Origin of the sequence: Streptomyces violascens (assembly GCF_014649955.1) — a bacterium.
Lineage (GTDB): Bacteria > Actinomycetota > Actinomycetes > Streptomycetales > Streptomycetaceae > Streptomyces > Streptomyces violascens.
This window is the reverse complement of the sequence record NZ_BMUA01000010.1, coordinates 1-115343: the sequence shown is the minus strand read 5'-3', so window position 1 is coordinate 115343 and position 115343 is coordinate 1. Positions and strand designations below refer to the sequence as shown.

Here is a 115343-nt window from a genome sequence, read left to right as displayed (position 1 = left end):
GGCCCTCGGCCGAATGCGCTGAGCCGAGGGCCCCGCCCCATGCGTCGGCTGAGGCGGGGTGTCCCGTTCGCTATGCCGCCCTTCGCCAGCTCACCGGCGGGTCGTACGGCTGGCGGCGCCAGGCTGCCAGGGGGATTACCGGGGCCAGGGTCGCGGGAGGCTCCGCTGTCAGGGAGAGGAGGACCACCGTCAGGGCGGCCAGTTCGGCTTCCGTCGGAGTGCCTCTCAGTACCCGGAACAGGGGGTCGGCCGACTCGGCCGGTGCATTCGAATCGTTCGGCACGCTCACTCCTTACTGCGGGGGATTTCCGTGCTTGCGGGACGGCAGGTCGGCGTGCTTCGTGCGGAGCATCGCCAGGGCCGCGGCCAGTACCGCCCTCGTCTCGGCAGGGTCGATCACGTCGTCCACCAGGCCCCGCTCGGCCGCGTAGTACGGGTGCATCAGCTCGGACTTGTACGCTGCGATCTTCGACGCCCGCACCGCCTCCGGATCGTCCGAACCCGCTATCTCCCGGCGGAAGATGACGTTCGCCGCGCCCTCCGCGCCCATCACCGCGATCTCGTTCGTCGGCCAGGCGTAGGTCAGGTCGGCGCCGATGGACTGGGAGTCCATGACGATGTACGCGCCACCGTACGCCTTGCGCAGGATCAGGGAGATGCGGGGCACCGTCGCGTTGCAGTACGCGTACAGGAGCTTCGCGCCGTGGCGGATGATGCCGCCGTGCTCCTGCGAGACGCCCGGCAGGAAGCCCGGCACGTCGACCATGGTCAGCAGCGGGATGTTGAACGCGTCGCAGAGCTGGACGAAGCGGGCCGCCTTTTCGCTCGCCTCGATGTCCAGCACACCCGCCAGGAACTGCGGCTGGTTCGCCAGGATGCCCACCACCCGGCCGTCGATCCTGGCAAGGGCGCAGATGATGTTGCGGGCCCAGTGCTCGTGGACCTCAAGGAGGTCGCCGTGGTCGACGATCTCCTCCAGGACCTTGCGCATGTCGTACGGGCGGTTGCCGTCCGAGGGCACCAGGTCGAGCAGCACGTCGTTGCGGCGGTCCGCCGGGTCGTCCCCCGCGGGCAGGGGCGGGGGCATCTCCCTGTTGTTGGAGGGGAGGAGAGAGATCAGATAGCGGACCTCCGCCAGGCACGTCTCCTCGTCGTCGTGGACGAAGTGGGCCACACCCGAGACCCCGGCGTGGACGTCCGCGCCGCCGAGCCCGTTCTGGGTGATCTCCTCGCCCGTCACCGCCTGCACCACGTCCGGGCCGGTGATGAACATCTGCGACGTTTCCCGGACCATGAAGACGAAGTCCGTCAGGGCGGGGGAGTAGGCGGCGCCGCCCGCGCACGGGCCCAGCATCACCGAGATCTGCGGGATCACCCCCGACGCGCGAGTGTTGCGCTGGAAAATGCCGCCGTACCCGGCCAGCGCGGAGACGCCCTCCTGGATACGGGCTCCCGCGCCGTCGTTCAGCGACACCAGCGGCGCCCCCGCCGCGATCGCCATGTCCATGATCTTGTGGATCTTCGTCGCATGCGCCTCGCCCAGGGCGCCGCCGAAGATGCGGAAGTCATGGGCGTACACGAAGACCGTCCGGCCTTCCACCGTTCCCCAGCCGGTGACCACGCCGTCCGTGTACGGCTTCTTCGCCTCCAGGCCGAAGCCCGTGGCACGGTGCCGGCGCAGCTGCTCGACCTCCTGGAAGGTGCCCGGGTCCAGGAGCAGGTCGATGCGCTCGCGCGCGGTCAGCTTGCCCTTGGCGCGCTGGGCCTCGGTCGCCTTCTCGCTGGGGCCGAGCTTGGCCTGCTCGCGCAGTACGTGCAGTTCGGCGACGCGCACCGCCGCGGTCTGCGGCGGCGGCTGCTCAGTCACGGTCACGGTCGGTCCCTTCCTGTCGCGGAGTCGAAGAAGTTGGAGAGCTGAAAGAAGTCGAGGGAGCGGACGAGATCGCCCTCGCCCGCACCGCGTCCAGCAGGGTCGCCTGCTCCAGGCACTCCCCGGCGTCCGGTGACTCGATGGCGCCCGAGCGCACCGCGCGGACGAACGCCCGGACCGTGGCGGCCACTTGGTCGTGCGGGGCAAGCGTCAGCTCGCGCGGGCCGTGAGCGTCGGTGATCCACACCTCCGGCTTGTGGTCGGCGGGCGGCGTGAACGCCGGCTCGACGCGGATCCGGCCCTCGCTGCCCCACAGTTCGTACGCCGAGCGGTACGCGTGCTCCATGCCGAAGGCCAGCTGGCCGAGGACGCCTGCGGGGGAGCGGAGAAGCACCGCGCCCGAAGTTTCCACCGCCGAGCCGCCCGCGTTCTCCAGGGCGGCGCCGACGATCTCCAGACCCGTACCGAGGAAGTACAGCGCGGCCCGCACCGGGTAGTAGCCGACGTCCAGGAGGGCGCCGCCGCCGAGTTCCGGGCGGTGCCTGATGTTCCCGGCGGGCAGCGCCGGGATCGCGAACGCCGCGCTGAACGCGCGGAGTTGACCGATCGCACCGCTCGCCACCAGCTCCCGTACGACCGAGTGCTGGGGATGGTGGACGAACATGACGTTCTCCATCAGCACCAGGCCCGAGGCACGCGCGAGGGCGAGCAGCGCCTCGGTGGTCGGCCGGTCGGCGGTGAGCGGCTTCTCGGCCAGGACGTGCTTGCCCGCGCGCAGCGCCCGGCCCGCCCACTCGGCGTGCAGGGAGATGGGCAGCGGCACGTACACCGCGTCCACATCGTCGCGGGCGAGGACCGCGTCGTACGACTCGACCGCCGCGCAGCCGAACTGGTCCGCGACCTCCTTGGCGCGCCCGCCGTCCCGGCTGGCCACCGCGGTGAGCTCGACGTCCGGGTCGGCCGCCATGGCGGGCAGCACCCGGCGGCGGGCGATGTCGGCGGTGCCGAGGACGGCGATGCGCAGGGGTCGATCAGTCATCCGTCAGATGTCCCATGGCGTTGAGGCAGGCGAGGAGTGTCCTGGCCTGCACATTGACGTAGTGTCCGTGCTTGATCAGCGCCGTCAGCTGACTGATCGTTACCCACTGATAGCCGGTCGGTGGCTCAATAGGGGCGTCCTGTTCGTCGGCCTCGATGACCAGGTAGCGGTTCTCGGCGTACAGGAACCGGCCGCCCTCCTCCGAGTGGATGGCGTCGTAGCGGATGCGGTCGGGGGCCGCCTGAAGGACGAGATCCAGGAACGGAGGGCGGACCTGGAGGCCCTCGAAGTTGTCCGGCGAGCACTGCACGGTGGGGGCCAGTTCGACCGTGTCGAGGAAGCCGCCCTCGACCTTGGCGTTGGCCAGGACGTGCAGGACGCCGTCGAACGAACGGGTCAGGAAGGCCGCGATACCGCGGCTGCACGGCTCGATCAGGGGCTGCGTCCAGCTCGTCACCTCGCGGTTGCCGGCCTGCACCTCCACCGCGACCACGTTGAACCAGCGGCCGTCGTCCTTGCCGATGCGCGCCTCGTCCCGGGTCCAGCCCGGCACGTCGTCCAGCGGTATCCGGTCGGCCTGCACGTCGTAGCGCGAACGCTCCGAGGTGAACCAGGACAGCAGGTCGACATCGGTGAGCAGTGCGCCCGCCTCGGGGTCGCGCGAGCGCACCAGGGACTGGCTGAAATCGTCCCCCCGCACGGCGCCCGCGCGGTAGGCGGGCAGACAGGCCAGGACCGTGCGCGAGTCCATGTTCACCAGGTTGTCCCGGTGCAGGAGTTCGGATATCTGACCCAGCGTCAGCCAGCAGAAGTCCTCGTCGAGCGGGACGTCGCCGTCCACCTCGACGATCATGTTGCGGTTGCTCTTGTGGTAGAACCACGAGCCGTGCTCGGACTGAAGCACGTCGGCGAGGACGCGGCCCCGCCCGCTGCCCGTGAAGTACTCGATGTACTTGACGTCCGTGCCCTGGTGGACCTTGGTGTAGTTGCTGCGGGTGGCCTGGACGGTCGGGGAGAGCTGGAGCAGATTGCGGTTGCCCGGCTCCATCTTGGCCTGCATCAGGAAGTGCAGGACGCCGTCGAACTCCTTCACCAGGATGCCGAGGATTCCGACCTCGGGCTGCTTGATGATGGGCTGGTACCACTCCTTGTGGGGGCCGTCGTCGGTCGTGACGTGCAGCCCTTCCACGCTGAAGAAACGGCCGCTGGAGTGCACCAGGTTCCCGGTGTCCGGCTCGAAGGACCAGCCGCGCAGCTTGGAGAACGGGATGCGCTCGATGTGGAAGCGGCCCGCCTTCCTGCGCTCGGCGAACCAGTGGTGGAACTCCCCGGTGGTCAGGAGCCCGCCGGCGGAGGCCGCGGACGCCGCGATCCGGTCGGCGACCGACACCGGCTCACGGGGCTGGACCACCGGCTGAAGCTCAGTCAGCTCCGCAAGTGTCGACGACATGTACGCTCTCTCCTCGTCAAGGGTGCTGTGGTGGAGGGGTGTCGGAGGCCGTCACCAGCCGGCGACGAAGTCCCGGATCGAGGACGTCATGAAGTCGGTGTGCTCGTCGGTGAGCCCCGGATAGACGCCGATCCAGAAGGTCTGCTCGGTGATGATGTCGGAGTTGGTCAGGTCGCCCACGATCCGGTGCGGGGCGTCGACGTAGGCGGGCTGGCGGGTCAGATTGCCGGCGAACAGGTTGCGGGTGCCGATCTTCCGCTCTTCGAGGAAGTTCACCAACTCCTTGCGCTTGAACGGCGCGTCGGGGTCGACGGTGATGACGAAACCGAACCAGCTGGGCTCGCTGCCGAGCGTCGCCTCGGGCAGGATCAGGTGCGGTACACCCTCCAGGCCCTCGCGCAGCCGCTGCCAGTTGCGGCGGCGGGCGGCGGTGAAGTCGTCGACCTTGTCGAGCTGGGTCAGGCCGAGGGCGGCCTGGAGGTCGGTGGCCTTCAGGTTGTAGCCGATGTGCGAGTAGATGTACTTGTGGTCGTACCCGGCCGGCAGGGTGCCCAGCTGGTACTGGAAGCGCTTGAAGCAACGGTCGCTCTCGCCCGGCTCGCACCAGCAGTCCCGGCCCCAGTCGCGCAGCGACTCCACGATCCGGGCGAGCGCCAGGTTCGAGGTCAGCACGCAGCCGCCCTCGCCCATCGTCAGGTGGTGCGCCGGGTAGAAGCTGACCGTCGTCAAGTCGCCGAAGGTGCCGGTGAGTTGACCGTTGTAGAGGGAGCCCACCGCGTCGCAGTTGTCCTCGATGAGGAAGAGGTCGTTCTCCTCGGCGATCTGCGCCACCTCGGCGACCTCGAACGGGTTGCCGAGCGCGTGCGCGACCATGATGGCCCGGGTCTTGGGGCCGACGGCGGCCTTGATGCGCTCGGCGGTCGTGTTGTACGTCTTCAGCTCGACGTCCACGAAGACCGGGATGAGGCCGTTCTGCAGGATCGGGTTGACGGTGGTGGGGAAGCCCGCGGCCACCGTGATGACCTCGTCGCCGGGCTGGAGGCGGCGGTCCTCCAGGTGCGGCGAGGTGAGCGCCGACATGGCCAGCAGGTTGGCCGAGGAACCGGAGTTCACCAGGTGGGCCTTGCGCCGCTTCATGTAACGGGCGAAGCGGGACTCGAACTTGCGGGAGCTGGTGCCGGCGGCTATCCGCATGTCGAGGGCCGCCTCCACGAGCGCCACTCTGTCGGCCGGTTCCAGGACCGCGCCGGACGGCCAGATCTCGCTGACTCCCGGCACGAACTCGCGGGACGGTTCCTTCTCCAGGTGGTACTCCCGCACAGAATCGAGAATCCGTGCCTTGGTGTCACTCATTTTGGCTGCCTCCATGGTCGTCAGTTCGGCACGAAGCCCTCAGCGGTGATCCGACAGGGCCATCGTCGTGGGGGCGACTTGAAGGGCACTGGACAACGACTCGCGATGGGCCCCGGCGCGGGCGTGGGCCAGCAGATCGCGCAGCGAATCGTCCAGACTCCGCCGCGGTGACCAGCCGAGAAGCCGCCGCGCGCGCCCGATGTCCATGCGCTGCCACTCGGCCTCGGGGGGCCGTCCGCCCGCGCTCGGCGCCTCGACGATCTCGGCGGCCGCGCCCGCCAGTTCGGTCAGCCGCAATACCAGGCTGCGCACCGAAGTCGCCTGCCCGCCGCCGATGTTGAGGACCTGCCCGCTCGTCCCGGAGCGCGCCGCGGCGAGCGCCGCGTCCGCGACGTCCCGTACGTCCACGAAATCGCGGTGGGCGAGCAGCGGGGCGAGCCGCAGCGGTTCGGGGGCGGACGTGGCGAGGTGGTGGGCGACCATGCCGAGCAGGCTCGCCCGGTGGGTGCCGGGGCCCGACACGTTCGAGACGCGAAGGACCAGCCCCTCCGCCTCGCCCGACGCCGTCGCGTCGAGCAGCGCACGGGCCCCCGCCAGCTTCGATCGGCCGTACGGGGTGACCGGCGCGGTCGGGGTGTCCTCGGTGATGCCGGTACGCGGCACCGGGCCGTACTCGTGCACCGAGCCCAGCTGGATCAGCCGGGGCCGCGCGTCGAGCCGGGCAGTCGCGGCCACCAGGTGCTCCACCAGGGCGGCGTTGGCGCGGGTCATGTCGTCCTCGGTGGCCTGCCACACCGCGCCCGCCGCGTTCACCACCGCCCCCGCGCCGCGCTCGGCGAGCAGCCCGGCGATGTGCCCCGGCTCCGCGCTCACGACGTCAAGGGAGATTATTTCGTGGGTAGTTGACGGGTCCTGGGCGCCGCGCGCGATGCCCGTCACCGTCCAGCCCGCCGCGCCGAACACCTCGCAGATGTGCCGGCCCACGAACCCCGTGGCGCCGAGCACCACCACCGACCCGGCTTCGCCGCCGCCTCTGCCGCCTGCTCTTCGGTCGTTCACCGACACCGTTGCTACCTCCTGTATGCGCGGTTTGAGCGGCACTGTGGCGTGTCTCGCTCGGGGACCGCTGGACAGGTGGTCATGCGGCGCTACCGGGACTTGAGTCGGGGCGCCTACCGTCCGGGAACATGAGGATCGAAGAGACCGCCGTACCGGACGCGTACCGCATCATGCCGAAGCTGCTGACGGACCCCCGCGGCAGTTTCCACGAGTCGTACCGCTACGACCTGCTGGCCGCCGAGACCGGGCACGAGTTCGTGCCGCGCCAGGTCAACTACTCCGCCTCCTCGCGCAATACGGTGCGCGGACTGCACGGCGTGGCCATTCCGCCGGGCCAGGCGAAGCTGGTGAGCTGCGTGCGCGGGGCGCTGCTCGACGTGGTCGTCGACGTACGGCTGGGATCCCCCACGTTCGGCGAGCACGTGACCACGGTTCTGGACGCGCGGGACGGGCGGGCGATGTTCGTGGCGGAGGGGCTCGCGCACGGGTTCGTGGCGCTGACCGACGACACGTGCATCAGCTATCTCTGCTCCACGGAGTACGTGCCGGGTACGCAGCTCGATCTGCGGGCGTTCGACCCGGAGCTGGGATTGCCGTGGGCTCGCTGGCTCACGGGGGAGGCGCTGCTGTCCGAGAAGGATGCGGCGGCGCCTACGGTCGCCGAGGCTGCTGAGCTCGGGTTGCTGCCCACCTATGCGCAGTGCCTCTCCCTTTACGGGAGGGGTGAGGAGGGGCAGCGGGCTGCTGCCTAGCACCCGGGGGGCTCCGCCCCCGGGCCCCGCTCCTCAAACGCCGGAGGGGCTGCATGTTGCCCAGCACACGACTTGGGCCCGCCACCGGATTCATCCGGGGCGGGCCCAAGTCGTGTTCTCAGTAGGTCGGTTGACGTGCTTCTGTCGGGTGGATTCCCAGGGAGGTCAGTGCGTTCGACGGGGACTCCTTTGCTGTGCCCCTCGCGGCCAGGTAGCCGTCGGGGCGGATCAGGAGCCAGGTGCCCTCGGGGGCGCCCAGGGCCGTGGACAGATGGCCGGCCGGGTCGGACAGGGTGTCCGGGCCGGGGGCGTTCACCGTGCGGATGCGTACCGAGGGGCCGTAGTGGTCCTCGGGGGCCGCGCCGAAGGTGAGCAACAGCCATTCCGGGCGCTGGAGTTCACCTATCAGGTCCTGCCAGCCCGGGCTTTCGGCCAGGTCCGGTGCTGTTACGCGGGCCACTCGCTCGCCGGGGCGCACACCACCGGACTCGACCGACGGGTGGGCCAGCGGGCCCGCCGCGTAGCCGAGGCCGAGGGCCGACATGCCGCCCATGATCTTGCGCTGGATGCGGCCCTTGACCGGGGGCAGGGAGCGCAGGACCGTGAACGCGGCGCGCAGGGCGGCCGCCGCCCTGCGGCTGCGGAGCTGGACCAGCATCGTCGCCATCTTGGTGGTGCGCAGCAGCTCCGCGCCCACCGGGACGCGTTCGTCGCTGTAGCTGTCCAGGAGCGCGTCCGGGGCCTCGCCGCGCAGGACCGTGGCGAGCTTCCAGGACAGGTTGACCGCGTCCTGGACGCCCGTGTTCATGCCCTGTCCGGAGGCCGGGCTGTGGACGTGCGCCGCGTCACCGGCGAGCAGCACCCGGCCGTTGCGCATCTGGCCGATCATGCGCTGCTGGATGGTGAACACCGAGACCCAGGAAGGCGATTCGACCACGGCGGGTTTGCCCGTACCGGTGGTGATCTTCGCCGAGAAGCGCCGGGCCACCATCGCGTCGTCGCCGCCGTAGGACGTCTCCGCGGTGTCGAGCAGGCGCCACTTGCCGGGCTCGGGGAACGGCACCATCATCACGGTGCCGGTGGGCGTGCGCATCCAGTGGATGCTGTCCTTCGGCAGGTCGCAGTGGACGGTGGCGTCCGCGATGAGCCAGGTCTCGCTCGACTCGCCTTCGAGCTTGAGGCCGAGCTGCTTGCGGATGGTGCTGTGGCCGCCGTCCGTGCCGACCAGCCAGTCGGCCGTCACGGTTTCCGTGGTTCCGTCGGCGTGGGTGAGGTGGGCGCGTACGCCCTCGGAGCCCAGGTCCTCGAACTCGGTGAGGCGTACGCCCCACTCGACCTCGACGCCGCGGCGGGCCGTCGCGGTGCGCAGCACCTCCTCGGTGATGACCTGGTCGACCATCAGCGTGAACGGGAAGCGGGTGGGAAGCCGGCTGTAGTCCGTGTCGAAGCGGATCAGGCGGCGGCCGTTCTGGTGCAGCGTGAAGTGCTCCACCCGCTGGCCGCGTGGAAGCAGCTCGTCCAGGATGCCCATCTGGTCGTACGTCTCAAGCGTGCGGGCGTGCGTGGCGAGCGCCCGGCTGGTGGTGGCCGGGCCGGCCGCCGCGTCCACGAGCCGCACCCGCACACCGTGCCGGGCCAGCTCGTGGGCGGCGCTCAGCCCGACCGGACCGGCGCCCACGACCAGCACCTGAGGTGCGGGCGCCGTTTCGCTGAGCAGTGTCACTTCTGGCCCTCCTGCGGCGCGTGCTTGACCGCCTTCCACCAGCCCGGGTTGTCGCGGTACCAGGCGGCGGTTGCGGCGAGGCCGTCCTCGAAGGAGATGCGCGGCGCGTAGCCGAGCTCCTCGGCGATCTTGGCCTCGCTGAGCGAGTAGCGCAGGTCGTGGCCCTTGCGGTCGGCGACCCGGACCACCTTCGACCAGTCGTTGCCGGTCAGCTCCAGCAGGCGCTCGGTGATCTGGCGGTTGGTCTGCTCGTTGCCGCCGCCCACGTTGTAGATCTCGCCGGCGCGGCCCTTGGTGAGGACGAGCTGGATGGCGCGGCAGTGGTCGTCGACGTGCAGCCACTCGCGGATGTTGGCGCCCTCGCCGTACAGCGGGACCGTCTCGCCCTCCAGGAGGTTGGTGACGAAGCGCGGGATGAGCTTCTCGGGGTGCTGGTAGGGCCCGTAGTTGTTGGAGCAGCGGGTGATCGACACGTTCAGGCCGTGGGTGCGCCAGTAGGCGCGGGTGATGAGGTCCGAGCCCGCCTTGGAGGCGGCGTACGGGGAGTTGGGCAGGAGCGGCCACTCCTCGGTCCAGGAGCCCTCGTCGATGGAGCCGTACACCTCGTCGGTGGAGACGTGCACGACGCGCCGGACGCCGGCGCGCAGCGCGGCCTCCATGACGTTCTGGGTGCCGCCGACGTTGGTGGCGATGAACTCGGCGGCCGACTCCAGGGAGCGGTCCACGTGGGACTCGGCCGCGAAGTGGACGACCGCGTCGTGGCCGGGGAACAGCTCCAGGAGCAGCGGCAGGTCGCAGATGTCGCCCTCGACGAAGGTCAGGCGGGGGTGCGAGGCGGGCAGGTTGTCGCGGTTGCCCGCGTAGGTGAGCTTGTCGAGGACGGTGACCTCGGCGTTCTCGTACCCCTCGTAGCCGCCCTGAAGGAGCGTGCGTACGTAGTGCGAGCCGATGAAGCCCGCGCCGCCGGTGACCAGGATCTTGTTCATGCCGCTCTTCTCCGCGCTCTCCGTGTCGGTGTTCGTCATGCCGCGACCTCCACGCGGGTGTGGTCGCCGACCACCAGGCGGTGGTGGCGGCTTGCCAGGTCGATGCCCGTGACCGCGGCGGACCTGCCGAGCAGGGAGCCGTGCAGGCCCCGCACCGCGGAGATCGTCGCGCCGTCCAGGGCGATCGAGTAGTCGAGATGGGTGCCGGACAGGACGCAGTCCCGGCCGATGGACGTGTGCGGTCCGACGTGGCTGTCCTCCAGGACCGTGCCCGCGCCGATCACGACGGGGCCCTCCACGAAGGAGCGGGTGATCTTCGCGCCGGGCTCGACGACGACCGCGCCGATCAGCACGCTCTGGTCGTCGACCTCGCCCTCCACACGGCGCTCGACGGCGTCGAGGAGCATCTGGTTGCACTCCAGGACGTCCTCGACGCGGCCGGTGTCCTTCCAGTATCCGCGGTACTCCTGGGCCCGGACGGTCTGGCCGTCGGTCACCAGCCACTGGATGGCGTCGGTGATCTCCAGCTCGCCGCGCGCGCTCGGCACGATCGAGTCGACGGCCTGGTGGATGGCCGGGGTGAAGAAGTAGACGCCGATGAGCGCCAGGTTGGAGCGCGGCACCGGGGGCTTCTCGACGAGCCGCTCCACGACGCCGGTCGCGTCGACCTCGGCCACACCGAAGGCGCGCGGGTCCTCGACCTGGGCGACGAGCACCTGGGCGGCCGGGCGCAGCGCGTGGAACTCGGCGGCCGCCTCGGCGATGCCCTCGGGGAGCATGTTGTCGCCGAGGTACATCACGAAGTCGTCGTCGCCGAGGAAGTCCTGGGCGAGCTGCACGCACTGGGCGAGCCCCTGGGGGCTCTCCTGCGGGATGTACGTGATCTCGACGCCGAGCCGGGACCCGTCACCGAGCGCCTCGGCTATCTCTTCGACGTGGTTGCCGACGATGATCCCGATCTCGGTGACACCGAGGTCGCGGATGTTGTCGAGCACCCGTTCCAGGACGGGCTTGTTGGCGATCGGGATGAGCTGCTTGGGCATGGAGTAGCTGAACGGGCGCAGTCGGCTTCCCGTACCGCCGCTCAGAACCAGAGCCTTCATGGGGTCCTCTTCTGTCGTGGTTACGTCGTGATCGACACATCAACAGGCAGATGAATAGGTGGAGTTGTGGGGTCAGGGATGGCTCCGCGATGCCGGTCAGGCGGCGGGCACGAGCCGGACGGTCGGGGTGGCGGCCTCGGTGAGGCTCTCCACCAGGTCGGCGAACGTGTCGGTGGCCTCGTGCAGCAGGGCGTCGGTGTCGGGTTCGAGGCCCGCGAAGCCGCCGGGTCCCTTGCGGATGCCGCCGGCGTGCACGAAGAAGCTCATCGAGACGGCTCGCGGCTTCATCGACATCAGCACCGGGCGCAGCCCGTAGTCGAGCGCGAGCACATGGGCGAGCGAGCCGCCCGTGGCAAGGGGCAGTACCACCTTGCCTTCGAGGGCGAACTGCGGCAGTACGTCGAGGAAGGACTTGAGCAGTCCCGAATAGCCCGCCTTGTAGACGGGGGTGGCCAGGACGATGGCGTCCGCCCTCGCGAACTGCTCTGCCGCGTCGGCGAGTTGGGGATGGGTCAGGTCGGCCCGCAGGAGTTCGGCCGCGGGCAGGGTGCGCACGGCGAGCGTCTCCACCCGGTGCCCGCGGCGGGCCAGGCGGTCCGTCGCGAGGGTGAGTACCTGGTGGGTGCTGGAGACCGGCGACGGACTGCCGGAGACGGCGAGGATCGTCGGCATGGACAACCTCCTGATCAAGTGGGTGAAGAGGCTTTTGCGTGGAGTCGGGGGCCGGTGGATCAGGCGGCGAGCACCGGCTCGGCGGGGGTGGCCGCCTCGCGGCGGACCGCGGCGACGCGCTCCAGGGAGGCGAGCACCAGCTCGGGGTCGGCGACGAAGTCCACCAGGCAGGCGATCTCGTCGACGCCGGCCGCGCGCACCCGGCGCGCTGTCTCGGTGCACTCCTCGACCGAGCCGATCAGCGAGTTCCCGGACAGGTAGCGGTTGACGCCGAGCTCGGCGAGCTTGCGCTGGGCCTTCACCGCGGAGAGCACCTCGCGCCCCTGCTTGTTGCCGCTCATCCGGCCGCCGGCCTCGACCGCGAGGGCCTCCAGGTCGATGGCGGAGAGCAGATAGTCGCGCAGGGCGCCGCCGCCCACCTCACGGGCTTCGGCCGCGTCGTCGGCGACATAGGTGTGCATCATGACGGTGACCTTGCCGGGGCCCTCCCAGCCGGCCTCGGCGCGGGCCGCGCGGTACAGGGCGATCTTGTCGGAGAGCGACTCGACGTCCTGGTTCTCCAGGTGGGTCAGGATGTTGCAGCCGAGCCGCCCCGCCTCGCGGAACGTGCCCTCGCTGCGCGACGCGGTCACCCACACCGACAGGTCCTCCTGCACCGGGCGCGGGAAGACGGGCAGGGTGGTCTCCGCGCCGAGCGGGTTGGGGCCGGTCCAGTGGCCGGTGCGCCAGGCGGTCCGGATGTCACCGACATCCTTGATCATCTGCTCGCGCCGGGTCTCGTACTTCTCCGGCGCGATCACGAAGTCGTTGACGTTCCAGCCGGAACCCACCGAGATCGCGACCCGGCCGCCCGAGATGCCGTCCACCATCGCGAAGTCCTCGACGATGCGGGCCGCCGGGTGCAGCGGCGTCACGACGCTGCCGGCCCGGATCTGGATGCGGCTCGTCACCGCGGCGATGGCCGCCGAGGTCACGGCCGGGTTGGGGAAGGCACCGCCGAACCGGTGGAAGTGCCGCTCGGGCGTCGATACGAAACCGAAGCCGAGCTCGTCGGCGCGGCGGGCCGCGTCCAGCATCAGCCGGTAGGTCTCCTCAGCCCGGTCGCCGACCGCGGCGAAGAAGAAGACACCGAAGTCCAGCGGCCGCTTACCTGCCGAGCCGTCCGCACCCTGGCTGCCGGTCTGCCGGGAATCCGCGTTCATTTAGCGCTGCCTCCTTCCCCGTCGGACGTCGTCGCGGCGGGGTCGTCACCATGGGGGCTTGCTGCCCGGCGACACCATGGGACGCCCTCCTCGCACCGGACTTGAGTCCCGGGCAGGCCGCAGCGGCTCCAGTGCGGCTCAAGTCCCTTGCGAGTCCGGCACGTTGTGATGGATTCGAGCAAGATCCGAGGGAGGCTCGGAGGAACCCCCAGGGGCGCGGGACTGTGACATCGTGCGGCTCCGCCGCGTGGGCGCGACCAGCCACGACGGCCCGCAGCCGAAGAACTGCACAACCCGCGGAACGCTGGGTGCGGGCCCGAGGGCCGGCGTCCACCGGCGCTCCAGGGTGGCCCGAGAGCACCCCCTCACGCTCGGGTGACCAACATCCGTTCCGATGACCACGAGGTTGCTGGATGACGACTCAGACGCTGGTTGCCGCGGACACCGGCACCGATACCGTCCCCGGACTGCTCGCGGCGGCCGTGGCCGCCCGGCCCGACGCCCCCGCGGTGCGCGACGCCTCGGGCGTGTGGACCTATGCGGAACTGGACGCCTGGTCACGGGCGTACGCCGACTGGCTCACCGCCCAGGGTGTGGGACACGCGGACCGGATCCTGGTCCGCGTGGGCAACACCCGCGAATTCACCGCCCTGATGTTCGGCGCGCTGCGCCGCGGCATCGCCTTCGTTCCGGTCAACCCGGCGATGAAGCGCTTCCACCTGAACACCGTCGTGCCGGACTGCGACCCGGTCCTCGTGATCGGCCAGGACGCCCAGGACACCGCGATCCTGCGGGAGTTGACGGGGCGTCCGGTCTTCGAGCTCGACGAGGTGCGGCGCGGCGCGGAGGCGCTGTACGACGCCGCGCCCGCCGCGCTCGACGAGGCGCCGGTCGCCCCGGACGACCTGGGGCTGCTCATCTACACCTCGGGCTCCACCTCGGCGCCCAAGGCCGTGGTTAGCACGCACGCCCCGATCGTCTTCGCCGCCCGCGCCATCCAGGCCCGCCTCGACTACCGCGAGGACGACGTCGTCCTGGTCGCGGTGCCCGTCTCCTTCGACTACGGGCTCTACCAGATCCTGCTGTCCGTCATCGCGGGCGCCCAGGTGGTGCTCACCTCGCCGGACCGGCACGTACGGCTGCTCGGCACGCTGCACGAGCACGGGGTGACCGTCGTTCCGCTGGTGCCCTCGCTCGGCGAGATGCTGCTCACGCTGTCGAAGCGGGACCGCCGCGAGGCGCCCCCGGTACGGCTGTTCACCAACACCGGGGCCGCGCTGACCGGGCCCGTCATCGCCCAGCTGCGGGCCGCGTTCCCCAAGGCCCAGGTGTCGCCGATGTTCGGCACCACCGAGTGCAAGCGGATCACCGTGCTCGAACCGGACGGCGACATCGCCCGGCCCGGCTCGGTCGGCCGCGCCCTGGACGGCACCGAGGTGCTGATCCTGGACGACGGCGGCCGGCTCCTGCCGCCCGGCACGGTCGGCGAGATCTGTGTACGCGGACCGCACATCATGACCGGCTACTGGCAGGCCCCGGAGCAGACCGCCCTGCGGTTCCGCCCCGACCCGGTCACCGGCGAGGTCACCCTGCACACCGGCGACTACGGCCACCTCGACGAGGACGGCCACCTCTACTTCGAGGGCCGCCGCGACGACCTGTTCAAGCGCAAGGGCGTCCGCATGGGCACCCTGGAGATCGAGACGGCCGCCCTGGACATCAAGGGCGTGACGGCCGCCGCCGCCCTGGCCCCGGCCGAGGGCCACGACCTCACGCTGTACGCCGTCACCGAGCTGACGGCCGACGAGGTGCTCGCCCAGCTGACGGAGCGCCTGGAGGCCGCCAAGGTCCCGGCCGCCTGCCACCTGCTCGACGAGCTCCCGCTCACCCCGAACGGCAAGACCGACAAGCAGCGGCTGCGCCGCGAACAGAAGTGACCGAAGTGAACGACTCCCCGAGTCAGTAACCCAGTAAGGAGATTCCGCCATGACCACCACTGACGTCTCGTGGGACGCCGGCTTCGAGCAGCTGCTGGCCTCGGTCCTGCCGCGTGTCACGAGCCCCCTCGACCCCGCGCTCGACCTCAAGGCCGTCGGCCTCGACTCGATGGCCACCATCGAGCTCCTGGTCCGTCTGGAGGACCAGTACGACGTGGAGATCCCCGAGGACAAGCTCACGGGCGCGACCTTCGCGACCCCGGGCGCGCTGTGGGCGGTCCTCGCCGCACAGCGCACCGCCGCCCACGCCTGACGGGCACCACAAGTTTCCGCCGCACCATCCAACCCCCCACCCACAACCGTCCTTTGGAGGACACCATGAGCCACCTCATCATCGGTCTCGCCGTCACCGTCGTCGTCTGCCTCGTCGTCAAGTTCGGCGGCGACGCCCTCAAGAAGCGCCGCGGCTGAGCCACCCCGGCAGGGCCGAGGGGGCCCACCGACCACTCCGGTCGGTGGGCCCCCTTCCTTGTGTGCCCACGCACACCACCGCCCCGTGCGGGGCCATGGAGAAGGGCCCCTGCAAGGCGCTGCAAGGGCCCTCGTCCGTAAGGGAGTCGAGGCTCAGGAGGCGACCAGCCCCTCCAGGTCCTCCACCACCCGCGCCGGGCTCGGCATCTCGCTCATGTCGGCGCGCAGCTCCTGGGCGCACTTGAGGTAGCGGGGGTCGTCCAGGACGTCCCGGACCGCCTCGCGGACCTGGCCGGGGTCGTTCTGCGGGGCCGCCTCGCCGAGCACCCGGGCGGCGCCGGCCGCGGCGAGCAGCTCGGCCGAGGCGAACTGGTCGACGATCTGGGGGAGCACCACCTGCGGGAGGCCGAACGCGCACGAGGTGAGCGTGGTGTTCGCACCCCCGTGGTGGATCACGGCGGCGCAGTCGCGCAGGAACAGGTTCAACGGGACTGGCTCAACCACCTTGACGTTGCAGGGCAGTTGGCCGAAGCCCTCGTGGAAGGCGGCGTCCGCCGTCACCACCGCCTCGACGTTCTCCAGGCCCTCGAACGCCGCGATGATCGAGCGGTACAGGCCGGTGCCGTTGAGCACCAGGGTCTGGCGGCCCAGGCACACCACGACGCGGCGCACCCCGTCGGCGGCCGGCCGGTGCAGCCAGTCGGGCACGGTGCCGGTGCCGTTGAACGGCACGTAGCCGATCGGCGCGCCCGGCGCCGCGCTCGGGTGGTGCAGCGCGGGCGGGCACGGGTCGAGCAGCAGCGTCGGGTCGGGCAGGCCGTCCAGGCCGAGGCGCTCGGCGGTTCCGTACAGGAAGTTGCGGGCCGAGGCGCGCGAGGGGCCGCTCAGCGGGTCGACGCCCCAGCGGTGCTGCACGCTCGGGATGCCGAGCGCGCCCGCGACGAGCTGGCCGGCCAGCTCCATCTGCTCCGAGACGATCAGGTCGGGCCCCCACTCCCGGGCGAACTCCAGATAGGAGCTCACCAGATAGCGGGCGTGGGTCTCCCACAGCTTGGTCGTGCCCGCCATCTTCTCCGGCGGGGTCGGGCCCATCAGCTCCAACGGGCGTACGCCGTCGGGGAGGTGGCGCTGGAGGACGTCGAGGCCGTGGAAGCGGTCGCCGATGTCGACGGCCGAGATCCCGGCGGCGCGGGCCGCGTCGGTGACGTCAGGCTGCGCGGCGACCATCACCTCGTGGCCCGCTCCCATCAGCGCCCAGGCCAGCGGCACCATGGGGGTGAAGTGGGTGGGGAAGGGGGTGCTCAGCATCAGTACGCGCATGGTCGTCGTCCTCCTCGGACTGTCGGGCGGCCTCTTCGGCGGGTTCTTGGGTGGCGGTGTCGGCGGACCGGCCCACGGCCGGGTCCTCGGACTTCTCGGCCAGGATGTTCACGTCGACCTCCTTCATGAGCAGGGCGGTCGCCAGCGCGAGCAGCAGGAGTCCGGCGGCCACCAGGAGCAGCGTGGACGTGGCGTGAGCGAAGGCGTCCCTCACCAGGTGGCGGCGGGCCGCGTCGAGCCCGGCGAGCTGCGCGGCCGCGGTGTCCGGGTCCTTGATTCCGGAGGCGCCCGCGGCGGAGGCGAAGCTCTCGCTCAGGACCGCGCCGAGCACGGTGCCGCCGATCGTGGTGCCCAGCATCGTGGCGAACCGCGAGGTGGTGGTGACCACGCCCAACTGGTCGGCAGTGGCGGCCGATTGGGTCATGAACAGCGCGATCGAGGTGACACCGCCCAGGCCCACGCCGAGCAGCAGGAGCAGCACGTCGAGTTCCCAGACGGGCGCGTCGGTCACGGTGAATCCGAGCCCGGCGACCGCGGCGGCCGCCGTCGCCGTCGTGGTCACCAGGACCGCCTTGCACTTCCCGGTACGGGTGATGATCTTGCCCCAGCCGAGGAACACCAGGACCACACCGACGGCGAGCGGGATCAGATGGAGGCCGACGGCGTCGAGGGACACTCCCCGCACGATGTTCAGGTAGTTGATGAAGAACACCGGCAGCGAGAGCAGCGCGAAGCCGCCCACGAACTGGAGGATCGCCGCGGGCCGGAACACCTTGTCCTTGAACAGGGTGAGCGGCATCAGCGGATCGGCCGCCTTCAACTGCCGGGTCACGAAGGCGCCCGCCATCAACACGCCGCCGTAGAAGTAGGGCAGCACCGGTCCGGAGAACGACTTGTGCTCCCCGTACGCCTTGACGCCGAGCAGCAGGGCGCAGGTGGCGGCCGCGATCAGGACCGAGCCGAGGATGTCGACCTTCTGCCGGGTGCCCTTCACCGGGAGCCGCAGTGCCCAGGCCACGCCCACGAGCGCGAGCCCGGCGACCGGCACGTTGAACAGGAAGATCCAGCGCCAGGACAGGTTCTCGCTGAGCGGTCCGCCGATCATGGGCCCGGCGATGATGCCGGCCGCGATGAGCGCGCCGCCCGCGTTCGAGCGCCCGGCCCGGGACTTGGGCGGGTACAGGGTGGCGATCACGATGAGCGTCATGCTCATGAGGCCGCCGCCGCCGAGCCCCTGGACCGCGCGGAAGACGATCAGCTGGGTGAGCGAGTGCGCGGTCGCGCACAGCGCGGAGCCCGCGAGGAACGTGCCGAGCGCCGCGAGGTAGATCCGGCGCGGCCCATAGCTGTCGCTGAGCCTGCCGTACAGCGGCTGTGCGGCCGTCGCGGCGAGGAGGTACGCGGTGATCAGCCAGGGGAAGCGGTCGATGCCGTGCGCCGGGTCGAGGTCGCGCACGATGGGCAGGACGGCCGAGGAGATGATCGAACCGTCCAGCAGGGCCAGCGTCATGATGGCCATCGCGCAGACCATGAACACCAGGACCTTGATGTCGCTCATGCCGTACGGATTGGGCTTCTTCTCCTTGGCAGCCTTGGTGGCGGCCTTGGTTTCCGTCTCGGCGGGGGTGGTTTCGGCGGTCACGTCCGTGCTCACGCCAGTACCTCCTGACGTGTCGTCAATTCTTCGAGCAGGGTCACGGTCTCGGCCGGGGCCGGCATGGCATGGATCTCGGCGCGCAGACGCTGGGCGCCGGACTTGTACGTGGGCTCGGTGAGCAACTTCCGGATGCTGTCGGCCAGTTCGGCACCGCTGTTCTGCCGCTCGGCCGTGTCCAGGGTGATTCCCGTGCCCGCGGCGGCCACCTTGTCGCCCGCCAGGAACGTCTCGTCGAGCTGGGGGAGCACGAGCTGCGGGATGCCCAGCGCGGCCGCGGCCAGGGTGGAGCCGGGCCCGCCGTGGTGGATCACGAGGTCGGCGCCGGGGAAGAGCAGGCCGGGGGCGGTCTCGGCGGAGTACGCCAGGCCCGCCGGCAGGGCGCCGATCGCGGCCCGGTGCTCGGGGGCCGCGGAGACAACCGCCTCCACACCGCCCGCCGCGGCCAGCGCGTCGACGATCCGGCGCACCAGTGGGGCGCCGTCGAGGTCGAGGGTGTAGCCGCCGAGCGCCACCGCGACCCGGCGCCCGGGCGGGGCCGCGTACGTCCAGGGCGTTCCGTCGCCGGTGTGCGGCACGGGGCGGATCGGCCGGGCGGCCGGAGCCTCGGTGCTCGCGAGCGTGGGCGGCGCCGGGTCGAGGATCAGGTCCGGCCCGGGTACGGAGCCGAGGCCGAGCCGCTCGCACAGCGGGCCGAGCCACATCCGGGTCTGGCCGAGCATGAACGTGGTCGTGGGGGCCACACCCCAGCGGTGCCACACGCTCGGGATGCCGAGCACCTTGGCCACGACCGGGCCGGCGAACTCCATGTGGTCACAGATCACCAGGTCGGCCCGCCACTCCCGGGCGAGCTCCAGGTAGTCGTACAGGAAGTACGGGGCGTGGTTGCGCCACATCTGGGCGGCGCCGTCGATCTGCTGGGCCGGCGGGCGGCCCACCACCTCGATGGGGCGCAGGCCCTCGGGCCGTCGGCCCCGGCGCAGATCCATGTAGTGGAAGGCCTCGCCGAACGTGGCGGTGGCGAGGCCCGCCGCCTCGGCGGGGCCGGTGACGTCGGGCTGCCCCGCGACGAGCACCTCGTGACCCGCGCCGGTGAGCGCCCGGGCCAGCGGCAGCATGGGCAGGAAGTGCGTGTCGACGGGGGTGCTGATGATCAGTGCGCGCATCGGAGGTTCTCCAGGTCACGGACGACGGCGGCGGGGCTGGGCATGGCGGCCATGGTCTCGGCGAGGACGGTCGAGCCCTTGGCGATCCGCTCCGAGGCGAGCAGGGTGCGCACGGCCTCGGCTACCTGGGCCGGGTCGTTCTGCGCCTCGGCCGTGCGCAGGGTCAGACCGGCGTCGGCGGCGGCGAGCAGGTCGCCGCCCTCGAACTGGTCGACCAGCTGCGGCATGATCAGCTGCGGGACGCCGAAACTGGCCACGGCGAGCAGGGTGTTGGCGCCGCCGTGGGTGACCACCGCGTCCGTGGTGTCGAGGAAGCCGTTGAGCGGCGTCGGCGGGATGATGGTGACGTTGGACGGGATGGTGCCGAGCTCGTCGACGAACTCCTCCTGCACGGTCATCACCGCGTCGGTCTCCGGCAGGTCGCCGAAGGCCTGGACGATGCCGCGGAACATGGGGAGCCCGCCGAGCGAGATGGTCTGGCGGCCCATGGTCACGCAGACCCGGGGCTTGTCGCCGCGCCGGCGCAGCCAGCTCGGCACAGGGCCGGTGCCGTTGAACGGAATGTGCCGGATCGGCGCGCCCGCCGGTGCGCCCGCCACGAGCAACTGCGGCGGCGCCGGGTCGAGCAGCAGGTCGATCTTGGGCAGGCCGCCCTCGATGCCGAGGCGCTCACAGGTCCCCTGGAGGAGGTCCTCGGCGGTGGCCCGCATCAGGTGGCTCATCGGGTCGACGCCCCAGCGGTGCGAGACCACCGGGATCTTGTGGACGCCGCCGATCAGGCAGGCGACCCAGTCGAAGATCTCCGAGATCACCAGGTCCGGCTTGAACGCGTCGGCGACCTCCAGGTACTTGGGCGCCATGTAGCGGGTGTGGAGGACCCACACCCGGGAGCCGATCATGGTCATCTTCGGGGTGAGCGGCCCGACGATCTCGATGGGCCGCTTGTTCGGCGGCAGCGGCGGGCTGAGCAGGTCCTTGCCGAAGAACTGCCGTCCCACGGTGACCGTGTTGAGGCCCGCCGAACGGGCCATCGGAATGATGTCGGGCTGCCCGGCGACCAGGACCTCGTGCCCGGCGCCGCGCAGCGCCCAGGCCAGCGGCACCATGCAGGTGAAGTGGGTGGACTCGGGGCTGCTCAGGATCAGTACACGCATGAGGTGTCCTTGGATGTGATGGGAGCGGCGGGGGCCTCGGCCCAGGGCTCGGGGCCGCGGCGCAGGCCCTCGGTGTACGCGGTCACCACCCGGTCCGCGATCTCGGCCGGGATGCGGTCGGTGCGTACCGAGGCGGTGATCAGGGCGCCGTCCGCGGTGGTGCGGACGTCCAGCTCCAGCTCGGTGAACATGGTGGGCGCGCCGATGCGGGACAACTGTGCGGTGCAGTCGGTGAGTTCGAGCCTCGGATCCGGGTCGTCCTGCATCAGGAAGCTCGGCATCGGGCGAAGGGACTCGCCGCCGCCGGTCAGGACCACGGTGCGGGCCAGCTGGGCACCGCCGGTCTCCTGGGCGGCGAGCGCCTCGTCGACATGGGTCACCGCCTGCTCCAGGAGTCCGGAGCCGTCGTCCTTGTGCGGCGGCCAGAAGCGCAGGAACAGCAGGTCGACGCGGCAGCTGACGGCGGAGGCGAGCACCTCACTGCCGCGGCGGGCCACCGGCACCTTGACCGCGATGTCCGGCTGTCCGGTCAAGTCCCGCAGTACGAGACCGAATTGGGCCGCGAGCATCGCGAAGCGGGTGGTGCCGAGCGCGCGGGCCCGCTCGTCCCAGCGGGCGAGTTCGGCGTTGGTCACGGCGAGAGAGGGGGAGTAGCCGGGCCCGGCGTTGAGGTCGTTGTCGGCCCGGCCCGGCAGCTCCAGGGGCTCCTGGAGCTCCAGGTGGTCCTCCCAGTACTCGGCCTGCGCCGCCAGGTCCACCCGGGAGATCACCCGGCGGTGGTCGGCGGACACCTCGGCCAGGGTCGCGGCCGGTGCGGGGAACCTTGGGGCGCGGCCCGCGAGCCGGGCGGCGTAGGCGAGGGAGAGGTCCCTGGCGAGCACCGTCTCGGAGGCTCCGTCGAACGCCACGTGGTGGGCGACCAGGCCGAACAGGGTCCGCGTGGTGTCCTCGGCGCGCACGACGGCGCACCGCCACACCTCGGCGTCGCGAACGGCGAGCGGGGTGAGCGCGGCGGCCAGCCACGCGGTGGCGGCGGCCGCCTCGTCGGCGGCGTCGGGCAGCCGGATCATCGTGGCCGCGGCCGGGACCTCGGGCACCACCGCGTACCCGATCTCGTTGTTGCGGATCAAGTAACGGGCGTGCAGGGCCTGGTGGCGCAGATGCACGTCGCCGACGGCGGCCGTGAGGGCGTCGGTGTCGACCGGTCCCTCGATCCACCAGGTCATCCGGCACAGACCGCCGAGCCCGTCCTTGTCGTGGGCGGCGGCGAACAGGAAGCCGGACTGCTCGGGCGGCAGCGGGATCTCGCCGGGCTCCAGGCCCGGCACCGGGGCGTCGGCGGCCTCGGCCGAACGCGCGGTGGCGTCGAGCCAGTCGGCGAGCCGGCGCACGGTGGGGGTGCGGAAGATCTGCGAGGGCTGCACGGCCGCGCCGAGCACCGCGTCCAGGTGCTGGCACAGCCGGGCCGCTTCCAGGGAGCTGCCGCCGAGCTCGAAGAACGAGACGTCGCCCGGCACCCGCTCGGTGCCGAGCACGGTACGGAACCCGTCGGCGACCAGGGCCTCCGTGCCCTCGAAGGACTCGGCGGGCGCCTCGGCGCGCTCCTGCTCCGGGCGGACCCGCGCGGCCAGCTCACGCCGGTCGATCTTGCCGTTCGCCAACTGCGGGAAGTCGTCGAGGAGGTGGACCCGGCGCGGCACCAGATACTCGGGCAGCAGCTCGGCAAGGCGCTCGCGCAGCTCCTCCGGGCCGGTCCCGCCCTCGCCACGCGTATAGAACAGAGCGAGCCCGTGGTAGGAGCCGTCGGGCTTGGGCATCGGCACCACCGCCGCGCCGGTGACCGTGGCCACCCGTTCCACGGTGCGCTCCACCTCGGCGGGCTCGATCCGGTGACCCCGGATCTTGATCTGGCGGTCGCCGCGGCCGGTGTAGTGGAACACGCCCTCGGCCGACCGGTTCCCCAAGTCGCCCGTACGGTAGAGGCGTTGGAGCCTGCCGTCGATCTCCGCCTCGACGAAGACCTCCTCGGTCAGCGCGGGGTTGCCGAGGTAGCCGCGGGCCAGGCCCGGGCCGCCCAGGCACAGCTCGCCGGTCTCGCCCGGCGCGCACACCCGGGTGTCGTCCAGGACGTACACATCGGTGTGCGCGAGCGCGTGGCCCAGCGGGATGCCGGCCGGGTCGTCGCAGTCCTCGGGCCGCACCTCGTGCCCGGTGACGACGGCCCCGCACTCGACGGGCCCGTACACATTGAGCAGCCGGATGCCGGGGTGCTCGGCGAGGAAGGCGCGCACCCGCGGTGGGGCCGCCCGTTCGCCGCCGATGGACAGCCACTTCATCCCGGCGAAGGCGCCCACATCGGTGGTGACCAGCATGTTGAACAGCTGCGTCGTCATGAACGCGGCGTTCACGCCCTCTTCGGCGATCAGCGCGCGCAGGGTGCGCGGCACCAGGACCGTCTCGTCGAGCAGTACGGTCCGCCCGCCGGTGAGCAGCATGCTCCAGCAGTCCAGGGTGAAGCCGTCCCAGGTCGGGGGAGCGGTCTGCGGCATCACGGTGCCGGGGCCGAGCTCGGCGTAGAAGTCGCCGTCGAACAGGCGCACCGCGTTCTCGTGGCTCGACACCACGCCCTTGGGGGTGCCGGTGGAGCCGGAGGTGAAGAACACCGAGCAGGCGTCGGCGCCGGTCACCGCGACCGGCGCCGGGGTCAGGCCGCGCGCCGCGGTGAGGGTCAGGTCCTCGGCCGGCGGTGTCCAGGTGGGAACGGACCACTCGCCGTCCGTGGTGGTCACCAGGAGCGGCGCGCCCAGCTGGCCGATCACTCCTTCGAGCCGGTCGACGGGCCAGCGGGCGTCCAGGAACGAATAGGCGGCCCCGCACTTGAACAGCGCGAGCAGGACGGCGATCAGCGGGGTGCCGCGCTCCATGAGGACCGGCACCAGATGCCCGCGGCGCACGCCGTGGGCCTGCAGCAGCGCCGCGTATCCGTCGGAGGCGGCGTCCAGGTCGCGGTAGGAGACACCGACTCCCCGGTGGGACACGGCGGTTGCGCCGGGAAAGCGGCGGGCCGCGTCCTGGAAGAGGCCGTGCATCGTCTCGCCCCGCACGAAGCGGTGCGTGCCCGTCGTGGGCTCAAGGAGTACGGTCATCGTCTTCCTGTCTCCTCAGGTGTGGGAACGTTCGTGTGACCGGCTCTCACGCACTTGGCCAGGAAGCCCACGAGCTGGTCGGGGGTGGGCATCCGGTCGGTCTCGGCCCGCAGCGCCTTCGACCGCTCCCGGTACGAGGGCCGCGTCAGCAGGTCCTGGACGGCCGCGCCGACCGCGCCCTCCTCGGCGTCGGCGGGCAGCGCGGTGCCCGCGCCGGACGCGCGCACCAGATGGGACCAGTGCTCCTGGAAGGCGTTGCGCGGAAGGAGCAGCTGGGGCAGTCCGTGGGTGACGGCGATGAGCCCGCTGCCGACGCCGCCGTGGTGGACAAGGGCGTCGCAGTGCGCGAGCAGCACGTCGAGCGGGAACGACTCCACCATCCGTACGCCGTCGGGGAGTTGGCCGGTATTGGCCGCCTGCTCCGGGGTGACCGCGAGGACCACGTCGGTGTCCAGGTCGAGCAGGGAGCGGACCACGTGGTCGCGCACCTCGTCCAGGGCGGAGGTGGTGACCCCGCCCGTCACGCAGACCAGCGGCCGGCCCGAGGGCCGCTCGGAGCGCAGCCACTCGGGCAGCGCGGCCGGACCCGCGAACGGGACGTAGCGCATGTTGGCGCGGCGCACCCCGTGCGGCGGGCGAAGGCCCGGCGGGCACGGGTCGATCCACACCGAGGGGCCGACCACCGGATCGGCGCCGAAGCGCTCGAAGAGCTCGGCGTAGGAGGGGCGCAGCTCCGCCTCGCTCTCGCAGTGCACACCGAGCGAGACGCCCCAGGTGTGGCCGACCGCCGGAACCTTGATCGCGGCGGCGGCCACCAGGCCCGCGGCCGCCGCGGTGTCGTGCACCACGATGTCCGGGCGCCAGAAGCGGGCGAAGTCGACGAGGTCGTCGGTCAGGGTGTCGGCGACGGCGATCATCTTCTCGATGAGCGCCTCGCTCAGGTCGGCGTCGAGCACGGCAACCGAGTCGGCTGCCGCCTTCAACCGCCCGGGACCCAGGCCGAGTTGACGGGCCGCCACCTCCGCGGTGGCGGCCTCGTCACCGACGGGCACGGCCACCAGGCCGGCCCGGGTGACCGGGGCCACGCACTGGGGCCGCACCGCCACCCGCACCTCGTGGCCCGCAAGACGGCAGGCCCAGGCGAGCGGGATGATCCAGGGGACATGGGCCGGGCCGTGCCCCACGAACAACACGCGCATTCAGTTGCCTCACTCCATCGCGTACGGTCAGTGGCAGGGCAAGGGTGGGGGCATCCGCTCGAATGCGACTCGCGTCCGGTACGAACACGAAAGTGCCCGCAGGGGGAGTCCCTGCGGGCACTGGGTGAGCCGTACGGATCAGGCGCGACGGCCGCCCCTGCGGTAGGCGAAGGCGGCGAAGGCCGCGAGCAGCGCCGTCCACAGGGCGAGCACACCGAGGCCGGTGCCGCTCGGCGCGGAGTTGGCCGCCGCGTCCCAGGAGAGCTGGGCGTAGCGGTAGACCGGGGTCTCCTTCGACAGCGGCTGCAGCCACTGGGGAAGGCTGTCGGTCGGCATCATCAGGCCGCCGAGCAGCGTCAGGGTCAGATACGAGACGGTGCCGGCGATCTGCGCGAGCTGTGCCTTGAAGAGGTAGCCGATGCCGATGCCGAGCATCGCGAGCGGGGCGATGCCGACCCAGAGCAGCAGGAAGATCTCCAGCCAGGTGCCGGGCGAGAGGTCGACGCCCCGGTAGAACTTGCCGATCAGGCCGATGACCACGATCGGCAGGATGCCGAGGCAGGTGGCGACGGCGCCGCGGGCGATGACGACCTGGACCGGCGAGAGCGGGGTGAGCCGCAGCTGGCGCAGCCAGCCGAGCGCCCGGTCCTCGGCGATGCCGGTGCCGTTGGTGATGACCACACCGAGCGCGCCGAACGCCGCCGCGCCGACCATGGCCCGCACCAGGGACTCCTGGTCGGGGCCGCCGCCCGCGAGGGTGACGTACAGGCCGACCGGCATGATGAGGCTCATCATGAGGTAGCCGCCGTTGCGGACGAGCCGCAGGATTTCGAGGCGGATGTAACCGAGCATCAGTTGGTCCGTCCTTCCGGAGCGGCGGCCGCGTGCCGGGACTGGTGGGTGAGCGCGATGAAGGCCTCCTCCAGGCCCACGCCCGAGACCTCCAGGTCGGTGAAGGCGTCGGCGCGCGACAGGGCGTGCACCGTCGAGTCGGAGTCGCTGGTGCGCAGGTGGACGCGGCCGCCGCGGAACTCCACGGAGCTGACGCCCGGCAGCAGGTCGAAGCCGTTCTGGGCGCCGCGCGGCACGAAGCTGACCGTGCGGCCCTCGATCATGGACTTGATCTGCGAGGTGGTGCCGTCGGCGACCACCCGGCCCGAGGCGATGACCACGACGCGGTCGGCGCTGTCGTCGGCCTCTTCGAGGTAGTGCGTGGAGAACAGGACGGTGTTGCCGCGCTCGGCGTACCGCTGCATCGCGGCCCACAGCTCGCGCCGCGACTCGACGTCGAGGGCGGCGGTCGGCTCGTCCAGGACCACCAGGTCCGGGTCGCCGGCCAGGGCGAGCGCGAACCGCACGCGCTGGGCCTGGCCGCCGGAGAGCCGGTCCACGTTACGGGTGGCGATCTTGGTGAGCTCGGCGAGCTCCAGGACCTCCTGGAGCGGCAGCGGCTTGCGGTAGGTCTGGCGCACGAAGTCGACCAGCTCGCGCACCGACACCCGGGGAATCATCTTCCCCTCCTGGAGCATGGCACCCAAGTGCCCCGCACGCATGGCGAGTTCGGGCTTCTTGCCGAAGACCTCGATGGTGCCCTGGTCCGGCGGGAAGAGCCCGAGGAGCATGTTGATCGTGGTGGACTTGCCGGCGCCGTTGGGGCCGAGGAGGGCGACCGTCTCACCGCGGCCGATCGTCAGATCGATCCCGTCGACGGCACGGACGCTGCCGTACTCCTTGACGACGCCCTTGAAGACGACCGCGGGCGGGCCGTGCTGTTCTGCCATGGGGGGTGGCACCTGTTCCCTTTCCTGTGTGAGTGAGCGCATGTCAGATCAGCCCTTCCAAGGTGTGGACCAGTTCCGTGGGGCCTGGCAGGCATTCGATCTCCGCGCGTACGTCGAGCGCGGCCTTGCGGTGACGCTCGTCCTGGAGCAGGCCCGCGAGGGCCTCCCGGACGAGATGCGGGTCGTGCTGCTCGGCCTCGGTGGCGAGGCTGAGCCCGGATCCGGACGCCTGGACGAGCCGGCCGGTGGTCTGGAGGAACGGCTTGTCGCCGGGCAGCACCAGCTGCGGGACGGCCGAGGCGAACGAGGTCATGCTGGTCCCGCTGCCGCCGTGGTGGACGGCGAGGGCCGTGTGGCGCATCACCGGTCCGATCGGGAAGCGGTCGACGACCTTGACGGAGGACGGGATCCCGGCGAGCGCCGCGTGGTACTGGGCGTCGATCGGGAACAGCACGTCCAGGCCCTGCTCGGTGCAGGCGTCCAGGACGTGGCGGAAGCCCAGCGGAAGTTCGCCGGTCTCGGCGAGCACCCGGCCGTGCCACATGCCCAGGCACAGCAGGGCCCTGGGCCGCTCGGGCTTTCGCACCGCCCAGTCGGGCAGTTCGGCGGTGCCGCAGTACGGGACGTACCGCGAGAGCAGGCCCGGGGTGTTGTCGCCCTCGGGGAGCAGCGAGGCCGGGCTCGGGTCGATGACGAGGGCCGGGTCGGGGAAGCCGTCGGCCCCGAACTCGGCGCACAGGCCGTGGAGCTGGACCTTGGCCTGGCGCAGGAGCGGGCTGGTGAAGTCGTCGGGGCCCCAGCGGTGGATGACGCCGGGCACCCCGAGGGCGGCCGCGACGACGAGCCCGCCGAACTCCACCGGGTCGGTCATCACCAGGTCGGGCTCCCAGGCCCGGCCGAGGGTGACCAGGTCGTCGATGTAGCCGCCGAGCCGGGTGCGCCAGCGCTCGCCGACCGCGTCCCACTCGGAGTCCGCGCGGCGGTCCATGCCCGCACGGTCGGGCATCGCCACGGCGCCGGGCCGGGTCAGGCGCTGACGGGTCTCGCCGCCGCCGACCAGGCGGGTGTCGAGGCCCGCCGCGGACGCGAACTTCACGAGTTCGGCGTCGCCGGCCACGAGCACCTGGTGTCCGGCCGCCCGCAGCGCCCACGTCAGGGGCACCATCGGCACGATGTGGCTGGGGACCAGGGCGGTCACTAGGACGCGCATGTCTTCTCCTGAGCGGTCGCGGCCACAAGGGCTTCGAGGTCGGTGACCAGCTGTTCCACCGGCGGGCAGGCGAGGACCGAGCGCCGCACGGCGGACGCCCTGCGCTGGAAGGAGGGCTCGGTGAGCAGCCGGCCGAGGGCTTCGGCCACGGTCTCGCCGGTGGCCCAGTAGGCGGGCAGGCTGATGCCGCTGCCGACCTCGGCGACGTGCTCGGCCGAGTTGGGCTGGTCGTCGTACATCGGCGTGACGAGCATCGGCGTACCGCTGCGCAGGCCCTCGCGGATGCTGCTGTGGCCGCCGTGCGTGATGAACACGTCGGCCGCCTCCAGGAGCACGTCCTGCGGGACCCACTCGGTGAGCAGCCGCACGTGCGCGGGGACGTCGCCGAACTCCTCGGGGTCGCGGCCCACGCCGATCGAGACGAGCGCCGTGCAGTCGAGGCCCGAGACCGCCTCGATCACCGCGTGCAGCACTTCGTCGGACTTCCACGGCATCGACGGCGCCATGGTGCCGATGGAGGCGTACACCACCGGCTTGTCGTCGGGCAGCTCGGCGAGCCAGGGCAGGGCCTTGTCGTCGCTGCGGTACGGGGCGGTCTGGCGGTAGTGGCGCAGGGTGCGCGGATCCAGGTCGTCGCCGGTGCACTCGGCCGGGAGCCAGCTGACCAGCAGGTGCCGGTAGGCACAGTTGTCCTCGGCGGCCTCCGGCAGGCCGAGCTCGGCGCGGAGCCTGTTCAGCGGCTCGTGCGTCACGGACGGAAGCAGCAGGTGGGTCGAGCCGCCGGCCACCGCGATGTGCGGGATGCCGAGCGACTCGGCGGCGAGCAGGCCGCCCATCTCCTCGCCCTCGCGGACGATCAGGTCGGGCTTCCAGTCGGCGGCGATCTCCAGGATGTCGCGGGCCGCGGCCAGGGCGGGCGGCCCGAGCACACACTCCACGAGCCCCTCCTCGTACGCCTCCTGGTCGGCCCGGAACAGCGGAAGTGCGATCGCCTGGATGCAGAAGGGGTCCTTGGCCCAGTCGAACCCGGCCGGGAAGAACTCGAGCCCGTAGCTCACGCTCTCCTCGCGCATGGACTCGTCGTCGGCCACGGCGACGGTGTGCCCGGCCCGGACGGCGGCCTGGGCCAGCGGGATCAGCAGGCGCAGATGCGACTTGCCCGCATGGGCGGTGAACAGAATGCGCACGGCGGGTCTCCGATTGGGGGTGGGGACGGCCCTTCAGGGCTGTCCGTCGGTCATGCCCAAGAGCGTGACCCGCCCCACTCGAACGGCACTTGAGCCGCCCTTGGCCGGGCTTTCCCCGGCCGCACTCAAGTCCTATTCGAGAGGCGATGGCGACCTTGGGCGCATGCCGTATGCCCGAAGGATTCGACCGAACCGCCGAACAGGGGAGTAGCTGGATGCGTTGGAACGAGATCTATGTCGCCTCGCTCGGCAGCTGGCTGCCCGAGCCCGTCCCGGTGGCCGAGGCCGTCGCGGCCGGGGAGTGCGGCCAGGAGTGGATCGACGACTTCGGGTACGAGTCCGTGCGGATCGCCCGCGAGAGCGAGGAGGAGGGCTGGACGGCGCCGCCGGACATGGCCGTCGCCGCGGGACGCACCGCGCACGAGCGCTCCGGCCTGAACAAGTCCACGTACTCCCTGCTCCTGCACGGCAGCACCTGGTTCCAGGGCCTCGACATCTGGCCGGCCGCTTCCTACATCGCCAAGCGGACCGTCGGCGCCACCGTGCCCGGCCTCGATGTGCAGCAGCGCTGCAACATCGGCATCAGCGGGCTCGACCTGGCCGCCGCCCACCTCACGGCCGGCTACGGCAAGGGAAGCGCGGTCATGCTCACCACCGCCGACCGCTTCGGCGGCCCCGGCGCCAACCGCTGGCAGCTGCGGCACGGCAACGCCTACGCCGACGGCGCGACCGCCACCATCCTGTCCACCACGGAAGGCTTCGCCCGCCTCAAAGCCACCGCGACCGTCGCCGACAACTCCCTGGAGCCGATGGCCCGGGGCGACGAGGAGTTCGGCCCGGTCTCGCGCGCCGCCGAGCGGCAGATCGACCTCACCGCACGCGGCGACGCCCAGAAGGCCGTCAGCGACGAGACGATGACCAACATCCGCTTCGGCAAGGTGATGCAGGAGGCCAAGCAGGCCGTCCTCGACGACGCCGGCCTGGAGATGGACGACATCGCGTACGTCATCATCCCCTCCACCGGCCGGATCAAGGGCCCCTTCCAGATCCACCACCTCCTCGGCGTCGACGAGTCCGAGACCACCTGGGAGTTCGCCCGCCGCAGCGGCCACATCGGCGCCGGCGACTGGGCGGCCGGCCTCGAAAACCTGCTGCTCACCGGCCAGTTGAAGCCCGGCGACCACGTGATGCTCTACGGCGGCGGAGCGGGCTACACCATCACCACCGCCGTACTGGAAATCCTGGAGATCCCGGCCTGGGCCGAGCCCGCCGCGGCCTGAACCGGCCGCCCACCACAAGGAGTTGGCACACCCCATGGAGATAGTCGGCAGGGGCTTCCTGGCCGGACACCTGGCAGGCATCGCCGGACACCACCGGGACGTGGTGGCGCTGGCCGCCGGGGTCTCGGCCGCCGGGGACATCCCGCCCGAGCAGTACACCCGGGAGTCCAAGCGCCTGTACGAGGTGCTGCGGCACTGCGAGAAGACCGGCAGACGCCTGGTGTTCTTCTCCACCGCGTCCGCCGGGATGTACTCGGTGCCCGACGCCTCGCCCGGCCGCGAGGACGGCCCCGTCTACCCGGCGACCCCGTACGGCCGCCACAAGCTCTCCCTCGAAGCGGTCGTCAAGTCCTCGGACGTCGAGTACCTGATCCTGCGCCTGTCGCACGTCGTCGGCTTCAACCAGCCCGCCCACCAGCTACTGCCCGCTCTTGTACGGCAGTTGGTGAGCGGCGAGATCCAGGTCTACCGCGGCGCGCAGCGCGACCTGATCGACGTCGAGGACGTCATCAAGATCGTGCACACGCTGCTCGTCGACGGCCGCACCCGTGACGTCGTCAACGTCGCCTCGGGCCACGCCCCGCACATCGAGGACGTCGTCACGCACATGGAGCACCTGCTCGGCACCCGTGCCGAGAAGTCCTACGTGGAGGCCTCCGGCGCCCAGCCCGTCTCCATCGACAAGCTCTGCCGTCTCGTGCCGCCGGTGTACGGGCTCGGCTTCGGGCCCGACTACTACCGCAAGGTCCTCGACAAGTACGTGCACGCCTATGCGCACCAGCCCGTCACCGCGTAACCACCCACCCAGATTCGGAGTCACACCCATGAGCGAGAACAGCCCCGTCGTCGCGGTCGCCCACTTCGTCCTCAAGGAGAAGCACAAGGCGAAGGGCGCCGAGTTCGAGAAGGCCTACCTCAAGTACAAGGAGGCCGTCGCCGCCAAGGACGGTCTGCTGCGCACCGCGCTGCTCCGCGGCATCAAGGAGCCCGACAACTTCGTCATCCTCACCTGGTGGCGGGACGCGGACGCGCACCGCACCGTCGTCGGCGACTGGCAGTTCTTCACCGCGGTGAGCAGCCGCTTCGTCTACCTCGCGGCCATCACCAGCGTGCACGGCCCGGTCCTGGCCGGCGAGAACGCGGCCGACGGCCTCGGCGAGCTCGCGGTGCCGTCCGCGGACGCGGCCGTCGCGCTCACCACGTTCACCCTGCGCGAGGGCGCCGACCAGCAGGCCTTCGAAGGCTCCTTCCTCGGCCACCTGTCCTTCGTCAAGGGCCACGACGGCTTCCTCGGCCACCAGCTGGTGCACTCCAACCGCGAGACCGGCGCCTACGTCAACATCGGCTGGTGGAGCGGCCCCCAGGCCTACCTGCCGGTCCTGCAGAGCCCGGAGATGGCCGCCGACGCCAAGACCATGGCCGTGCACGCCGAGGTCAAGGGCGGCCTGTACAAGGCGGTCGTCGACTCGGCCCGCACCGAGGTCGCAACCGTCTGAGCGCCGCTGAAGCACCGCACACGAAAGGCGGGCCGGGTCTTCGAGACCCGGCCCGCCTTTCGCGTTGCGTACGTGTCAGCGAGCGGTGAACAGCCCCTCGGCCACCTCGATCGACGGGTTGCCGAACGCGATGGTGCGCAGCACCTTGCGGTAGACCGGGGTGTGCTTCACGACGGCCGCCAGCTTCGGGCGCACCCGCGTCGCGAACGTGCCGGTCGACAGCATCGCCTTGGACTGCATGCCCTGGAGCCGCATCATCGTCGCGATGTCGGGCGCCCGGCGCTCCTCGAAGCGGGACAGGAACGCGGCGCTCGCATCCCCCCGGCCCACCGACTCGACGAGCAGCGGATGCAGCACGACCGCGTCCTGCACCGACAGGTTGATGCCCTGCGCGCCGATCGGGCTGTGCGTGTGCGCCGCGTCGCCCATCAGGACCAGGCCGTCGGTGGCCCAGCGCTCGGCCCGCCCGGAGAACACATCGAGCAGGCTGAGGTCGCGCAGCGAGGTGATCTGGGCCTCGATCAGGTCCGCGTACGCCGGAACCGCCTTCGCCAGCTGCTCCTTGACGTGGCCGAGGCCCTGGGCGACGACGGTCTTGTAGCCGCCGTGCGGCAGCGTCCAGCCGACCTGGATCCGGTTGGGCCAGGACCCGTACGCGAGCACCGGACTGGTGCCGGCGCTCCGGAACACCCGGACGTCATGGCTGACTTCGGGCTCGTCCTTGGTCAGCTTGAACCACAGCACGTCCTGGTCGAAGGCCTCGCTGCGGCCCGCCTCGATGCCGGCGAGCCGGCGCACCTTGGAGAACCGTCCGTCGGCGCCGACCACGACCTTGCTGTGGAAGACGTGCCCGTCGGCGGCGGCCCCGGTGATCCGGCCCCGCTCGTCGCGCAGGAGCGCGTTGACGCGGCAGCCGTCCACGTACTCGAAGTCGGCGAACTCGGCGCAGTGCAGCAGGAGTTCGGTCAGCAGATGGGACTGAGGGATGGACAGGAGGTGGTCGTACGGGGCCGGAAGCGCGCGGTAGTCGATGTCCAGCAGGATGCGGTCCTGCTCCACCAGGCGGAAGCGGTCGTGCTCGTGGCAGCCGCGCGCGCGGGCCCCGGCGAGCACGCCGAGCCGGTCCAGGACCGTCATCGCGCCCGGCTGGAGGATCTCGCCGCGGAACTCCCGCTGGTGCGAGCGCGAACGCTCCACCACGGTCACCCGCACCCCGGACTTGAGCAGCAGCAGAGCGAGGGTCAGACCGGCGGGGCCCGCCCCGACGATGCACACGTCACCGCGGTGCTCCTCGTCGGTGCGGGCCCCCGCGCGGACCTCCTCGGCGGCCGCGGTCATCGCTGCCCGGCCAGTGCGAGCGCGGAGCGCACGTCGTTGGTGGCCATCGCCAGCACCCGGTCGCGGCCGGCCGAGGCGACGGCGAGCACGTCCGCCGTCACCAGGACCCCGCCGGGCGCCTCGACCAGACGCCAGCGGCGCCGGTAGAGCTCTGCCGGCGCGGGCGGCGCGAGCAGCTTCTGCACGAGGGTGTGGCCGCCGTGCTCGATCTGCACGGTCGGTACGTCGTCCTGGGTGCCGAACCAGGCGCTCTCCTCGCCGTCGCGCCACGGCAGCGCGTCCAGGAGCCGGGCGTGCACCGAGGCGACCGAGCCGGACAGGACCGCACGGTCCTCGACCCGGATCACGTCGGAGGTGAGCGAACCGGGCTGCTCCGTCTTGGACTTGAGGGTGCGCATCTGGAGCCCGCCGTGCCGGTCGAGCTCGCCCGCCGTCTCCGCGGGGTCCGCGTCCGTGGTGAACCAGTGCCCGGATACCACGCGGCAGCCGCCGTCGGGGCGGGGCAGGAAGTCCCAGGTGCCGCCGAGCTCCTTGATCGGGCCCACCGAGCCCTGCTGCGCGAAGTCCATGCGCAGCGCCACCGGATCCAGGGTGCGTCGGGAGGTCCAGATGCGCAGCCCGCCCTCGGGGCCCGGGCGCACCGCCCAGAACTTCACCTCGTCGTCCTGGCCCTCCTGGCTCAGGGTCTCGGTGTGCGCGATCCAGGGGTAGAGCAGCGGCCAGTCGGCCACATCGGTCAGCGCCCGGTAGACGGTGTCAGCCGAGGCGTCGATCTCGATGCCGGCACGCGTCCGGTGGATCTCCCTGTCGGTCGTGGAAGTGCTCACAGCAGTACCTCTCAGAGGGTGGCGGGGGAGGGGGAGGCGGCGGCCTTGGCGCGGAGCATGCGGCTCAGGGTCAGCCCGGGGTCGGTGACCACGACGGGCCCGAGGGCCGCGTCGACGCGGGCGAGCAGCTCCGGGTCGAGCACGGCCTCGGCGGCCGCGAGGTTGCGGCCGATCTGCTCGGGCGCGGAGGCCCCGATGACCGCCGTGGCGACCTGGGCGTTCTGCAGCACCCAGGCCAGGGCGAGTTGAGCCATCGTCAGATTCGTCTCGTCGGCCAGCTCGGCGACCCGGCCGACGGCACTGAGGACCTCGTCCGACAGGAAGCGGTAGCGCTGGATCGAGACGTCTCCGCCCTTGGCGGCCACCGCCCGGGAGCCCGCGGGCGCCTGCCGGCCCGGCTTGTACTTTCCGGTCAGTACGCCGCCGGCAAGGGGCGACCAGACCATCTGCCCGATGCCGAGCGGCGCGCACGCCGGGACGACCTCGGACTCGATGACCCGCCACAGCATCGAGTACTGCGGCTGGTTGGAGACGAGCTCGATGCCCAGGTCGCGGGCGAGTTCCGCGGCCCGTCCGATCTCGTCGGCGGCCCACTCCGAGACGCCGACGTAGCGCACCTTGCCCGCGGCCACGGCGTCCGCGAAGGCGGCCATGGTCTCTTCGAGCGGCGTCGAATCGTCGTACAGGTGCGCCTGGTACAGGTCGATGTGCCCGGTGCCGAGGCGGCGCAGCGAGGCGTCCAGGCTCTCGGCGATCCGGGTGCGCGACAGTGCGCCCGGGCCGGGCCCGCCGCCCCTGCCGACCTTGGTGCAGATCACGACGGCGTCCCGGTCGACGCCCGCGAGGGCCCGGCCGAGGTGCTCCTCGGCCCGGCCCTCGGCGTACGCGTCGGCGGTGTCGAACGTGGTGATGCCCGCGTCGAGGGCGGCCCGTACGCAGGCGGAGGCGGCCCGGTCGTCCAGCTGGTTGCCCGCGGTCAGCGAGTTCCCGAACGCGACCCGGCTGACCACCGGTCCCGAGGCACCGAGACGGCGGTACTCCATGGTGAATCCCTTCTGTTCTGGGCTCTGTGCGGGCGGGTCCCGCCTCCCGAGCCGTCAGGCCCCGGCCGGGGCGGGCTCGGCGCGGTTGCCCGCGATGTGGGCGGCGGGCACGGTGCGCACCTCGGCGAGCGCGGCGAGCGCCGCGTACTCGGGCAGCGCGGTGGCCGCGAGCGCGGCTTCCGCGTCGCGCCAGCGGGTGAGCGCGGTGAACCCGCCGGGCCGGGCGAACAGCGACTTGGCGAGGTCGGCGGCGACGAAGCCGTCGATTCCCGCGGCGGCCCCGGCGTGGGCGCGGAAGGCGCCGATGAACGCCTCCGGGTTGCCCTCGACGGTGAAGAAGTCCACGAAGAGCACGTCACCGGGCTCGCCCGCGGCGCCGTCGAAGCGCGCGATCCCCATCGAGGGATCGGCCTCCACGGAGACGATTTTGTGGAACTCCTCGGCGTGCTCCTGGAACGTGGCGCTCGCGAGGACCTGCTGGAAGTCCTCGGGCCGCTCCCACCAGCCGAGGTTGACGTACACCTCGGGCCGGTCGGCGGAGCGGACCGCCTGGTGGGCGAGGAAGCCCGGCTGTGCGCGCATCCACTCCACATGGGTCAGGAAGCGGGCCTCGAACTCCTCGGCACCGGCCGGGTCGAGCAGCGTGAACGTATTGATGACGGTGAAGGACATGCGGTGCCTCTCCGGCTCAGCTTGCGACGGGCTGACTGGCGGTCAACTGCTCGGCCAGCACGCGCCGTTGGATCTTCCCGTTGCCCGAACGCGGGATCACGTCGAGCGTCATGGCGTCGCGGACGTGCTGGTAGTACGGCAGGGCGTCGTTGGCCTGCGCGACGACATCGGCGAGATCTTCCGGGTGAGCGCCGGCGAGCACCACGAGGGCGCCCGCGACCGCGCCGTGCTCGACGTCCGCGAGCTCGACCACGACGACATCGGCGACCCGCGGGTCGCGGCGCAGCACGCGCTCCACGTCCGAGGGCGCGACGAGGAAGTTGTCGCACTTGAAGACGTCTTTCAGGCGGTCCACCAGGAACAGCCGGCCGTCCTCGTCGATGCGGCCGACGTCGCCGGTGCTCAGCCAGCCGTCCGGCTCAAGCCCTGTGCCGTCGGGCCCGCCCGCGTACCCCTGCATCACCTGCGGGCCGCGCAGCTGCACCTCGCCGACGCCGCCCGGTGCGAGCACCGCGCGCGAGTCGATGTCGACGACCCGGCACTCGGTCCCGGCGACCGGGGTGCCGACCGAGCCGTGCACCGGGTGGTCCGGGTCGTCGCTGTGGGTCAGCGGGGAGGTCTCGGCGAGCCCGTACCCCTGGAAGACCGGCACGCCGAACCGCTTGGACAGGCGGCGTGCGGCAGGCACCGGAAGGCCCGAGCCGCCCGACGCGATGCGCCGCACCGACGTCATCGAGACGGAGTCCAGGTCCGGGTCGGCCGCGAGCCGGGCGAGCCGCACCGGCAGGCTGTACAGGATCGTCGCCCGGTGCCTGTTCGCCGTCATCAGCGCGGCGTACGGCTCCGGCGAGGCGCACAGGACCTGCGTGGCGCCCGCGGCGATCGCCGAGTTGAGGTGCATCGGGTGGTAGGTCGGCAGATGGTTCAGGCTGACCGTCTCGCCGTCGAGCCGGTGCGCCTGGGCGATCTGCGCCGCGTTGACGGTCACGTTGCGGTGGCTGAGCCGGACGGCCTTGGGGCGCCCGGTGGTTCCGCTGGTGAACTGGAGCGCGGCGGTGTCCGCGGGCCCCTTGGCAGGGGCGGCGAGGGGGCGGTCGCAGGCAAGGGCATCCAGTCCGTCCGTACCGGCGCCGATCAGGACGACCTCGCGCAGCTCGGGGAGCCGGTCGCGGACGTTCTCCAGGCGCGCGTTCAGACCGGTGTCGAGCAGGGCCACGCGGGCCCCGCCGAGGCCGAGCACGTGCAGCAGGTCGTCCTCGCGGAGCAGCGGGTTGATCACGGCCACGGTGTGCCCGGCCCGCACGGCCGCGTAGTACGCGACGGCGACGTCCGGGTGCAGGACGGTGCCCACCGCCACGACCGTGGGCTCGGGCGCGAGCGCCTGGAGCCCGGCGGCCACGGCGGTGACCCGGGCGTCGAAGGTGGCGTAGTCCATCGCGAAGTCGTCGGTGACGACGGCGCGCCGCGCGGGGTGCGCGGCGGCGGCCCGGGACAGCAGCTGGTCGAGCCGTTCGGGCACCTCGGGCAGGGTGTCAGCCACGGAGCGCCTCCGCGTAAGTGCGGGCCAGCTTCAGGGTGTTGGTGGAGTTGGTGGACAGGGCACGGTGCACATAGGCGCGCGCGTCGGCGACGGTCTTGCCCTCACCGAGGTACTTCTCGATGGTGTCGGTCCGCAGCGTGACGGTGTGCCGGGACGTGACGTCGACGCCGTCGGCGGTCTCGACGATGGTCCAGCGACCGGTGTGGGCGGTCATGAGGCCGGGCACGGTGGTCTGCTTGTAGACGATGCGGTCCGGGGCGAAGACGACGCGGATCGACTCGGTGGTGTGCACCGAACCGTCGGCGGTGCTGGTGTCCATCGCCATGACCTGCACGCCCGGCTCGTCCTCGGTCAGGTCGAGGCGCGCGACGTGCGGCAGGCGCTCGGGCCACAGGTCGGCCCGGTTCAGGAAGTCGAATACATCAGCGGCGTCGGCGTCCATGTGGACGGTGTCGTCGAAGGTGAAGACCAGCTCGTCCAACTGGGCGTGCTGCTCGGCGAGTTCCTTGATGTTGTTGAGCTCGGCCGCGCTGTTGCGGTCCACGGCCGCGTTGATCCACTCGATGGCGTCCGGGGCGTCGTCGACGGCCTCGAAGTCGTGGTGGAGTTCGAGCAGCGAGGTCTCGGCGTCCACGGGGGAGACCACCCAGGCGCCGCCCATGCCCGCCACCGGCGGGGCCGAGACCTCCTGGCGGAAGTCGACCCGCAGGCGCTGCGGGTCGAAGGTGCGGCGCGAGATCCAGTTCTTGACGGCGCCGTTGGCGGTCGCCCAGATGTGGATGCGCTCGGCGCGGTCGTCCCGCTCCAGGTGCTCGACGTGCACGTTGGGGCCGAAGTACTGCGGCCACTTGGTGACGTCGGCGACGATCCCGTACACGACCTCGGCGGGGGCGGCGACGGCGACGCTGTGGAGGGTGTGGTGCTTGGTTCCGGTCACGGACACGGGGGAACTTCCTTCTGTGGTCGGGTGGTTGAGGGAGCCGTCGGGCTCGTCGTCGTGCGGGGCTGAGCGACGGTGTCGGCGCGTCGTCAGAAGTTGCCGAGGCCGCCGCAGACGTTGAGGGCCTGCGCGGTGATGGAGGCGGCGGTGTCGGTGGCCAGGTAGCCGACCAGGCCGGCGACCTCCTCAGGGGTGGAGTAGCGGCCGAGCGGGATCTTCGAGGTGAACTTGGCGAGGATCGCGTCCTCGGAGGTGTCGTACGCCTCGGCGTAGCCCTGCCGCACGCGCTGCGCCATCGGCGTCTCGACGTAGCCGGGGCAGACCGCGTTCACGGTGATGCCGGTCGGGGCGAGCTCGTTGCCGAGCGCCTTGGTGAAGCCGACCACGCCGTGCTTGGACGCGGAGTACGGGGCGCCGAGCACCACACCCTGCTTGCCCGCGGTGGAGGCGATGTTGATGATCCGGCCCCAGCCGCGCTCGCGCATGCCGCCGGCGTTGAGCACCTCGCGGGTCACCCGGAAGACGCTGTTCAGATTGGTGTCGATGACGTCGTCCCACACCTCGTCCGACACGTCGGCGGTCACGCCGCCGCCGCTGCGGCCGGCGTTGTTGACGACGACGTCGACGCGGCCGTACGTCTCGACGGCGGCGGCCACGAGCTCCTTGACGGACTCGGGGCTGCGGACGTCGGCGGTCGCGCCGGACACCTCCAGGCCCTCCTCGCGGAGCTCCTTCACGGTGAGCTCGACGGACTCGGCGCTGCGCGCGCAGATGAACACGGCGAGACCGGCGGAGCCGAGGGCACGGGCCGACGCCAGACCGATCCCGCTGGTCGCCCCGGTGATGAGCGCGACGCGGCGGTCGGTGGTGGCCTTGGGCTGAGTCATACGGATCTCCTCCGGAGGGGTTGGGGTATGGGGGCCAAAATGCGCCGGGGCACTTGAAGGGGTATCGAGCGGGGCTGGACTCCCCGACGGCCCCCACCCCCTGGGGCTCCGCCCCGGACCCCGGGGGTTTGCCCAGCAACGGCCTGCTGGGGGCGCGGGGAACTGCGCGAGCAACCACGCACGGTCCGAGGTTGCAGCACTCATCCCCGGGAGGGTCTGCGGGGTCTGGGGCGGAGCCCCAGTGGGGCACCAGTACGGGTCTAGCGGGGGGCGGCACGCTCCTGGGGCAGGAAGATCCAGGAGGAGAGGACCCCCATGAGCGTCACCGAGCTGCCGCACACCACCACCGCCGGGCTGTACACGGAGATCCAGCAGTTCTACGCGCAGCAGATGCACCTGCTCGACGACGGCAAGGTCGAGGAGTGGGCCCACACCTTCACCACCGACGGTGTGTTCGCCGCCAACGCGCAGCCGGTCCCGGCGGTGGGTCGCGAGGCCATCACCGCGGCCGCGGCCGCCGCCACCGAGGCGTACGCCAAGGCCGGCGTCCAGCGCCGGCACTGGCTGGGCATGGTCTCGGTCGAGGGCGTCGACGGCGACGCCGTGAACGCCCGTTGCTACGCGCTGGTCATCGAGACGCCGCGGGGCGGGCGGCCGGAGATCAAGGCGAGCACGCTGTGTGAGGACCGGATCGTGCGGGTGGGCGGGGCCTGGCAGATCCAGGACCGCCAGATCACCCGGGACGACCTGATCTGACCCCCCAGAGCAAGTGCCCGCACGCAATCCCCCGGCGTGCGGGCACTTCTGCGTGCGCGCTGGGCGGGGTTCGGGTGCGGCCCGGTGCGCTGGGGCTCCGCCCCAGACCCCGCAGGCCCCACCCCGCCCCTTCCCCAAGCCCTCCGGGGGTGAGTGATTCGGCCTCGGGTCGTACGTGGGCTGGTCGCGCAGTTCCCCGCGCCCCCAGCAGGGTTGGCGCCGGCCCGCATCGGAGCATTTCAGCCTGTCCGGCGTTTGAGGACGAGCGCCCTTGAGGCGCTAACGGGGTCTGGGGCGGAGTCCCAGGGCGTAACCCCGGTTGCGTGGGGGACCCCGCACAACGCAAACGGCCGCCGCACCCCGCAAGGGATGGGCGGCCGGTCGCACCCGGAACCCCCGGAGGGGCTAGGCAGCCTGCGTCGCAGACGACAGGCACTCGTTGATGAACTCCAGCAGCAGCCGAGGCGTGGACGCCTCCGCCACCGTGTCGTCGGACAGCTGTATCCGGTAGTCCCGCTCGATGACCCCCGTCACCTGAAGGATCGCCAGCGAGTCGTACCCGAGGTCGTCGAACGGCACGTCCAGGACGTCCCCGTCCAGGTCGATCCCCTCGCCGACACCCGCGCACTCGCGCAGCAGCGTGGTCAGTTCCTTGAGATTCATGAAGCTCGCCTCTCTCAATGACAAACAGTTGGAGTTCAGTTCGCCGCGGTCACGACGGCCGCGGCGTTGAAGCCGCCGGTCCCGCGGGCCAGGACGAGTGCGGTACGGACCGGGCCGCGCCGGGCCTCGGTGACCAGGTCGAGCGCGTCGGCCGCGACCGGGTTCGTGACGTTCACGGTCGGCGGGATCACCGCGTCCCGGATGGAGAGCAGCGCCGCCGCCAGGTCGAGCGAGGCGCCGCCGGCCGACAGGCGGCCCGTCATGGTCTTGGGGGCCGTCACCGGCACCCCGCGGGGGCCGAACAGAGCGGTCAGCGCCGCCTCCTCCTGGCGGTCCAGCTCCGGCACCCCCGACGCGTCCGCGAAGACGACGTCCACGTCGGCAGCCGTCAACCCGGCTTCCGCCAGGGCCAGTTCGGCCGCCCGGCGCAGGCCCGGCTCGCCGCCTCGGCCCGGTGCCGGGTCGAAGGTGGCGGCGTAGCCCGAGAGCTGTCCGTAGATGCGGGCGCCGCGCTCGCGGGCCGCCTCGGCGTCCTCCAGGACGAGGATCGCGCCGCCCTCTCCGGCCACGTAACCGCTGGCCTCGCTGTCGAACGGCAGGAACGCGCGCTCGGGGTCCGCGACCGGGCTCATCCGGCCGCCGGCGAGCTGCGCCGTCCAGCCCCAGGGGCAGACCGCGCCGTCCACGCCGCCGGTGACGATCAGCTTGCTGCCCTTGCGCAGCTGGCGCCGGGCCTGGGCGACCGCGTCGAGGCCGCCCGCCTGCTCGGTGACCAGGACGCCGCTGGGCCCGCGAAGCCCGTGCCGGATGGAGATCTGGCCGGTGTTGACGGCGTAGAACCAGGCGTACGACTGGTACGCGGAGACGTACTGGCCGCCCTTGCTCCACAGCGCCTGGAGCTCGCGCTGGCCGAACTCGAAGCCGCCCGCCGAGGCCGCGGTGACCGCGCCCGCCGAGTACTGCGGCATCTCGGCCGGGTCGGCGCCGGAGTCCTCCAGGGCCTCCTTGGCGGCGGTCAGGGCGAGCCGCGTCATGTGGTCGGTCTGGGGGAGCAGCCGGCTCGGGATGTGCTCCTCGGCGTCGAAGCCGGGCACCTCGCCCGCGAGCGTGGCCGGGTAGCCGGAGGCGTCGAAGCGGGAGACCGGGCGGATGCCGCTCTCGCCCGCCACCGTCGCCTCCCACCAGGCCTGCGTGCCCAGGCCGTTGGGGGCGGTCACGCCGATTCCGGTGAACACCGCGGTGGCGGAGCGCACCGCCGTACGTTCGAGCAGCTCGCTCGTCATGCCGTCTTCCTCCGCTCGGGCTTGGTGAGCACGATCGCGCTCTGGAATCCGCCGAAGCCGCTGCCCACGCTCAGCACCGTGTTGATGTCGCGCTCGCGGGCGTGGATCGGCGTGTAGTCGAGGTCGCACTTGGGGTCGGCCTCGTGCAGATTCGCGGTGGGCGGCACCATGCCGTGCTCGATGGCCAGCGCGGACGCGGCGATCTCCAGGGAGCCGATGGCGCCGAGCGAGTGCCCGATCATCGACTTGATGGAGGAGACGGGCGTCGCGTACGCGTGGTCGCCGAGGCTCTTCTTGAACGCGGCCGTCTCGTGACGGTCGTTCTGCAGGGTGCCCGAGCCGTGCGCGTTGATGTAGTCGATGTCGGTGCCCGGGATGCCGGCCTCGTCGAGCGCGGCACCGATGGCCTCGGCCATCTCCGCGCCGTCGGCCCGAAGCCCCGTCATGTTGTAGGCGTTGGAGCGCGAGGCGAACCCGGCGATCTCGGCGTAGATGTGCGCGCCGCGCGCCACGGCCTGCTCGTACTCCTCCAGGACGAACACCGCGCTGCCCTCGCCGAGCACGAAACCGTTGCGGGACTTGTCGAAGGGCCGCGAGGCCGTCTCCGGCTCGTCGTTGCGGTTCGAGGTGGCCTTGATGGCGTCGAAGCAGGCGACCGAGATCGGCGAGATCGGTGCCTCGGTGGCTCCGGCGATCATGACGTCGGCGCTGCCCTCGCGGATCAGCTCGACGGCGTGGCCGACCGAGTCCAGGCCCGAGGTGCAGCCGGTGGAGACCACGGCGGTGGGACCCTGCGCGCCGAACTCCCAGGCCACCTCGGCCGCGAACGAGCTCGGCACGAAGTAGTCGTACAGGTGCGGCACGGCCCGCTCGTGGTCCACGAGCCACTCGGCGCCGTTGTTGCTGACCGCCGCGTACTCGTAGTCGAGCCCGGTGGTCGCGCCGACCGCGCTGCCGATGGTGACGCCGGTGCGGAACGGGTCGAGGCCCGCCATGTCCAGGCCACTGTCGGAGACCGCCTCACGGGCGCCGACCAGCGCGAACTGGGCGGCCCGGTCGAGGCGCCCGGCCTGCTCCTCGGTGAGACCCTGGGCGACCGGGTCGAAGTCCACCTCGGCGGCGATCTTCGACCGGAAGGCCGAGGCGTCGAAGAGCGAGACGGCCCTGGTCGCGGTGCGGCCCGCGGTCAGCAGGGACCAGTACTCCTTGGTGCCGACGCCCCCGGGGGCGACCACACCGATTCCGGTGATGACTACGCGTCGGCTCACCTGTCCCCCTCGTTGGGCTGGGCCTGGGGGTGCGCCCCGGGAATGTGCAGCACGGCTGCGTCACCTCTCTGATAGGTCCGCTGTGAGATCCGCTGTTGGAAGGAGTCTCGTCCCGCCCTCTTGACGCCCGCTCGACTCGCCGTCGTACTTCCCCTTGAGCGACTCCCGCAGCTCAAGGGCCACTTCGCGCAGCAGCTCGGGCACCCCGCGCTCGCGCACGAAGAAGTGATCGCCGGGCAGGGTCTGGAGGCGGAACCGGCTCACCGAGTAGTCGGCCCACTCGGCCACCTCCCACAGCGGCGCGATCGGGTCGTCGCGCCCGGCAAGCGCCATCAGCGGCGTACCGACCGCCTTGTCCGCGTTGACCTGGCACAGGGCCTCGCCCAGGCGCAGATCGTCGCGGAGCGCCGGGATGACCTGGCGCTGCCACAGCGAACGGTCCCGCCCGGCGGCCTCCGGCGGCGCCGCCTCCAGGTCGACGAGGAGATCGATGAGTTCGTGGTCGGGAAGGCGCGCCCCGCGCAGCAGCGTGTTGCGCAGATGCGGCGGCGGTACGGCGCCGATCACCAGCCGGGCCGGCGGCAGCAGACCGTCGTCCTCCAGGGTGCGGGTCAGCGCGTGCGCGACCAGGCCGCCGAGGCTGTGTCCGTACAGGAGGTAGGGCCGGTCGAGCAGCGGAGTGATCAACTCCCGCAGTTCGTTCATGAGGTCGGTGGCGTCGGTGATCCGCGCCTCCTTGGCCCGCGGCCCGCGGCCCGGAAGGAGGACCGGCACCACCTCGGCCGTGTCGCCCAGGATCTTCTGCCACTTGGCGAACGAGGAGATCCCGGCGCCCGCGTGGTGGAAGCAGAACAGCCAGGGCGTCACCGTGTCTTCCCGCACGGCGCTCGCGGTTCTCATTCGTCGATCAGGGCGACGGCCCGGGTCCAGCCCGCCCCCGCTCCGGCGATCTTCACGGGGAAGCAGGACACCCGGAAGCCGTGCGTGGGCAGCGTGTCGAGCTGGGCGAGCCGCTCGACCTGGCAGTACTCACGGCGCCGGCCCGCGAAGTGGGCCGGCCACAGGACCGACTTGTCGCCGGTCTCCTGGAAGGTGCGGATCATGTGCCCGAACGGCGCGTCCAGGCTCCAGGCGTCGGTGCCGATGACGCGGACGCCGAGGTCGAGCAGATGGTCGGTGGCCGCGCCGTCGAGCCCGGCGAAATCGGTGAAGTACCGCGGCGTACCGGAGTGTCGGGAGGCTCCCGTGTGCAGCATGACGATGTCGAGCGGCTGCGGGGTGTAGCCGATCTCGGCGATCTGCTTCTCGATGCGCTCGACGCCGATGGTGCCGATGCCGACATCGCTCACGTCGAGCACGACGGCCGGGCGCAGGAACCAGTCGAGCGGCATCTCGTCGATGTGGCGGGGCCGCCCGTAGTCGCCGACCGATCCGTAGTGCGAGGGCGCGTCCACGTGCGTACCGGTGTGGCTGGTCAGGGTGAGGGTGTCCAGGGACAGGAGTTCGCCCCCGGGCAGGTCGGAGGGATCGAAGTCGAGCCCGAAGTGCTCCTTCATCTCCGCCGCCATGTGCGCGGCGCCCTCGGCGGGCGTCATGATCTCGTGGACGATCGGGTCCGGCTCCCAGCCGGCCGCGTCCACGGGTGACGACAGATCGATGACTCGCAAGGTAACCCCCAGTGTCGTTGGCGACGTTCGGGGGCACTGTGCGTCGACCGCCTAGAGGCCGGATCGAGCCACGCACGCGTCGGACCCCGCCCTGTGGGGGGAGAGGGCGGGGTCCGGACGCGTTGCTGCCGGGCGGTCGGGCCGCCCGCGCGCCGCTCAGGCGGCGAAGAGGTCGAGCACCGGGCGACGCCCGGCCAGGTGCGAGTCGAGCGCCGGGTCACCGGCGAGCACCGCGCGGTGCAGCTGCTGGAGCCGCGCCGAGGGGTCGAGCCCCAGCTCGTCGGCGAGCCCGCGCCGCAGGTTCTGGAACACGTCCAGGGCCTGCCACTGCCGGCCGGAGCGGTACAGCGCCACCATGCACTGGGCGTGCAGGCCCTCGTGCAGCGGGTGACGGGCCGTCAGGGACGTGAGTTCGGCGAGCAGTTGCATGTGCCGCCCGAGCCGCAGATCGGAGTCGATCCGCTGCTCGAGCACGCCGAGCCGGCTCTCTTCGAGACGTACGAGCTCGATCTCCAGGAGCGGGCCGAGGCGGACGTCCACCAGGGCCGGACCGCGCCACATGCCGAGCGCCTCGCGGTAGAGCGCGGCGGCGCTCTCGTCGTCACCGCGCTCGGCGGCGCCGCGCCCGGTCGCCACCAGACGGTCGTACTCGTGCACGTCCACCGCACCCGGCGTCACTTCGAGGAGGTAGCCACCGTGCCGGGTGGCGAGCACCTCACGTGCGGTGTAGGGGCTGTCCGGGCCGAGCGCCCCCGCGATCAGCCGGCGCAGCTGAAGGATGTACGTCTGCAGGGTGGTCAGCGCGCTGCGGGGCATGTCGGCGCCCCAGATCTCCTCCATCAGCGTCGGCACCGGCATGACCTGGTTGGCGTACACCGAGAGCAGCGCCAGTATCTGCCGGGGCTTGCCGGCGCTCGGGACGACCGACGTGCCGCCCGACTCGGCCATGAGCGGACCGAGAACCTTGATCTCCATGGGATTCCTCCGGGGTCGGATCTGCCGGATGACCCGATGGTTTCGGACCCGGCTCCAAGCACCCTCAAAAGCTGTCACCCAGCCCGGACTTACGGCAGTGCCGGGCTCCTGAACCCGACATGTGAGTGTCCTGGGGACGAGTATGAAAGTTTCATGTGCATCCCGTGACCGCGGCACTGGGGCGGATTCGGCCGACCCGGCAGAGTTCTGGACGTCGGCCCGACCGGAAGTCGAGGGCCGACGGCTAGGGGTTCAGGTCCCCCTGGTCCTCGTCAGCTGTCTGCCAGGGGGAAAACCATGAATGCGAACGTCGCTCTCGCTGTTTCTGTCGGTGACGACCTTGTGATCGAAGAGTTCGGCGGCTACCTGACGATGGCTCAGGCGCCGAAGTCGTGCATAGGAAGCTGGGTCACTCCGGGTCCGGCCGCCCTCGTAGACGCCGCCTGATGGGGGCCGTCCAGACCGCCGCCCCGCTCCTGGGCTTCAAGCCGCACCTGCGGGTCGAGCAGGTGCCCGGTGAAGCGGTGTACCTCATCTCCGACCAGCGCGTCACCGCACTGCACGGCGAGCAGATCGCCCGGCTCGCTCCCTTCCTCGACGGCACCCGCCCCCTGGAGCGCATCGCCCAGGACACCGCGGACGCGCTCCCCTCCGGGCAGGCCGCCCGGCTGGTGTCGCGGCTGACCGGCGCCGGGCTGCTGTGCGGCCGCGAGCGCCAGGTGAGTGCGCAGGAGGCCGCCGAGCAGGCCTACTGGGAAGCGGCAGGACTGGACGGAACAAGGGCGGCCGCCGCCCTGGCCCACGGCACCGTACGCGTCACCTCCGTCGGCAGCACGGACGCGGACGAACTGTCCGCGAGCCTGGCCGCCGCAGGACTCGCCACCACCATCGATGGCGCCGCCGAACTCACGCTCGTCCTCTGCGACGACTACCTCGACCCCGAACTGGCCGTCATCGACGCCGAGTTCCGTGCCACGGGCCGCCGCTGGCTGCCGGTGAAGACCGAGGGCACCGAGATGTGGATCGGCCCCTTCTTCGGTGACCTGGACGGGCCCTGCTGGTCCTGCGTGGCCGAACGCCTGTGGCGGACCCGCCCGGTGGAGGCGCACGTCCAGCGCATGCTGGGCCGCTCGGGCCCGGTGCCCCGGCCCTCCTGCACGCTGCCCGCCGCCCGGCTCGCCGCTCTTCAGCTGGCCGGTCTCGAAGCCGCCAAGTGGCTCGCCGGATACCGCGATGCGAGCCAGCAGGCGCTGCGCACGCTCGACGGGCTCACCCTCGCCGGTGAGCTCCACCCGGTCGTACGCCGCCCGCAGTGCGCCACGTGCGGCGAGCCCGGCATGACCACCGCCCAGGTGCAGGCTCCGGTCGTGCTGCGCTCGCGCATCAAGCGGGACACCAACGGAAACGGCCACCGCAGCCTTACGCCTCAGCAACTCCTCGACCGGTACGGCCACTTGGTCGACCCGGTCACCGGCCTGGTACGAGGCATCAATCGCAACGAGTGCGGCCCCGCCTTCTTCAACTCCTTCTCCGCGGGCCTCAATCCGGCCGCGGGAACCCAGGGCCTCGGCGCGATACGGGGTGGCTTGCGTGCCTCGTGCGGAGGCAAGGGCGCCACCGAGGTCCAGGCCAGGGTCAGCGCCCTCGCCGAGGCATTGGAGCGCCACTCCGGACACTTCGAGGGCGGCGAGACAACGGTCCGCGCCAGCTATCGCGAACTGATCGGGGACGCGGTCCACCCCAACGACGTTCAGCTCTACGACGCGCGGCAGTTCACCGGCCGCGATGTGTGGAACGAGGCCCACGGCCCCTTCCAGCACGTGGCCGACCCCTTCGAAGAGGACACGGCCACCGACTGGACACCGCTGTGGTCGGTGACCGAGCAGCGGCACAAGCTGCTCCCCACCGCGCTGCTCTACTACGGAGTGCCGCAGCCGCCCGGTGCGTTCTCCTGCCTGGCCACCTCCAACGGCACCGCGGCCGGGGGGACGCTGGAGGACGCCGTGCTCCAGGGCTTCCTCGAACTCGTCGAGCGTGACGCGCTGGCCCTGTGGTGGTACAACCGCACGCGCCATCCCGCCGTGGACGTCGACGCCTACGACGATCCGTGGATCAGTGAACTCAAGCGCGTACACGCCTCGTTGGGCCGTGACGTGTGGGTGCTCGATCTGACCGCCGACCTCGGCATCCCCGTCATGGCCGCGCTGTCGAGGATTGGCGGCGCCGAACCTGGGCAGCGGCAGGACATCATGTTCGGCTTCGGTGCCCACTTCGACCCCGCGATCGCGCTGCGCCGCGCCCTGACCGAGCTGAACCAGATGATGCCGCACGTGGTGGCACCCGACGGCAGCGTCTCCCGCGCGGCCGCCGAGGACCCCGACGTACGCGAATGGCTGCGTACGGCGACCGTGGAAGCTCATCCCTATCTCCTCCCCGCGGACTGCGCCCCGACGGGCCCGGACACGCACCCCTACACTCCGAACGACGACCTGTACGAGGACATCGAGGCGGTCGTAGGGCTGCTGCGCGGCAAGGGGATGGAACTCCTCGTACTCGACCAGACGCGGCCCGACGTGGGCCTGCCGGTGGTCAAGGTGGTGGTGCCCGGACTCAGACCCCATTGGGCCCGCTACGCCCCCGGACGCCTCTTCGACGTCCCGGTGCAGCTCGGCAGACTGGCCGCGCCGACCCCGTACGAGGACCTCAACCCGGTCCCGCTCTTCCTCTGAACCCGTACATCGCACGCGAACACCACACCCTGCCGGTGGAAGGACCCTCTCTCATGCGTATCGACCGCCTCGCGGCCCGCGAACTCGGTGAGTTCTGGTCGCTGCGCGAGGACGTCACGGTGCTGTTCGGTCAGAGCACCGTGCTGCGCACACCGTGGGGGGAGCTGCACCTGGAACGCCCGGGGCCGCTGCTGTGCGAGGCGCTGCGCCGGATGCAGCTGGGCCCGGTGTCGCTCGCCAACGTGGTGCCCGGCTTTCCCGGCTACGACGTGCCCGAGGGCGAGTGGAACGAGGCCTCGCGGGAGTTGCTCGACGCCCTGGCCCCGCTCCAGCACGTGATCGTGCGCCATCTCGCGATCGGCGCCTCGCCGCTGCTGAGCGTGGTCCCGCTCTCACCGCGTGCGTCCTTCCGCCCGCCGCCGGTCGCCCCCGGAGGCGAACTCCGCGTGCCGAAGGGAGCGGTGTTGCGCAGGCCGGGGAGCGATCCGGTGCTCTCGTACGAGGGCTGCGACCACCGCATCGAGCTGCACGGCCCCGACGCTCCCCGGCTGCTGCTCCACCTGCAGGGAGGGAAGGTCGATTTTCGGTCACCGCTGGACGTTCCACTGCCGCAGACCGTCGTCCGGGCCGCCCGCGCCTACGCGGTCGCCGCCGGGATGCTTTCCGCGGTGGATCTCAAAGGTGCCGCCCGGCTGTGAGAACCGGTCGAGCACTACAGATTCGGCCTCCGGATTACCTATGATCCGGACCGGGGACGTGCTTCTGACCGAGCACCGTGAGCCATGGGGGACAGTTGAAAGCAGAAATAGGCGATCGGGCGGAGATGAGCTCCGCCGACGTCGGCAGTCGGGTGTTGCCGCAACGCAAAGCCATAGCCATCACGGCCGTGGTGCTGCTGGGTTTCTTCGTGATCGACGGCTCCTTCATGTGGGTCGAGCACCCGCCGGTATGGGAACGCGTCAGTGCCGTATTCGGCTTCGGCGCGATCCTGGTTCTGCAACTCAGCCACTCCTTCCCGGAGTTCCTTCCGGGTCTGCGCCGCTACCGGTATGCGACCTGGGCGCTCCAGGCGCTGCTCACCTACGTTCCGATGCTGTTGGTCGGGGACGCGTGGGGCGGTATGCAGGCCTTCCTCGCGGCGTCCGCCGTGCTGGTGTTCCCGGCGGCGCTCGGCTGGCCCCTCTTCGGCGCCGTGACCGTTGCCACCTTCCTGGGCATCGTGAACACCGGGGGCGACGAGGCCACCATTCTCTACAGCACCTTCGACGCCATTCTGATCGCCTTGATTGTGGTCGGTCTTTCGCGGATGTCGGACCTGATCGTTAAGCTGCACCGTTCACGTACGGAGCTCTCGCGGCTCGCGGTGGCCGGAGAGCGGCTGCGGTTCGCCCGCGACCTGCACGACGTTCTCGGCTTCAGCCTGTCCGCGATCACGCTGAAGTGCGAGCTGGCGTACCGGCTGTTCGCGGATTCTCCGGCGAAGGCGCAGGAGGAGCTGGCGCAAATTCTGCGGACCTCGCGCAAGGCGCTTGCCGATGTGCGTTCGGTCAGCCGGGGCTACCGGGAGATGTCGCTGCGGGGCGAGGCGGACGCTGCGGTGTCGATGTTGGAGGCCGCCGGAATCCGGACAACACTGCGCTTCGACGCGGGGGTGCTCCCCGGACCGGTGGACACCGTCCTTGCGACCGTGCTGCGCGAGGGGCTCACCAACATGCTGCGGCACAGCAAGGCCGAGCAGTGCGAGATCACCGCCGAGCGGCGTGACGGCGCCGTGCTGCTGACGCTCGCCAACGATGGCGTGGGGCGTTCGGGGAGGCAGGCGAAGAACGGCACGCACGGTGGGCTCGCGGCGCTCGACGAACGGATCCAGGGGCTCGGCGGCACCCTGGCGCACGGCCCCGGCGAGAACGGTTGCTTTCGGCTGACCGCCTCCGTACCCGTGAATGAGTGCCCCGAGCCGGGCACCACGCCCGCGCCGGCCGCGAGCCGGGCTGCCCAGGACCCTTCGTCGGACACGGCTCCGCAGCCGCGCGGGTTCGGTCACGCAGACGTGGCCCCCCGGGTGGCCGGCAGGATCGCCGTGGCCGTTCTGATCGGCTACTTGCTCGCCAACTCCGTGATCGTGCAGTCCTTCCGGCTGTCGACCGGCAAGGCGATCGGTGCGGAACTCTGCATGCTGGCCCTGCTCGGGCTGCAACTCGTGGTGTCCTTCCACCGGCGGTTCGACGAGGTGACCCGGAGTACCCGCGTACTCCGGTACGGGACGCTGGGCGTGATGGCACTGATCCAGTTCGTGCCGTACGTGTTCCTTGGCGATGCCTGGCTCGGTCTGCCCGGCTTCGTGGCAGGCTCGGCCCTGCTGCTTCTCCCCGCTCCGGCAGCCTGGCCCGCCGTCGCCGTGATGACCGCGGCTACCACCGAGGCCTGGTACGCGGCGGGCAATGTGCCCCTGGAAGTGATCTACGAGGCGGCATACACCCCGATCTGCGCCCTGGTCGTCTTCGGCCTCTCCCGCATGGCCCAACTCGCCTCCGAACTGCACCGCTCCCGTACGGAGATCGCCCGCCTCGCGGTGACGACGGAGCGCCTCCGTTTCGCGCGTGACCTGCATGATCTGCTCGGCTTCAGCCTGTCGGCGATCACGCTGAAGTGTGAGCTGGTGCGGCGCCTCGCGCAGACCAAGCCGGTGCAGGCGCAGGCGGAGCTGACCGAGGTGCTGCAGATCGCCCGTCAGGCGCTCGCCGATGTTCGTACGGTGGCCGAGGGGCGGCAGCGCATGAGTCTGAGCGCGGAGGCGGAGAGCGCTACCGCGATGTTGGCCGGGGTGGGGATCCGGGCGACCGTGGACACCGACTGCGGTGAGCTGCCCGGCGAAGTGGAGACCGTGCTCGCGACCATGCTGCGGGAGGGGCTCACCAACATGCTGCGGCACAGCAAGGCCGCCCACTGCGAGATCACGGCGGAGCGCACCGCCGTCGGCGTGCGGCTCACGCTGGTCAACGACGGCGTCGACGGGTGTGCCGCCCCCGGGCTCGACTCGAGGGTCAACGGCGGCAGCGGGATCGGCAATCTGACCACCCGGGTCAACGCGGTGAACGGCCGCCTGGAGGCGGGGGCCCGGCCGGACGGCCGGTTCGAGCTGAAGGCCGAGGTCGAACTCCTCGCCGCGGTCGCCTGACGCATCGAAGCGCCAGGCCTGCCGGAAGGCGTTTCGCCCGCCACACCACCACGCGGTCTACGCGCGATGCACCACCCACAACCGAAGAAACGCAAGCTCATGGGGGAGACTTGAGGACCGATGCAGTCGGCCGACCGGGCGGCCGACCGGGTGGGAGACCGGTGGGCGCACAGCCGGCGGACCGGGGCCGGACGGGCCGCGCACCTGCCGACCGGGACCCGGCCTGCCGCGGGGCCGGGCGGGCGCTGCCGCGGCGTACCGCCATCGCCATCACCGCCGGCGTGTTGCTCGGCTTCTTCGTGATCGACGGCAGTCACGTCTGGGCCGAACACCCCACGGTGTGGCGCGCCGTGGCCGCCGTGTTCGGGTTCGCCGCGATCATGGGGCTCCAGCTGGTCCATTCCTTCCCGGGGTTCATCCTTCGGCTCGGCCGCTACCGGTATGCGACCTGGGTGCTCCAAGGCCTGCTCGCCTATCTGCCGATCATCGCGTTCGGGGCCGCGTGGGGCGGGACGACGGAGTTCTTCGCGGCTTCGGCGGTGCTCGTCTTCCCGGCGGCCCTCGGCTGGCCGCTGTTCGCCTGCGCGGTCGCCGGGGAGCTCGCGCTGTTCGAGCACTTCGGGTTCGACGCCGGGGGCTTCGTGTACGGGGGCATCGAGGCGGTGCTGATTCCGCTGGTCGTCATCGGGCTCTCGCGGATGTCCGACATGATCGACCGGCTGCACGCCTCGCGCGAGGAACTGTCGCGGCTCGCGGTGGCGGGGGAGCGGTTACGGTTCGCCCGCGATCTGCACGAGGTGCTCGGGCTCAGCCTCTCCGCGATCTCCCTCAAGTGCGAACTCGCCTACCGGCTGCTCGCGGACGCGTCGCAGGAGGCCGCCAGGGCGTACGAGGAGGTCGGTGAGGTGCTGCGCACCTCGCGCAAGGCGCTCGCCGATGTGCGTTCGGTCAGCCGCGGCTACCGCCAGATGTCCCTGTCGGACGAGGCGAACGCGGCGGTCCCGATGCTCTCGGCGGCCGGCATCGACACCACCGTGCGCCACCGCTGCGGCGACCTGCCCGCCTCCGTGGACACCGTGCTCGCCGCCGTGCTCGGCGAGGGCCTGACGAACATGCTGCGGCACAGCAAGGCCGAGCGCTGTGTGATCAGCACCGAGTGCGGCGGCGGCGTCGCCGTCCTGGTGCTCGGCAACGACGGTGTCGGACGTGGCCGCACTACCAAGCCGGAGCCGGGCAGCGGCCTCGCCGCGCTCGACTCCCGCCTGCGCGAACTCGGCGGCACCCTCACCCACGGCGCCGACGGCCGGGGCTGGTTCCGGCTGCGCGCGGTCGTACCGCTGAGGCAGGGCGCCGAGGCGCCCACGTCCCGGCGGCGCAACCCGGCCACCGGCGACCGGAGCAGGGCGGCCCGGCCGGGCCGCACCGACATGATGCCCCGGGCCGCAGGCGCGATCACCCTCGCCGTGCTGGTCGGCTACTTCCTGTCGTACTCGGCCGAAGGCTGGTCGTACGTGCCGTACGCGCGCGGGCTGCCCACCGTCGAACTCTGTCTGCTCGGCTGCCTCGCGCTCCAGCTCGCCGAGTCCTTCCACGGGCGTTTCGCCTGGGGGCCGCGCTGGAGCGGGCGGGTGCGCTACGGGGCGCTGGGCGCACAGGCGCTGCTCCAGTTCGTGCCGTTCCTGGTGTTCGGCGAGGCCTGGGCCGGCATCCCCGGCTTCCTGGCCGGATCGGCGCTGCTCGCCCTGCCCATGCTCGCCGCCTGGCCGGTTCTGGTCCTGGTCACCGTGGCGAGCGATGCCGCGCAGTACGCGGTGGGCGTCTCGACGCAGGACGTGATCTACGAGACCGCGTACACGCCGATCTGTGCCGTGGTCGTGTTCGGGCTGACCAGGATGGCCCAGCTCGCCACCGAACTGCACCGCTCCCGTGCCGAGATCGCCCGCCTCGCGGTGACGACGGAGCGACTGCGGTTCGCCCGTGACCTGCACGATCTGCTCGGGTTCAGCCTGTCCGCGATCACGTTGAAGTGCGAGCTGGTGCGCCGGCTCGCACAGGCCGAGCCGGTGCAGGCGCGGCAGGAGCTGACCGAGGTGCTCGGCATCGTCCGCGAGGCGCTCGCCGATGTCCGCACCGTGGCGGGCGGAAGCTGGCGGATGTGCCTGAACACCGAGGCCGAGCACGCCATGGCCATGCTCGCCGGGGCCGGCATCCACGCCACCGTCCGGCTCGACTGCGGTGAACTCCCCGGTGATGTGGAGACCGTGCTCGCCACCCTCGTACGCGAGGGCCTGACCAACATGCTGCGGCACAGCAAACCGGAGTGCTGTGAGATCACCGCCGAGCGGACGGCCGGCGCGGTGTGGCTGACCCTCGTCAACGACGGGGCGGACCTGAAGGGAGATCCCTCGCTCGCCTCACGGATGGGCGGCGGCAGCGGGATCGGGAATCTGACGACGCGCGTCGAGGCGGTCAACGGCCGGCTCACGGCGGGGCCGCGGCCCGACGGCCGGTTCGAGCTCAGGGCCGAGGTCGAACTCCTCGCGGCCTGAGACCGGGGACGGCAGGAAGGTTTCGGCCGGGGCTGATGCGGCAGCTCCGGCCCGGCCCTCAGACCGAGTGCAGCCAGCCCGCCTCGCGGGCGATTCGGATGGCATCGACCCGGTTACGCGCGTTGAGCTTGCTGACGGCCGAGGTCAGATAGTTGCGCACGGTGCCGGACGACAGATGGAGCCGGGATGCGATCTGGCCGGCCTCCATGCCCTCCGAGGCGAACTGGAGCACTTCCCGCTCGCGGTCGGTGAGCGGGGAGGGGCCGGAGTCGAGCGTGGCGAGTGCCAGCTGCGGATCGATGACGCGCTCGCCCGCCGCCACCTGGCGGATCGCGGCGCAGAGGCTGTCGGGGTCGGAGTCCTTGGGAAGGAAACCGGAGACATGGGCGGCCAGCGCCCGTCTGAGGTTCCCCGGTCTGCCCAGGCTGGTCAGGATGAGCGTGCGGCACTCCGGTACCGAGGTGTGCAGCCCGGCGGCGGCGGTGATTCCGTCGGTGCCGGGCAGGTCGATGTCGAGAACGGCGACATCCGGCCGCATGGCCATCGCGGTCGGCACGATGTCCGTACCGGACGACAACTCGGCGACCACTTCCAGGTCGGACTCCAGTTCAATGAGTGACACCAATGCCTTGCGCAGCATATGCATGTCTTCGGCAATCAGAACTCGCACCATGGTGCCCCCCGTTGTGCTGGATCATGGGTCGGTTGTTAGCGATTATGCAATAGGCCGCGGCCAAGTCCCGGGGCTGAGACTAATCCGGCACATGCCGTTTCCGGACTGGTACGAGCGGCTGCGCACCCGCAGCTTTCAGCCAGAACCCGACCACGGCTCAAGTGACCGCTCCCATCCTCCCTCCACCCAGGCGCCGTCCGGCGGCCAGGGGGAAGGGAGAGGTGACGTGAACATGAACGGACACCCCAGCTCGGAAGGTGTTCTCTGACATGGCCCGCCGGAAGAACCCGGATGTTCCGGACGGACAGGGCGGCGTGACCCGCCGACGTCCCAAGGGCACCTGGCGCCGCCTCGTCGGCCGCTTCCTGCGCCCCGTGGGCGAGGCCCTCATGGTGCACGGAGGTGTCGACATGTATCTGACCGCCGCCGACGGGAACAGGGCCCGGCTGCGCTCGCTCGACAGCGGGTTCCGCCTGATGCTGCGCACCGACGACGACGGCCCGCCGCCGGGCCACCCCGAGCGGCTGCGCCCCGACGTCCCGCTCACCCGCCAGGAACTCCTGCTCCTGCAGGACCTGCTGAACGAGGTGCCCGGACGCAGAGGATGAGCGGCCCGGCCGCCTCAGCACAGTTGATCTTCAAGTACCCGTCTAGGGGCGAGGAACAGAGTAGGAGGACGAAGCATCCGTCCGAGCACCAGGGAGCAGAGGATGACCCCAGCGAAGAGCTTCACGCGGGCACTGGCGGCGCGGTTCGCCGACCGGGCCGCACGGACCGCTCTGCTCTGCCTGGACGGTGACGGCAACGCCGACCACCGCACCTACCGGGAGTTGGACGTACGGGCCAGGTCCGTCGCGGCCGCGCTGCTGCGCCGCCGCGCGGCCGGCGCGCCCGTCCTGGTCTCGATGGACGGCGGCCCGCACACCGTCGCCGCCCTCGTCGGCTGCCTGTACGCGGGCGCCGTCGCCGTGCCCGTGCCGCCGCCGGACAGCTCACGGGCCGCCGCCGAACGTACCGCCGCGATCGCCGCCGAGACCGACGCCGCCGTCATGCTCACCGCGTCCGCGCACGCCCCCGAACTCTCCCGGCGCCTCGCGGAGGCCGGGCGCTCCGCCGTGGTGTGCCTGGCCGTCGACTGCCTGCCCGACGACGGCGCCGACTGGCAGCTGCCCGCCGTGACCGGCACCGACACCGCACTCCTGCAATACACCTCCGGGTCCACCGCCGCCCCGCGCGGCGTCCGGGTCACCCACGCCAACCTGCTCGCCACCATGGAGAGCCTGCGCACCGCGCTCGGCACCGACGAGGACGCCCGCATCGGCGGCTGGCTCCCGCTCCACCACGACCTCGGCCTGATCGGCCAGCTCCTCCACCCGCTCTGGCTCGGCGCCACCGCCGTCCTGATGCCGCAACGCCTTTTCTCCGCCGACCCGTTGAGCTGGCTGCGCGAGGTGGCCCGGCACCGCGTCACCGTCACCGCCGCCCCCGACTCCGCGTACGCCCGCTGCCTCGCAGAAGCAGGCGACGACGACCTCGCGGGCCTGGACCTGAGCGCCCTTGCCACCGCCGTCAACGCCTCCGAGCCGGTCTCCGCCGTCACCCTCAGCGCCTTCGCCCACCGCTTCGCGGCCGCGGGCCTGCGCCCCGGCGCGCTCGCCGCCGGATACGGGCTCGCCGAAGCCACCCTCCTTGTCAGCCTCGCCGACGGGCTGCCGCCCGCCCCGGCCACCGTGTCCGCCGAAGCCCTGGAGCAGGGCGAGCTGAGACCGCCGGTGCCGGGCCACCCGGTGCGCACCCTGGCCGGCTGCGGACCCGCGCGCGGCGTCACCGTACGCATCGTCGACCCGGACAGTTCGGCCGTCCTTCCCGAGGGAGCCGTCGGCGAGATCTGGGTCCGCGGCGAGGCCGTCGCCGACGGCTACTGGCGCCGCCCCCTGGAGACCGCCGCCGCCTTCGGCCACACCACCTCCTGCGGCGAGTACGGCTTCCTGCGCACCGGCGACCTCGGCGCGCTGCGCGGCGGCGAGCTCTACCTCACCGGCCGCATCAAGGACGCCCTCCTCATCGACGGCCGCACCCTGCACCCGCAGGAGGCCGAGCGCCAACTCGCGCACTCCGGCGCCCCGTTCGGCTCCGCCGTGGTGCTCTCCGCGCCCGCCGAACGCGAGGAAATCGTCGCCATCCAGGAGATCCGCGGCGCCGGCTGGAGCCGCGGCCAGCTCGCCGACCTCGCCGAACGCGTCCGCGGCTGCCTGCACGAGGAGTTCGGCGCATCGCTCGGCGGCGTCGTCCTGGTCCGCCCCGGCACCGTCCGCCGCACCACCAGCGGCAAGGTCCGCCGCTCGCTGATGCGCGAGCTCTATCTGCGCGGCGAACTGCGCCCGCTGTACGCGTCGGCGCCGCCGTACGCCGCTGAAGGAGGCTGAGTCCATGCCCATCGCCGCCGTCAGGGCCGCCGCGGACCCGGACGTACGCCACCGCGCCGAGCGGCTCGAATTCCGCTTCGGCGACCCCTGCGACCCGGCCAATGAGCTGGGCTTCCGAGCCCTGCTCGCCGCCGACGGGGACAGCCAACTCCTGGGCGCGGCCGAAGCGTTGCTCGACGAGGAAGGCTTCGGTGCCGAGCTGGTCCCGGTCGCCCTCGGCGGCCGGCTGCGCGACGCCGACCAGCTGATGCGGATGCTGCGCCCGGTCTTCCGCCGCGATGTCGCGCTCGCCTTCGGCTACGGCATCACCTCGCTGTTCGCGGCCGCCCCGGTGTTCGCCGCCGGGTCGGACCGCCAGCGCGAGAGCGTGGCCCGGCTGCTGGTGTCGGGCGGCCGCGCGGCCATCGTGCATCGTTCGCTCGCCCACGGCACCGCCATGCTGCGCGGCGAACTCACCGCCATGGAGTATTCCGGCGGCTTCGTCCTGGACGGCCGCAAGGACGTCGTCATCAACGCCGAACGCGCGGGTGCCGTCGTCGCCTACGTCCGCACCGACCCCGCGCCGGGCCCCGCATCGCACTCGGTGTTCCTGCTCGACCCGGCCCAACTCCCGCCCGACGGTGTCCAGTTGCTGAAGCGACAGCCGACCACGGGCATGCGCGGCTGCCGCTTCGCCGGGTACGAGTTCGACGCGTGCGAGGTGCCGGGCGACGCCCTGGTCGGCGAACTCGGCGCGGGCGTACGCCTTTCCCTGCGGACGTTCCAGCTCAACCGCACCCTGATCACCGGCGCCGTCATCGCCTCCGTCGACACGGTGCTGCGCGCCGCGGTGCGGGCCGCGCTCGCCGGGGAGAGCCTCGGCAGGCGCCAACGCGGCGTCCTGGCCGGTGTGTTCGCCGATCTGCTCGCGGGCGACGCCATGGCCACCGCCGTGCTGCGCGCCCTGTCCCTGCTGCCGGGGGCCGCCCATCTGGCCGCCGCCGAACTCAAGTACCTCGTACCGGACCTGCTCAGGGACGATCTGGAGGAGCTCGCCACCGTGCTCGGGGCCGGCGGCTACAGCCGCGACACCGACCAGGGCACGCTCACCAAGCTCCTGCGCGACCTGCCCGCGGCCGGGCTCGGCCACGCCGGGACCGCCTCCTGCCAGGCCGTGGTGATCCCTCAACTGCCCGTCCTGGCGCGGCACTTCTGGGGCCAGGAGGGCGAACCGCCGGCCGCGCTGTTCCGCGCCGCCGAGCCCGTACCGCACCTCGACATCGGCGGCCTCGAAGTCGCGGGCGGCGGCGACTTCCTGGCCGCATCGCTCATGGCGTCCGCCGCCCGCCTCACCGGATCGGCGGCCACAGAACCGTACGGCGAGGCGCTCCGGACGATGGCCGCCGCCTTCCACGCCGATCTGCTCGCCGTGCGCGAGGCCTGCCTCCTCATCGAGCCCGGCGACCGGGCCGCGCTCGCGAGCCCCGCGACCGCGGCCCTCGCCGACCGGCACTCCGTCCTTGTCGCGGCCGGTGCGGCGCTCGCCGTGTGGGAGCGCCACCGGGACACCACCGGATTCCTCGCCGATCCCGCCTGGCTGGTGCTCGCCCTGCACCGCTACGGCCGCAGGCTCGGCCTCACTCTTCCTCCGCTGCCGCCGGACTGCGTCGACCGGGTCGCGGAGGAGCTGCTGGCGCGCTTTCGGGCCGGCCGCAGTTTCGATCTTCACGACGCGCCTCTGGCGGAAGCAGGTACCCCATGAGCCCTCTCACAAGGACGGGCATCGCCGAACCCCTTCTGATGCCGGGACCCGACAGCCCATGGAGCCGGGTGCGGCAGTCCATGGCCTGGCACGGGCATGTCGTCGTCCACGCGAACTGGCGCGACTGGCTGCCCGCGGCCATCGCCGACCCCCAGCTGCGCCCGCTGCTCGGCGCCCGTGACTGGCAGCGCCTCAACAACCTCCAGGACCCCGAGGCCCGCGACCGCTTCGCCGCCTCCCGCCTCCTGGTGAAGTACACCGCGGGCGCCGCCCTGCAGACCCCGCCCGAGACCGTCGAGCTCGCCTCCAAGGCGGGCGGGCGCCCCTATCTGCGCGGCTGCGACCAGATCGAGGTCAGCCTCAGCCACACCCGGGACCTCCTGGTGGTGGGCCTGAACCGGCGGGGCCGGGTCGGCGTCGACACCGAGCTCGCCGACCGCCGCATCCAGTACTCCGCCGTCCAGCGTCACCTGTGCACCCCCGCCGAGCGCCGCTGGCTCGGCGCCCTCGACGAGGCCGAGCAGCAGCGCCGCCTGGTGCGCACCTGGACGCTGAAGGAGGCGTACACCAAGGCGCTCGGCCAGGGCATGCGGATGGGCTTCACCCAGTTCGGCTTCGACGCGGAGGCCACCACCCTGCTCACCCCGCAGGGCGAGCCCGCCTCGCACGGCGAGTGGGCCTTCGCCACCTTCGAGCTGGAGGGCGGCTATCTGGTCGGCGTCGCCTGCCACGACGCGGGGCTGCGCGACGAGGGCGACACCGCTGTCTCCACCATGCTCGACGAGGGCTTCCTCGGCGAGGTCGTCGACCTGGTCGGCCGCGTCCACCACTGATCCCGGGCAGCACGAAGGCCCCGTCTCCTCCTGGGGAAGGAGGAGACGGGGCCTTCGGGTACTTCTGGCACTAGCACCGCGCCCGCGTGGCGAACGCGTCCGCGCGCGGCACTGGGGTGCCCTCGGGGAGCGGTAGAGGGGCCGCTTGGTCCCGTCGGGCGGGTCGATCAGATGAAGCGGGGTTTTCAGCCCTGGAGGCCGGCCACCTTGTGCGCCAGCGCCGACTTCTTGTTGGCGGCGGCGTTCTTGTGGATGACGCCCTTCGAGACAGCCTTGTCCAGCTGACGCGAGGCGGCGCGGGTCGCAGCCGTGGCCTTCTCGACGTCGCCGGCGGCAACGGCCTCGTTGGCCTTGCGGATGAAGGTGCGCAGGGAGGACTTGACGGACTTGTTGCGCAGGCGCGCCTTCTCGTTCGTCTTGTTCCGCTTGATCTGGGACTTGATGTTCGCCACGAAAGAGCCTTTGCAGGTTCGATGATTCGATCTTCGGTCGTGCCCGCCGCCACAAGGGTGACGAGACACAGCTGTCCACGGTACCAGCCGCCTCCCGACCAGCCCAAACCGAGCACAGGCCCGCAGGCGTGGGACGATAGAGGCTGTTCCTTACGTATCGAACCGTCGTCGACCCGAGACGAGGCGCCGCGATTTGACCGCGGGCCTCAAGAATCAGGACCCTGCGTGCCCGCGACTCCTCCCAACGTGCCCGAGCCGAGCCGTACCGACCCGGCGCTGATCCGCAACTTCTGCATCATCGCGCACATCGACCACGGCAAGTCGACCCTTGCCGACCGGATGCTCCAGCTGACCGGCGTGGTCGAGCAGCGGCAGATGCGTGCTCAGTACCTCGACCGCATGGACATCGAGCGCGAGCGCGGCATCACGATCAAGAGCCAGGCGGTCCGGCTGCCGTGGGCCCCCACCGAAGGCCCCGGCCAGGGCCGCGCCCACATCCTGAACATGATCGACACCCCGGGCCACGTGGACTTCACGTACGAGGTGTCGCGCTCGCTCGCCGCGTGCGAGGGCACCGTCCTCCTGGTCGACGCCGCCCAGGGCATCGAGGCGCAGACGCTGGCCAACCTGTACCTGGCCATGGAGAACGACCTCACCATCGTTCCCGTCCTCAACAAGATCGACCTGCCGGCCGCCCAGCCCGAGAAGTTCTCCGAGGAGCTCGCCAACCTCATCGGCTGCCAGCCGGAGGACGTGCTGAAGGTCTCGGCGAAGACCGGCGTCGGCGTGGACGCGCTCCTGGACCGCGTGGTCCGCGACGTGCCCGCCCCGGTCGGCGTCGCCGACGCGCCCGCCCGCGCGATGATCTTCGACTCGGTGTACGACTCCTACCGCGGCGTCGTCACCTACGTCCGTGTGGTGGACGGCCAGCTCAACAAGCGCGAGCGCATCCGCATGATGTCGACCGGCGCCACCCACGAGCTCCTGGAGATCGGCGTCTCGTCGCCCGAGATGACCCCGTCCGACGGCATCGGCGTCGGCGAGGTGGGCTACATCATCACCGGCGTGAAGGACGTCCGTCAGTCCAAGGTCGGTGACACCATCACCAGCCTGCACAACGGCGCCACGGAAGCCCTCGGCGGTTACAAGGACCCGAAGCCGATGGTCTTCTCCGGTCTGTATCCGCTGGACGGCTCGGACTACCCGGACCTGCGCGAGGCCCTCGACAAGCTCCAGCTCAACGACGCCGCCCTGGTGTACGAGCCGGAGACCTCCGCGGCGCTCGGCTTCGGCTTCCGCGTCGGCTTCCTCGGCCTGCTGCACCTGGACGTGATCCGCGAGCGCCTGGAGCGCGAGTTCGGCCTCGACCTGATCGCGACGGCGCCGAACGTGGTCTACCGGGTCGTCCTGGAGGACGGCAAGGAAGTCACCGTCACCAACCCGAGCGAGTTCCCCGAGGGCAAGATCTCGGACGTGTACGAGCCGGTCGTGCGGGCCACCATCCTCGCGCCGTCCGAGTTCATCGGTTCGATCATGGAGCTGTGCCAGACCCGGCGCGGCACCCTGCTCGGCATGGACTACCTCTCCGAGGACCGCGTCGAGATCCGCTACACGCTGCCGCTCGCGGAGATCGTCTTCGACTTCTTCGACCAGCTGAAGTCCAAGACGCGCGGCTACGCCTCGCTCGACTACGAGCCCACCGGCGAGCAGGCCGCCAGCCTGGTCAAGGTCGACATCCTGCTGCACGGCGACAAGGTCGACGCGTTCTCGGCCGTCTGCCACAAGGACGCGGCCTACGCCTACGGTGTGCGCCTGGTCGCCAAGCTGCGCGAGCTCATCCCGCGCCAGGCCTTCGAGGTGCCCGTCCAGGCCGCCATCGGCTCCCGGGTCATCGCCCGCGAGACGATCCGCGCCATCCGCAAGGACGTCCTCGCCAAGTGCTACGGCGGCGACATCTCCCGTAAGCGCAAGCTTCTGGAGAAGCAGAAGGAGGGCAAGAAGCGGATGAAGATGGTGGGCTCCGTGGAGGTCCCGCAGGAGGCCTTCATCGCGGTGCTCTCCAGCGACGACTCGGGCGGCAAGAAGAAGTAGTACGCCCTCGACCGGTCCTCGATCACCGGCTCTCCGCACCACCGCCACAACGGACCCCCGCGCCTTCGCACGGGGGTCCGTTCGTTATGAAACCACTCTCCGTTGCCTCTTACGCGCCGGGCGACGGCGCTCTACTCTGATCACGGCCCGATGGTTACTCGCCAGTTAAACAAGCGTCGGACAGCCAGAGCACCCGGAGAACCAACCAGTCGCGCAGCCTTGCCGCAGGCCAGCCCGGAGGACGTCGTGAGCGACACACAGACCTTGATCGAGAATCGGCCGCCGTCCGTGGCGGCCCTCTTCGTCCAGCGCGTGGACGCCACGCCCGACGCGGAGGCCTACCGCTACCCCGTGCCGGGTGCGGGGCAGGCCCCCGACGAGTGGAAGTCGCTCAGCTGGGCCCAGGCCGCCGAGCGGGTCTACGCCATCGCCGCGGGTCTGGCCGACCTCGGGGTGCGCGGCGAGGAGCGGGTCGCGCTCGCCTCCTCCACCCGGGTCGAGTGGATCCTGGCCGACCTCGGGGTGATGTGTGCGGGCGCCGCCACGACCACGATCTACCCCTCCACCAACGCCGAGGAGTCGGCGTTCATCCTGGCCGACTCCGAGAGCCGGGTCCTGATCGCCGAGGACGCGGCCCAGCTGGCGAAGGCCCGCGAGCGCCGCGCCGAGCTGCCGAACCTGAGGCACGTCGTGGTCGTCGACCCGGCCGGCGCCGAGCCCGTGGAGGGCGACCCGGAGGGCTGGGTGCTCAGCCTCGCCGACCTGGAGGCACGCGGCGCCGCCCACCTGGAGAAGAACCCCGAGGCGGTCAAGGAGCGGATCGCGGCCATCACCGCCGACCAGCTCGCCACCCTCATCTACACCTCCGGCACCACCGGCAAGCCCAAGGGCGTACGGCTGCCGCACGACAACTGGTCGTACATGGCCAAGGCGATCGCCGCGACGGGCCTCGTGACCGGCGAAGACGTGCAGTACCTGTGGCTGCCGCTCGCGCACGTCTTCGGTAAGGTGCTCACCTCGGGCCAGATCGAGGTCGGGCACGTGACGGCCGTCGACGGCCGCATCGACAAGATCATCGAGAATCTGCCGGTGGTCCAGCCGACCTACATGGCCGCGGTGCCCCGCATCTTCGAGAAGGTCTACAACGGCGTCGCGGGCAAGGCCCGCGAGGGCGGCGGGGCCAAGTACAAGATCTTCCAGTGGGCGGCCGGGGTGGCCCGCGAGTACGCGAAGGCCAGCCAGGACAACTTCCGCCGCACCGGCCGGCCCGGCGCCCCCTTCGCGCTCTCGGCCAAGCACAAGGTCGCCGACGCGCTCGTCTACAGCAAGATCCGCGAGGCGTTCGGCGGGCGGCTGCGGGCCTGTGTCTCCGGCTCGGCGGCGCTCGCCCCCGAGATCGGCTTCTTCTTCGCCGGCGCCGGCATCCACATCCTGGAGGGCTACGGCCTCACCGAGTCCTCGGCCGCCTCCTTCGTCAACCCGGGCGAGGCCTACCGCACCGGCACCGTCGGCAAGCCGCTGCCCGGCACCGAGGTGCGGATCGCGGACGACGGCGAGATCCTGCTGCGCGGCCCCGGCATCATGCAGGGCTACCACGGGCTGCCCGAGAAGACCGCCGAGGTCCTGGAGTCCGACGGCTGGTTCCACACCGGCGACATCGGCGAGCTGTCCGCGGACGGCTACCTGCGGATCACCGACCGCAAGAAGGACCTGATCAAGACGTCGGGCGGCAAGTACATCGCGCCCGCAGAGGTCGAGGGCCAGTTCAAGGCGGTGTGCCCGTTCGTCTCCAACATCCTGGTGCACGGCGCCGACCGGAACTTCTGCACCGCGCTGATCTCCCTCGACGAGCCCACCATCCTCGGCTGGGCCAAGGAGCAGGGCATCCAGGGCGCGTACGCCGAGGTCGTGGCCTCCCCGAAGACCGTGGAGATGGTCGACGGCTACATCAAGCGCCTCAACGAGGGCCTCCAGCGCTGGCAGACGATCAAGAAGTTCCGGCTGCTCCCGCGCGACCTCGACGTGGAGCACGGCGAGCTGACGCCCAGCCTCAAGCTGAAGCGGCCGGTCGTCGAGCGCCAGTACCGCGCCCTCATCGACGAGATGTACGCGGGTTCCCGCGAGGCCTGATCCCGCTCAAGGAAGGCTGCGGGCCCGTCTGAGGGCCCGCAGGGCCTCCTCCAGGCGGGCCATCTGGTGGCGCAGCTCCGGCACTTCGGCGAGCTCGCCCCGGGACAGCTCGTCCTCGATCGCGCCGAGCCGCACGGAAATCTGGTCGAGCTGCTTCTGCTCGTCGGCCAGCATCCGCTCCAACTGCCTCCTCTTGCGGTGCAGTTCGAGGAAGACGTTCACCTTGGCGCGCAGCACCCAGGGGTCGAAGGGCTTGGTCAGGAAGTCGGCCGCGCCCGTGGCGTATCCGCGGAACGCGTAGCCGTCGTCGCCGTCCGTGCCGGTCAGAAAGATGATCGGCACGTCCTTCGTCTGGTCGAGCCGCTTGATGTTGGACGCCGTCTCGAAGCCGTCCATGCCCGGCATGCGCACATCGAGCAGCACCACCGCGAATTTCCGGCGCAGCAGCGCCTTCATCGCCTCCTCGCCCGAACGCGCCCTGACCAGCGGCTCGTTGAGGGAGCCGAGGACCGCCTCCAGGGCGACCAGGTTGTCCTCCATGTCGTCGACGAGGAGGATGCTCGCCCGCTCGCCGGGGGGTGCCTCAGTGCTCATGCCAGCTCGCCTCATGTGCTCGGTGGTGCAGCCGCGGACTCCCCGGTGCCGCTCGACTGCTCCGGGACGGTCGGGGTGGTGCCGTCGGCCTCGTCCGGCCGGCCCTCGGGATCCAGCAGGGCACAGGCGACACCGAGGAGCAGGTCCACATCCACGGGCTTGGGTACGTATTCGTTGGCGCCCTGGGCGATCGACTTCTCCCGGTCGCCGGGCATCGCCTTCGCGGTGAGCGCGACGATCGGCAGGTCCGTCCACAGCGGGCTGCGCCGGATCGCCTCGATCGTCTCGTAGCCGTCCATCTCCGGCATCATGATGTCCATCAGGACGAGCTCGATGTCGGGGTTGCGTTCCAGGGTCTCGATGCCCTCCCGCCCGTTCTCCGCGTACAGGACGGGCATGCCGACCCGCCCGAGCACATGGGTGAGCGCGAACACGTTGCGGATGTCGTCGTCGACGATCAACACCCTTCGCCCGGGCAGGACTTGACCTGCCCGGCCCCGCTTCCACTCCTCCAGCTTGTTGGCCGTCGGCCAGCCGTCGTCCTGGTCGGGCAGCAGCAGGTGCTCGTCGGAGAGCCGGTCGGAGGTGTCGAGGGTGAGCTCACAGCCCTGCTGGTCGGCCTCGCTGGGCACGTGCCCCGGGTAGAGGACGGGGACGTACAGGGTGAAGGTGGAGCCGCGGCCCGGCTCGCTCTCGGCGATGATGCGGCCGCCGAGCAGCCCGGCGATCTCGCGGCTGATGGACAGGCCGAGGCCGGTGCCCCCGTACTTGCGGTTGGTGGTGCCGTCGGCCTGCTGGAACGCCTCGAAGATCACCGGGAGTTTCTCGGGCGCGATGCCGATGCCGGTGTCCCGTACGGCGAAGGCGATCAGGTCGTCGGAGCCGTGCAGCACCCCGTTCTCCGGGTCCTTGATGCGGCTGACGCGCAGCTCGACGCGGCCCGACGAGGTGAACTTGATCGCGTTGGACAGCAGGTTGCGCAGGATCTGCTGGAGGCGCTGCTCGTCGGAGTACATCTCGCGCGGCACGTCCTCGCCCACCGCCACGTCGAAGGCGAGGCCGCGGTCGAGGGTGATGGGGCGGAAGGTGGCGTGGACGTAGTCCAGGACCTTGATGAGGGGGAGTTTCTTGGGCCGTACGTCCATGCGGCCCGCCTCGATCTTCGACAGGTCCAGGATGTCGTTGATCAGCTGGAGGAGGTCGGAGCCCGAGCGGTGGATGGTGGTGGCGAACTGCACTTCCTGGTCGGACAGATGGGCGTCCGGGTTGTCGGAGAGCAGCCGGGCGAGGATCAGCAGCGAGTTGAGCGGGGTGCGCAGCTCGTGCGACATGTTCGCCAGGAACTCGGACTTGTACTGAGAGCTGGTCGCCAACAGAGCGGCCTTCTCCTCCAATTCGGCATTGGAGCGCTGCAACTCGGCCTGCTGGCGCTGGAGTTCGTCCGAGCGCTCCTGGAGCTGGACGGCAAGCCGCTGGGACTCGCTCAGGAGCGATTCCGTACGGGAGTTGGCGATGATGGTGTTGATCGCGACGCCGATGGTGTTCACGAACTGGTCGAAGAAGGCCAGGTGGACATCGGAGAAGCGGGAGAAGGAGGCCAGCTCGATCACGCCGAGCAGCTTGTCCTCGAAGAGGATCGGGATGATGACGACGCTGGCGGGCGAGGCCTCGCCGAGCCCGGAGTTGATCTTGATGTAGTCCGGCGGAGCCTCTTCGAGCAGGATCCGCTTCTTCTCCAGGGCCGCCTGCCGCACCAGGCCGTGGCCCGGCATGCCGGTCGTGTCGACGGTCGCGCCCTGCGCGGAGCCGTACCCGGCGATGAAGGCGAGGCCCTTGCTGGAGCTGGTGGTGCGGGACGGGGTGCCGTCGCCGTCCGGGTCGGCCAGGAAGAACGCGCCGTACTGGGCGTTCACCAGCGGCGTCAGCTCCCGCAGGATCAGGTCGGCGACCTCCATCAGGTCCCGGTGGCCCTGCATGAGCCCGGCCAGACGGGCCAGGTTGGACTCCAGCCAGTCCTTGGCGCGGGTCGTCTCGCGCAGGTTGGACACCATCAGGTTGATGTTGTCCTTCAGCTCGGAGACCTCGCCCCGGGTCTCCACGGTGATCGAGCGCGACATGTCGCCCTGGGCGACGGCCGAGGCGACCTCGGCGATCGCGCGGACCTGGGTGGTGAGGTTGAGGGCGAGCTCGTTGACGTTGGTCGTCAGGCGCTTCCACGTCCCGTACACGCCCTCGACCCGCGCCTGGCCGCCGAGCTGCCCCTCGGAGCCCACCTCGCGGGCCACCCGGGTGACCTCGGAGGAGAACGAGGACAGCGTGTCGACCATGGTGTTGATGGTGGTCTTCAGCTCCAGGATCTCGCCGCGCGCGTCCACGTCGATCTTCTTCGACAGGTCGCCCTGGGCCACCGCCGTGGCGACCTGCGCGATGTTGCGCACCTGAGAGGTCAGGTTGTCCGCCATGTAGTTGACGTTGTCGGTGAGGTCCTTCCACACGCCCGACACGCCGAGCACCTGGGCGCGCCCGCCGAGCCGGCCGTCCGTACCGACCTCGCGGGCCACGCGGGTGACCTCGTCGGCGAAGGCACGGAGCTGCTCCACCATCGTGTTGACGGTGTCCTTCAGCTCCAGGATCTCGCCCCGGGCATCCACGGTGATCTTCTTCGACAGGTCGCCGTTGGCGACGGCGGTGGTGACCTGGGCGATGTTGCGGACCTGGGACGTCAGGTTGGAGGCCATGAAGTTGACGTTGTCCGTCAGGTCCTTCCAGACCCCGGACACGCCCCGCACCTGTGCCTGACCGCCGAGGTTGCCTTCCGTGCCGACCTCGCGGGCGACGCGGGTGACCTCGTCGGCGAAGGCGGAGAGCTGGTCGACCATGGTGTTGATCGTCGACTTGAGCTCCAGGATCTCGCCCTTCGCCTCCACCGTGATCTTCTTGCCGAGGTCGCCCTGGGCGACGGCGGTCGACACGAGGGCGATGTTGCGGACCTGAGAGGTCAGGTTGTCCGCCATGAAGTTGACGTTCTCGGTCAGGTCCTTCCAGACCCCGGACACGCCCCGCACCTGGGCGCGCCCGCCGAGGTTGCCTTCGGTGCCGACCTCGCGGGCGACGCGGGTGACTTCGTCGGCGAAGGCGGAGAGCTGGTCGACCATGGTGTTGATCGTCGACTTGAGCTCCAGGATCTCGCCCTGCGCATCGACGGTGATCTTCTGGGACAGGTCGCCGTTGGCGACGGCGGTGGTGACCTGGGCGATGTTGCGGACCTGGGACGTCAGGTTGGAGGCCATGAAGTTGACGTTGTCCGTCAGGTCCTTCCAGACCCCGGACACGCCCCGCACCTGCGCCCGGCCGCCCAGCCGGCCTTCGGTGCCGACCTCGCGGGCGACGCGGGTGACCTCGTCGGCGAAGGCGGACAGCTGGTCCACCATCGTGTTCACGGTCAGCTTCAGTTCGAGCAGCTCGCCGGTCGCCTCGACCGTGACCGTACGCGTCAGATCGCCGCGGGCCACCGCCGTGGTCACCGCCGCGATGTCGCGGACCTGCGCGGTGAGGCGGGAGGCCATGGTGTTCACGGCCTCGGTGACATCGCGCCAGCTCCCGCTCAGGCCCTGCACCTTGGCGCGCCCGCCGAGCCGCCCCTCGGTGCCCACCTCCCGCGCGACCCGCGTCACCTCACCGGTGAACAGCGACAGCTGGTCGACCATCTTGTTGACCGCCCGGCCGAGCCGGCGCAGATCGCCGCGCAGCTGCCGGTTGCCGTCGTGCAGATCGACCCGCTGGGTCAGATCGCCGCCCGCCACCGCGTCCAGGACGCGCGTCGCGTTCGCCGCCGGCACCACCAGGGCGTCGAGCAGCGTGTTCGCATGGCCGATGCCGGCCGTCCAGGCGCCCTGCCCGGGGCTGGCCGCGAGCCGTTCGTCGAGGCGCCCGTGCCGGACCACCTCGCGGCGCACCCGCATCAGCTCGTCGGTGAAATGCTGGTTGCGTACCGCCACTTGGTTGAAAAGCGCGACCAGCTCGGCCGGCACTCCCTCGTGGGTCTCCTGGAGGCGCACCCGGAAGTCGCCGTCGCGCAGGGCCGTCATCGCCGCGATCAAGGGACGGAGCTCCGAGGCGCGGACCCAGCCGCCGTCGTCCGGTGGCATACCACTGTCTTTGTTCATGCAGGCCCACTTCGGTGACTCGGTGCCTATGGGCCCGCTCAGTCTGTCACTCTGTCGCTGTCGTGAGCGGCGCATTCGCGAGAACCGGTCAGGAGCCGCACCGTGGGACCCTTACCAGCGCAGCGAGGGAGCATGAACCGGTCGTATTCTCCGACCTCCTACGACCCGGCCGAGGGGGCGCAGGTGCCGTCCGCCGCGGTGAAGCCCGGCGCCTGCCCGACCGTCTGCACCAGCCTGCCCGGCAACCCGCTGGCCCCCGGGGCCGCCCGGCGGTTCATACGGGCCGCGCTCGCCGACTGGGCCGGGCTCGGCCCGCCGGTATCGGGTCAACTAACCGAATTCTCCGAGCAGTTCACCTACGACGCGGCCATCCTCGTCAACGAGCTGGTCACCAACGCGGTCGTGCACGCGGGCACCACCGTAGACGTGCTGTGCCGCCTGGAGAGCGGCGACGGCCAGGAACCGGCAGCCCTCGTCATCGAGGTCTCCGACCACCATCCCTCCCGTGCGGTACGCAGCGAACCGCAGCGGGCCCGGGACGAGCACGCGGCATGCGAGTACGGACGCGGCCTCCATGTCGTCGCCGCCCTCGCCGAATGCTGGGGCATCACCTACCGCAGCGGGCTCAAGACCGTCTGGGCCCGCCTCACCGCGGACGCCGACGGGTCGCCCCAGCCGCCCGACGGCCACCGCGACGAACTCCTCCAACGCGGCCTGCGTGCCGCCGAGATCCTCGCTCCGGCCCCGCACCGCACCCCGCGCCGGCACGACCGCGACTGGGTCAACCGCGGCGCCCTCTCCTTCCTCGCCGAGGCCTCCGACCTCCTGGCCGGACAGTTCGACGAGGACATGATCGCGGCCCTGGCCGGCCAGCTCCTGGTGCCCCGGCTCGCCGACTGGTGCGCGATCTGGCTCGACGAGGACGCGGGCGGCCCGCTCACCGCGCCCCGCCTGGCCCGGGTCTGGCACGCGAAGGAAGCCGCCATGGAGCCGCTGCGGGCCGCCGTCGAGAAGGAGCCGCCCCGGCTGCCCGCCTCCGCCCGCGGCGGCCCGGTGCCGATGCCCTGGCCGCGGACGCCCGAGCTCGGCGCGGACGGCGCGGCGCTCGCGTACCGCCTGGTCGCGGGCGGCAGCGAGATGGGCGTCCTGCAGCTCGGCCGGGCCGGCCTGTCGCGCATCCCCGACGAGGTCACCGGCCTCATCGAGGACTTCCTGCGCCGGGTGGCCCTCGCGATCGGCGCGGCCCGCCAGTACACCCGGCAGGCCACCATCAGCAGGGTGCTCCAGCGCGGCCTGCTGCCCACCCGGGTCGCCGAGATCCCGGGCATCGACAGCGCCTTCGTCTACGAGCCGAGCAACGAGGCGCTGGCCGGCGGCGACTTCTACGACGTCTTCCCCGGCGCCGGCGGACGCTGGTGTTTCGCACTCGGCGACGTCCAGGGCAGCGGCCCCGAAGCCGCCGTGGTCACCGGCCTCGCGCGGCCCTGGCTGCGGCTGCTCGCCCGCGAGGGGTACGCGGTGCACGAGGTCCTGGACCGGCTCAACCAGCTGCTCGTCGACGACGCCACCGAGGCGGCCGAGTCGGCGGTCCGCCTCGCGACGGCCGAGCCCGTGGGGGAGGACGAAGGGCCGCAGGCCCGCTTCCTCTCCCTCCTGTACGGGGAGCTGGTGCCGGACGCCCAGGGAGTGCGCTGCACCCTGGCCAGCGCTGGACACCCGCTGCCCCTGATCCTTCGGCCCGACGGCTCGGTCCGGGCGGCCGCCGTCCCGCAGATCCTGCTCGGCGTGGTCGAGGGCGCCCGCTACGAGAGCGAGAGCCTGCGCCTGACCTCGGGCGACACCCTGCTGTGCGTGACGGACGGGGTGACCGAGCGCCGCTCGGGCCCGCGCATGTTCGACGACGCCGACGGGCTCGCCACGGAACTGTCCGGCTGCGTCGGCCTGACCGCCTCCGGGGTGGCCGGCCGGATCAAGCAGGCGGTGTACGACTTCGGCGAGGCCCCGCCCGCGGACGATCTCGCGCTGCTCGTCCTGCGAGCGGACTGACCCGGCCCGGTGGGCGCGGCCGGGCCCCGTCCCCGCAGGTCAGGCGCTGGCGGCGGCGGTGCAGGACGCGTTGCCGCCGCAGTAGGTGATGTCCCAGTGGCTGCCCTCGTTGGCGTACACGTTCCCGGCCGAGGACCGCCAGCGGGTCGCACCGTCACTGCGGGTGGCGATGTGCGTGAAGCTGTTCATGACATAGGAGTCGATGCAGCTGTTGCGCGAGATGTCGGCCTTGTAGCCGTTGTAGTGGCTGTACGTGCCGGACGCGTGCCCCACCTCGGTACCGCCGGTGACGTTGATCGCGCAGTTGCTCGCGGACTTGAGCGTCCTGAGCCCGTCGACGGTGGCCTGGTTGATCTGCTCGTACGAGGTGCAGGTGGAGTTGGAACGGGTGGTGCAGCCGCCACTGGAGGAGTGGGTCACCCCCGCCGCCGACAGCTGGGAGGCGGCGGCGGACTGGCTGAGCTTGACGACGGCGGCGTCCGCCGTCCCGGCGAAGGCGAGGAGGGCGCCGGCGGCGAGGGCGCCGGAGGCGACGAGGGTGCGCTGACGGATCATCATGTGCGGTTGCCCTTCGGGGAGTCGGGGCGGGTTGCCCTTCGGGTGGGACTGGGGCGGCCTGCCCTTCGGGTGGCTGGGGGCGTGTCTGTTCCGCGGGACACGATGGCGTATGGGCGGGGTCGGGAGGGAGAGGGGGGACGTGAACAGTGCGGCGTTCTTCGGGGGTCGGTGGGGTGCGGCTCTGCTGGGGCGGGGCCGTCATTCGGGTGCGGACCGTGGGTGGCCGGTCGCGCCCGCGCGGCGGAGCCGCACAATGTGACAGCCCCGCGCCCCTTGGCAGGGCCGCTCTCGGCGGGGCGCCCGTGCGGGCACCTCCAGGCGGTCCGCGATGGAGAACGGTCTCAGGGGTCGGGGTGGGTCAGGGCAATGGCGGGGGTGGCGGACAATGGGGGCATGCCTTCCGTACTGCCCGATGGTGAGCCCATGCCCGAGGACGGGTCGCTGCCCCGCCACGCCCTGGAAGGCGCCGGGGAGCGGCCGCTCGGCTTCTACCTGCACGTTCCGTACTGCGCGACACGCTGCGGCTACTGCGATTTCAACACGTACACGGCGAGCGAGCTGGTGGGCAAGGGCGGCGTCCTGGCCTCCCGCGACAACTACGCCGACATGGTCGTCGAGGAGATCCGCCTGGCCCGGAAGGTGCTGGGCGAGGACCCCCGCCCGGTGCGGACGGTGTTCGTGGGCGGCGGCACGCCCACGCTGCTCGCGGCGGCCGACCTGGTACGCATGCTGGCGGCGGTACGGGACGAGTTCGGCCTGGCCGAGGACGCGGAGGTCACGACCGAGGCGAACCCGGAGTCGGTGAACCCGGCGTATCTCGCGGAGCTGCGGGCGGGCGGCTTCAACCGGATCTCCTTCGGCATGCAGAGCGCCCGGCAGCACGTCCTGAAGGTCCTCGACCGTACGCACACGCCGGGCCGGCCCGAGGCGTGCGTCGCGGAGGCCCGCGCGGCGGGCTTCGACCACGTCAACCTGGACCTGATCTACGGCACCCCGGGCGAGAGCGACGAGGACTGGCGGGCCTCGCTGGACGCGGCCGTCGGCGCGGGCCCGGACCACATCAGCGCGTACGCCCTGATCGTCGAGGAGGGCACCCAGCTCGCCCGCCGCATCCGGCGCGGCGAGGTGCCGATGACGGACGACGACGAGCACGCGGACCGGTACCTGATCGCGGACGAGGTCCTCGGGGCGGCGGGCTACTCCTGGTACGAGGTCTCGAACTGGGCCACCACGCCCGCCGGGCGCTGCCTGCACAACGAGCTGTACTGGCGCGGGGCGGACTGGTGGGGGGCGGGGCCCGGCGCGCACAGCCATGTGGGCGGGGTGCGGTGGTGGAACGTGAAGCACCCGGGCGCGTACGCGGCGGCCCTGGCGTCCGGCCGCTCCCCCGGCGCGGGACGGGAAGTACTGCCTCCGGAGGACCGCAGGGTGGAACGCATCCTCCTGGAACTCCGCCTGCGCGAGGGCTGCCCCTTGACCCTGCTGCACCCGGCCGGCCTCGCCGCGGCGCGCCGAGCGGCGGAGGAGGGCCTGCTGGACGCGGAGTCCTTCGCGGCGGGGCGGGCTGTTCTGACCTTGCGCGGTCGGCTGCTGGCCGATGCGGTGGTTCGGGACCTGGTGGACTGAGCGGGGCGGGGGGTACCGGTTCGCGCAGTTCCCCGCGCCCCTTGAGGGGTGGGTTTTCGGCTGCGGGCCGTGGGCGGCTGGTCGCGCAGTTCCCCGCGCCCCCAGCAGGGTCGATGCCGGCCCGCATCGGAGGCCCGGCGCACCGGGCCGAGCCGCACCACACCCTCCAGCCCCCGGAGGGCTACGGCGCGGTTACGAAGTCGATCAGGTGCTCCACCGACCCCAGCAGCGACGGATCCAGATCCTTGTACGACCGCACCCCCGAAAGGATCCGCTGCCAAGCGGCCCCCGTGTTCTCGGGCCACCCCAGCGCCCGGCAAACCCCCGTCTTCCAGTCCTGCCCCCGCGGCACAACCGGCCACCCCGCAATCCCCACGGACGCCGGCTTCACCGCCTCCCACACGTCGATGTACGGGTGGCCGACAACCAGCACGTCCGGATGCGTCACGGACGCCGCGATGCGGGACTCCTTGGAGCCCGGGACGAGGTGGTCCACCAGAACCCCCAGCCGCGCATCCGGCCCGGGTGCGAACTCGGCCACGATCGCCGGAAGGTCGTCGATGCCCTCCAGGTACTCGACGACCACACCCTCGATCCGGAGGTCGTCCCCCCACACCCGCTCCACGAGCTCCGCGTCATGGCGCCCCTCGACATAGATCCGCCCCGCCCGGGCGACCCGGGCCCGCGCCCCCGGCACGGCCAGCGATCCGGAGGCCGTACGGGCGGGCCCCGCGGGGGCGGAGGAGGGGCGTACGAGCGTGACGACCTTGCCCTCCAGGAGGAAACCGCGGGGCGCGAGCGGGAAGACGCGGTGCTTGCCGAAGCGGTCCTCCAGGGTGACCGTCGGCCCCTCGGCGGTCTTCTCGCAGCGGATCACGGCTCCGCAGAATCCCGTGGAGACCTCCTCGACCACGAGGTCGACCTCGGCAGGAACCTCGGGAACGGGCGCCTGCTTCTTCTTCCAGGGCGGGGTCAGATCAGGGCTGTAGCTACGCATGGGGCCCATTATTCGGGGGTGCGGCCGGGGGTCCGGGGGTTGGCCCCCGGGAGATGCAGCCAGGGCGGGGTCAGATCAGGGCTGTAGCTACGCATGGAGCCCATTATTTCGGGGTGGCCGGTGGATACCGCGGTGGCCCCCAAGAAATCCGGGAGACGCGGCATGTCCGAGCCTGACCCGCGTCGGGGCTACAACACGCCGAACCGCACCGCGAGTTGATCCCGCTGGGTCCGTACGAACGCCGCGTCCACCGCCGCCCCGTGCCCCGGCACGTACACCGCGTCCTCGCCGCCCAGCGAAAGCAGCCGGTCCAGGGCGGCGGGCCAGCGGGAGGTCACCGCGTCGGAGCCCGCCTGCGGCTCGCCCGACTCCTCGACCAGGTCGCCGCAGAAGACGATCTCCGGCGAGTCGCCGCTCGCGGGGACCAGGACCGCGAGGTCGTGGCCGCTGTGACCGGGGCCGACATTGGCGAGCAGCACCTGACGGCCGCCCAGGTCCAGCGTCCACTCGCCGCACACCGCGTGGTGCGGATGCACCAGCAGGTCGGCCGCCTCGGCCGCGTCCTCGGCGGACACGCCCTGGCGCGCCGCGTCGTCGCGCAGCGCCTCACGTACCAGCGCCCGCTCGATGCCGACCGCGCCGTACACCTCGGCCCCGGAGAACGCCGCCGTGCCCAGGACGTGGTCGAAGTGGGGGTGGCTGAGCGCGATATGGGTCACACGGCGGCCGAAGAGGGCCTCGGCCTGTGCCCGGAGTTCGGCGCCCTCGCGGAGCGTCGCACCGGTGTCGTACAAGAGGAGTGAGCTCTCCCCGGCGATCAGCCCGGCCGTGGCGTCCCAGACGGGCAGGCGCCTGCGCCCGACCCCGTCGCCGAGGCGCTCCCAGCCGAACTCTTCCCAACTGACGTCCATGACGCGACGCTATCCGCAATCGACCGGCGACGCCGCACGGTAGCGTGGTCGGCCGCCCTTGCTAGGGGCGTACCGGTCGGCCGTACACTGGCCGGGGGATCGCTGGCACTCGAACACAGTGAGTGCCAAACGGACGGCAACTGGAGGTGTGCGCGATGCTCAGTGAACGCAGGCTCGAGGTGCTGCGCGCCATCGTCCAGGACTATGTCGGCACCGAGGAACCGGTGGGGTCCAAGGCCCTCACCGAGCGGCACGCCCTCGGCGTGTCCCCGGCGACCGTGCGCAACGACATGGCCGTACTGGAGGAGGAGGGCTTCATCGCCCAGCCCCACACCAGTGCCGGCCGGATCCCGACCGACAAGGGCTACCGGCTCTTCGTGGACCGGCTGGCGGGCGTCAAGCCGCTGTCGTCGCCGGAGCGCCGGGCGATCCAGAACTTCCTGGACAGCGCGGTGGACCTGGACGACGTCGTGGCCCGTACGGTGCGGCTGCTCGCGCAGCTGACCCGGCAGGTGGCGGTCGTCCAGTACCCGTCGCTGACCCGGTCCACGGTGCGGCATGTGGAGCTTCTCTCACTCGCCGCGGCCCGGCTGATGCTGGTGCTGATCACCGACACCGGCCGCGTCGAGCAGCGCATGGTCGACTGCCCGGCGCCGTTCGGCGAGGCCTCGCTCGCGGACCTGCGGGCCCGGCTCAACGCACGGGTGGTGGGACGCCGCTTCGCGGACGTTCCGCAGCTGGTGCAGGACCTGCCGGAGTCCTTTGAACCGGAGGACCGAGGAACCGTTTCGACGGTCCTCGCCACCCTCCTCGAAACCCTGGTCGAAGAGACCGAGGAGCGGCTGATGATCGGCGGCACCGCCAATCTCACCCGCTTCGGACACGACTTCCCGCTGACCATCAGGCCGGTGCTGGAGGCGCTTGAGGAGCAGGTCGTGCTCCTCAAGCTGCTCGGCGAGGCCAAGGAATCGGGCATGACCGTACGCATCGGGCACGAGAACAACGCCCACGAAGGACTGAACTCCACGTCCGTCGTATCGGTCGGCTACGGTTCCGGCGGCGAGGCGGTCGCCAAACTCGGCGTGGTCGGACCGACCCGCATGGATTACCCCGGAACGATGGGAGCGGTACGCGCAGTGGCACGTTACGTCGGACAGATCCTGGCGGAGTCGTAAGTGGCCACGGACTACTACGCCGTACTCGGCGTGCGCCGCGACGCATCACAGGACGAGATCAAGAAGGCGTTCCGGCGCCTCGCACGCGAACTCCACCCGGATGTGAATCCGGACCCGAAGACGCAGGAGCGCTTCAAGGAGATCAACGCCGCGTACGAGGTGTTGTCGGACCCGCAGAAGAAGCAGGTCTACGACCTCGGCGGGGACCCGCTGTCGTCGTCGGGCGGCGGCGGTGCCGGCGGCTTCGGCGCGGGCGGCTTCGGCAACTTCTCGGACATCATGGACGCCTTCTTCGGCACGGCATCGCAGCGCGGCCCGCGCTCGCGGACCCGCCGCGGCCAGGACGCCATGATCCGCCTGGAGATCGACCTCAACGAGGCGGCCTTCGGCACCACCAAGGAGATCCAGGTCGACACCGCCGTGGTGTGTACGACCTGTTCGGGCGAGGGCGCCGCGCCCGGCACCTCCGCGCAGACCTGTGACATGTGCCGCGGCCGCGGCGAGGTGTCCCAGGTCACCCGGTCCTTCCTGGGCCAGGTCATGACCTCGCGGCCCTGCCCCCAGTGCCAGGGCTTCGGCACCGTGGTCCCCACCCCCTGCCCCGAGTGCGCGGGCGACGGGCGCATCCGCTCCCGCCGTACCCTCACCGTGAAGATCCCGGCCGGTGTCGACAACGGCACCCGGATCCAGCTCGCGGGCGAGGGCGAGGTCGGCCCCGGCGGCGGCCCCGCCGGCGACCTGTACGTGGAGATCCACGAGCTTGCGCACGACGTGTTCCAGCGCCGCGGCGACGACCTGCACTGCACGGTCACCATCCCCATGACGGCGGCGTCGCTCGGCACGAAGGTGCCGTTGCAGACGCTGGACGGCATGGAGGAGGTGGACATCCGTCCGGGCGCCCAGTCCGGCCAGTCCATCCCGCTGCACGGGCGCGGCATCACTCATCTGCGCGGCGGCGGGCGCGGTGACCTCATCGTGCACGTCGAGGTCATGACCCCGAGCAAGCTCGACCCCGCGCAGGAGGACCTGCTCCGTCAGCTGGCCAAACTCCGTGGCGAGGAACGCCCGACGGGGCAGTTCCAGCCGGGGCAGCAGGGGTTGTTCTCCCGCCTGAAGGACGCGTTCAACGGGCGTTGAGCGGATGGGGGGGCTACGGGGGTGACCCCGTAGCCCCCTTTCTTTTTGGGGCTGCGCCCCAAACCGGGGCGAATCCAGCCCCTCCGGCGTTTGAGGAGCGGGGGTTCGGGGGCGGAGCCCCTTCGCAGGGGGCCGGGGGGACCCACCCTGGGAGGAAGTGGCGATTCGGCGCGAGAGCAACAGCGTGGCACGATGCGGGCATGGCTTTGACCGATCTCTGCCGGTATCCGATCGTGCAGGCGCCCATGGCGGGCGGCGCCTCCGGTCCGGCGCTGGCCGCGGCCGTCTCCGAGGCCGGGGGGCTCGGGTTCCTGGCCGCCGGGTACAAGACCGCCGACGGCATGTACCAGGAGATCAAGCAGATGCGCGGGCTGACGAACCAGCCCTTCGGAGTCAACCTGTTCATGCCGCAGGACCCGCACACCGACCCCGCCGCCCTTGAGGTGTACCGCCACCAGCTGGCCGGCGAGGCCTCCTGGTACGAGACCCCGCTGGGCGACGCCGACACCGGGGGCGACGACAACTACGAGGCCAAGCTGGCGATCCTGCGTGAGGACCCGGTGCCGGTGGTCTCGTTCACCTTCGGCTGCCCCGAGCGCCCGGTGTTCGACGCGTTCGCGAAGGCCGGTACGTACACGATCGTCACCGTGACCACCCCGCAGGAGGCGCAGGCCGCGCAGTGGGCGGGGGCGGACGCGGTGTGTGTGCAGGGCGTCGAGGCGGGCGGTCACCAGGGCACGTACCGGGACGATCCGCAGGTCGGAGGGGCCGGCATCGGGCTGCTCACGCTGATCGGGCTCGTCCGGGAGACGGTGCAGCTGCCGATCGTGGCGGCGGGCGGCCTGATGCGGGGCGCGCAGATCGCGGCCGTGCTCGCGGCCGGGGCGGACGCGGCGCAATTGGGCACGGCGTTCCTGGCGTGCCCGGAGTCGGGCGCGAACGTGCTGCACAAGCAGGCGCTGACCAACCCCCTCTTCGTCCGTACGGAGTTGACGCGGGCGTTCTCGGGGCGGCCCGCGCGGGGCCTGGTGAACCGTTTCATGCGGGAGCACGGGCCGTACGCCCCCGCCGCGTATCCGCAGGTGCACCAGCTCACCGCCGGTCTGCGCAAGGCGGCGGCCGAGGCGGGCGACCCCCAGGGCATGGCGCTCTGGGCGGGCCAGGGCCACCGCCTCGCCCGGGAGCTCCCGGCGGGCCGGCTCGTCGAAGTCCTGGCCGCCGAACTCGACGACGCGGCAGCGGAGTTGACCCAGAAACTGCAGAACCTGAGGAGTGCGTCATGACCGCCCCGGTCTTCGTTGTCGACAAGGTGCCGGGCGGCGGCGAGTACGTCCTGGACGGGGCGGAGGGCCGGCATGCCGTCTCCGTCAAGCGGCTGCACGCGGATGAGGAAGTGACCCTGACCGACGGCGCCGGGAACTGGGCGGACGCGGTGGTCGTCGCGGCCGAGGGCAAGGACCGGCTGGTCGTACGGATCACGGCGAGCGCGACGGAGGACGAGCCGGCGGTACGGATCACCGTGGTGCAGGCGCTGCCCAAGGGCGACCGGGGCGAGGTCGCGGTGGAGACGATGACCGAGACCGGGGTCGACGCGATCGTGCCCTGGCAGGCCGGGCGCTGCATCACGCAGTGGAAGGGCGAGCGCGGCCTCAAGTCCCTTGCGAAATGGCGCAGTACGGCCCGGGAGGCGGGCAAGCAGTCCCGCCGGGTGCGCTTTGTGGACGTACGGGAGGCGATGACGACGAAGCAGGTCGCGGCGCTGCTTGCGGGGGCGGACCTGGCGATGGTCCTGCACGAGGACCGCGCTGTGGGCTCGGCGGCCCTGTCCACGGCGGACCTCCCCGCGCGGGGCGAGATCGTGCTGGTCGTAGGTCCGGAGGGCGGCGTCTCCCCGGAGGAACTGGCCACGTTCGCCGCGGCGGGCGCGAAGCCGTACCGGCTGGGGCGCAGTGTGCTGCGTACGTCGACGGCGGGGACGGTGGGGGCGGCGGTGCTGATGGCGAGGACCGGGCGCTGGTCCTGACCCTGCTTCCTCCTTGGGGGCGTGGGGAACTGCGCGAGCAGCCGCGTACCGCCCGCGGCCGAACAGCCATGCCTGGCCCGCCCATCGCACTTCTCACCCCCGGAGGGTCAGGGGAAGGGGCGGGGAGGGGCCGCCGGGGGCCCAGGCGGAGCCCCGTGCCCACCGGGCGGCAGCCGGACCGGGACCGGACCGCGACCACAACTCGGCCGGCCCGCGGCCGGGGCACGCCCGAATCCCGACGGGATGGCCGCAAGGGGGCTACCGCGCCCGGTGCCGCGGTGGCACCCTGGCGCTCATGGGGGCCAAGAGGTCGCACCGCCGAGCACCACACACCGCCCGCCGCAGGGCGTACCGAACCCTGCCCGCCGTAGCCATGGCCGCGCTGGCCATCGGCGGCGCGGCAGCCTGCGACCCCGTCGGCGGGCTCAACTCCGCCGCGGTCGCGGTCACCACCGACCAGACGGCGACCGCCGCACTCCAGCACCAGCACGTCAGCATCAAGTGGCTCACCTGCACCGCCAACCTCAAGGGCGGCCCCAGCGCGACCCCTTCGGCCGGCAGCACCACCCAGCAGGTCGCCGACGTGAACTGCCAGGGCGAGACCAAGGACGGCAAGCCGATCACGGTCAAGGGAACGGTCACGCAGGAGGTCGAAGGCCGCTGCGTGAAGGGCGACCTGACCGCCAAGGTCGCCGACAGGACCGTGTTCCGCGCCAGCGTGCTCGGCGACTGCAACGCCCCCGCCCCGACGACGGGCCCCGCCACGCCCGCCCCCGGCGGCCGCCCCACGGTCACGGTGACCGTCACGGTCACGGAGTCCTTCCGAGGCAAGTAGCACGCAGCGCACCAGCCGGGCCACCCCCTCCACGAGCCGGAACGCCAGAACGCGTTGAGTAGCATGCGGTTACCTGATCAACGCGACCAAGGAGGACCCGACCGTGGCCGGAGAGCCGCAGGCCGACTGCCTGTTCTGCAAAATCGTCTCGGGCGATGTCCCGGCGACCGTCGTGCGGGAGACCGAGACGACCGTGGCCTTCCGCGACATCAACCCCCAGGCGCCCACTCACATCCTGGTCATCCCGAAGGTCCACCACCCCGACGCCGCCGCGCTCGCCGCCGCCGAACCGGCGATCCTCGCGGACGTGGTGCGCGAGGCCGGGGAGGTCGCCCGCGAGGAGAAGGTCGACGGCACCGGCTACCGGATCGTCTTCAACACCGGCAGTGGCGCCGGCCAGACCGTCTTCCACGCGCACGCGCACGTCCTGGGCGGCCGCGGCCTCCAGTGGCCGCCCGGATAACCACCCCGCACAGCCCGCACAGCAAGGCGACTCACCGTGTCCGTACGTGAATTGGTGGTGCTCGGCACCGCCAGCCAGGTCCCCACCCGGCACCGCAACCACAACGGCTATCTGCTGCGCTGGGACGGCGAGGGCATCCTCTTCGACCCCGGCGAGGGCACTCAGCGGCAGATGCTGCGGGCCGGGGTCGCCGCCCACGACATCAACCGGATCTGCGTCACGCACTTCCATGGCGACCACTCGCTGGGCCTGGCCGGGGTGATTCAGCGGATCAACCTCGACCGGGTCCCGCACCCGGTCACCGCGCACTACCCGCTCAGCGGCGAGCACTTCTTCGAGCGGCTGCGGTACGCCACGGCCTACCGCGAATCCGTGCAGCTGGCCCAGGAGCCGGTCGCGGGGGAGGGCGCGGTGCTGGCGGCGACAGCCTCGTACACCCTTCAGGCGCGTCGGCTGTCGCACCCCGTCGAGTCGTACGGCTACCGCATCGTGGAGCCGGACGGGCGGCGGATACTGCCGGAGCTCCTCGCCGAGCGCGGCATCAAGGGCCCCGACGTGGGGCGCCTCCAGCGCGAGGGCGAGCTGAACGGCGTGTCCCTCGACGACGTCAGCGAGATCCGGCGAGGGCAGCGGTTCGCGTTCGTCATGGACACCCGCCTGTGCGAGGGCGTGAGAGCTCTCGCGGACGGCTGCGACATGCTGGTCATCGAGTCGACATTCCTGGACGGCGACCTCCAACTGGCCGTGGATCACGGTCACTTGACGGCCGGCCAGGCGGCGGCGGTGGCCCGCGACGCGGGCGTACGCCACCTGGTACTGACGCACTTCTCGCAGCGGTACTCCGACCCCGAGGAATTCGAGCGGCAGGCACGGGCCGCCGGGTACGAGGGCGAACTGACGGTAGCCGCGGACCTGGTCCGGGTCCCCGTCCCCAAACGCACCACCCCCTGACGCACCACCCCAGAGAGTCCCCCCATGCCCCTCCCCATCCCCAAGGCCGAACTCCACCTCCACATCGAAGGCACCCTCGAACCCGAGCTGGCCTTCGAACTCGCCGCGCGCAACGGCATCGAGCTGCCGTACGCCGACACCGAGGAACTCCGCAAGGCGTACCTCTTCGACGACCTGCAGTCCTTCCTGAACCTGTACTACTCGCTGATGACGGTGCTGCGGACCGAGGAGGACTTCGCCTCGCTGGCCGACGCGTACCTGACCCGGGCCGCCGCCCAGGGCGTGCGCCACGCCGAGATCTTCTTCGACCCGCAGGCGCACATCGCGCGGGGCGTGCCCATCGGCACGGTGGTGGAGGGCCTGTGGCGCGCCCTGTCGGTGAGCGAGGAGCGGCACGGCATCTCCACCCGCCTGATCCTCTGCTTCCTGCGGGACGAGCCGGCCGAGTCGGCGCTGCTCACGCTGGAGGCGGCGCGGCCGTACCTGGACCGGATCACGGGCGTCGGACTCGACTCGGCGGAGGTCGGCCACCCGCCGGCCAAGTTCCGCGAGGTGTACGAGCTGGCCGCCTCGCTCGGGCTGCGCCGGGTCGCGCACGCGGGGGAGGAGGGGCCGCCGGAGTACATCACCGAGGCGCTCGACGTCCTGGGCGTGGAGCGCATCGACCACGGCCTGCGCGCCCTGGAATCCCCGGAATTGGTGGCCCGCCTGGTCCGGGACCGCATCCCGCTCACCCTCTGCCCCCTCTCGAACGTACGCCTGCGCGCGGTCGACACCCTGGAGGAGCACCCGCTGCCCGCGATGATGGACGCGGGGCTGCTGTGCACGGTCAACTCCGATGATCCGGCGTACTTCGGGGGGTACGTGGACGACACGTTCCACGCGGTGCGGGAGGCGCTCGGGGTGTCCCGCGAGCGCCTGAGGGAGCTGGCGCGGAACTCGTTCGAGGCGGCGTTCCTGGAGGGGGAGGAGGGGCGGAGGGAGCGGTATCTGGCTGAGGTGGAGGCGTACGACTTCGACGCGGAGTAATTGGCGGGGGAGCCACCCTGTACCCCCCAGCCCCGAGAAGCCGCCCTCCCGGGGCCTCCGCCCCGGCTCCCTGGCGGGTTTGCCCACACGCCCGCCCGTGCGGGGAGTCGAGAGGCCGAGCCCTGGGGCCCCGTCAGTCCCCGCTCCTCAATCGCCTGAGGGGCTGGAAGGTGTGGACTGATTTCGGCTGCGGGTCGTGTGTGGTTGCTCGCGCAGTTCGCCGCGCCCCTGGCAGGGCTGGTGCCGGCAGGGTGCCCCGGCAGGCATCTCCGGCCGGGCGACGATCACGGACGTCAGCCCACTCTCGGCCCGTCATGGGGGTCCCCCTGGCCCTTGAGGCCTTGGCGGAGTTCGAGGACGAGCGGCCTTCAGGCGCGAACGGGGTCCGGGGCACAGCCCCGGGGAACGAACCCGGCTTCCCTCCCCAACCCCCGGCGGGTTTCGGGAAGGGGTGGGGTGGGGCACCTCCGGGGCTTGGGCCGACGCCCCAGGAAACCCCTCTTCCCTCCCTGCAGCCCCCGGAGGGTCTCGGGGTGGGGAAGGCTCAGGACGCCAGGACCTTGCGGCGGCGTTTCGCTCGCGAGGTGATCGGGATCTCAGCGACCTCCTGCTCCGGCACCCCGATCTGCGGAAGCAGCGCGGACGAGGCCCCCGCCCGGCCCGCCGCGACGGCCGCCGCCGCACCACCGCGGCGCCGGATGGAGCCGGGCACCAGCGGCCGCCCGGCGGTATGCAGCGCGACCGCCGTCATCGGCGCGGCGATGAGCAGGAGCAGGGCACACAGCACAAGACCCATCCCCCGGTACCCCGCGTACTCGGACAGCAGGCTGCCCGTGAGCGGGCCGCAGGCCACCCCGAGGGAGGAGGCCGAACCCGCGAGTACCGCCCAGCGGCCGCGCGGGTCGAGCGAGGCGGACAGGCCGATCAGGTAGGAGAGGACCACCGGGTAGAAGACGTTCCAGAGGATCTCGCCGGACGCGAAGGACACCAGGCCCCGGGCCGACGAACTCGCCACGATGCAGCACGCGATGACCGCCGTGCCCGCCCCGATCGGCACCGCCCGCCCGAGCCGCGCGCCGAGCGCACCCGCGCCCAGCACGCCGAGCAGCCCCGCGCCGAGCCCCGCCGCGAACACCATGCCGACGGTGACCTCGGTCAGCCCGGCCTGGGTGAGGCCGATCCGCCCGCTCACCCCCCACAGCGCGTTCTGCGCGAGGGACCAGCAGAGCATGGTCGCGGCCAGGACCGTACCGGAGCGGCGGTGCGGGAGCCGTACCCCCGTGGCCCCGGTGGGCTCCACCGGTCGGCCCGGACCGTACGCGTCCGGCAGCCGTCGCGTCGCGGGCCACACCAGCGCCGCCACCACCGCGATCGCGGCGAGCGGGGTCGCGTGCCCGCCGCCGAGGTGAGGGATCGTCAGATACAGCGTGCCCGCCGTCGCGGAGACGGAGAGCAGGCCCAGCGTGGAGGTGCGGTGGGGGTCGCGCTGGGCGGCGATGCCTGCCGCGGCCACCGCCGTGGCCGTACCGGAGCCGAGGCCGCCGACCACCGCGCCGGCCACGACGAGCGGGACCAGAGTGGTCAGGGCGGCGCCGCCGTACCCCGTGATCATGAGGAGCAGGCCGAGCCCGGCGAGGCGGCGCGGGCCGTACCGCTCCACTCCGGAGGCAAGGGTGAAACCGGCCGTCGCCGAGCTCAGCAGCAGGGTGGAGCCGACCAGGCCGGCTTGTGTGGGCGAGAGCCCGAGTCCTGCCGAGAGGCGGCCGACGACGGTGGGAAGGAGGTACGCGGCGAGGTAACCGGCGGTGAAGACGGCGACCAGGGGCCAGGCGGCACGGGAGCGTGCGGACATGGGCGTTCCAAGGAACAGTGCCCGTGGGGCAGGGAGGTCAAAGAGGGGGGATGCGCCCGGTGTTGTACGGGATCGCGGGCCCAATTTGTATCAAGCGTCCCGAGTGCGCGAAAAGCCGAGAGTCAGTGATCTGGGTCACATGTTGTTTGGCCTGGGGTCGGTCGGGTAAACGAGCGAATTTCGTTAGGAGGGAGGGGGGTTGGGGGCGGTCGTCGACAGTCGGGTCCCTTGACGTCCCTCTGTTCACATATCTAGTCTCCATTTTTATTGGTGGACCAGTTGCTTCTTGGTGGACGAGATCGCATAGGAGAGACGGCGCCGTGCGCGGACAGCAGATTGCCGAGGTGCGGCTCACCCCGGTCCTCATCTCCGACCCCCCGCTCCTCAATGTCCAGGGCGTGCATCAGCCCTACACGCCCCGCCTGGTTGTCGAGATCGTCACAGCCGAGGGGACCACCGGGGTCGGTGAGACGTACGGCGACACCAAGTACCTCGAACTCGCCCGCCCCTACGCCCGGGCCGTGGTCGGGCACGACATCGCCGACCTCAATGGACTGTTCACGTTGGTGAACAAGATCGGGGTGGCTGACTCCCGGGTCGACCACTCGGTCGACGTCGGAGGGCTGCGCGGCGTCCAGAGCGCCGACAAGCTGCGCCTGTCCGTCGTCTCCGCGTTCGAGGTGGCCTGCCTGGACGCGCTCGGCAAGAGCCGGGGCGTGCCCGTGCACACCCTGCTCGGCGGCAAGGTCCGCGACGCCGTGGAGTACAGCGCGTATCTCTTCTACCGCTGGGCCGAACACCCGGGCGGCGCGGGCGAGAAGGACACCTGGGGCGCGGCCCTCGACCCCGCCGGGATCGTCGAGCAGGCCCGCCGTTTCGTACGCGAGCACGGCTTCACGTCCTTCAAGCTCAAGGGCGGCGTCTTCCCGCCCGAGCAGGAGGTCGCCGCGATCCGCGCCCTGGCCGACGCCTTCCCCGGCCACCCGCTCCGGCTCGACCCCAACGGCGGCTGGACGCCCGAGACCTCGCTCGGGGTCGCCGCCGAACTCGCGGACGTACTCGAATACCTGGAGGACCCGGCGCCGGGCACCGCCGCGATGGCCGAGGTGTCGCGCGGTACGGGCGTGCCGCTCGCCACCAACATGTGCGTGACGACGTTCCCCGAGATCAGGCAGGCGTTCCTGACCGACGCCGTCCAGGTGGTCCTGTCCGACCACCACTACTGGGGCGGGCTTCGCAACACGCGTGAACTCGCCGCGATCTGCCGGGTGTTCGGAGTCGGCCTGTCCATGCACTCCAACACCCACATGGGGATCAGCCTCGCCGCCATGACCCACGTCGCGGCGACCGTCCCCAACCTCGACTACGCCTGCGACAGCCACTACCCGTGGGGGACCGAGGACGTGATCACCGCCCGGCACGTGTTCCGCGACGGGCGCCTGGACGTCTGTGACGCCCCCGGACTCGGCGTCGAACTCGACCCCGCCGCACTCGCCCGCCTCCACCGGCGCTGGCTCGACGACGACGGCACCCTGCGCGACCGCGACGACGCGGCCGCGATGCGCCGGGCGCCGGAGCACGCGACCTGGACAAGTCCGGTGCTGCCCCGCTGGTAGCGGCCCCCGGCCGGCGTACATCGGGCAGACTTGCCAGATCTGTACGCGAACGGAGAGCCCGCCGTGACGACACGATCCAGCAGAGAGCAGCCGCCCCACGAGCCCCAGCGGCCCCGCCCGGAATACTCGCCCGAGCGTGACCGCACGCCCGCCGAATGGCACCGTCCAGGCGGCGCCGACTCCCTGGCCGAGCGCCGTCACACCGCGGGCGCCGAGCCCCGCCGGTCCTCCCGGCTCGACCCGCTCGACGGGCTGCGCGACCCGCACGACCCGCCCTGCGACGTGTTCCTCACCGGCACGGTCTTCCTCGACATCATCTTCACCGGGCTCGACTCCGCCCCCGTCCGCGGCACCGAGTCCTGGGCACGCGGCATGGGTTCGAGCCCCGGCGGCGTCGCCAACATGGCCACCGCGCTCGCCCGCCTCGGCCTGCGCACCTCCCTGGCCGCGGCCTTCGGCGACGACCACTACGGCGAGTACTGCTGGGACGCGCTCGAACAGGGCGAGGGCATCGACCTCTCGCTGTCGCGCACCGTGCCCGGCTGGCACTCCCCGGTGACCGTCTCCATGGCGTACGAGGGCGAACGCACGATGGTCACCCACGGCCACGAGGCGCCCCACGAACTGTCCGCGCCCAACTGCCCGCCGCGCGCCCGGGCCGCGGTCGCCTCCCTCGTGCCGGGGCGCAGCGAGGGCTGGATCGCGGACGCGGCGCGCTCCGGCGCCCGGGTCTTCGCGGACGTCGGCTGGGACGACACGGGCCGCTGGGACCTGGCGGGGCTCCCCGACCTCGAACACTGCGAGGCGTTCCTGCCCAACGCGGCCGAGGCGATGGCCTACACCCGCACCGACTGCCCGCGCGCGGCGGCCCGGGCCCTGGCCGAGAAGGTGCCGCTGGCGGTGGTGACGCTGGGGCCGGAGGGCGCGTACGCGGTGGACGGCGGGACGGGCGAGACGGCGGACGTCCCGGCCATCGAGGTCGAGGCCCTCGACCCCACCGGGGCGGGCGACGTCTTCGTGGCGGGCTTCGTCACCGGCACCCTGGCCGGCTGGCCGCTCGCGGACCGGCTCGCCTTCGCGGGGCTCACGGCGGCGCTCTCGGTCCAGGAGTTCGGGGGGTCGCTGTCGGCGCCGGGGTGGGCGGAGATCGCGGGCTGGTGGGAGAAGGTCCGCACGCTGGCTCACCAGGACCCCTCGGCCCTGCGCCGCTACACCTTCCTGACCGACCTCCTCCCGGGCGCCGCCCGCACCTGGCCCCTCCGCAGAGCAGTCCCCACCCTGGGCTTCCGCCACCCGGTCTGACCTCCGCGCCCCGGGCCGCCAAATCCAGCCCGGGCCGGCAAAATCCAGCCCCTCCGGCGTTTGAGGAGCGGGGGCCCGGGGGCAGAGCCCCCGGACACGGTCCGCGGACGAAAGACAGGGGGCTGGGGGCTCGGCCCCCAGGGGGTTCGCGGGGGCACCCCGTGCAAGGGCAGGGTGGAAAACCCTTCGGACGCCCGCGCAGCAAGTCGTACGCTTGGTATCCCAGAGGTTCCCGAGCAGCGAGAACCCTGCAACGGGAGGTATGTGCAGGCCACAGAGCCGGCCCATGACTCAGACACCCACACACCCGCAGGCGCACGCCCAGATCACCATCCCGGCCAAGCACCCCATGGTGACGATCCTGGGTTCGAGCGACTCCCTGCTGCGCGTGATCGAGAAGGCCTTCCCGTCGGCCGACATACACGTACGGGGCAATGTGATCAGCGCCGTGGGGGACGCGACGGAAGTCGCCCTCATTCAGCGACTGTTCGACGAGATGATGCTGGTGCTCCGCACCGGACAGTCGATGACGGAGGACGCAGTGGAACGCTCGATCGCCATGCTCCGGGCCAATGGCAGCGCCAACGGCAGCGGAGCCAACGGGGACGGACACCGCGAGACACCCGCCGAGGTGCTCACGCAGAACATCCTCTCCAGCCGCGGTCGCACCATCCGCCCCAAGACCCTCAACCAGAAGCGGTACGTCGACGCGATCGACAAGCACACGATCGTCTTCGGCATCGGCCCCGCCGGTACCGGAAAGACCTACCTCGCCATGGCCAAGGCGGTCCAGGCCCTGCAGTCCAAGCAGGTCACCCGGATCATCCTGACCAGACCGGCCGTCGAGGCCGGCGAGCGCCTGGGCTTCCTGCCCGGCACGCTCTACGAGAAGATCGACCCGTACCTGCGCCCGCTGTACGACGCCCTGCACGACATGCTGGACCCGGACTCGATCCCGCGCCTGATGGCGGCGGGAACCATCGAGGTCGCCCCGCTGGCGTACATGCGGGGCCGCACCCTGAACGACGCCTTCATCATCCTCGACGAGGCGCAGAACACCAGCGCCGAGCAGATGAAGATGTTCCTGACCAGGCTCGGCTTCGACTCGAAGATCGTGATCACGGGTGACATCACCCAGGTCGACCTTCCGGGCGGCACGAAGAGCGGTCTGCGCCAGGTCCAGGACATCCTGGACGGCGTCGAGGACGTGCACTTCTCCCGGCTCACCTCGCAGGATGTCGTACGGCACAAGCTCGTCGGCCGTATCGTCGACGCGTACGAGCAGTACGACAGCCGCCAGGACCAGAACGGCCGGGGCGGCCGGAACGGGAAGTAGAGCAGAGCGCACCATGTCGATCGACGTCAACAACGAATCCGGAACCGAGGTCGACGAGCAGGCGATCCTCGACATCGCCCGCTACGCCCTCACGCGGATGCGGATCCACCCGCTCTCCGAGCTCTCGGTGATCGTCGTGGACGCCGAAGCCATGGAGCAGCTGCACATCCAGTGGATGGACCTGCCGGGGCCGACCGATGTCATGTCCTTCCCGATGGACGAGCTGCGTCCGCCGGCAAAGGACGACGACGCGGCGGAGCCCCCGCAGGGCCTCCTCGGTGACATCGTCCTGTGCCCGGAGGTCGCCAAGAAGCAGGGCGAGGACGCCGAGACGCAGCACTCCATGGACGAGGAGCTCCAGCTCCTCACCGTCCACGGGGTGCTGCACCTGCTCGGCTACGACCACGAGGAGCCGGACGAGAAGGCCGAGATGTTCGGTCTCCAGGCGGCCATCGTGGACGGCTGGCGCGCGGAGAAGGGCCTGACCGGTCCCTCCCCGGCGCCGACCGTCTCATGACCGGCCAACTGATCGCGGGCGCCGTCGCTCTGGTCGTCGTCGCCTGGCTCGCGGCCTGCGCCGAGGCCGGCATCGCCCGTACGTCCTCCTTCCGCGCGGAGGAGGCCGTACGCACCGGCCGGCGCGGCAGCGCCAAGCTCGCCCAGATCGCCTCGGACCCGACGCGCTACCTCAACGTGGCGCTGCTGGTGCGGGTCGCCTGCGAGATGGCGGCGGGGGTCCTCGTCACCTACGTCTGCCTCGACGAGTTCGGCGAGACCTGGGCCGCGCTGCTCGTCGCCATCGGCGTGATGGTGCTCGTCTCCTACGTCGCCGTCGGCGTCTCGCCCCGCACCATCGGCCGCCAGCACCCCCTGAACACCGCGACGGCGGCCGCGTACGTGCTGCTGCCGCTGGCCAGGATCATGGGGCCGATCCCACAGCTCCTGATCCTGCTCGGCAACGCGCTCACCCCCGGAAAGGGCTTCCGCAAGGGGCCGTTCGCGTCCGAGGCCGAGCTGCGGGCGATGGTCGACCTCGCCGAGCAGGAGTCGCTGATCGAGGACGACGAGCGCCGGATGGTGCACTCGGTGTTCGAGCTGGGCGACACCCTGGTGCGCGAGGTCATGGTGCCGCGCACCGACCTCGTCTGCATCGAGCGGTACAAGACGATCCGCCAGGCCCTCACCCTCGCCCTGCGGTCGGGCTTCTCGCGCATCCCGGTGACCGGCGAGAACGAGGACGACATCGTCGGGATCGTGTATGTGAAGGACCTGGTCCGCAAGACGCACATCAACCGGGACTCCGAGGCCGACCTCGTCTCCACCGCCATGCGGCCCGCCGCCTTCGTGCCCGACACCAAGAACGCCGGTGACCTGCTGCGCGAGATGCAGCAGCAGCGCAGCCACGTCGCGGTCGTCATCGACGAGTACGGCGGCACCGCCGGCATCGTCACCATCGAGGACATCCTGGAGGAGATCGTCGGTGAGATCACCGACGAGTACGACCGCGAACTGCCGCCGGTGACCGAGCTCGCGGACGGCTGCTTCCGGGTGACCGCCCGGCTCGACATCGGCGACCTGGGCGAGCTGTTCGGCTTCGACGAGTTCGACGACGAGGACGTGGAAACCGTCGGCGGGCTGCTCGCCAAGTCGCTCGGCCGGGTGCCGATCGCGGGCGCCTCGGCCGTGGTGGAACTGCCCGACACACGCAGGCTGCGGCTCACCGCCGAGTCCCCGGCGGGTCGCCGCAACAAGATCGTCACCGTACTGGTGGAGCCGGTCGAGGACGACGAGGAGAAAGGGAGCGCGGAGTGACACCGAAGCAACTGAGGTCGTTCTGCCTGGAGTTCAACGCCGCGACGGAGGAGTTCCCGTTCGGCCCGGAGACCTCCGTCTTCAAGGTGCTCGGTAAGATGTTCGCGCTCACCGCGCTCGACGGGAAGCCGCTCACCGTCAACCTCAAGTGCGACCCGGACGACGCGGTCCGGCTGCGCGAGGAGCACGCCGCGATCGTGCCGGGCTGGCACATGAACAAGCGGCACTGGAACACCGTGGACGTGGCCGGGCTCCCGGACCGGCTGGTCCGGGAGCTCATCGAGGACTCGTACGACCTGGTGGTCGCCGGTCTGCCGAAGGCCGAGCGGCTCCGGCTCGACCGGGCCTGACACAGGGCCCGGCCGCTCAAGCCCGCTTGCGCAGGCCGAGGCCGATCAGGGCGGCCGTCGCGACCACGATCACCGCGTCGATCGCGAGCACCGTGCGCACCCCGTCGAACAGCGAGGCCTGCGTCGTGGCGAGCACGCCGAGCAGCGGGATGCCGACGGTCAGGCCGACCTGCTGGGTGGTGGTGACGAGCCCCGTCGCCAGGCCCTGCTCCTCGTTCGGCACGCCGCTGGTCACGGTCACGCCGTACGAGATGATCGCGCCGAGGTGGCACATGCTGGCCAGCGAGACGGCGACGGTCGCGAGCAGGGCGCCCGACTCGCTGCCCAGGCCGAGCAGGGCGGCGATGAAGACGCCCTGGCCGAGCAGCGAGCCGACCAGGACCCGCCGGGCGCCGAAGCGGCCGATGAACTTGGCGGCGTACGCGCCGGCGACGGCCGAGGCGACGCCCTGGATGCCGAAGATCAGGCCGGTCTCGAAGGACGAGAGCCCCAGGGTCTCCTGGAGGTAGAGGGTCAGTACGAAGATGACCGCGGACATCATCGAGAAGGTGACCAGGCCGCCCAGGTTGCCCCAGGCCACGGTGCGGCGCTTCAGCATCGGCAGCGAGACCAGCGGGGCCGAGGCCTTCGACTCGACGATCACGAACGCGACGAGCAGGGCGAGGCCCACGATCAGGGTGCCCCACACGTCCGCGTCGCCGAAGCCGCGCTGGGCCGCCGTCGACAGGGCGTAGATCACCGCGAGCAGACCGCCGGTGACGGTGACGGCGCCGGGCACGTCCAGGCGCGGGCGCTGAGGGGTGCGGGACTCGGGCAGCAGGCCGGGGGCGAGCGTCAGCACGATCACCGCGAAGGCCACGAGCAGGCCCATCGTGGAGCGCCAGCCCAGGGTGTCGGTCATGACGCCGCCGAGCACCATGCCGGTGGTGTAGCCGAGCGACAGCAGGGTGCCGGAGATGCCCAGCGCCTTGGCGCGCAGCGGACCCTCGGGGAACGTCGTGGTCAGCAGGGACATGCCGGTCGGCACGATGACGGCCGCGCCCAGGCCCTGCAGCGCGCGCCCGGTCAGGAAGGACGCCGGGTCCCAGGCGAGGGTGGCGAGCAGCGAGGCCGTGCCGAACAGGGCGAGGCCGGTCAGGAACAGCTTCTTGCGGCCGAAGAGGTCGGCGATGCGGCCGAACAGGAGCAGGAAGCCGCCCGAGGGCAGGGCGAACGCGGTGACCGCCCACTGGAGCGCGGACTGGCTCAGGCCCAGGTCCTTGCCGAGCGCGGGCAGCGCCACGTTCAGTACGGAGAAGTCGAGCGCCACCATGAACTGGGCGGCGCAGAGCACGAAAAGGACCAGCTTGGCCCGGCCGGTCAGCCGGTCCACCTGGGGAGCCGCCGTGTGCGGCCCGGTGATTGTCGTCTGTGTATCGATCGCCATGGCCACTACCTTCGCGGCCCGGGAATGCCCGTGGAGAGTGGGAACTTATCCTGTTGGTGGCACCACCAGGCAGCCGGCAGGGGGAGTTCGTGGCTACACCGATCGACAATCACCGGCGCAGCGAGCTGCGCGAGTTCCTGATGAGCAGGCGGGCCAGGATCACGCCGACGCAGGCGGGGCTGCCCGACGGCGGGGCCCGCCGCCGTACTCCCGGGCTGCGCCGCGAGGAGGTCGCCGTGCTCGCCGGGGTCGGGGTCTCCTGGTACCAATGGCTGGAGCAGGGCCGCGACATCACGGTGTCCCCGCAGGTCCTCGACTCGGTGGGCCGGGTCCTCCAGCTGACCAGCGCCGAGCGCCGCCACCTGTACGTGCTCGCCGGGCTCAACCCGCCGGCGCCCGAGGTCGACCCGGCGAACGTCGACATGTGCCACGGGCTCCAGCGCCTGATCGACGCCTGGATGCCGTTCCCCGCGCACATCATGGACGCGTACTGGAACACGGTGATGTACAACGACGCGGCCGCCCTCGTTCTCGGGATGCGCCCGGAGATCGTGCAGAACTGTCTGATCGCGTTCTTCACCGACCCCATCTACCGCGCCCGCGCCAAGCGTTGGGACGAGATCGCCTGCACGGTCGTCGCCCAGTTCCGGGCGGCCTGCTCGGAGCGGCCCGACGACGAGGGGTTCCGGGCGGTCGTCGAACAGGCCAAGGAGCTCAGCCCGGAGTTCGTGGAGCTGTGGGAGCGGCGCGACGTCCAGCCCGGCGGGCTGGTCCGCAAGGAGATGGAGCACCCGGTCGTCGGCGCGCTGCACGTCGAGTCGACCCAACTGCGCGTCCCGGCCCGCCCGGACCTGGTGATCGTGCTGCACACCCCGCTGCCGCACACGGACACCGCCGAGAAGCTGGAGTGGCTGACCTCCCCGGAGGGCCGGCGGGGGTCGATGTACCCGATCGCGGGGTGAGGCCCGGGGGACGGTCGGGACGGGCTGTCACATAGGGTGCAGAAGTCACCACATGTCCCGTTTCTGTTCCCGTGGGGGGATCACATATGCCCGTTTCTGTTTCCGTCAGACGTGCCGCCGCCGTGGCTCTGGCCGTTTCGGCCCTGTTGTCCGTCGCCGCGTGCGGGAGTTCGGACGCCAAGGGCGACAAGGCCGCCGAGAAGGACGGCGCCAAGTCCTCGGCGCCCGCCGCCTCGGGCACCGCCAAGTCGTCCGTCACCGAGGCCCAGCTCAAGGCGGCCCTGCTGACCGAGAAGGACGTCCCGGCGGGCTGGAAGGCGGACCCGAGCATCGGTGGTGGCCTCACTTTCGGCAAGGCCACCAAGCCCGAGTGCCAGAAGCTCATGGAGCTGATGCAGAGCGAGCCCGCCCCGATGGGTGCCGCTGCCCGGCAGACGAGCAACTTCGAATACGGCATGCAGCAGGTCTTCGGCTTCGACGGCGACAAGGCCGCCGGGTTCCTCAAGGGCTTCGAGGCGACCCTCGCCCAGTGCGCCACCTTCACCGTCGACATGGAGGGCGAGAAGTACCCCGCCGCCGTCAAGCCGCTGACCGTGGACAAGGCGGGCGACGAGGCCCACGGCTACGAACTGGTCCTGGACATGGGTCCGATCAAGATGGGCCTCCACAATTACGTGGTCCGCAAGGGCAGCGCTCTGAGCACGCTCTCGACGAAGGGCAAGCAGCCGGTCGGCATCCCGGAGGCCGACTTCAAGACCGTCACCGCCACCGTCGCCAAGAAGCTGGACCAGGCGATCAAGGGCTGAGCCCCCGCGGCCTCGGGGCCCGGCACTCCTTATGCTCGGGGCATGACTCAGAGCATCGAACTCGACCCCGAGGACCGCAAGATCATCACGCTCGCGCGCAGCGCCCGGGCCCGCAACGGCGTGGCCGAGGGCGCCGCCGTGCGCGACGAGACCGGCCGCACGTACGTCGCCGGAACGGTCGAGCTCGCCTCCCTGAAGCTGTCCGCCCTCCAGACCGCGGTCGCCATGGCCGTGGCCAGCGGAGCGAAGTCCCTGGAGGCGGCGGCGGTGGTGACCGAGGCGTCCCGCCCCGCGGAGGCGGACCTGTCAGCGGTACGAGACCTGGGCGGCCCCGAGACCCCGGTACTGCTGGCGGGCCCGGACGGGGAGTTGCGGACCAGGGTCTGACCGGCACGGGCCGGGCACCGCGGGGAACTGCGCGACCGGCCACGCACGGCCCGCACCCGGCGACGAACCCGCTGAGGGGCGCGGGGAACTGCGCAAAACCCCCGCCCCACCCACCCCGCAAGAATCAAGGCGATGCCCCTTGCAATCCGACGCGCCCCGCGCATCAATGGACGAACAGTCGATCCGACGGTCCGTCAGATTCGCGGGCGGTCGGCACGGGGTGCAGAGCCGCAGCCCCGTGCCGGAGTCGGATGCGCTCCCTCCGCGCAGTTGAAGCAGCCCCTGCAGAGCCATGCCCGCACGCCCGCGCACCCGTGCGCGTGGGCCACCGGGGGCCGCTGCGCGGTCGTGTGCCGATGACGCGGCAGACGATCAACTCCCTGTAACGGGAAGGGGAATCATGCGTAAGAGCACCAGAAGGCCGGTCGCGCGGGCCGCACTCGCGGTGGGGGCGGTGGCCGTGGCGGGCCTCGCCTTCGCGCCGGGCGCGGCCGCCGTCTCGCCGGGCTCGGCGACCGCCACGTACGACTGCGGAACCTGGGGCGGCGGCAGTGCCACGCTCACCGCGACCCAGAGCGGTACGGCCGCGACCATCACGCTGACCTCGGCCGTCACCACGCCGGTCGGCGTCGGCGCCAACCAGATCAGCGCGAATCTGACCCTCGCCAAGGGCGCCGGTGGCACCACGGTGTTCAGCGGCACGGCCAACCCCGCGCTGAGCGCGGGCGACCCGGTCACGATCGGCCCGCTGAACGGGACCGTCGCCTCCGGCGACAGCCTCGACTCGTACTTCGCCGGCACCGCCCTGTCGATGACGATCTTCGGGGTCTCGGTGAACTGTGACGCGACGACCTCGCAGGCGCCGGGCCCGTTCGTCTTCGACTGATCCGGGCACCGGAAACACCGCGCATGACGCACCACGCACCACGCAGAACGAGCCGGTGCCGTCCCGGGCGGCGCCGGCTTTCGTGTGCCCTCGGCACCCCCGTGAGACTGCGCCCAAGTGGTGTGAAATGCCAGGATCTTGACAGTATCTGATGGGTCATCAGTTGCTGCGGCGGGATGGCATTGACTTCTTTTCGCCCCGAGCCGTCAATGGCTCCCTGTCGGCGCAGCCGAGCCGCGCTGTGCCACTTCAGGAAGGGGGGCAAGCCCATGTCGGAACGTCGAAGACGGCGTCTGGCCGCCGTATTGGGGGCGGTCGCACTCGCCGCGGGAACCGGCGCGCTCGCCGCACCCGCGAGCGCACTGGCCGCGACGCCCGTCGACTTCGCCACGCACTGCATCCCGCCGGCCATCGCCGGAATCCCGCCGATCGACGGCACCACGAACGCGACCGTCACCGTCGACAACGCGGCACCCAAGGTCGGCGACAAGGTCACCGTCACCTACACGGTGAACAAGCCCGCCGCCAGCAACCCCGTCGACATCGCCCTGCCCGCCGACATCATGACCCCGACCGGAAAGGTCGTCCTCGCGGGCGCCCAGACCGGCACCGTGGACGTGGCGGGCCCGAAGAAGAACGACCCGGTGCCCGGCAAGGGCGCCTTCCCGGCGTTCTCCATGAGCGGCAGCTTCACCGCCACCAAGGCCGGCGCGATCACCCTGTCGCCCGGCGACTACAACATCCACACCAGCTACATCATGGAGCTGGACACCCCCTGCACCGTCACCAACCCGCCCGCCCCCGTCTCCCAGACGGTCAACGCCACGGACGGCGGCGGACAGGTCAACCAGCGCGCCATCACGGCCGACCCGGCCTCGGGCAACACCGGTGACCGCACGACGGTGACCGGGTCCAAGTTCACCCCCGACGCGGACATCACCGTCGCGGGCTGGAACGGCACCGCCACCACCGCCGACAAGATCACCTTCAAGTCGGACGCCAACGGCGGCTTCACCGCCCGGCCGGCGATCAAGGACCCGGCGACCACCGGGATCGTGGCCTACGAAGGAGCGGCCTGGGACCCGGCGAACGGCGCGGGCCCGGTGGCGTACCACGTCAACAGCGGGCCGCCGCCGACCGGACCGAGCCAGAAGCTCAACGCGGCCGTCACCGCGGGCACGCTCGCGATGTCCCAGGCCGGTGACAGCGTCAGTCTGGGCGCCGTCGACTTCGGCAAGGGCGGCGCCTCCACCGGCGATCTGAAGACGGTGACGGTCCAGGACTTCCGCGGCGGCCCCGCGGGCTGGTCCCTGACCGGCAAGGTCACCAACTTCACCGGCCCCGGCGGCTCCATCGACGCGGGCAGACTCAGCTGGACCCCGGCCTGCGCCACCAAGCCCGGCTCCCCGTCCGCGTGTGCCGCGGGCTCGGCCGGCAGCGTGGGCAACGCGGGCGCGACCCTCGCCTCCACCCCGAACGCGGCGCTCACCGGCGGCGAGTTCACCGTGGACGCGAAGCTCTCGCTGAACGTGCCGGCGTTCACCGCGCCCGGCGCCTACAGCGGCGTACTGACCCTCACCCTCACCTGACTCCACCACCGTGGGCCGGACGCGCACCCGGCCGGCCCACCCGTCCCCGGGGGTCCCGCACCGTGCGCAAGCTGCCCGCACTCCTCCTGGCTGCCGTGCTCGCCCTGCTCGCCGCGCCCGCGGCCCGCGCCGCCGACAACGGCAACTGGTCCGTCTTCCCCGCCTCCACGGGCAGCGCCCAGCGCCCGTACTTCTACCTCTCCGCCGATCCCGGCACCACCCTCGACGACAAGGTGACCGTCACCAACAAGACGGCGGCGACGCTGAGCTTCCGGCTTTACGGGGCGGACGCGTACAACACCGAGCGCGACGGCGGGTTCGGCGTGCGCACCGAGAAGGAGAAGCAGAGCGGGGTGGGGGCCTGGGCGAAACCCGCCCAGAACACGGTCACCGTCCCCGCCCGGTCCTCGGTCACCGTGCCCTTCACGCTCGCGGTGCCACCGGACGCCGAGCCCGGCGACCACGTCGGCGCCCTGGTCGCGCTCGACGATCATCTCGCGCCGGGACCGGCCGCCGACGGCAAGGTCGCCGTCGGCGTCCAGCAGGCCGTGGGTGCCCGCGTCTATCTGCGCGTCGGCGGCCCCACCGTCCCCGCCCTCGCCGTCGAGCACGTCTCGCTGGCCCAGCACCGGCCGCTGGTCCCCGGCACCGGGGAGAGCCGCACAGACATCACGTACACCCTGCACAACCGGGGCAACGTCACCCTCAACCCGAAGGTCGACCTGACCGCCACCGGACTTTTCGGCCGTACGCTGCTCAGCCGCGGCCTGACGAAAGTCCCCTCCGAGCTGCTGCCCGGGCAGCAGGTCACGCTTACCGAGGCGTGGCACGGGGCGCCCCAACTCGACTGGGGCGACGTCAAGTTGACCGCCGGCGCCAAGGGCGCGCGGGGCTCGGCGACGGCCTCCTTCCTGGCCCTGCCCTGGCTGGCCGGAGGGGTCCTGCTCGCCGCCGCCCTCGCCTTGGTCGCCCAGCGGATCGTGCGCCGTCGTATCGTGGCCCGGTCATGACACGTACGGCAGGTGAGGGGCAACCGTCATGCGGACGGGGCGCAGGGAAAAGCTGACGGGGTGCGCGGCGGTGCTGGCGGCACTGGCCACGCTCGCGGGATGCGGCGGCTCGGACGACGCGGCGTCGGACCGACCCGCGCCCGCCCAGGGTGCCGCGAAGCCCGCCGTCGGGGGCCGGCCGTTCACCCAGGCGCAGACCGACGCGGCCCTGCTCACCGCGCAGGATCTCGGCGCGGGCTGGGCCGAGGACGAGGACCCGGCGGACAGCCCGTCCGAGGACGTCAGCGGGGGCGACAACTCGGACGTCGGTGCCGAGGGCGGCACCGCGAGCGCCAACAGCGCGCAGTGCGACACGTACATGGAGACGTGGAACGGGCCCAAGGAGGGCCAGGGCGCGGTGAGTTCGACCCGCGACTACGCGAAGGCGTCCGGCACCGAGCACCTCACGTTCCGTGTGGTCGCCTACCCCTCCGCCGAGGACGCGGCCAAGGCGGTCGCCGACTCCCGCGCCCTGCCCGCCGCCTGCGACGGGGGCTCGCTCGACTTCAACTGGGGCGGGCCGGAGAAGAGCGAGGTCAAGGCGGAGAGTGTGGCGAAGCTGGGGGACGAGGCGGTGGGGATGCGGGTGACGGCGCCGCTCGCCTCGGTACCGGGCACCGAGCTCCACATGCAGGTCCTGACGGTCCGCGAGGGGGCGAACGTCTCCACGGTGACCTTCGCCGCGCAGAACCCGGCGGACCCGGCCCTGCTGCCCTCTCTGCTGGCCAAGGCCGCCACCCGCCTCCACACGGTGGCCCAGGGCGCAACGCCCCAGCCCTGACGGTACGGGGTGTTTGCCGGGTGTGGCTGTGGGCCGTCGTCCTGCCCGGCGAAAATCGGCCCCTCCGGCGTTTGAGGAGCGGGGGGTCCGGGGGCGGCGCCCCCGGGACGCGGCCCGCGGGTACAAGCCGGCGGCCCCGGGCAAGGGCCGCGCAAGGGCCGGGTTGTCAGGGGAGCGCACTGCGCAAAGGGCCCGTTTCCGCAGGGCTGGGCGGCGGGGCCCGCGCGATCGGGGAGAATGGGCGGCATGAGCGCTCGTACCCCTGCCGCCGACACTGCCGCCGCCCCCACCCACCGGGCCGGCTTCGCCTGCTTCGTCGGCCGCCCCAACGCGGGCAAGTCCACCCTCACGAACGCTCTGGTCGGGCAGAAGGTGGCCATCACCTCCAACCGCCCGCAGACCACCCGGCACACCGTGCGCGGCATCGTGCACCGCCCGGACGCGCAGCTGATCCTGGTGGACACCCCCGGTCTCCACAAGCCGCGCACGCTGCTCGGCGAGCGCCTCAACGACGTGGTGCGCACCACCTGGGCCGAGGTCGACGTGATCGGCTTCTGTCTGCCCGCCGACCAGAAGCTCGGCCCCGGCGACAAGTTCATCGCCAAGGAACTCGCCGGGATCAAGAAGACCCCCAAGATCGCGATCATCACCAAGACCGACCTGGTCGACTCCAAGACGCTCGCCGAACAGCTCATCGCCGTCGACCAGCTCTCCAAGGAGCTCGGCTTCGAGTGGGCGCAGATCGTGCCGGTCTCGGCGGTCGGCGACAAGCAGGTCCAGCTCGTCGCGGACCTGATCATCCCGCTGCTTCCGGACAGCCCGCCGCTCTACCCCGAGGGCGACCTCACCGACGAGCCCGAGCAGGTCATGGTCGCCGAGCTGATCCGCGAGGCCGCCCTCGAAGGCGTACGGGACGAGCTGCCGCACTCCATCGCCGTCGTCGTGGAGGAAATGATTCCGCGCGAGGACCGGCCCGCCGACAAGCCGCTCCTGGACATCCACGCCAACGTCTACATCGAGCGCCCCAGCCAGAAGGGCATCATCATCGGCCCCAAGGGCAAGCGCCTGAAGGAGGTCGGCATGAAGTCCCGCAAGCACATCGAGGCCCTGCTCGGCACGCCGGTCTTCCTCGACCTCCACGTCAAGGTCGCCAAGGACTGGCAGCGCGACCCCAAGCAGCTCCGCAAGCTCGGGTTCTGATCCGGGAAACGCGGCCCCCGCCGGAACGACGTTCCGGCGGGGGCCGACGTACAGCCGCGCGGGGTCAGGACACCTTCGGTGCGCAGCGCATGCCGATGTAGCAGACGCCCGTGCCGTCCTGGAGCTCGGAGAAGACCACCGGCATCCAGTCCGCGCTGTACGCGCCGGAGCCCGCGCCCGCGAACACCTTGTCCGTGACCGCGACGAGGTCCATCTCCAGCGGCGGCGAGAAGTCCTTCATGCCGCCGACGAACTCGTACACCAGGTGCGGCTTGCCGTCCTCCTTCTCGGAGACGGTGATGAGGACGCCCTCGCGCTCGTACGTGCCGGTGAGCGGCGCGAAGTCCACCTCGACCGGCTCGGCCGGCGGCTCGAACGGCGCGGGCATCTTCACTCCGGCCAGCTCGCCGAGGAGTTCGGCGAAGAGCTCCTCGTAGAGGCGGCGCGCGTCGCCGCCGTTGGTGAGGAGGACGAGGGCGACGCCCGCGCTCGGCACCACACGCAGGAAGCCGTACTGGCCGATCGAGGCGCCGTCGTGGCCGAAGCCCGTGATGCCGTTCCAGTCGTAGAGGGTCCAGCCCAGACCCCAGCCGTCCGCGTGGACGGTCCACTTGTCGGGGGAGTCGACCTCGCGGGTCTGCATCGCGATGACGCTGCCCGGGGTGAGCAGCCGGGTCCCGTCGGGGGCGGTGCCGCCCGCGAGGTGCATCTGCGCGAGCCGGGCCACGTCGCCGGCGGTGGCGAGCACCCGTCCGTACGGGCCCGCCGAACGCGGCATGAGGTCCCAGGCCGGAGCCGGCGCGGGGTCCTGGCCGTACTCGCCGAGGTGGCCCATCGCGGCCCGGAACTGGAGCGCCTCCTCGGGCAGCGTCATCGTGCTGGTCACGCCGAGCGGGGCGAGCAGCAGGTCCTTGAGCGCCTGGTCCCAGGTCGAGCCGGTGATCACCTCGATCATGCGGCCGAGCACGTTGAAGCCGAGGCTGCTGTAGGAGCAGGCGCTGCCGGACGGGCAGTCGAGGGCGACCCCCTTGGCGGCGTCGACGTACAGCTCCAGGCAGTCGTCACCGCGCCCGGAGTCGAAGGTGAAGTCGCAGGTCAGGCCACTGGTGTGGGAGAGGAGCTGACGCGGCGTGATGGTCCGGCTCGCCTCCTCGTCGGCGACCGTGAAGTCCGGGAGCACCGCGCGGACCGGTGCGTCCAGGTCCAGCTTTCCGGCGTCGACGAGCTGCATGGCCAAGGTCGCGGTGTACGTCTTGGCGAGGGAGCCGAGCTGGAAGATCGAGTCGGTGGTGGCTTCCACGCCGGTGCCGGTGTGCAGCACCCCGCTCGCCAGCTCGTGGACCTTGTCGTGGGTGAGCACGGCGAGGGAGGCGCCGGGGACGTGGTGGGTCTGTCGCAGCCGGTCGAGCTTGGCCTGCCAGTGGTCGAGGTAGAGGCGTTCGCCGCGGGAGTCGCTGGCGCCCCACTCGCCCTCGGCCCGCCAGTTCCCCCGCTCGTCCCAGCTCACGTTCTTCGACATTGCTTCCCTCCAGAATGCGTACAACGTGCTCCCGCTGCGAACACTGTACGCAGATGGTTAGATGTGCGCAGGGGCGCACACTGTACGCACCCCGCGTGAGGCCGCCCCGGCGGGGCATGACGGGGCGGGCGGCCCGGACGGCCCCGGTGAAAGCGGGTGGTCCTCCCGTTTTCGATCCCATCGGGATCAAACTCAACCATGGCAAGTCGCTTCTGCCGAAGGAGGGTTGAGCAGTTGAACACCCGATGGCTGGAATCCGCCATTCCGTGGCGGCCGGCTCCCCGGAACGTTTCGGGAACATCCGCCGCGCACGGCCGGATCCCGGCGCGCGGGGCGGCCGGAATCAGTCGAACGGTCCTCGGCCGCCCTCAACAGCCGTCAGGCGTCGATCGGTTCGGCGATCAGGGCCGTGCCCGCCGGGCGGAACCCCAGGGTCGCGTACATCCGGGCCACGTCCGCGTCGCCCGCCGACAGGAACACCGTCGCCGCCCCCCGTGCCCGCGCATCGGCGACCAGCGCCGCGGTGACCGCGCGCCCCAGTCCCCGGCGCCGCGCGGCGGGCAGCGTGCCGACGCCGACGATCTCGGTGACCGGGCCCACCGGGTTGTGCATCCCGGAACAGAGCGGAAGGCCGTCCTCGATCGCCGCCGCCATCGCGCTGTGGCCCGCCCGGATCCGCCCGGCGACCTGCCCGGCCCGGCCGTCCCCGGCCTGGGCGGTGATCCGGGCGGCCAGCTCGGCCGGGCCTGCCGGACCCACTCCCGTACCGGGCGCGGCGAAGGCGAGCTGGGGTACGACCAGGGCCGCGTGCAGCAGCGGATCGTCCGGGCCCAGCACACGGACCAGCGGGTGGGGCTCGGCGGCCGGCGCCTCGGGGTCAAGCACCATCAGCGGGTGCTCGTGCACCGCGAGGCCCGACTCCTCGACCGCCGCGCGCAGCCCGGGGCTCACCTCGGCGACCCACTCGAAGGCCTCGGGCGCACCGAGCTCGCGCTGGCGGGCCCGCACCTGGTCGACATCGGCGGCCGTCACCGGCCCGGCGTGGCCGAGGGCGGGCCGCGCGTAGTAGTGCCAGCCCGCGCCCTCCCGGACGAAGAGGGTCAGCGGACCGAAGTCCTCGGCGCGGGCCGAACTCCTGGGCGCCGCATCGTAGTAGCGCTCAAGATCATCCAACGGGGTGCGGGCAGAGAGGTTCATGGTGCGCATCAAAGCAGCCGCCCGGCCGCCCCGCACCGGGGTTTCGGCGCCGCCTACGCGCCTTCCTTCAACACCCTTGTGATCAGGGCGCGTTGGGCCTCGGTCAGGTGCGGGTCGGCGCAGTGCACCGTGCGGCCGTCCACGGTGATCTCGTAGTGGAAGCCGTCCGGCACGCCGGTCGACGGCTCGGCGTGGCCCTTGTCGAGCGCCGCCTCGGCCAGGGCGTGCCACTCGGCGGCATCGGGCCGGCCCGAGGTGTCGATCTCGGCCCGGCGCTCGATGCCGGCGAATCCTCCTGTGCGGGAAACCTGGATACGCATGGCCCCTGTCTAGCAGCCCTGGTCGGCCGCGTCAGCGCGTACGCGTCAGGCGGGCGGAATCCCGACCTGTGACCAGGCCTTCTGCACCGCCTGGTACTCCGCGCCGTCGCCGTAGCGGGCCCTGGCCGCGGCCACCGTGAGCTTCGCGAAGTCCTTGAACATCGCCTGGGTGCCGAGGTGCCCGCCGGTGAGCACGTCGTACCAGATCTGCCCGGCGCGCTCCCAGGCCTTGCCGCCGAGCTCGTCGGCGAGGAGGTAGAAGGCGTGGTTGGGGATGCCCGAGTTGATGTGCACGCCGCCGTTGTCGCGGCCGGTGGTCACGTAGTGGTCCATCGTGGCGGGCTGCGGGTCCTTGCCGAGCACCGGGTCGTCGTACGCCGTCCCCGGGGCCTTCATCGAGCGCAGCGCGTCGCCGTGGACGCCGGGCGCGAGGAGTCCTGCGCCGATGAGCCAGTCGGCCTGGTGGGCGTCCTGGTCGAGGGAGTACTGCTTGACCAGCGAGCCGAAGACGTCCGACATGGACTCGTTGAGGGCGCCCGGCTGGCCGAAGTAGGTGAGGTTCGCGGTGTGCTGGGTGACGCCGTGGGTCAGCTCGTGGCCGATGACGTCGACGGGCAGCGTGAAGTCCAGGAAGATCTGGCCGTCACCGTCGCCGAACACCATCTGGGTGCCGTTCCAGAAGGCGTTGTTGTAGCTGTGGTCGAAGTGGACCGTCGCGTCGAGCGGCATTCCGTTGCCGTCGATCGAATGCCGCTGGTACGCCTTCAGGTACAGCTCGAAGGTCGCGCCGAGCCCTGCGTACGCGCGGTTCACGGTCGCGTCCTGGACGGGCGCCTCACCCTCGCCGCGGACCTTGTGGCCGGGCAGGGTGGTGGTGTGCTGGGCGTCGTAGACGGTGCGCTGCGGCTGGTCGGCGGCCGCGCCCGCGGGCGGGGCGACCGGCTCGGCGCCGAGGACGGTGGTCAGCCGGCGTTCGGTGCGCTGGGCCGCGTCCGCGACGAAGGTCCTGCGGGCGATGCGCGCGAGCGCGGGGTCCTCGGCCTCGATGAGCCGGTCGAAGACGTGGGGCGGGATGATGGTGCAGAAAACCGGGTTGGTGGTGGCGTCCATGCCGGGCAATGTGGCACTGGGTCATGGGGCTGTCACTAGTCGCCACCATGATTGTGAAGCGTGCTTTCTCTACGACAGTTCCCGGCCATTCGCGCCCACGAGATGCCGATGACTCGGGCGGGCGAGGCATACGTCACCTTTTGTCCGAATCGGTTTCGGTGTCCCGCATACTGATACGGGACCGGCGCTCGCGCCGTCCCTCGGCTAGGCTGCGGCATCATGCGTATCGGGCTGCTTCTCCTTAGCTGCCGCGGCGAGGGCCTGTAGTCGTAGGCCGACCCCCTCCCCGCGGGATCTGGTGTTGCGCTCGACAGTCGGCCGTCCCTCCAAAAAACCGAGGAGCCGCACGCCATGTCCCAGCCCGTTGGTCGCCCGACCCCCGTCACCAACGCCACCCAGGCGCAGAAGCCGTCCGGGATGCCGATCCACAAGTACGGTCAGTACGACGCCGTGGACATCCCCGACCGCACCTGGCCCAACGGCCGGATCACCAAGGCCCCGCGCTGGCTGTCGACCGACCTGCGGGACGGCAATCAGGCCCTGATCGACCCGATGAGCCCGGCCCGCAAGCGCGAGATGTTCGACCTGCTGGTGCGCATGGGCTACAAGGAGATCGAGGTCGGCTTCCCCTCCTCCGGAGAGACCGACTTCAACTTCGTACGCTCCATCATCGAAGAGGGCGCGATCCCCGAGGACGTGACGATCTCCGTCCTGACCCAGGCCCGCGAAGAGCTGATCGAGCGCACCGTGGAGTCCCTGCGCGGCGCCCACCGCGCCACCGTGCACCTGTACAACGCGACCGCACCCACGTTCCGCCGGGTCGTCTTCCGCGGCACCAAGGAGCAGGTCAAGCAGATCGCGGTGGACGGCACGCGGCTGGTGATGGAGTACGCGGACAAGATCCTGGGCGACGAGACGATCTTCGGCTACCAGTACTCGCCGGAGATCTTCACGGACACCGAGCTGGACTTCGCGCTGGAGGTCTGCGAGGCGGTGTGCGACGTCTGGCAGCCCGAGGAGGGCCGCGAGATCATCCTCAACCTGCCCGCCACGGTCGAGCGGTCGACCCCCTCGACGCACGCGGACCGCTTCGAGTGGATGAGCCGCAACCTGTCCCGGCGTGAGTACGTGTGCCTGTCCGTGCACCCCCACAACGACCGCGGTACGGCGGTGGCGGCGGCCGAGCTGGCGATCATGGCAGGCGCCGACCGCATCGAGGGCTGCCTGTTCGGCCAGGGCGAGCGCACCGGCAACGTCGACCTGGTGACCCTGGGCATGAACCTGTTCAGCCAGGGCGTGGACCCGCAGATCGACTTCTCCCAGATCGACGAGATCCGCCGCACCTCCGAGTACTGCAACCAGATGGAGATCCACCCGCGCCACCCCTACGCGGGCGACCTGGTCTACACCGCCTTCTCCGGCTCCCACCAGGACGCCATCAAGAAGGGCTTCGACGCGATGGAGGCGGACGCGGCCGCCGCGGGCAAGACGGTGGACGACATCGAGTGGGCGGTCCCGTACCTGCCCATCGACCCGAAGGACGTCGGCCGCTCGTACGAGGCGGTCATCCGGGTCAACTCGCAGTCCGGCAAGGGCGGCATCGCCTACGTCCTGAAGAACGACCACAAGCTGGACCTGCCGCGGCGCATGCAGATCGAGTTCTCGAAGATCATCCAGCAGAAGACGGACTCCGAGGGCGGCGAGGTCACCCCGGCCGCGATCTGGTCGGTCTTCCAGGACGAGTACCTGCCCAACCCCGAGAACCCCTGGGGCCGCATCCAGCTGCGCTCCGGCCAGACGACGACGGACAAGGACGGCCGCGACACCCTGACCGTCGAGGCGGTCGTCGACGGCCGGGACACGGTCCTGACCGGTACCGGCAACGGCCCGATCTCGGCCTTCTTCGAGGCGCTGGCCACGACGGGGGTCGACGCGCGGCTGCTGGACTACCAGGAGCACACGATGAGCGAGGGCGCGTCCGCGCAGGCCGCGTCGTACATCGAGTGCGCCATCGACGGGGCCGTGCTGTGGGGCATCGGCATCGACGCGAACACGACGCGGGCGTCGCTGAAGGCGGTCATCTCGGCGGTCAACCGCGCGTCTCGCTGACCCGGGCGGGCGGGGGCGTGGGGGCTCTGCCCCCACGCCCCCGCTCCTCAATCGCCGGAGGGGCTCGAGACGACTGCGGCTGCGGGCCGTGGGTGGCCGGTCGCGCAGTTCCCCGCGCCCCTGGCAGCACTGGCTCCGGCAGGGCGTACCCCCGGGAACCTACCTTTTCCACCCCCACCCCCGGCGGGTTTCGGGGAGGGGCGGGGTGGGGGAAACGCCGCCCGCGGGGGCAGCTGAGCTGAGGGTTTGGGGTGGCCCACCCCAGCCGCCCGCGCCGAGCCGACGACGGGATTTCGCCATCCGCCGCCCTCTCCTCCTTCCGGGGTGCTGACGCCACATCACGGATGTGGCTAACATCACGTCAACGCGGCAACGTTGCCGGAGCGTTACGGAGGTGCGCGGTGCGGCCAGCACGGGGACAGAACGGCACGAACCCGACCGGGGCGCCCGGTCCCCGCCTCCGGCCCCGCCTCTGGTCAGTCCGCATCCTGTGGCACACCGTGGGAGACGGCGAGTTCTTCTGCCCGGACTGCGGCGGCGACCGGAACTACCAGCGCCGCACCGGCCGCAGACGCCTCACGGTGCTCGGCATCCCGCTCGCCACCCGCGGCACCGCCGGCCCGGTGGTCGAATGCGCTGCCTGCCAGGGCCACTTCGGGACGGAAGTCCTGGACCACCCCACCACGACCCGCTTCTCCGCGATGCTGCGCGACGCCGTGCACACCGTCGCCCTCGCCGTCCTCGCGGCGGGCGGCACCTCGTCCCGTACGGTCACCACGACCGCCGTCGCCACCGTCCGGGCGGCCGGGTTCGACGACTGCACCGAGGACCAGCTCGTCGCCCTCATCGAGGCCCTGGCGGCGGACACCGGCCGGTTCCTCACTGACCCGGTCGACGAGACGGACCCCTGCGGCGCGGCGCTCGCGATCGAGCTCCACGAGGCCCTCGAACCGCTGGCCCCGCACCTGGCCCCCGCCGGCCGCGAGTCCATCCTGTTGCAGGGGGCCCGGATCGCGCTCGCGGACGGCCCGTACAGCGCGGCCGAACGCGAGGTGCTCAGTACGGTCGGCGGCGCGCTCTCGCTCTGCGCGGACGACACCGCCCGGCTGCTCGCGGCCGCCCGCACGCCCTCGTAAGAGCTAATTCTTGAGCTTGTACTCGCAGAGCTTGTCCGACGCGCCGTTCTGGTTGTCCGCGACCTGCTTGCCGTCGACCTTGATGGTGCAGGGCGCTGCCTGAAGCATCCCGTCCGCGCGCTTCACGGAGCCCGGCACCACCGACACCGTGACGCCGACGTCGAGCTCCGCGTCCTCCAGCGTCACGGTCTCGGTCTTCGTCCAGGGCAGCGTCACCTGCTCGAAGTGGTTGGTGTTGCCGACCCACATCACCTGCGACCTGCCCGTGCCGCCCACCTCGAAGACGACCTGGTGCGGCACGCCCTTGCGGTCCGGCGCCGAGCCCTTCGCGCTGCCGCCCGCCGAGGCGCTCGGCTTCGCGTCGCCCGCCTTGGCCGCACCCTCGTCCTTCTTCTCGCTCCCGCACCCGGTGAGCAGCGCGGCCGCCGCGAGCAGGGTGATGGCGAGGGTGGCTGTCTTGCGCATGTCCGTACGTCCCCGTTGCTGTGCTGATCGGTAGTGGTCCCGCACAAGACCGTAGATCATGCCCCCGGGGCGCCCGGACACCGCCCGGCGAGCGGCACGCGGCGCAGCGCCAATCCCCGTACCGCAATGCATTGTTGGGCATCCGGAACGTCCTGAACATTCGCGCGAAGAAACCTCTCTTTGCGAGTTGGGCGGCCGATCCGGAGCGGAAACATCCCCTTACTGCTTGCGAATTGCCTGTTCGAAATATCCGGTGGGCCAACGGATATCCGGACAGCGGGACGTGAGCCCGGCCGCCGCCCCCGGACCCGCTCCGGCCTGCTCTCCGCCTCCCGTGCCGCATCTGCGTAAGGGAAGAAAACGCGGCCGTGGAATCGGTCGCGGGTGAATTGCAGGACGTGCGCGCCCGGTCCGGAATTATGCGGTCATTGCTCCTGCTCGATCCGATGTGGTGACCGAACGAAAAACTGGGATCATGGAGCGGCCGGGGCCGCCCGGCACCCGATACTGCCCGTGGATCCAAGTTCCGTACTGCCGGAGGGAGACCCATGACCGCAGTCCCGCCCGTGGGTTCGTACGTCGTCGACACCGGGAGCGGCAGACTGGGCCAGGTGATGGGGCGCAAGGGGCCCTACCTCCAACTGCGGCCGTTCGGCGGCGGGCGCGAGTGGGACTGCCTGCCGGAGGCCGCCCGGGCCGCGACCACCACGGAGCGGCTCAGGGCGGCCACGGCGTACGCGAACGCGCGCAGCCGGGGCGAGGTGCCGTGAGCCGCACCTGCCGGTCAGGGGTCGTGCTACTCCCACGGGAGTAACCGGGCCCCTCCGGACGCCCCCGGAAGTACGGATGATCTCGGTCGTCGGCCTGACGAAAGAGCCCCCCGCGGGCCGGACGCTGGAAACACCGGGCAGGCCGCCAGGGCCTTCCGGATTCCAGCCGGAGGGGGACCCGCCATGGGGTCGACGAGATCAGCACCACCGAGGTCGGTACCAGCGGGGTCCGCGCCGAACAGGGCATCAACTGCCGGTAAACGGCGGGCAGTTCCCTGGGGCGTGCTCGCCCTGTGGGTGATCGTGCTCGCCGTCGCCGGGTCGTTCGCGGGCAGGCTCGGGGACGTACAGCGCGACCAGACCGCCGACTATCTGCCGGCCGGCGCCGACTCCACCCAGGTCGCGAAGCTCCAGGACAAGCTGCCCGGCGGCGAGATCACCAGCCTGGTGCTCGTCTACCACCGCGACGGCGGTCTCACGGCCGCCGACCGGGACACCGCCGCGGGCCAGCTCGCCGAGATCACCGTCCCGCCGGGCACCGAGGCCGGCAAGTCGCCCGCCGAGCTTGCCGCGGCCGACGACCCCAAGGACTTCGCGGCCGTCCAGCACGGCCCCGGCGTGACGTCCAAGGACGGCGCCACCCTCATGTACGCGGTGTCCACGGCCGCGCCCGCCAAGGACGACGACGCGAAGAAGGCCTTCGTCGACGACGTACGGGCCCGCGCCGCCGACGCGGACGGCATGACCGTCCGGGTCGGCGGGGACGGCGCCCTCGCGGTCGACGCGCGCGGCGTGTTCGGCTCCCTCGACGGGACGCTGATGCTGGCCACCGGCCTGGTGGTCGCGTTGCTCCTCGTCCTCACCTATCGCAGCCCCGTGCTGTGGCTGGTGCCGCTGGTGGTGGTCGGCGCGGGCGCGGTCTGCGCGCGGGCCGCCGTGTACGGACTCGCCACCTGGTCCGGGATCACGGTGACCAGCCAGAGCGCCGGAATCATGACCGTCCTCGTCTTCGGCGCGGGCACCGACTACGCGCTCCTCCTCGTCGCCCGCTACCGCGACGAACTGCGCCGCCATCCCCTCCCGTACGACGCGATGCGTGCCGCCCTGCGCGGCTGCGGGCCCGCCCTGCTCGCCTCGTCCGGGACGGTCGTGGCCGGCCTGGTCTGCCTGCTCGCCGCCGACCTCAACAACATCAGGGGGCTCGGCCCGGTCGGCGCGATCGGGGTGCTGTGCGCGCTCGCCGCGATGCTCACCCTGCTGCCCGCGATCCTGGTGCTGCTGGGGCGGCGGGTGTTCTGGCCGCTGATCCCGGCGTACGGAAGTGAACCCGGGCGGCGCCGCCGCGACCTGTTCGCCGCGATGGGAAGCTCGGCGGGCAAACGCCCAACTGCCGTACTGCTCACGGGAGTTGTCCTCCTGGGCGCCCTCGCGCTCGGCGCGTTCCACCTGCCCGGCGCGCTCAAGCAGGAGGACAGCTACACCACCAAGCCCGAGTCGACCGTCGCCATGAGCACGCTCGCCGCCGCCTTCCCGGACCGCAGCAGCCGGCCCGTCGAGGTCATGACCCCGACCGCCGGAGCCGACCGCACGCTCGCCGCCGCCCGGTCCGTCGAAGGCGTCGCGAGCGCCGAACGGGGCCGCAGCGGCGGCGGCTGGACCGAGATCGCCGTCACCACGAAGGCCGCCCCCGAATCGGCGGACGAGAGCGCCACCATCGGACGGCTGCGGGCCGGACTCACCGGCGCGCACGTCGGCGGAGCCAGCGCCCAGGCCCTCGACCTCGCCGACGCCAACTCCCACGACCGGCTGATCGTCATCCCCCTCGTCCTCGCCTCCGTCCTGCTCGTCCTCGCCCTGCTCCTGCGCAGCCTCGTCGCCCCGCTGCTGCTCGTCGCCGCCGTCGTCGCGGTGTGGGGAGCGGCCATGGGCATCGGCGGCCTGGTCTTCGGACCGGTCCTCGGCTTCTCGGGCCTCGACCCCGGCCTTCCCCTGCTGACCTTCGTGTTCCTGGTCGCTCTAGGCGTCGACTACGGCATCTTCCTGATGCACCGCACCCGCGAGGAGACCCTGCGAGGAGCCGGGCCGCGCGAGGCCGCGCTGACCGCCCTGCGCACCACCGGCGGCGTGATCGCCTCGGCGGGCACGGTGCTCGCCGCCACGTTCGCGGTGCTCGCCTCGCTGCCGCTCGTGATGTTCGTCGAACTGGGCACGATCATCGCGGTCGGGGTGCTCCTGGACACCTTCCTGGTGCGCACCTACCTGGTGACCAGCGCCAACCTGCTGCTCGGCCGCAGGGTCTGGTGGCCGGGCCGCCTCTCCCACACCCCGCAGCCGGCCGCCGGAACGCCCTCGGCGCTGGTCGGCGAGCCGCGTTGAGGACGAGGATGGCAGGGTGGCAGACGTGAACACACCGACGGGCCCGAGCCTCGGGGAGCGGGTGACGGCGCTGCTGCACCGCGACCCCGGCGACAGCGCGCACCCGCTGCGGGCCGACGCGGCGCTCGCCGCCGGGGCCGGGCTGCTCGGCGCGGCCATCGCCTACGCCGACACCGCGCTGCGGCCGGACGCCCTCGGCTGGGCCCTGCTCGCCGCGGCCGCCCTCGCCCTGGCCGGGCGGCGCCGCCACCCGATGGCGGTGCTCGCCGTGATCGTGGCCTGCATCGCCCCGTACCAACTGCTCAACAACGCCCACATGGGTCCCATGCCGATCGCGATGACCGCCCTGTACACGGTCGCCGTGACCGGCACGGTCCGCCGGACCGTGACCGCCGGCGCCTGCGTCGTGGGCTTCGCCGTCACCGGCATGTCGTTCAACGGGGTCCACCGGGTCTTCGACGTGCTCCGCACCTCCGGCTGGCTGGTGGCAGCCCTCGTCTTCGGCGTCGCCCTGCGCAACTCCCGTGCCTACGTCGCCGAACAGCGGGCCGTCGCCGCCCGCGAGACCGAGCGCCAACTCACCGAGGAACGCCTGCGCATCGCCCGCGACCTGCACGACCTGCTCGCCCACAGCATCACCCTGATCGGGGTGCGCACCTCGGTCGCCGCCCACGTCCTGACCGCGTCCCCCGAGCGGCTCGACCGGGCGGCGGTGGCCGCCGCCCTCGACTCCATCGCCGACACCTGCCGCGAGGCCCGCGCCGAACTGCGCACCACCCTGACCGTGCTGCGCGCCGACGAGCACGGGCCGCTGCCCGACCTCGACGGGCTGCCCGACCTGGCCCGCAGCGCGAAGGCCGAGCTGACCGTGGAGGCCGACGGCGTGCACGTGCCGCCCGCCGTCGGCGCGGCCGCCTACCGCATCGTCCAGGAGTCGCTGACCAACGCGGTACGGCACGCGGGCCCCGACGCCACCGCCCGGGTCCGCGTCGAGGCGGCGGGCGAGGTGCTCCGGGTCACCGTCACCGACGACGGCCGGGGCGGCGCGGCCGAGGGCTCCGGCTTCGGAATCGTAGGAATGCGCGAGCGGGCCCGCAGCGTGGGCGGCACCCTGGAGGCGGGGCCGCGCGAGGGCGGCGGCTTCCGGGTGACGGCGGACCTTCCGCTGGTGGCGCGCCCGTTGAGGGACCGTCCGCTGGAGGCCACCGCGTGAGCGTCCAGGCCTTCCGGGCTCTTTGTGACGTCTGGGTCTTGCGAGCCTCCCGGGCCGCGCCGAACCTTTCCCTCGTACCGCTGCGTTCCTTGGAGGCAACCGCATGACCGCTGCTGTGCCGGACGTCGGCCGCATCCGGGTGGTGCTCGCCGACGACCAGACCCTGGTCCGGTCGGCCTTCGCGATGCTCGTGGAGTCGGCGCCCGACATGGCCGTCGTCGGCCAGGCCGGCACCGGCGCGGAGGCCGTCGGCCTCGCCCACTCGGCGCGGGCCGACGTGGTCGTCATGGACCTGCGGATGCCGGGCACGGACGGCATCGAGGCGACTCGATCGATCGCCGCATCCGAGGACCTCGCCGGGGTGAAGGTGCTGGTCCTGACGACGTACGACACCGACGAGAACGTCCTGGAGGCGCTGCGGGCCGGCGCCTCGGGCTTCCTGGTGAAGGACACCCGCCCCGCCGAACTCCTGGACGCCATCCGCACGGTGGCGGCCGGCGACGCGCTGCTCTCGCCGGGCCCGACGGCGAGCCTGATCGCCCGGGTCCTGCGAGCCCCTCGGCCGACGGCGGGCAACGGCCCCGGCGCCCTGACCGCCCTCTCCTCCCGGGAACGAGAAGTCCTCACCCTGGTCGCCCGGGGCCTCAACAACACGGAGATCGCGGACGCGCTGGCCCTGAGCCCGCTGACCGCGAAGACCCATGTGAGCCGGATCATGGGGAAATCCGGGGTACGGGACCGGGCCCAGCTGGTGATCCTGGCGTACGAGTCGGGGCTTGTGGTGCCGGGCGGGTGAGGCCGGCGGGCTCAGCCCTGCCCGGGTCGGCCGGTCCCGTAGGACTGGACCGGGGCTCAGCCCTGCCCCGGCCCGTCGGTCCCGTCGGCCGGCTTGATCAGGGAGTCCTCGGCGGGCCGGGTCTTGGAGGCGCCCTTGGCGGGGTCGGAGGCGGCCGGGAGCGGGGCGAGCTCGCTGCCGTTCCAGCGCAGGGTGGTGTCGGTCTCGCGGTTGCGGCCGCCCGCGGGCTCGGTGACGACCAGATCGGTGCCGAGCGTGGCGGCGCTCGTGCCGGGCCGCCCGGCGTATTCGAGGACGACGTGGGCCTGCTCGCCCACCGCGGTGTAGACCCAGAGGATGGTGCGGCCCAAGTCGTCGTAGGCGAGCACGAGTTCGCGCTTCCCGTCACCGGTGAGATCGGCGTACGCGGGCGGCCGCAGCCGGCAGGAGGAGCCGTCGGGGCACTCCTTGAGGCCGCTCTGCACCGCGCGGTCGGTCGCCGGATCGGCGGCGAGGAGCCGCACGCCGTCGACCCGCGTGAGATCCCCGTCCGGCACCGTGACCCCCGGCACGGGCCCGCGCGCGTGGAAACCCTGGCCGGGCTTGGCGGGCGCGACGGTGGCGGTGTGGTCGGGCCACAGCGGGGAGGCGGTCACCGAAGCGGACGACGTGGCCGCCGGCCCGGCGTCCCGCACGCCCTCGCCCGCCGAACACCCGGCGAGCGCCAGCACGGCGAACGCGCAGACCGCCGTGCGGGCACGGCGACCGGTCGTGGGCAGCGGCATTCCGGTCCGTCCAGGTGAGGCGAAGGGTTCAGTCACAGGAGAAGAGGGCCCTGCTGGCGCAATGGTGCCCCATCCCCCTGTGCAAACGCCGTGAACCGGACCCCGCGCGTGCACCCCGGTGCGCCCGGACCGCTTGAGGGGCCTGGGGAGAGCCCGCCCGAGGTGATCCCCGCCACGTCGCCCGGACGGCGTCCGCGATTCCTTCGCGGGGCACCCTCGTGGCCACGGCCACGGCCCGTGCCCCCTCGGCACGCTTGGCTTTCCGGCACCCCGTGGCATGGGAAGCGCGATGTGCTCGACTGCGGGTCGTCGCGGGCTGGTCGCGCAGTTCCCCGCGCCCCTGGCAGCGCTGGCCCCCCGGAGGCCGCGCGGCGGAGCCGCAGGGTGTTGCGGCGGAAAGGGGCGGGGTGGGGAAGCCGCCCCCGTGCAGGACAATGGCCGCATGAGTCTGTTCCGTGATGACGGCATCGTGCTGCGCACCCAGAAGCTGGGGGAAGCCGACCGCATCATCACGCTGCTCACCCGCAACCACGGCCGGGTGCGGGCCGTGGCCCGCGGGGTGCGGCGGACCAAATCCAAGTTCGGGGCGCGGCTCGAACCGTTCAGCCACGTCGACGTGCAGTTCTTCGCGCGCGGCAGCGAACTCGTCGGCCGCGGGCTCCCCTTGTGCACCCAGAGTGAGACGATCGCTCCGTACGGTGGCGGCATCGTCACCGACTATGCCCGGTACACCGCCGGCACCGCCATGCTGGAGACGGCGGAACGGTTCACCGACAACGAGGGCGAGCCGGCCGTGCAGCAGTACCTGCTCCTGGTCGGCGGGCTGCGCACG

At 71.6% G+C, this 115343-nt stretch carries 98 protein-coding genes; 49 read left to right on the top strand and 49 right to left on the bottom strand.

Annotation, left to right across the window (positions count from 1 at the left end; translation table 11 throughout):
* Positions 1 to 70 precede the first annotated feature (70 nt).
* The 6 genes from IE206_RS21105 to IE206_RS21080 are packed head-to-tail and all read right to left on the bottom strand — an operon-like array spanning position 71 to position 6777.
* Positions 71 to 283: an acyl-CoA carboxylase subunit epsilon gene (locus IE206_RS21105; RefSeq protein WP_189964275.1), complete on the bottom strand. Its 213-nt coding sequence runs from the start codon at positions 281 to 283 to the stop codon at positions 71 to 73.
* Between the two features lie 9 nt (positions 284 to 292).
* Positions 293 to 1867 carry an acyl-CoA carboxylase subunit beta gene (locus IE206_RS21100; protein WP_373300960.1) on the bottom strand — a complete coding sequence of 525 codons (1575 nt, stop codon included), beginning with the start codon at positions 1865 to 1867 and terminating at the stop codon, positions 293 to 295.
* Positions 1860 to 2909 (bottom strand): Gfo/Idh/MocA family protein, encoded by a 1050-nt coding sequence (locus IE206_RS21095; protein WP_189964267.1) that lies wholly within the window; start codon positions 2907 to 2909, stop codon positions 1860 to 1862. Before IE206_RS21095 ends, IE206_RS21100 begins: the two co-directional genes overlap by 8 nt.
* A complete protein-coding gene (locus IE206_RS21090; protein ID WP_189964264.1) occupies positions 2902 to 4359 on the bottom strand; it encodes an NDP-hexose 2,3-dehydratase family protein in 1458 nt (485 codons plus the stop codon). The genes IE206_RS21095 and IE206_RS21090 overlap by 8 nt, the downstream gene beginning before the upstream one ends.
* A gap of 51 nt (positions 4360 to 4410) precedes the next feature.
* Positions 4411 to 5712: a lipopolysaccharide biosynthesis protein RfbH gene (gene rfbH, locus IE206_RS21085; protein WP_189964263.1), complete on the bottom strand. Its 1302-nt coding sequence runs from the start codon at positions 5710 to 5712 to the stop codon at positions 4411 to 4413.
* Positions 5713 to 5751: 39 nt separating this feature from the next.
* The gene (locus IE206_RS21080; RefSeq protein WP_226598954.1) at positions 5752 to 6777 is read right to left on the bottom strand and encodes an NAD-dependent epimerase/dehydratase family protein; all 1026 of its coding nucleotides are present in this window, start codon (positions 6775 to 6777) and stop codon (positions 5752 to 5754) included.
* Between the two features lie 122 nt (positions 6778 to 6899).
* Here IE206_RS21080 and IE206_RS21075 point away from each other — a divergent pair, with 122 nt between their 5' ends.
* A complete protein-coding gene (locus IE206_RS21075) occupies positions 6900 to 7523 on the top strand; it encodes a dTDP-4-dehydrorhamnose 3,5-epimerase family protein (RefSeq protein WP_189964260.1) in 624 nt (207 codons plus the stop codon).
* 118 nt (positions 7524 to 7641) lie between these two features.
* On the opposite strand, the gene IE206_RS21070 is transcribed toward IE206_RS21075, so the two are convergent.
* From IE206_RS21070 to IE206_RS21050, 5 genes are all read right to left on the bottom strand, one after another.
* The gene (locus IE206_RS21070; protein ID WP_226598955.1) at positions 7642 to 9246 is read right to left on the bottom strand and encodes an FAD-dependent oxidoreductase; all 1605 of its coding nucleotides are present in this window, start codon (positions 9244 to 9246) and stop codon (positions 7642 to 7644) included.
* Entirely contained in the window at positions 9243 to 10271 is a 1029-nt protein-coding gene (gene rfbB / locus IE206_RS21065) for a dTDP-glucose 4,6-dehydratase (RefSeq protein WP_226598956.1), read from the bottom strand. Before rfbB ends, IE206_RS21070 begins: the two co-directional genes overlap by 4 nt.
* Positions 10268 to 11335 (bottom strand): glucose-1-phosphate thymidylyltransferase, encoded by a 1068-nt coding sequence (locus tag IE206_RS21060; protein WP_189964257.1) that lies wholly within the window; start codon positions 11333 to 11335, stop codon positions 10268 to 10270. Before IE206_RS21060 ends, rfbB begins: the two co-directional genes overlap by 4 nt.
* A 96-nt stretch (positions 11336 to 11431) precedes the next feature.
* Positions 11432 to 12007 carry an NADPH-dependent FMN reductase gene (gene ssuE / locus IE206_RS21055; protein ID WP_189964254.1) on the bottom strand — a complete coding sequence of 192 codons (576 nt, stop codon included), beginning with the start codon at positions 12005 to 12007 and terminating at the stop codon, positions 11432 to 11434.
* A gap of 59 nt (positions 12008 to 12066) precedes the next feature.
* On the bottom strand, positions 12067 to 13209 hold the full coding sequence (locus IE206_RS21050; RefSeq protein WP_189964251.1) for a MupA/Atu3671 family FMN-dependent luciferase-like monooxygenase: 1143 nt from the start codon (positions 13207 to 13209) through the stop codon (positions 12067 to 12069).
* Positions 13210 to 13622: 413 nt separating this feature from the next.
* On the opposite strand from IE206_RS21050, the gene IE206_RS21045 reads away from it, so the two are divergent.
* Positions 13623 to 15146, top strand: a complete 1524-nt coding sequence (locus IE206_RS21045) for a class I adenylate-forming enzyme family protein (protein WP_189964247.1) — start codon at positions 13623 to 13625, stop codon at positions 15144 to 15146.
* 49 nt (positions 15147 to 15195) lie between these two features.
* A complete protein-coding gene (locus tag IE206_RS21040) occupies positions 15196 to 15459 on the top strand; it encodes a phosphopantetheine-binding protein (RefSeq protein ID WP_189964245.1) in 264 nt (87 codons plus the stop codon).
* A 311-nt stretch (positions 15460 to 15770) separates the two neighbouring features.
* Here the strand turns inward: IE206_RS21040 and IE206_RS21035 are convergent, their stop codons facing one another.
* The 10 genes from IE206_RS21035 to IE206_RS20990 all read right to left on the bottom strand — a co-directional run bounded on the left by IE206_RS21035 (position 15771) and on the right by IE206_RS20990 (position 29434).
* A complete protein-coding gene (locus tag IE206_RS21035) occupies positions 15771 to 16937 on the bottom strand; it encodes a nucleotide disphospho-sugar-binding domain-containing protein (RefSeq protein WP_189964242.1) in 1167 nt (388 codons plus the stop codon).
* Entirely contained in the window at positions 16825 to 18591 is a 1767-nt protein-coding gene (locus IE206_RS21030) for an MFS transporter (protein WP_189964239.1), read from the bottom strand. The genes IE206_RS21035 and IE206_RS21030 overlap by 113 nt, the downstream gene beginning before the upstream one ends.
* On the bottom strand, positions 18588 to 19757 hold the full coding sequence (locus IE206_RS21025) for a glycosyltransferase (RefSeq protein ID WP_189964236.1): 1170 nt from the start codon (positions 19755 to 19757) through the stop codon (positions 18588 to 18590). The genes IE206_RS21030 and IE206_RS21025 overlap by 4 nt, the downstream gene beginning before the upstream one ends.
* A complete protein-coding gene (locus IE206_RS21020; RefSeq protein ID WP_189964233.1) occupies positions 19745 to 20911 on the bottom strand; it encodes a nucleotide disphospho-sugar-binding domain-containing protein in 1167 nt (388 codons plus the stop codon). The genes IE206_RS21025 and IE206_RS21020 overlap by 13 nt, the downstream gene beginning before the upstream one ends.
* Positions 20899 to 24057, bottom strand: a complete 3159-nt coding sequence (locus IE206_RS21015; protein ID WP_189964231.1) for a non-ribosomal peptide synthetase — start codon at positions 24055 to 24057, stop codon at positions 20899 to 20901. Before IE206_RS21015 ends, IE206_RS21020 begins: the two co-directional genes overlap by 13 nt.
* Positions 24054 to 25256 (bottom strand): nucleotide disphospho-sugar-binding domain-containing protein, encoded by a 1203-nt coding sequence (locus IE206_RS21010; protein ID WP_189964227.1) that lies wholly within the window; start codon positions 25254 to 25256, stop codon positions 24054 to 24056. The genes IE206_RS21015 and IE206_RS21010 overlap by 4 nt, the downstream gene beginning before the upstream one ends.
* Before the next feature lie 138 nt (positions 25257 to 25394).
* Positions 25395 to 26108, bottom strand: a complete 714-nt coding sequence (locus IE206_RS21005) for an ABC transporter permease (RefSeq protein WP_053726133.1) — start codon at positions 26106 to 26108, stop codon at positions 25395 to 25397.
* A complete protein-coding gene (locus IE206_RS21000) occupies positions 26108 to 27037 on the bottom strand; it encodes an ABC transporter ATP-binding protein (protein WP_053726132.1) in 930 nt (309 codons plus the stop codon). Before IE206_RS21000 ends, IE206_RS21005 begins: the two co-directional genes overlap by 1 nt.
* 43 nt (positions 27038 to 27080) lie before the next feature.
* Positions 27081 to 28247, bottom strand: coding sequence for a nucleotide disphospho-sugar-binding domain-containing protein (locus IE206_RS20995; protein WP_189964224.1), 1167 nt, complete (start codon positions 28245 to 28247; stop codon positions 27081 to 27083).
* A complete protein-coding gene (locus IE206_RS20990) occupies positions 28235 to 29434 on the bottom strand; it encodes a glycosyltransferase (protein WP_189964222.1) in 1200 nt (399 codons plus the stop codon). The genes IE206_RS20995 and IE206_RS20990 overlap by 13 nt, the downstream gene beginning before the upstream one ends.
* 215 nt (positions 29435 to 29649) lie before the next feature.
* Here IE206_RS20990 and IE206_RS20985 point away from each other — a divergent pair, with 215 nt between their 5' ends.
* Genes IE206_RS20985 through IE206_RS20975 form a run of 3 tightly spaced genes read left to right on the top strand, consistent with a single transcriptional unit; the run spans position 29650 to position 32210 of the window.
* Positions 29650 to 30714 (top strand): ketoacyl-ACP synthase III family protein, encoded by a 1065-nt coding sequence (locus IE206_RS20985; RefSeq protein ID WP_189964220.1) that lies wholly within the window; start codon positions 29650 to 29652, stop codon positions 30712 to 30714.
* Between the two features lie 34 nt (positions 30715 to 30748).
* A complete protein-coding gene (locus tag IE206_RS20980) occupies positions 30749 to 31510 on the top strand; it encodes an NAD-dependent epimerase/dehydratase family protein (protein WP_189964217.1) in 762 nt (253 codons plus the stop codon).
* A 28-nt stretch (positions 31511 to 31538) separates the two neighbouring features.
* Positions 31539 to 32210: an antibiotic biosynthesis monooxygenase gene (locus IE206_RS20975; RefSeq protein WP_189964214.1), complete on the top strand. Its 672-nt coding sequence runs from the start codon at positions 31539 to 31541 to the stop codon at positions 32208 to 32210.
* Between the two features lie 75 nt (positions 32211 to 32285).
* Here the strand turns inward: IE206_RS20975 and IE206_RS20970 are convergent, their stop codons facing one another.
* The 7 genes from IE206_RS20970 to fabG form a co-directional block, all read right to left on the bottom strand.
* Positions 32286 to 33548: an FAD-dependent oxidoreductase gene (locus IE206_RS20970; protein ID WP_189964211.1), complete on the bottom strand. Its 1263-nt coding sequence runs from the start codon at positions 33546 to 33548 to the stop codon at positions 32286 to 32288.
* Positions 33545 to 34375, bottom strand: a complete 831-nt coding sequence (locus tag IE206_RS20965; RefSeq protein WP_189964209.1) for an aromatase/cyclase — start codon at positions 34373 to 34375, stop codon at positions 33545 to 33547. Before IE206_RS20965 ends, IE206_RS20970 begins: the two co-directional genes overlap by 4 nt.
* A gap of 11 nt (positions 34376 to 34386) precedes the next feature.
* Complete coding sequence (locus tag IE206_RS20960) at positions 34387 to 35418, bottom strand: aldo/keto reductase (RefSeq protein WP_189964206.1); 1032 nt, start codon at positions 35416 to 35418, stop codon at positions 34387 to 34389.
* Positions 35419 to 35472: 54 nt separating this feature from the next.
* Positions 35473 to 36090: an antibiotic biosynthesis monooxygenase family protein gene (locus IE206_RS20955; protein ID WP_189964203.1), complete on the bottom strand. Its 618-nt coding sequence runs from the start codon at positions 36088 to 36090 to the stop codon at positions 35473 to 35475.
* A 16-nt stretch (positions 36091 to 36106) separates the two neighbouring features.
* On the bottom strand, positions 36107 to 37630 hold the full coding sequence (locus tag IE206_RS20950; RefSeq protein WP_226598957.1) for a class I adenylate-forming enzyme family protein: 1524 nt from the start codon (positions 37628 to 37630) through the stop codon (positions 36107 to 36109).
* Positions 37623 to 38573: an aromatase/cyclase gene (locus tag IE206_RS20945; protein ID WP_189964200.1), complete on the bottom strand. Its 951-nt coding sequence runs from the start codon at positions 38571 to 38573 to the stop codon at positions 37623 to 37625. Before IE206_RS20945 ends, IE206_RS20950 begins: the two co-directional genes overlap by 8 nt.
* Positions 38574 to 38659: 86 nt before the next feature.
* Positions 38660 to 39457, bottom strand: a complete 798-nt coding sequence (gene fabG, locus IE206_RS20940) for a 3-oxoacyl-ACP reductase FabG (RefSeq protein WP_189964197.1) — start codon at positions 39455 to 39457, stop codon at positions 38660 to 38662.
* Between the two features lie 315 nt (positions 39458 to 39772).
* Here fabG and IE206_RS20935 point away from each other — a divergent pair, with 315 nt between their 5' ends.
* Entirely contained in the window at positions 39773 to 40213 is a 441-nt protein-coding gene (locus IE206_RS20935; protein WP_189964194.1) for a nuclear transport factor 2 family protein, read from the top strand.
* A 405-nt stretch (positions 40214 to 40618) separates the two neighbouring features.
* On the opposite strand, the gene IE206_RS20930 is transcribed toward IE206_RS20935, so the two are convergent.
* From IE206_RS20930 to IE206_RS20905, 6 genes are all read right to left on the bottom strand, one after another.
* Positions 40619 to 40876, bottom strand: a complete 258-nt coding sequence (locus IE206_RS20930; protein ID WP_189964193.1) for an acyl carrier protein — start codon at positions 40874 to 40876, stop codon at positions 40619 to 40621.
* 35 nt (positions 40877 to 40911) lie between these two features.
* Positions 40912 to 42159, bottom strand: a complete 1248-nt coding sequence (locus IE206_RS20925; RefSeq protein WP_189964190.1) for a ketosynthase chain-length factor — start codon at positions 42157 to 42159, stop codon at positions 40912 to 40914.
* On the bottom strand, positions 42156 to 43427 hold the full coding sequence (locus IE206_RS20920) for a beta-ketoacyl-[acyl-carrier-protein] synthase family protein (RefSeq protein ID WP_189964187.1): 1272 nt from the start codon (positions 43425 to 43427) through the stop codon (positions 42156 to 42158). Before IE206_RS20920 ends, IE206_RS20925 begins: the two co-directional genes overlap by 4 nt.
* Positions 43428 to 43487: 60 nt before the next feature.
* A complete protein-coding gene (locus IE206_RS20915; RefSeq protein ID WP_189964184.1) occupies positions 43488 to 44327 on the bottom strand; it encodes a thioesterase II family protein in 840 nt (279 codons plus the stop codon).
* A complete protein-coding gene (locus IE206_RS20910; protein ID WP_189964182.1) occupies positions 44324 to 45094 on the bottom strand; it encodes a cyclase family protein in 771 nt (256 codons plus the stop codon). Before IE206_RS20910 ends, IE206_RS20915 begins: the two co-directional genes overlap by 4 nt.
* 156 nt (positions 45095 to 45250) lie before the next feature.
* Positions 45251 to 46069, bottom strand: a complete 819-nt coding sequence (locus IE206_RS20905) for an AfsR/SARP family transcriptional regulator (protein ID WP_053726113.1) — start codon at positions 46067 to 46069, stop codon at positions 45251 to 45253.
* Positions 46070 to 46366: 297 nt separating this feature from the next.
* Between IE206_RS20905 and IE206_RS20900 the strand changes: the two genes are divergently transcribed.
* The 5 genes from IE206_RS20900 (at position 46367) to IE206_RS20880 (ending at position 54525) form a co-directional block, all read left to right on the top strand.
* On the top strand, positions 46367 to 46516 hold the full coding sequence (locus IE206_RS20900; protein WP_189964179.1) for a hypothetical protein: 150 nt from the start codon (positions 46367 to 46369) through the stop codon (positions 46514 to 46516).
* Positions 46516 to 48798 carry a TOMM precursor leader peptide-binding protein gene (locus IE206_RS20895; RefSeq protein WP_189964177.1) on the top strand — a complete coding sequence of 761 codons (2283 nt, stop codon included), beginning with the start codon at positions 46516 to 46518 and terminating at the stop codon, positions 48796 to 48798. The genes IE206_RS20900 and IE206_RS20895 overlap by 1 nt, the downstream gene beginning before the upstream one ends.
* Before the next feature lie 53 nt (positions 48799 to 48851).
* Complete coding sequence (locus IE206_RS20890; protein WP_189964176.1) at positions 48852 to 49496, top strand: hypothetical protein; 645 nt, start codon at positions 48852 to 48854, stop codon at positions 49494 to 49496.
* Positions 49497 to 49621: 125 nt separating this feature from the next.
* Positions 49622 to 51976, top strand: a complete 2355-nt coding sequence (locus tag IE206_RS20885; RefSeq protein ID WP_189964173.1) for a sensor histidine kinase — start codon at positions 49622 to 49624, stop codon at positions 51974 to 51976.
* A 161-nt stretch (positions 51977 to 52137) separates the two neighbouring features.
* Positions 52138 to 54525, top strand: a complete 2388-nt coding sequence (locus IE206_RS20880; protein ID WP_189964171.1) for a sensor histidine kinase — start codon at positions 52138 to 52140, stop codon at positions 54523 to 54525.
* Positions 54526 to 54583: 58 nt separating this feature from the next.
* Here the strand turns inward: IE206_RS20880 and IE206_RS20875 are convergent, their stop codons facing one another.
* Positions 54584 to 55198, bottom strand: a complete 615-nt coding sequence (locus IE206_RS20875) for a response regulator transcription factor (RefSeq protein ID WP_189964168.1) — start codon at positions 55196 to 55198, stop codon at positions 54584 to 54586.
* 269 nt (positions 55199 to 55467) lie between these two features.
* Between IE206_RS20875 and IE206_RS20870 the strand changes: the two genes are divergently transcribed.
* From IE206_RS20870 to IE206_RS20855, 4 genes are all read left to right on the top strand, one after another.
* Positions 55468 to 55806, top strand: coding sequence for a DUF6059 family protein (locus tag IE206_RS20870; protein WP_189964165.1), 339 nt, complete (start codon positions 55468 to 55470; stop codon positions 55804 to 55806).
* Between the two features lie 102 nt (positions 55807 to 55908).
* Positions 55909 to 57624 (top strand): fatty acyl-AMP ligase, encoded by a 1716-nt coding sequence (locus IE206_RS20865; protein WP_189964163.1) that lies wholly within the window; start codon positions 55909 to 55911, stop codon positions 57622 to 57624.
* A gap of 4 nt (positions 57625 to 57628) precedes the next feature.
* Positions 57629 to 59365 (top strand): acyl-CoA dehydrogenase family protein, encoded by a 1737-nt coding sequence (locus tag IE206_RS20860; RefSeq protein ID WP_189964161.1) that lies wholly within the window; start codon positions 57629 to 57631, stop codon positions 59363 to 59365.
* Positions 59362 to 60198: a 4'-phosphopantetheinyl transferase family protein gene (locus IE206_RS20855; protein WP_189964159.1), complete on the top strand. Its 837-nt coding sequence runs from the start codon at positions 59362 to 59364 to the stop codon at positions 60196 to 60198. Before IE206_RS20860 ends, IE206_RS20855 begins: the two co-directional genes overlap by 4 nt.
* A 185-nt stretch (positions 60199 to 60383) precedes the next feature.
* Here IE206_RS20855 and rpsT read toward each other — a convergent pair whose 3' ends face one another.
* Entirely contained in the window at positions 60384 to 60650 is a 267-nt protein-coding gene (rpsT, locus tag IE206_RS20850) for a 30S ribosomal protein S20 (RefSeq protein ID WP_053726104.1), read from the bottom strand.
* A gap of 225 nt (positions 60651 to 60875) precedes the next feature.
* Between rpsT and lepA the strand changes: the two genes are divergently transcribed.
* Complete coding sequence (lepA, locus tag IE206_RS20845) at positions 60876 to 62741, top strand: translation elongation factor 4 (RefSeq protein WP_189964157.1); 1866 nt, start codon at positions 60876 to 60878, stop codon at positions 62739 to 62741.
* A gap of 246 nt (positions 62742 to 62987) precedes the next feature.
* Positions 62988 to 64871, top strand: a complete 1884-nt coding sequence (locus IE206_RS20840) for an AMP-dependent synthetase/ligase (protein ID WP_189964155.1) — start codon at positions 62988 to 62990, stop codon at positions 64869 to 64871.
* Positions 64872 to 64877: 6 nt separating this feature from the next.
* Here the strand turns inward: IE206_RS20840 and IE206_RS20835 are convergent, their stop codons facing one another.
* Positions 64878 to 65465, bottom strand: coding sequence for a response regulator (locus IE206_RS20835; RefSeq protein WP_189964153.1), 588 nt, complete (start codon positions 65463 to 65465; stop codon positions 64878 to 64880).
* A gap of 11 nt (positions 65466 to 65476) precedes the next feature.
* Entirely contained in the window at positions 65477 to 69553 is a 4077-nt protein-coding gene (locus IE206_RS20830) for a HAMP domain-containing hybrid sensor histidine kinase/response regulator (RefSeq protein ID WP_373300958.1), read from the bottom strand.
* A gap of 210 nt (positions 69554 to 69763) precedes the next feature.
* Here IE206_RS20830 and IE206_RS20825 point away from each other — a divergent pair, with 210 nt between their 5' ends.
* Positions 69764 to 71677: an ATP-binding SpoIIE family protein phosphatase gene (locus IE206_RS20825; protein ID WP_189964151.1), complete on the top strand. Its 1914-nt coding sequence runs from the start codon at positions 69764 to 69766 to the stop codon at positions 71675 to 71677.
* 39 nt (positions 71678 to 71716) lie between these two features.
* Here the strand turns inward: IE206_RS20825 and IE206_RS20820 are convergent, their stop codons facing one another.
* Positions 71717 to 72235: a hypothetical protein gene (locus IE206_RS20820; protein ID WP_373300954.1), complete on the bottom strand. Its 519-nt coding sequence runs from the start codon at positions 72233 to 72235 to the stop codon at positions 71717 to 71719.
* 423 nt (positions 72236 to 72658) lie between these two features.
* Here IE206_RS20820 and hemW point away from each other — a divergent pair, with 423 nt between their 5' ends.
* A complete protein-coding gene (gene hemW / locus IE206_RS20815; RefSeq protein WP_226598964.1) occupies positions 72659 to 73861 on the top strand; it encodes a radical SAM family heme chaperone HemW in 1203 nt (400 codons plus the stop codon).
* 181 nt (positions 73862 to 74042) lie between these two features.
* On the opposite strand, the gene IE206_RS20810 is transcribed toward hemW, so the two are convergent.
* Positions 74043 to 74858, bottom strand: a complete 816-nt coding sequence (locus IE206_RS20810; protein WP_189964147.1) for a DUF3097 domain-containing protein — start codon at positions 74856 to 74858, stop codon at positions 74043 to 74045.
* Between the two features lie 188 nt (positions 74859 to 75046).
* Positions 75047 to 75769, bottom strand: coding sequence for an MBL fold metallo-hydrolase (locus IE206_RS20805; protein ID WP_189964145.1), 723 nt, complete (start codon positions 75767 to 75769; stop codon positions 75047 to 75049).
* Between the two features lie 155 nt (positions 75770 to 75924).
* Here IE206_RS20805 and hrcA point away from each other — a divergent pair, with 155 nt between their 5' ends.
* The 8 genes from hrcA (at position 75925) to IE206_RS20765 (ending at position 83382) form a co-directional block, all read left to right on the top strand.
* Complete coding sequence (hrcA, locus tag IE206_RS20800; protein ID WP_053726096.1) at positions 75925 to 76944, top strand: heat-inducible transcriptional repressor HrcA; 1020 nt, start codon at positions 75925 to 75927, stop codon at positions 76942 to 76944.
* On the top strand, positions 76945 to 78081 hold the full coding sequence (dnaJ, locus tag IE206_RS20795; RefSeq protein WP_189964143.1) for a molecular chaperone DnaJ: 1137 nt from the start codon (positions 76945 to 76947) through the stop codon (positions 78079 to 78081).
* 200 nt (positions 78082 to 78281) lie between these two features.
* On the top strand, positions 78282 to 79364 hold the full coding sequence (locus IE206_RS20790) for a nitronate monooxygenase (protein ID WP_189964141.1): 1083 nt from the start codon (positions 78282 to 78284) through the stop codon (positions 79362 to 79364).
* Positions 79361 to 80104, top strand: a complete 744-nt coding sequence (locus tag IE206_RS20785) for a 16S rRNA (uracil(1498)-N(3))-methyltransferase (protein WP_189964139.1) — start codon at positions 79361 to 79363, stop codon at positions 80102 to 80104. Before IE206_RS20790 ends, IE206_RS20785 begins: the two co-directional genes overlap by 4 nt.
* Positions 80105 to 80399: 295 nt before the next feature.
* Positions 80400 to 80939, top strand: coding sequence for a hypothetical protein (locus IE206_RS20780; protein WP_226598959.1), 540 nt, complete (start codon positions 80400 to 80402; stop codon positions 80937 to 80939).
* Between the two features lie 103 nt (positions 80940 to 81042).
* Entirely contained in the window at positions 81043 to 81402 is a 360-nt protein-coding gene (locus tag IE206_RS20775; RefSeq protein WP_189964137.1) for a histidine triad nucleotide-binding protein, read from the top strand.
* 36 nt (positions 81403 to 81438) lie between these two features.
* A complete protein-coding gene (locus tag IE206_RS20770) occupies positions 81439 to 82353 on the top strand; it encodes a ribonuclease Z (RefSeq protein ID WP_189964135.1) in 915 nt (304 codons plus the stop codon).
* A gap of 24 nt (positions 82354 to 82377) precedes the next feature.
* A complete protein-coding gene (locus IE206_RS20765; protein WP_189964133.1) occupies positions 82378 to 83382 on the top strand; it encodes an adenosine deaminase in 1005 nt (334 codons plus the stop codon).
* 544 nt (positions 83383 to 83926) lie between these two features.
* On the opposite strand, the gene IE206_RS20760 is transcribed toward IE206_RS20765, so the two are convergent.
* Complete coding sequence (locus IE206_RS20760; protein WP_189964131.1) at positions 83927 to 85234, bottom strand: MFS transporter; 1308 nt, start codon at positions 85232 to 85234, stop codon at positions 83927 to 83929.
* A gap of 320 nt (positions 85235 to 85554) precedes the next feature.
* Here IE206_RS20760 and IE206_RS20755 point away from each other — a divergent pair, with 320 nt between their 5' ends.
* The 6 genes from IE206_RS20755 (at position 85555) to IE206_RS20730 (ending at position 91650) form a co-directional block, all read left to right on the top strand.
* A complete protein-coding gene (locus IE206_RS20755; RefSeq protein WP_226598960.1) occupies positions 85555 to 86850 on the top strand; it encodes a glucarate dehydratase family protein in 1296 nt (431 codons plus the stop codon).
* 183 nt (positions 86851 to 87033) lie between these two features.
* Entirely contained in the window at positions 87034 to 88152 is a 1119-nt protein-coding gene (locus IE206_RS20750) for a carbohydrate kinase family protein (RefSeq protein WP_189964491.1), read from the top strand.
* 286 nt (positions 88153 to 88438) lie between these two features.
* Positions 88439 to 89488 (top strand): PhoH family protein, encoded by a 1050-nt coding sequence (locus IE206_RS20745; protein ID WP_189964127.1) that lies wholly within the window; start codon positions 88439 to 88441, stop codon positions 89486 to 89488.
* A gap of 13 nt (positions 89489 to 89501) precedes the next feature.
* Positions 89502 to 90005 (top strand): rRNA maturation RNase YbeY, encoded by a 504-nt coding sequence (gene ybeY, locus IE206_RS20740; RefSeq protein ID WP_189964126.1) that lies wholly within the window; start codon positions 89502 to 89504, stop codon positions 90003 to 90005.
* Entirely contained in the window at positions 90002 to 91300 is a 1299-nt protein-coding gene (locus IE206_RS20735; RefSeq protein ID WP_189964124.1) for a hemolysin family protein, read from the top strand. The genes ybeY and IE206_RS20735 overlap by 4 nt, the downstream gene beginning before the upstream one ends.
* Entirely contained in the window at positions 91297 to 91650 is a 354-nt protein-coding gene (locus tag IE206_RS20730) for an MmcQ/YjbR family DNA-binding protein (protein WP_189964122.1), read from the top strand. Before IE206_RS20735 ends, IE206_RS20730 begins: the two co-directional genes overlap by 4 nt.
* A 16-nt stretch (positions 91651 to 91666) precedes the next feature.
* On the opposite strand, the gene IE206_RS20725 is transcribed toward IE206_RS20730, so the two are convergent.
* Positions 91667 to 93076 carry an MFS transporter gene (locus IE206_RS20725; RefSeq protein ID WP_189964119.1) on the bottom strand — a complete coding sequence of 470 codons (1410 nt, stop codon included), beginning with the start codon at positions 93074 to 93076 and terminating at the stop codon, positions 91667 to 91669.
* Between the two features lie 140 nt (positions 93077 to 93216).
* Here IE206_RS20725 and IE206_RS20720 point away from each other — a divergent pair, with 140 nt between their 5' ends.
* The 8 genes from IE206_RS20720 (at position 93217) to era (ending at position 100736) form a co-directional block, all read left to right on the top strand.
* The gene (locus IE206_RS20720; RefSeq protein WP_189964489.1) at positions 93217 to 94038 is read left to right on the top strand and encodes a helix-turn-helix transcriptional regulator; all 822 of its coding nucleotides are present in this window, start codon (positions 93217 to 93219) and stop codon (positions 94036 to 94038) included.
* Positions 94039 to 94160: 122 nt separating this feature from the next.
* Complete coding sequence (locus tag IE206_RS20715) at positions 94161 to 94844, top strand: hypothetical protein (protein ID WP_189964117.1); 684 nt, start codon at positions 94161 to 94163, stop codon at positions 94842 to 94844.
* A 42-nt stretch (positions 94845 to 94886) separates the two neighbouring features.
* Positions 94887 to 95231 (top strand): cytidine deaminase-like protein, encoded by a 345-nt coding sequence (locus IE206_RS20710; RefSeq protein WP_189964115.1) that lies wholly within the window; start codon positions 94887 to 94889, stop codon positions 95229 to 95231.
* 400 nt (positions 95232 to 95631) lie between these two features.
* On the top strand, positions 95632 to 96117 hold the full coding sequence (locus IE206_RS20705; RefSeq protein ID WP_189964113.1) for a hypothetical protein: 486 nt from the start codon (positions 95632 to 95634) through the stop codon (positions 96115 to 96117).
* A 269-nt stretch (positions 96118 to 96386) separates the two neighbouring features.
* The gene (locus IE206_RS20700; protein ID WP_189964111.1) at positions 96387 to 97706 is read left to right on the top strand and encodes a beta-xylosidase; all 1320 of its coding nucleotides are present in this window, start codon (positions 96387 to 96389) and stop codon (positions 97704 to 97706) included.
* 62 nt (positions 97707 to 97768) lie between these two features.
* Positions 97769 to 98716 carry a WxL protein peptidoglycan domain-containing protein gene (locus IE206_RS20695; protein ID WP_189964109.1) on the top strand — a complete coding sequence of 316 codons (948 nt, stop codon included), beginning with the start codon at positions 97769 to 97771 and terminating at the stop codon, positions 98714 to 98716.
* Between the two features lie 28 nt (positions 98717 to 98744).
* Entirely contained in the window at positions 98745 to 99536 is a 792-nt protein-coding gene (locus tag IE206_RS20690; RefSeq protein ID WP_189964107.1) for a hypothetical protein, read from the top strand.
* A gap of 246 nt (positions 99537 to 99782) precedes the next feature.
* Complete coding sequence (era, locus tag IE206_RS20685) at positions 99783 to 100736, top strand: GTPase Era (RefSeq protein ID WP_189964105.1); 954 nt, start codon at positions 99783 to 99785, stop codon at positions 100734 to 100736.
* Positions 100737 to 100800: 64 nt separating this feature from the next.
* Here the strand turns inward: era and IE206_RS20680 are convergent, their stop codons facing one another.
* The 4 genes from IE206_RS20680 to IE206_RS20665 all read right to left on the bottom strand — a co-directional run bounded on the left by IE206_RS20680 (position 100801) and on the right by IE206_RS20665 (position 104882).
* Positions 100801 to 102255 (bottom strand): serine hydrolase domain-containing protein, encoded by a 1455-nt coding sequence (locus tag IE206_RS20680; RefSeq protein WP_189964103.1) that lies wholly within the window; start codon positions 102253 to 102255, stop codon positions 100801 to 100803.
* Positions 102256 to 102633: 378 nt separating this feature from the next.
* On the bottom strand, positions 102634 to 103452 hold the full coding sequence (locus tag IE206_RS20675; protein ID WP_226598815.1) for a GNAT family N-acetyltransferase: 819 nt from the start codon (positions 103450 to 103452) through the stop codon (positions 102634 to 102636).
* A gap of 53 nt (positions 103453 to 103505) precedes the next feature.
* Entirely contained in the window at positions 103506 to 103772 is a 267-nt protein-coding gene (locus tag IE206_RS20670) for a protealysin inhibitor emfourin (RefSeq protein ID WP_189964099.1), read from the bottom strand.
* Positions 103773 to 103817: 45 nt separating this feature from the next.
* Positions 103818 to 104882: a M4 family metallopeptidase gene (locus IE206_RS20665; RefSeq protein WP_189964097.1), complete on the bottom strand. Its 1065-nt coding sequence runs from the start codon at positions 104880 to 104882 to the stop codon at positions 103818 to 103820.
* A gap of 351 nt (positions 104883 to 105233) precedes the next feature.
* On the opposite strand from IE206_RS20665, the gene leuA reads away from it, so the two are divergent.
* Together leuA and IE206_RS20655 are read left to right on the top strand one after the other, a co-directional pair.
* Positions 105234 to 106991, top strand: a complete 1758-nt coding sequence (leuA, locus tag IE206_RS20660) for a 2-isopropylmalate synthase (protein WP_189964095.1) — start codon at positions 105234 to 105236, stop codon at positions 106989 to 106991.
* 401 nt (positions 106992 to 107392) lie between these two features.
* The gene (locus tag IE206_RS20655; protein ID WP_226598814.1) at positions 107393 to 108127 is read left to right on the top strand and encodes a TerB family tellurite resistance protein; all 735 of its coding nucleotides are present in this window, start codon (positions 107393 to 107395) and stop codon (positions 108125 to 108127) included.
* A 3-nt stretch (positions 108128 to 108130) separates the two neighbouring features.
* Here IE206_RS20655 and IE206_RS20650 read toward each other — a convergent pair whose 3' ends face one another.
* Entirely contained in the window at positions 108131 to 108592 is a 462-nt protein-coding gene (locus IE206_RS20650; RefSeq protein ID WP_189964092.1) for a hypothetical protein, read from the bottom strand.
* A 548-nt stretch (positions 108593 to 109140) separates the two neighbouring features.
* On the opposite strand from IE206_RS20650, the gene IE206_RS20645 reads away from it, so the two are divergent.
* The 4 genes from IE206_RS20645 to IE206_RS20630 all read left to right on the top strand — a co-directional run bounded on the left by IE206_RS20645 (position 109141) and on the right by IE206_RS20630 (position 113747).
* The gene (locus IE206_RS20645) at positions 109141 to 109362 is read left to right on the top strand and encodes a hypothetical protein (RefSeq protein WP_189964090.1); all 222 of its coding nucleotides are present in this window, start codon (positions 109141 to 109143) and stop codon (positions 109360 to 109362) included.
* 183 nt (positions 109363 to 109545) lie between these two features.
* Entirely contained in the window at positions 109546 to 111738 is a 2193-nt protein-coding gene (locus IE206_RS20640; protein WP_189964088.1) for an MMPL family transporter, read from the top strand.
* A gap of 25 nt (positions 111739 to 111763) precedes the next feature.
* A complete protein-coding gene (locus tag IE206_RS20635; protein ID WP_226598813.1) occupies positions 111764 to 112951 on the top strand; it encodes a sensor histidine kinase in 1188 nt (395 codons plus the stop codon).
* A 103-nt stretch (positions 112952 to 113054) separates the two neighbouring features.
* Positions 113055 to 113747 carry a response regulator gene (locus tag IE206_RS20630; protein ID WP_189964085.1) on the top strand — a complete coding sequence of 231 codons (693 nt, stop codon included), beginning with the start codon at positions 113055 to 113057 and terminating at the stop codon, positions 113745 to 113747.
* Between the two features lie 56 nt (positions 113748 to 113803).
* On the opposite strand, the gene IE206_RS20625 is transcribed toward IE206_RS20630, so the two are convergent.
* The gene (locus IE206_RS20625; RefSeq protein WP_189964083.1) at positions 113804 to 114511 is read right to left on the bottom strand and encodes a hypothetical protein; all 708 of its coding nucleotides are present in this window, start codon (positions 114509 to 114511) and stop codon (positions 113804 to 113806) included.
* Between the two features lie 442 nt (positions 114512 to 114953).
* Between IE206_RS20625 and recO the strand changes: the two genes are divergently transcribed.
* On the top strand, positions 114954 to 115343 hold a 390-nt coding region (recO, locus tag IE206_RS20620), incomplete at its 3' end, for a DNA repair protein RecO (RefSeq protein WP_189964081.1).

Bases quoted from the DNA above. Each gene is read 5' to 3' on its own strand.
- IE206_RS21095 (WP_189964267.1), bottom strand. From the start codon at position 2,909: ATGACTGATCGACCCCTGCGCATCGCCGTCCTCGGCACCGCCGACATC.
- IE206_RS21090 (WP_189964264.1), bottom strand. From the start codon at position 4,359: ATGTCGTCGACACTTGCGGAGCTGACTGAGCTTCAGCCGGTGGTCCAG.
- rfbH (WP_189964263.1), bottom strand. From the start codon at position 5,712: ATGAGTGACACCAAGGCACGGATTCTCGATTCTGTGCGGGAGTACCAC.
- IE206_RS21075 (WP_189964260.1), top strand. From the start codon at position 6,900: ATGAGGATCGAAGAGACCGCCGTACCGGACGCGTACCGCATCATGCCG.
- rfbB (WP_226598956.1), bottom strand. From the start codon at position 10,271: ATGACGAACACCGACACGGAGAGCGCGGAGAAGAGCGGCATGAACAAG.
- IE206_RS21060 (WP_189964257.1), bottom strand. From the start codon at position 11,335: ATGAAGGCTCTGGTTCTGAGCGGCGGTACGGGAAGCCGACTGCGCCCG.
- ssuE (WP_189964254.1), bottom strand. From the start codon at position 12,007: ATGCCGACGATCCTCGCCGTCTCCGGCAGTCCGTCGCCGGTCTCCAGC.
- IE206_RS21050 (WP_189964251.1), bottom strand. From the start codon at position 13,209: ATGAACGCGGATTCCCGGCAGACCGGCAGCCAGGGTGCGGACGGCTCG.
- IE206_RS21045 (WP_189964247.1), top strand. From the start codon at position 13,623: ATGACGACTCAGACGCTGGTTGCCGCGGACACCGGCACCGATACCGTC.
- IE206_RS21040 (WP_189964245.1), top strand. From the start codon at position 15,196: ATGACCACCACTGACGTCTCGTGGGACGCCGGCTTCGAGCAGCTGCTG.
- IE206_RS21035 (WP_189964242.1), bottom strand. From the start codon at position 16,937: ATGCGCGTACTGATGCTGAGCACCCCCTTCCCCACCCACTTCACCCCC.
- IE206_RS21025 (WP_189964236.1), bottom strand. From the start codon at position 19,757: ATGCGCGCACTGATCATCAGCACCCCCGTCGACACGCACTTCCTGCCC.
- IE206_RS21020 (WP_189964233.1), bottom strand. From the start codon at position 20,911: ATGCGTGTACTGATCCTGAGCAGCCCCGAGTCCACCCACTTCACCTGC.
- IE206_RS21015 (WP_189964231.1), bottom strand. From the start codon at position 24,057: ATGACCGTACTCCTTGAGCCCACGACGGGCACGCACCGCTTCGTGCGG.
- IE206_RS21010 (WP_189964227.1), bottom strand. From the start codon at position 25,256: ATGCGCGTGTTGTTCGTGGGGCACGGCCCGGCCCATGTCCCCTGGATC.
- IE206_RS21005 (WP_053726133.1), bottom strand. From the start codon at position 26,108: ATGCTCGGTTACATCCGCCTCGAAATCCTGCGGCTCGTCCGCAACGGC.
- IE206_RS21000 (WP_053726132.1), bottom strand. From the start codon at position 27,037: ATGGCAGAACAGCACGGCCCGCCCGCGGTCGTCTTCAAGGGCGTCGTC.
- IE206_RS20995 (WP_189964224.1), bottom strand. From the start codon at position 28,247: ATGCGCGTCCTAGTGACCGCCCTGGTCCCCAGCCACATCGTGCCGATG.
- IE206_RS20985 (WP_189964220.1), top strand. From the start codon at position 29,650: ATGCGTTGGAACGAGATCTATGTCGCCTCGCTCGGCAGCTGGCTGCCC.
- IE206_RS20980 (WP_189964217.1), top strand. From the start codon at position 30,749: ATGGAGATAGTCGGCAGGGGCTTCCTGGCCGGACACCTGGCAGGCATC.
- IE206_RS20975 (WP_189964214.1), top strand. From the start codon at position 31,539: ATGAGCGAGAACAGCCCCGTCGTCGCGGTCGCCCACTTCGTCCTCAAG.
- IE206_RS20970 (WP_189964211.1), bottom strand. From the start codon at position 33,548: ATGACCGCGGCCGCCGAGGAGGTCCGCGCGGGGGCCCGCACCGACGAG.
- IE206_RS20960 (WP_189964206.1), bottom strand. From the start codon at position 35,418: ATGGAGTACCGCCGTCTCGGTGCCTCGGGACCGGTGGTCAGCCGGGTC.
- IE206_RS20955 (WP_189964203.1), bottom strand. From the start codon at position 36,090: ATGTCCTTCACCGTCATCAATACGTTCACGCTGCTCGACCCGGCCGGT.
- fabG (WP_189964197.1), bottom strand. From the start codon at position 39,457: ATGACTCAGCCCAAGGCCACCACCGACCGCCGCGTCGCGCTCATCACC.
- IE206_RS20935 (WP_189964194.1), top strand. From the start codon at position 39,773: ATGAGCGTCACCGAGCTGCCGCACACCACCACCGCCGGGCTGTACACG.
- IE206_RS20930 (WP_189964193.1), bottom strand. From the start codon at position 40,876: ATGAATCTCAAGGAACTGACCACGCTGCTGCGCGAGTGCGCGGGTGTC.
- IE206_RS20925 (WP_189964190.1), bottom strand. From the start codon at position 42,159: ATGACGAGCGAGCTGCTCGAACGTACGGCGGTGCGCTCCGCCACCGCG.
- IE206_RS20915 (WP_189964184.1), bottom strand. From the start codon at position 44,327: ATGAGAACCGCGAGCGCCGTGCGGGAAGACACGGTGACGCCCTGGCTG.
- IE206_RS20905 (WP_053726113.1), bottom strand. From the start codon at position 46,069: ATGGAGATCAAGGTTCTCGGTCCGCTCATGGCCGAGTCGGGCGGCACG.
- IE206_RS20900 (WP_189964179.1), top strand. From the start codon at position 46,367: ATGAATGCGAACGTCGCTCTCGCTGTTTCTGTCGGTGACGACCTTGTG.
- IE206_RS20895 (WP_189964177.1), top strand. From the start codon at position 46,516: ATGGGGGCCGTCCAGACCGCCGCCCCGCTCCTGGGCTTCAAGCCGCAC.
- IE206_RS20890 (WP_189964176.1), top strand. From the start codon at position 48,852: ATGCGTATCGACCGCCTCGCGGCCCGCGAACTCGGTGAGTTCTGGTCG.
- IE206_RS20885 (WP_189964173.1), top strand. From the start codon at position 49,622: ATGAGCTCCGCCGACGTCGGCAGTCGGGTGTTGCCGCAACGCAAAGCC.
- IE206_RS20875 (WP_189964168.1), bottom strand. From the start codon at position 55,198: ATGGTGCGAGTTCTGATTGCCGAAGACATGCATATGCTGCGCAAGGCA.
- IE206_RS20870 (WP_189964165.1), top strand. From the start codon at position 55,468: ATGGCCCGCCGGAAGAACCCGGATGTTCCGGACGGACAGGGCGGCGTG.
- IE206_RS20865 (WP_189964163.1), top strand. From the start codon at position 55,909: ATGACCCCAGCGAAGAGCTTCACGCGGGCACTGGCGGCGCGGTTCGCC.
- IE206_RS20860 (WP_189964161.1), top strand. From the start codon at position 57,629: ATGCCCATCGCCGCCGTCAGGGCCGCCGCGGACCCGGACGTACGCCAC.
- IE206_RS20855 (WP_189964159.1), top strand. From the start codon at position 59,362: ATGAGCCCTCTCACAAGGACGGGCATCGCCGAACCCCTTCTGATGCCG.
- IE206_RS20835 (WP_189964153.1), bottom strand. From the start codon at position 65,465: ATGAGCACTGAGGCACCCCCCGGCGAGCGGGCGAGCATCCTCCTCGTC.
- IE206_RS20830 (WP_373300958.1), bottom strand. From the start codon at position 69,553: ATGACGGCCCTGCGCGACGGCGACTTCCGGGTGCGCCTCCAGGAGACC.
- IE206_RS20825 (WP_189964151.1), top strand. From the start codon at position 69,764: ATGAACCGGTCGTATTCTCCGACCTCCTACGACCCGGCCGAGGGGGCG.
- IE206_RS20820 (WP_373300954.1), bottom strand. From the start codon at position 72,235: ATGATGATCCGTCAGCGCACCCTCGTCGCCTCCGGCGCCCTCGCCGCC.
- hemW (WP_226598964.1), top strand. From the start codon at position 72,659: ATGCCCGAGGACGGGTCGCTGCCCCGCCACGCCCTGGAAGGCGCCGGG.
- IE206_RS20810 (WP_189964147.1), bottom strand. From the start codon at position 74,858: ATGCGTAGCTACAGCCCTGATCTGACCCCGCCCTGGAAGAAGAAGCAG.
- IE206_RS20805 (WP_189964145.1), bottom strand. From the start codon at position 75,769: ATGGACGTCAGTTGGGAAGAGTTCGGCTGGGAGCGCCTCGGCGACGGG.
- hrcA (WP_053726096.1), top strand. From the start codon at position 75,925: ATGCTCAGTGAACGCAGGCTCGAGGTGCTGCGCGCCATCGTCCAGGAC.
- IE206_RS20790 (WP_189964141.1), top strand. From the start codon at position 78,282: ATGGCTTTGACCGATCTCTGCCGGTATCCGATCGTGCAGGCGCCCATG.
- IE206_RS20785 (WP_189964139.1), top strand. From the start codon at position 79,361: ATGACCGCCCCGGTCTTCGTTGTCGACAAGGTGCCGGGCGGCGGCGAG.
- IE206_RS20780 (WP_226598959.1), top strand. From the start codon at position 80,400: ATGGGGGCCAAGAGGTCGCACCGCCGAGCACCACACACCGCCCGCCGC.
- IE206_RS20765 (WP_189964133.1), top strand. From the start codon at position 82,378: ATGCCCCTCCCCATCCCCAAGGCCGAACTCCACCTCCACATCGAAGGC.
- IE206_RS20760 (WP_189964131.1), bottom strand. From the start codon at position 85,234: ATGTCCGCACGCTCCCGTGCCGCCTGGCCCCTGGTCGCCGTCTTCACC.
- IE206_RS20745 (WP_189964127.1), top strand. From the start codon at position 88,439: ATGACTCAGACACCCACACACCCGCAGGCGCACGCCCAGATCACCATC.
- ybeY (WP_189964126.1), top strand. From the start codon at position 89,502: ATGTCGATCGACGTCAACAACGAATCCGGAACCGAGGTCGACGAGCAG.
- IE206_RS20735 (WP_189964124.1), top strand. From the start codon at position 90,002: ATGACCGGCCAACTGATCGCGGGCGCCGTCGCTCTGGTCGTCGTCGCC.
- IE206_RS20725 (WP_189964119.1), bottom strand. From the start codon at position 93,076: ATGGCGATCGATACACAGACGACAATCACCGGGCCGCACACGGCGGCT.
- IE206_RS20720 (WP_189964489.1), top strand. From the start codon at position 93,217: ATGAGCAGGCGGGCCAGGATCACGCCGACGCAGGCGGGGCTGCCCGAC.
- IE206_RS20710 (WP_189964115.1), top strand. From the start codon at position 94,887: ATGACTCAGAGCATCGAACTCGACCCCGAGGACCGCAAGATCATCACG.
- IE206_RS20705 (WP_189964113.1), top strand. From the start codon at position 95,632: ATGCGTAAGAGCACCAGAAGGCCGGTCGCGCGGGCCGCACTCGCGGTG.
- IE206_RS20700 (WP_189964111.1), top strand. From the start codon at position 96,387: ATGTCGGAACGTCGAAGACGGCGTCTGGCCGCCGTATTGGGGGCGGTC.
- IE206_RS20690 (WP_189964107.1), top strand. From the start codon at position 98,745: ATGCGGACGGGGCGCAGGGAAAAGCTGACGGGGTGCGCGGCGGTGCTG.
- era (WP_189964105.1), top strand. From the start codon at position 99,783: ATGAGCGCTCGTACCCCTGCCGCCGACACTGCCGCCGCCCCCACCCAC.
- IE206_RS20680 (WP_189964103.1), bottom strand. From the start codon at position 102,255: ATGTCGAAGAACGTGAGCTGGGACGAGCGGGGGAACTGGCGGGCCGAG.
- IE206_RS20675 (WP_226598815.1), bottom strand. From the start codon at position 103,452: ATGAACCTCTCTGCCCGCACCCCGTTGGATGATCTTGAGCGCTACTAC.
- IE206_RS20670 (WP_189964099.1), bottom strand. From the start codon at position 103,772: ATGCGTATCCAGGTTTCCCGCACAGGAGGATTCGCCGGCATCGAGCGC.
- IE206_RS20665 (WP_189964097.1), bottom strand. From the start codon at position 104,882: ATGGACGCCACCACCAACCCGGTTTTCTGCACCATCATCCCGCCCCAC.
- leuA (WP_189964095.1), top strand. From the start codon at position 105,234: ATGTCCCAGCCCGTTGGTCGCCCGACCCCCGTCACCAACGCCACCCAG.
- IE206_RS20650 (WP_189964092.1), bottom strand. From the start codon at position 108,592: ATGCGCAAGACAGCCACCCTCGCCATCACCCTGCTCGCGGCGGCCGCG.
- IE206_RS20645 (WP_189964090.1), top strand. From the start codon at position 109,141: ATGACCGCAGTCCCGCCCGTGGGTTCGTACGTCGTCGACACCGGGAGC.
- IE206_RS20640 (WP_189964088.1), top strand. From the start codon at position 109,546: ATGGGGTCGACGAGATCAGCACCACCGAGGTCGGTACCAGCGGGGTCC.
- IE206_RS20630 (WP_189964085.1), top strand. From the start codon at position 113,055: ATGACCGCTGCTGTGCCGGACGTCGGCCGCATCCGGGTGGTGCTCGCC.
- IE206_RS20625 (WP_189964083.1), bottom strand. From the start codon at position 114,511: ATGCCGCTGCCCACGACCGGTCGCCGTGCCCGCACGGCGGTCTGCGCG.